General features: G+C 71.7%; 114 protein-coding genes and 2 pseudogenes (1 of these 116 cut by a window edge). 34 read left to right on the top strand and 82 right to left on the bottom strand.

Features of this window, described 5'->3' with window-relative positions; translation table 11 throughout:
• Together CLV30_RS14775 and CLV30_RS14770 are read left to right on the top strand one after the other, a co-directional pair.
• A protein-coding gene (locus CLV30_RS14775; protein ID WP_106537982.1) for an ABC transporter ATP-binding protein crosses the window boundary here: on the top strand, positions 1-2,052 show its 3' portion. Its footprint begins 1,686 nt before the window's first position; only the last 2,052 of its 3,738 coding nucleotides appear in the window; its start codon lies beyond the left edge, outside the window; its stop codon occupies positions 2,050-2,052.
• Positions 2,053-2,112: 60 nt separating this feature from the next.
• Positions 2,113-2,517, top strand: coding sequence for a hypothetical protein (locus tag CLV30_RS14770; protein WP_106537981.1), 405 nt, complete (start codon positions 2,113-2,115; stop codon positions 2,515-2,517).
• On the opposite strand, the gene CLV30_RS14765 is transcribed toward CLV30_RS14770, so the two are convergent.
• Entirely contained in the window at positions 2,471-3,160 is a 690-nt protein-coding gene (locus CLV30_RS14765; RefSeq protein WP_106537980.1) for a FadR/GntR family transcriptional regulator, read from the bottom strand. The two genes, CLV30_RS14770 and CLV30_RS14765, sit on opposite strands and share 47 nt — an antisense overlap.
• A 91-nt stretch (positions 3,161-3,251) precedes the next feature.
• Here CLV30_RS14765 and CLV30_RS14760 point away from each other — a divergent pair, with 91 nt between their 5' ends.
• Positions 3,252-4,463, top strand: coding sequence for an alpha-hydroxy acid oxidase (locus CLV30_RS14760; protein ID WP_106537979.1), 1,212 nt, complete (start codon positions 3,252-3,254; stop codon positions 4,461-4,463).
• Between the two features lie 132 nt (positions 4,464-4,595).
• Here CLV30_RS14760 and CLV30_RS14755 read toward each other — a convergent pair whose 3' ends face one another.
• From CLV30_RS14755 to lysS, 3 genes are all read right to left on the bottom strand, one after another.
• Positions 4,596-4,940, bottom strand: coding sequence for a histone-like nucleoid-structuring protein Lsr2 (locus CLV30_RS14755; protein ID WP_106538059.1), 345 nt, complete (start codon positions 4,938-4,940; stop codon positions 4,596-4,598).
• A gap of 96 nt (positions 4,941-5,036) precedes the next feature.
• Positions 5,037-5,615, bottom strand: a complete 579-nt coding sequence (locus CLV30_RS14750; RefSeq protein ID WP_106537978.1) for an amino-acid N-acetyltransferase — start codon at positions 5,613-5,615, stop codon at positions 5,037-5,039.
• Positions 5,612-7,108 carry a lysine--tRNA ligase gene (gene lysS, locus CLV30_RS14745; RefSeq protein ID WP_106537977.1) on the bottom strand — a complete coding sequence of 499 codons (1,497 nt, stop codon included), beginning with the start codon at positions 7,106-7,108 and terminating at the stop codon, positions 5,612-5,614. Before lysS ends, CLV30_RS14750 begins: the two co-directional genes overlap by 4 nt.
• Positions 7,109-7,220: 112 nt before the next feature.
• Here lysS and CLV30_RS14740 point away from each other — a divergent pair, with 112 nt between their 5' ends.
• Positions 7,221-7,568, top strand: coding sequence for an STAS domain-containing protein (locus CLV30_RS14740; protein WP_106537976.1), 348 nt, complete (start codon positions 7,221-7,223; stop codon positions 7,566-7,568).
• 19 nt (positions 7,569-7,587) lie between these two features.
• Here CLV30_RS14740 and CLV30_RS14735 read toward each other — a convergent pair whose 3' ends face one another.
• Positions 7,588-8,580, bottom strand: coding sequence for an acetylxylan esterase (locus CLV30_RS14735; RefSeq protein WP_106537975.1), 993 nt, complete (start codon positions 8,578-8,580; stop codon positions 7,588-7,590).
• Positions 8,581-8,661: 81 nt separating this feature from the next.
• Entirely contained in the window at positions 8,662-9,600 is a 939-nt protein-coding gene (locus tag CLV30_RS14730) for an NAD-dependent epimerase/dehydratase family protein (RefSeq protein ID WP_106537974.1), read from the bottom strand.
• Positions 9,601-9,689: 89 nt separating this feature from the next.
• Between CLV30_RS14730 and CLV30_RS14725 the strand changes: the two genes are divergently transcribed.
• On the top strand, positions 9,690-10,607 hold the full coding sequence (locus tag CLV30_RS14725; protein WP_106537973.1) for an RNA polymerase sigma-70 factor: 918 nt from the start codon (positions 9,690-9,692) through the stop codon (positions 10,605-10,607).
• Positions 10,608-10,641: 34 nt separating this feature from the next.
• Here CLV30_RS14725 and CLV30_RS14720 read toward each other — a convergent pair whose 3' ends face one another.
• The 4 genes from CLV30_RS14720 to panC form a co-directional block, all read right to left on the bottom strand.
• A complete protein-coding gene (locus tag CLV30_RS14720; RefSeq protein ID WP_106538058.1) occupies positions 10,642-11,430 on the bottom strand; it encodes a type III pantothenate kinase in 789 nt (262 codons plus the stop codon).
• Between the two features lie 5 nt (positions 11,431-11,435).
• Entirely contained in the window at positions 11,436-12,338 is a 903-nt protein-coding gene (gene nadC / locus CLV30_RS14715; RefSeq protein WP_106537972.1) for a carboxylating nicotinate-nucleotide diphosphorylase, read from the bottom strand.
• The gene (locus CLV30_RS14710; RefSeq protein WP_205740921.1) at positions 12,335-13,996 is read right to left on the bottom strand and encodes an L-aspartate oxidase; all 1,662 of its coding nucleotides are present in this window, start codon (positions 13,994-13,996) and stop codon (positions 12,335-12,337) included. The genes nadC and CLV30_RS14710 overlap by 4 nt, the downstream gene beginning before the upstream one ends.
• 121 nt (positions 13,997-14,117) lie before the next feature.
• Positions 14,118-14,963 carry a pantoate--beta-alanine ligase gene (gene panC, locus CLV30_RS14705; RefSeq protein ID WP_211300062.1) on the bottom strand — a complete coding sequence of 282 codons (846 nt, stop codon included), beginning with the start codon at positions 14,961-14,963 and terminating at the stop codon, positions 14,118-14,120.
• Positions 14,964-15,066: 103 nt separating this feature from the next.
• On the opposite strand from panC, the gene CLV30_RS14700 reads away from it, so the two are divergent.
• The 4 genes from CLV30_RS14700 to CLV30_RS14685 are packed head-to-tail and all read left to right on the top strand — an operon-like array spanning position 15,067 to position 18,202.
• Positions 15,067-15,861 (top strand): ABC transporter permease, encoded by a 795-nt coding sequence (locus CLV30_RS14700; RefSeq protein WP_205740922.1) that lies wholly within the window; start codon positions 15,067-15,069, stop codon positions 15,859-15,861.
• Positions 15,854-16,657 (top strand): ABC transporter permease, encoded by an 804-nt coding sequence (locus tag CLV30_RS14695; RefSeq protein ID WP_205740923.1) that lies wholly within the window; start codon positions 15,854-15,856, stop codon positions 16,655-16,657. Before CLV30_RS14700 ends, CLV30_RS14695 begins: the two co-directional genes overlap by 8 nt.
• The gene (locus CLV30_RS14690; protein WP_106537969.1) at positions 16,654-17,658 is read left to right on the top strand and encodes an ABC transporter ATP-binding protein; all 1,005 of its coding nucleotides are present in this window, start codon (positions 16,654-16,656) and stop codon (positions 17,656-17,658) included. Before CLV30_RS14695 ends, CLV30_RS14690 begins: the two co-directional genes overlap by 4 nt.
• A 19-nt stretch (positions 17,659-17,677) precedes the next feature.
• Positions 17,678-18,202 carry a 2'-5' RNA ligase family protein gene (locus tag CLV30_RS14685; RefSeq protein WP_106537968.1) on the top strand — a complete coding sequence of 175 codons (525 nt, stop codon included), beginning with the start codon at positions 17,678-17,680 and terminating at the stop codon, positions 18,200-18,202.
• 22 nt (positions 18,203-18,224) lie between these two features.
• Here CLV30_RS14685 and CLV30_RS14680 read toward each other — a convergent pair whose 3' ends face one another.
• From CLV30_RS14680 to CLV30_RS14665, 4 genes are all read right to left on the bottom strand, one after another.
• Positions 18,225-19,124: a Rossmann-like and DUF2520 domain-containing protein gene (locus CLV30_RS14680; RefSeq protein ID WP_240723322.1), complete on the bottom strand. Its 900-nt coding sequence runs from the start codon at positions 19,122-19,124 to the stop codon at positions 18,225-18,227.
• Between the two features lie 141 nt (positions 19,125-19,265).
• A complete protein-coding gene (locus CLV30_RS14675; protein ID WP_106537966.1) occupies positions 19,266-21,767 on the bottom strand; it encodes an ABC transporter permease in 2,502 nt (833 codons plus the stop codon).
• A gap of 3 nt (positions 21,768-21,770) precedes the next feature.
• Positions 21,771-22,544: an ABC transporter ATP-binding protein gene (locus CLV30_RS14670; RefSeq protein WP_106538055.1), complete on the bottom strand. Its 774-nt coding sequence runs from the start codon at positions 22,542-22,544 to the stop codon at positions 21,771-21,773.
• Between the two features lie 101 nt (positions 22,545-22,645).
• Positions 22,646-23,713 carry a LacI family DNA-binding transcriptional regulator gene (locus CLV30_RS14665; protein ID WP_106538054.1) on the bottom strand — a complete coding sequence of 356 codons (1,068 nt, stop codon included), beginning with the start codon at positions 23,711-23,713 and terminating at the stop codon, positions 22,646-22,648.
• 177 nt (positions 23,714-23,890) lie between these two features.
• On the opposite strand from CLV30_RS14665, the gene CLV30_RS14660 reads away from it, so the two are divergent.
• Positions 23,891-25,117 (top strand): MFS transporter, encoded by a 1,227-nt coding sequence (locus CLV30_RS14660; protein WP_106537965.1) that lies wholly within the window; start codon positions 23,891-23,893, stop codon positions 25,115-25,117.
• A gap of 108 nt (positions 25,118-25,225) precedes the next feature.
• On the opposite strand, the gene CLV30_RS14655 is transcribed toward CLV30_RS14660, so the two are convergent.
• The 5 genes from CLV30_RS14655 to CLV30_RS14635 are packed head-to-tail and all read right to left on the bottom strand — an operon-like array spanning position 25,226 to position 29,602.
• Positions 25,226-25,960 (bottom strand): response regulator transcription factor, encoded by a 735-nt coding sequence (locus CLV30_RS14655; protein ID WP_106537964.1) that lies wholly within the window; start codon positions 25,958-25,960, stop codon positions 25,226-25,228.
• Positions 25,918-27,090 (bottom strand): sensor histidine kinase, encoded by a 1,173-nt coding sequence (locus CLV30_RS14650; protein WP_129711048.1) that lies wholly within the window; start codon positions 27,088-27,090, stop codon positions 25,918-25,920. The genes CLV30_RS14655 and CLV30_RS14650 overlap by 43 nt, the downstream gene beginning before the upstream one ends.
• 10 nt (positions 27,091-27,100) lie before the next feature.
• Positions 27,101-27,532, bottom strand: a complete 432-nt coding sequence (locus CLV30_RS14645; RefSeq protein ID WP_106537962.1) for a hypothetical protein — start codon at positions 27,530-27,532, stop codon at positions 27,101-27,103.
• Positions 27,529-27,894, bottom strand: a complete 366-nt coding sequence (locus CLV30_RS14640) for a hypothetical protein (protein ID WP_106537961.1) — start codon at positions 27,892-27,894, stop codon at positions 27,529-27,531. The genes CLV30_RS14645 and CLV30_RS14640 overlap by 4 nt, the downstream gene beginning before the upstream one ends.
• Positions 27,895-27,907: 13 nt before the next feature.
• A complete protein-coding gene (locus CLV30_RS14635; protein ID WP_106537960.1) occupies positions 27,908-29,602 on the bottom strand; it encodes a DUF885 domain-containing protein in 1,695 nt (564 codons plus the stop codon).
• Positions 29,603-29,736: 134 nt separating this feature from the next.
• Between CLV30_RS14635 and CLV30_RS14630 the strand changes: the two genes are divergently transcribed.
• Positions 29,737-32,460 (top strand): NPCBM/NEW2 domain-containing protein, encoded by a 2,724-nt coding sequence (locus tag CLV30_RS14630; protein WP_205740926.1) that lies wholly within the window; start codon positions 29,737-29,739, stop codon positions 32,458-32,460.
• 51 nt (positions 32,461-32,511) lie between these two features.
• Here the strand turns inward: CLV30_RS14630 and panD are convergent, their stop codons facing one another.
• The 7 genes from panD to CLV30_RS14595 form a co-directional block, all read right to left on the bottom strand.
• Positions 32,512-32,931, bottom strand: a complete 420-nt coding sequence (gene panD / locus CLV30_RS14625) for an aspartate 1-decarboxylase (protein WP_106537959.1) — start codon at positions 32,929-32,931, stop codon at positions 32,512-32,514.
• A gap of 2 nt (positions 32,932-32,933) precedes the next feature.
• A complete protein-coding gene (locus CLV30_RS14620) occupies positions 32,934-34,433 on the bottom strand; it encodes a PH domain-containing protein (RefSeq protein ID WP_106537958.1) in 1,500 nt (499 codons plus the stop codon).
• A gap of 6 nt (positions 34,434-34,439) precedes the next feature.
• Complete coding sequence (locus CLV30_RS14615) at positions 34,440-34,934, bottom strand: PH domain-containing protein (protein ID WP_165358666.1); 495 nt, start codon at positions 34,932-34,934, stop codon at positions 34,440-34,442.
• Positions 34,935-35,217: 283 nt separating this feature from the next.
• Positions 35,218-35,871 (bottom strand): DUF1684 domain-containing protein, encoded by a 654-nt coding sequence (locus CLV30_RS14610; RefSeq protein WP_106537957.1) that lies wholly within the window; start codon positions 35,869-35,871, stop codon positions 35,218-35,220.
• Positions 35,872-35,917: 46 nt separating this feature from the next.
• The gene (locus CLV30_RS14605) at positions 35,918-36,889 is read right to left on the bottom strand and encodes an ABC transporter substrate-binding protein (protein WP_106537956.1); all 972 of its coding nucleotides are present in this window, start codon (positions 36,887-36,889) and stop codon (positions 35,918-35,920) included.
• A 154-nt stretch (positions 36,890-37,043) separates the two neighbouring features.
• Entirely contained in the window at positions 37,044-37,790 is a 747-nt protein-coding gene (locus CLV30_RS14600; protein WP_106537955.1) for an ABC transporter permease, read from the bottom strand.
• Between the two features lies 1 nt (position 37,791).
• Positions 37,792-38,493 carry an ABC transporter permease gene (locus CLV30_RS14595; RefSeq protein ID WP_106537954.1) on the bottom strand — a complete coding sequence of 234 codons (702 nt, stop codon included), beginning with the start codon at positions 38,491-38,493 and terminating at the stop codon, positions 37,792-37,794.
• A 24-nt stretch (positions 38,494-38,517) separates the two neighbouring features.
• Between CLV30_RS14595 and CLV30_RS14590 the strand changes: the two genes are divergently transcribed.
• Positions 38,518-39,675, top strand: coding sequence for an ABC transporter ATP-binding protein (locus tag CLV30_RS14590; protein WP_106537953.1), 1,158 nt, complete (start codon positions 38,518-38,520; stop codon positions 39,673-39,675).
• A gap of 7 nt (positions 39,676-39,682) precedes the next feature.
• Here the strand turns inward: CLV30_RS14590 and CLV30_RS14585 are convergent, their stop codons facing one another.
• The 6 genes from CLV30_RS14585 to purD all read right to left on the bottom strand — a co-directional run bounded on the left by CLV30_RS14585 (position 39,683) and on the right by purD (position 44,161).
• Complete coding sequence (locus CLV30_RS14585; protein WP_106537952.1) at positions 39,683-40,270, bottom strand: hypothetical protein; 588 nt, start codon at positions 40,268-40,270, stop codon at positions 39,683-39,685.
• A gap of 224 nt (positions 40,271-40,494) precedes the next feature.
• Entirely contained in the window at positions 40,495-40,965 is a 471-nt protein-coding gene (locus CLV30_RS14580; protein ID WP_165358667.1) for a DUF3180 domain-containing protein, read from the bottom strand.
• Positions 40,966-40,986: 21 nt separating this feature from the next.
• The gene (gene folK / locus CLV30_RS14575) at positions 40,987-41,553 is read right to left on the bottom strand and encodes a 2-amino-4-hydroxy-6-hydroxymethyldihydropteridine diphosphokinase (protein ID WP_106537950.1); all 567 of its coding nucleotides are present in this window, start codon (positions 41,551-41,553) and stop codon (positions 40,987-40,989) included.
• Positions 41,550-41,912, bottom strand: a complete 363-nt coding sequence (folB, locus tag CLV30_RS14570; protein ID WP_106537949.1) for a dihydroneopterin aldolase — start codon at positions 41,910-41,912, stop codon at positions 41,550-41,552. Before folB ends, folK begins: the two co-directional genes overlap by 4 nt.
• 96 nt (positions 41,913-42,008) lie before the next feature.
• Positions 42,009-42,824: a dihydropteroate synthase gene (gene folP, locus CLV30_RS14565; protein WP_106538051.1), complete on the bottom strand. Its 816-nt coding sequence runs from the start codon at positions 42,822-42,824 to the stop codon at positions 42,009-42,011.
• Between the two features lie 95 nt (positions 42,825-42,919).
• A complete protein-coding gene (gene purD, locus CLV30_RS14560) occupies positions 42,920-44,161 on the bottom strand; it encodes a phosphoribosylamine--glycine ligase (RefSeq protein ID WP_106537948.1) in 1,242 nt (413 codons plus the stop codon).
• 46 nt (positions 44,162-44,207) lie between these two features.
• Between purD and CLV30_RS14555 the strand changes: the two genes are divergently transcribed.
• Together CLV30_RS14555 and CLV30_RS14550 are read left to right on the top strand one after the other, a co-directional pair.
• Positions 44,208-44,987, top strand: a complete 780-nt coding sequence (locus CLV30_RS14555; RefSeq protein ID WP_106538050.1) for a tyrosine-protein phosphatase — start codon at positions 44,208-44,210, stop codon at positions 44,985-44,987.
• Positions 44,984-45,589, top strand: a complete 606-nt coding sequence (locus CLV30_RS14550) for a GNAT family N-acetyltransferase (RefSeq protein ID WP_106537947.1) — start codon at positions 44,984-44,986, stop codon at positions 45,587-45,589. Before CLV30_RS14555 ends, CLV30_RS14550 begins: the two co-directional genes overlap by 4 nt.
• On the opposite strand, the gene CLV30_RS14545 is transcribed toward CLV30_RS14550, so the two are convergent.
• The 6 genes from CLV30_RS14545 to yczE all read right to left on the bottom strand — a co-directional run bounded on the left by CLV30_RS14545 (position 45,590) and on the right by yczE (position 52,423).
• Positions 45,590-46,876, bottom strand: coding sequence for an adenylosuccinate synthase (locus CLV30_RS14545; RefSeq protein WP_106537946.1), 1,287 nt, complete (start codon positions 46,874-46,876; stop codon positions 45,590-45,592).
• A 141-nt stretch (positions 46,877-47,017) separates the two neighbouring features.
• Positions 47,018-48,937 (bottom strand): sialidase family protein, encoded by a 1,920-nt coding sequence (locus CLV30_RS14540; RefSeq protein ID WP_106537945.1) that lies wholly within the window; start codon positions 48,935-48,937, stop codon positions 47,018-47,020.
• Positions 48,938-49,325: 388 nt separating this feature from the next.
• Positions 49,326-49,739, bottom strand: coding sequence for a DUF3151 domain-containing protein (locus CLV30_RS14535; RefSeq protein ID WP_205740928.1), 414 nt, complete (start codon positions 49,737-49,739; stop codon positions 49,326-49,328).
• On the bottom strand, positions 49,739-50,761 hold the full coding sequence (fbaA, locus tag CLV30_RS14530) for a class II fructose-bisphosphate aldolase (RefSeq protein WP_106537944.1): 1,023 nt from the start codon (positions 50,759-50,761) through the stop codon (positions 49,739-49,741). The genes CLV30_RS14535 and fbaA overlap by 1 nt, the downstream gene beginning before the upstream one ends.
• A gap of 120 nt (positions 50,762-50,881) precedes the next feature.
• Positions 50,882-51,787 (bottom strand): LLM class flavin-dependent oxidoreductase, encoded by a 906-nt coding sequence (locus tag CLV30_RS14525; protein ID WP_106537943.1) that lies wholly within the window; start codon positions 51,785-51,787, stop codon positions 50,882-50,884.
• 36 nt (positions 51,788-51,823) lie between these two features.
• Positions 51,824-52,423, bottom strand: coding sequence for a membrane protein YczE (gene yczE / locus CLV30_RS14520; RefSeq protein WP_106537942.1), 600 nt, complete (start codon positions 52,421-52,423; stop codon positions 51,824-51,826).
• 81 nt (positions 52,424-52,504) lie between these two features.
• Between yczE and CLV30_RS14515 the strand changes: the two genes are divergently transcribed.
• The 4 genes from CLV30_RS14515 to CLV30_RS14500 all read left to right on the top strand — a co-directional run bounded on the left by CLV30_RS14515 (position 52,505) and on the right by CLV30_RS14500 (position 55,168).
• Positions 52,505-52,984, top strand: coding sequence for a MarR family winged helix-turn-helix transcriptional regulator (locus CLV30_RS14515; RefSeq protein ID WP_106537941.1), 480 nt, complete (start codon positions 52,505-52,507; stop codon positions 52,982-52,984).
• Between the two features lie 113 nt (positions 52,985-53,097).
• Complete coding sequence (locus CLV30_RS14510; protein WP_106537940.1) at positions 53,098-53,364, top strand: HPr family phosphocarrier protein; 267 nt, start codon at positions 53,098-53,100, stop codon at positions 53,362-53,364.
• Between the two features lie 136 nt (positions 53,365-53,500).
• Positions 53,501-54,226 (top strand): FadR/GntR family transcriptional regulator, encoded by a 726-nt coding sequence (locus CLV30_RS14505; RefSeq protein WP_165358668.1) that lies wholly within the window; start codon positions 53,501-53,503, stop codon positions 54,224-54,226.
• A gap of 18 nt (positions 54,227-54,244) precedes the next feature.
• Positions 54,245-55,168, top strand: coding sequence for a dihydrodipicolinate synthase family protein (locus CLV30_RS14500; RefSeq protein ID WP_106537938.1), 924 nt, complete (start codon positions 54,245-54,247; stop codon positions 55,166-55,168).
• 264 nt (positions 55,169-55,432) lie between these two features.
• Here CLV30_RS14500 and CLV30_RS14495 read toward each other — a convergent pair whose 3' ends face one another.
• The gene (locus CLV30_RS14495; protein ID WP_106538048.1) at positions 55,433-57,715 is read right to left on the bottom strand and encodes an ATP-binding cassette domain-containing protein; all 2,283 of its coding nucleotides are present in this window, start codon (positions 57,713-57,715) and stop codon (positions 55,433-55,435) included.
• Positions 57,716-57,927: 212 nt separating this feature from the next.
• Between CLV30_RS14495 and CLV30_RS26490 the strand changes: the two genes are divergently transcribed.
• Positions 57,928-58,092, top strand: a complete 165-nt coding sequence (locus CLV30_RS26490; protein WP_165358669.1) for a hypothetical protein — start codon at positions 57,928-57,930, stop codon at positions 58,090-58,092.
• Between the two features lie 46 nt (positions 58,093-58,138).
• On the opposite strand, the gene CLV30_RS14490 is transcribed toward CLV30_RS26490, so the two are convergent.
• The 7 genes from CLV30_RS14490 to CLV30_RS14460 form a co-directional block, all read right to left on the bottom strand.
• Positions 58,139-59,050 (bottom strand): dihydrodipicolinate synthase family protein, encoded by a 912-nt coding sequence (locus CLV30_RS14490; protein ID WP_106537937.1) that lies wholly within the window; start codon positions 59,048-59,050, stop codon positions 58,139-58,141.
• A 25-nt stretch (positions 59,051-59,075) separates the two neighbouring features.
• Positions 59,076-59,906 carry a carbohydrate ABC transporter permease gene (locus CLV30_RS14485; RefSeq protein ID WP_106537936.1) on the bottom strand — a complete coding sequence of 277 codons (831 nt, stop codon included), beginning with the start codon at positions 59,904-59,906 and terminating at the stop codon, positions 59,076-59,078.
• On the bottom strand, positions 59,903-60,901 hold the full coding sequence (locus tag CLV30_RS14480) for a carbohydrate ABC transporter permease (protein ID WP_106537935.1): 999 nt from the start codon (positions 60,899-60,901) through the stop codon (positions 59,903-59,905). Before CLV30_RS14480 ends, CLV30_RS14485 begins: the two co-directional genes overlap by 4 nt.
• A 42-nt stretch (positions 60,902-60,943) precedes the next feature.
• Positions 60,944-62,221, bottom strand: coding sequence for an ABC transporter substrate-binding protein (locus tag CLV30_RS14475; RefSeq protein WP_106537934.1), 1,278 nt, complete (start codon positions 62,219-62,221; stop codon positions 60,944-60,946).
• A gap of 388 nt (positions 62,222-62,609) precedes the next feature.
• Positions 62,610-64,280, bottom strand: a complete 1,671-nt coding sequence (ptsP, locus tag CLV30_RS14470; RefSeq protein ID WP_205740929.1) for a phosphoenolpyruvate--protein phosphotransferase — start codon at positions 64,278-64,280, stop codon at positions 62,610-62,612.
• A 113-nt stretch (positions 64,281-64,393) separates the two neighbouring features.
• Positions 64,394-65,794 (bottom strand): PTS transporter subunit EIIC, encoded by a 1,401-nt coding sequence (locus tag CLV30_RS14465; RefSeq protein ID WP_106537933.1) that lies wholly within the window; start codon positions 65,792-65,794, stop codon positions 64,394-64,396.
• A gap of 52 nt (positions 65,795-65,846) precedes the next feature.
• Positions 65,847-66,602, bottom strand: coding sequence for a GntR family transcriptional regulator (locus tag CLV30_RS14460; RefSeq protein WP_240723324.1), 756 nt, complete (start codon positions 66,600-66,602; stop codon positions 65,847-65,849).
• A 162-nt stretch (positions 66,603-66,764) separates the two neighbouring features.
• Here CLV30_RS14460 and CLV30_RS14455 point away from each other — a divergent pair, with 162 nt between their 5' ends.
• The 6 genes from CLV30_RS14455 to CLV30_RS27570 all read left to right on the top strand — a co-directional run bounded on the left by CLV30_RS14455 (position 66,765) and on the right by CLV30_RS27570 (position 70,157).
• Positions 66,765-67,508, top strand: coding sequence for a GntR family transcriptional regulator (locus CLV30_RS14455; protein ID WP_106538045.1), 744 nt, complete (start codon positions 66,765-66,767; stop codon positions 67,506-67,508).
• Between the two features lie 62 nt (positions 67,509-67,570).
• Positions 67,571-68,611: an SIS domain-containing protein gene (locus CLV30_RS14450; protein WP_106538044.1), complete on the top strand. Its 1,041-nt coding sequence runs from the start codon at positions 67,571-67,573 to the stop codon at positions 68,609-68,611.
• Positions 68,612-68,667: 56 nt separating this feature from the next.
• Positions 68,668-68,898, top strand: a complete 231-nt coding sequence (locus CLV30_RS14445; protein ID WP_106537932.1) for a PTS sugar transporter subunit IIB — start codon at positions 68,668-68,670, stop codon at positions 68,896-68,898.
• On the top strand, positions 68,895-69,365 hold the full coding sequence (locus CLV30_RS14440) for a PTS sugar transporter subunit IIA (protein ID WP_106537931.1): 471 nt from the start codon (positions 68,895-68,897) through the stop codon (positions 69,363-69,365). The genes CLV30_RS14445 and CLV30_RS14440 overlap by 4 nt, the downstream gene beginning before the upstream one ends.
• Complete coding sequence (locus CLV30_RS14435) at positions 69,362-70,009, top strand: HAD family hydrolase (RefSeq protein ID WP_129711049.1); 648 nt, start codon at positions 69,362-69,364, stop codon at positions 70,007-70,009. Before CLV30_RS14440 ends, CLV30_RS14435 begins: the two co-directional genes overlap by 4 nt.
• A gap of 22 nt (positions 70,010-70,031) precedes the next feature.
• Positions 70,032-70,157 carry a hypothetical protein gene (locus CLV30_RS27570; protein ID WP_276320012.1) on the top strand — a complete coding sequence of 42 codons (126 nt, stop codon included), beginning with the start codon at positions 70,032-70,034 and terminating at the stop codon, positions 70,155-70,157.
• 206 nt (positions 70,158-70,363) lie between these two features.
• On the opposite strand, the gene CLV30_RS14430 is transcribed toward CLV30_RS27570, so the two are convergent.
• The 6 genes from CLV30_RS14430 to CLV30_RS14405 form a co-directional block, all read right to left on the bottom strand.
• Complete coding sequence (locus CLV30_RS14430; RefSeq protein ID WP_106537929.1) at positions 70,364-71,080, bottom strand: ABC transporter permease; 717 nt, start codon at positions 71,078-71,080, stop codon at positions 70,364-70,366.
• Positions 71,081-71,090: 10 nt separating this feature from the next.
• Positions 71,091-72,044 (bottom strand): ABC transporter ATP-binding protein, encoded by a 954-nt coding sequence (locus CLV30_RS14425; protein WP_106537928.1) that lies wholly within the window; start codon positions 72,042-72,044, stop codon positions 71,091-71,093.
• On the bottom strand, positions 72,041-72,946 hold the full coding sequence (locus CLV30_RS14420) for an ABC transporter permease (protein WP_106537927.1): 906 nt from the start codon (positions 72,944-72,946) through the stop codon (positions 72,041-72,043). The genes CLV30_RS14425 and CLV30_RS14420 overlap by 4 nt, the downstream gene beginning before the upstream one ends.
• Entirely contained in the window at positions 72,930-73,847 is a 918-nt protein-coding gene (locus CLV30_RS14415; protein WP_205740932.1) for an ABC transporter ATP-binding protein, read from the bottom strand. The genes CLV30_RS14420 and CLV30_RS14415 overlap by 17 nt, the downstream gene beginning before the upstream one ends.
• Positions 73,848-73,931: 84 nt before the next feature.
• A complete protein-coding gene (locus CLV30_RS14410; protein ID WP_106538042.1) occupies positions 73,932-75,296 on the bottom strand; it encodes an FAD-dependent oxidoreductase in 1,365 nt (454 codons plus the stop codon).
• A gap of 30 nt (positions 75,297-75,326) precedes the next feature.
• Positions 75,327-75,968, bottom strand: a complete 642-nt coding sequence (locus CLV30_RS14405; protein WP_106538041.1) for a TrmH family RNA methyltransferase — start codon at positions 75,966-75,968, stop codon at positions 75,327-75,329.
• 539 nt (positions 75,969-76,507) lie between these two features.
• Between CLV30_RS14405 and CLV30_RS14400 the strand changes: the two genes are divergently transcribed.
• Positions 76,508-76,882, top strand: a complete 375-nt coding sequence (locus CLV30_RS14400; RefSeq protein WP_106538040.1) for a nuclear transport factor 2 family protein — start codon at positions 76,508-76,510, stop codon at positions 76,880-76,882.
• 7 nt (positions 76,883-76,889) lie between these two features.
• Here CLV30_RS14400 and pyrE read toward each other — a convergent pair whose 3' ends face one another.
• A complete protein-coding gene (pyrE, locus tag CLV30_RS14395; RefSeq protein ID WP_106537926.1) occupies positions 76,890-77,429 on the bottom strand; it encodes an orotate phosphoribosyltransferase in 540 nt (179 codons plus the stop codon).
• A 30-nt stretch (positions 77,430-77,459) separates the two neighbouring features.
• Between pyrE and CLV30_RS14390 the strand changes: the two genes are divergently transcribed.
• Positions 77,460-78,092, top strand: coding sequence for a hypothetical protein (locus CLV30_RS14390; protein WP_106537925.1), 633 nt, complete (start codon positions 77,460-77,462; stop codon positions 78,090-78,092).
• A 10-nt stretch (positions 78,093-78,102) separates the two neighbouring features.
• On the opposite strand, the gene CLV30_RS14385 is transcribed toward CLV30_RS14390, so the two are convergent.
• Positions 78,103-78,882 carry an SDR family NAD(P)-dependent oxidoreductase gene (locus CLV30_RS14385; RefSeq protein ID WP_106537924.1) on the bottom strand — a complete coding sequence of 260 codons (780 nt, stop codon included), beginning with the start codon at positions 78,880-78,882 and terminating at the stop codon, positions 78,103-78,105.
• Positions 78,883-78,892: 10 nt separating this feature from the next.
• Positions 78,893-79,207, bottom strand: coding sequence for a DUF3817 domain-containing protein (locus tag CLV30_RS14380; protein WP_240723326.1), 315 nt, complete (start codon positions 79,205-79,207; stop codon positions 78,893-78,895).
• A 123-nt stretch (positions 79,208-79,330) separates the two neighbouring features.
• Between CLV30_RS14380 and CLV30_RS14375 the strand changes: the two genes are divergently transcribed.
• Positions 79,331-80,068, top strand: a complete 738-nt coding sequence (locus tag CLV30_RS14375; RefSeq protein WP_106537922.1) for a siderophore-interacting protein — start codon at positions 79,331-79,333, stop codon at positions 80,066-80,068.
• 269 nt (positions 80,069-80,337) lie between these two features.
• Here CLV30_RS14375 and clpB read toward each other — a convergent pair whose 3' ends face one another.
• Positions 80,338-82,944, bottom strand: coding sequence for an ATP-dependent chaperone ClpB (clpB, locus tag CLV30_RS14370; RefSeq protein WP_106537921.1), 2,607 nt, complete (start codon positions 82,942-82,944; stop codon positions 80,338-80,340).
• A 171-nt stretch (positions 82,945-83,115) separates the two neighbouring features.
• On the opposite strand from clpB, the gene CLV30_RS14365 reads away from it, so the two are divergent.
• Positions 83,116-83,505 carry a DUF4333 domain-containing protein gene (locus CLV30_RS14365; protein ID WP_106537920.1) on the top strand — a complete coding sequence of 130 codons (390 nt, stop codon included), beginning with the start codon at positions 83,116-83,118 and terminating at the stop codon, positions 83,503-83,505.
• Between the two features lie 37 nt (positions 83,506-83,542).
• On the opposite strand, the gene CLV30_RS14360 is transcribed toward CLV30_RS14365, so the two are convergent.
• On the bottom strand, positions 83,543-84,184 hold the full coding sequence (locus tag CLV30_RS14360) for a TetR/AcrR family transcriptional regulator (protein WP_106537919.1): 642 nt from the start codon (positions 84,182-84,184) through the stop codon (positions 83,543-83,545).
• Positions 84,185-84,264: 80 nt separating this feature from the next.
• Here CLV30_RS14360 and CLV30_RS14355 point away from each other — a divergent pair, with 80 nt between their 5' ends.
• Entirely contained in the window at positions 84,265-85,755 is a 1,491-nt protein-coding gene (locus CLV30_RS14355) for a serine hydrolase domain-containing protein (RefSeq protein ID WP_165358670.1), read from the top strand.
• Positions 85,756-86,058: 303 nt separating this feature from the next.
• Here the strand turns inward: CLV30_RS14355 and CLV30_RS14350 are convergent, their stop codons facing one another.
• On the bottom strand, positions 86,059-86,673 hold the full coding sequence (locus CLV30_RS14350) for a TetR/AcrR family transcriptional regulator (protein ID WP_106537917.1): 615 nt from the start codon (positions 86,671-86,673) through the stop codon (positions 86,059-86,061).
• Between the two features lie 63 nt (positions 86,674-86,736).
• Here CLV30_RS14350 and CLV30_RS14345 point away from each other — a divergent pair, with 63 nt between their 5' ends.
• Positions 86,737-87,147 carry a hypothetical protein gene (locus CLV30_RS14345; RefSeq protein ID WP_106537916.1) on the top strand — a complete coding sequence of 137 codons (411 nt, stop codon included), beginning with the start codon at positions 86,737-86,739 and terminating at the stop codon, positions 87,145-87,147.
• Positions 87,148-87,175: 28 nt separating this feature from the next.
• Here CLV30_RS14345 and CLV30_RS14340 read toward each other — a convergent pair whose 3' ends face one another.
• The 18 genes from CLV30_RS14340 to CLV30_RS14255 form a co-directional block, all read right to left on the bottom strand.
• Complete coding sequence (locus tag CLV30_RS14340) at positions 87,176-88,678, bottom strand: alpha/beta hydrolase family protein (RefSeq protein WP_106537915.1); 1,503 nt, start codon at positions 88,676-88,678, stop codon at positions 87,176-87,178.
• Positions 88,675-88,935, bottom strand: coding sequence for a hypothetical protein (locus tag CLV30_RS14335; RefSeq protein WP_129711050.1), 261 nt, complete (start codon positions 88,933-88,935; stop codon positions 88,675-88,677). Before CLV30_RS14335 ends, CLV30_RS14340 begins: the two co-directional genes overlap by 4 nt.
• Positions 88,936-89,042: 107 nt before the next feature.
• On the bottom strand, positions 89,043-89,693 hold the full coding sequence (locus tag CLV30_RS14330) for a TetR/AcrR family transcriptional regulator (protein WP_106537913.1): 651 nt from the start codon (positions 89,691-89,693) through the stop codon (positions 89,043-89,045).
• Positions 89,694-89,714: 21 nt separating this feature from the next.
• The gene (locus CLV30_RS14325; RefSeq protein ID WP_106537912.1) at positions 89,715-91,154 is read right to left on the bottom strand and encodes a DHA2 family efflux MFS transporter permease subunit; all 1,440 of its coding nucleotides are present in this window, start codon (positions 91,152-91,154) and stop codon (positions 89,715-89,717) included.
• Positions 91,151-92,110, bottom strand: a complete 960-nt coding sequence (gene fabD, locus CLV30_RS14320; RefSeq protein WP_106537911.1) for an ACP S-malonyltransferase — start codon at positions 92,108-92,110, stop codon at positions 91,151-91,153. Before fabD ends, CLV30_RS14325 begins: the two co-directional genes overlap by 4 nt.
• Complete coding sequence (gene accC, locus CLV30_RS14315) at positions 92,107-93,465, bottom strand: acetyl-CoA carboxylase biotin carboxylase subunit (RefSeq protein ID WP_106537910.1); 1,359 nt, start codon at positions 93,463-93,465, stop codon at positions 92,107-92,109. The genes fabD and accC overlap by 4 nt, the downstream gene beginning before the upstream one ends.
• 28 nt (positions 93,466-93,493) lie before the next feature.
• On the bottom strand, positions 93,494-94,036 hold the full coding sequence (locus CLV30_RS14310; protein ID WP_205740933.1) for an acetyl-CoA carboxylase biotin carboxyl carrier protein: 543 nt from the start codon (positions 94,034-94,036) through the stop codon (positions 93,494-93,496).
• Positions 94,037-94,056: 20 nt separating this feature from the next.
• Positions 94,057-95,760: an acetyl-CoA carboxylase carboxyltransferase subunit alpha gene (locus CLV30_RS14305; protein ID WP_106537908.1), complete on the bottom strand. Its 1,704-nt coding sequence runs from the start codon at positions 95,758-95,760 to the stop codon at positions 94,057-94,059.
• Positions 95,757-97,334: a phytoene desaturase family protein gene (locus tag CLV30_RS14300; protein WP_165358671.1), complete on the bottom strand. Its 1,578-nt coding sequence runs from the start codon at positions 97,332-97,334 to the stop codon at positions 95,757-95,759. Before CLV30_RS14300 ends, CLV30_RS14305 begins: the two co-directional genes overlap by 4 nt.
• Positions 97,331-98,449 carry a 3-oxoacyl-ACP synthase III family protein gene (locus CLV30_RS14295; RefSeq protein WP_106537906.1) on the bottom strand — a complete coding sequence of 373 codons (1,119 nt, stop codon included), beginning with the start codon at positions 98,447-98,449 and terminating at the stop codon, positions 97,331-97,333. Before CLV30_RS14295 ends, CLV30_RS14300 begins: the two co-directional genes overlap by 4 nt.
• Entirely contained in the window at positions 98,443-99,216 is a 774-nt protein-coding gene (locus CLV30_RS14290; protein WP_106537905.1) for an SDR family NAD(P)-dependent oxidoreductase, read from the bottom strand. The genes CLV30_RS14295 and CLV30_RS14290 overlap by 7 nt, the downstream gene beginning before the upstream one ends.
• Before the next feature lie 10 nt (positions 99,217-99,226).
• Entirely contained in the window at positions 99,227-101,560 is a 2,334-nt protein-coding gene (locus CLV30_RS14285; protein WP_165358672.1) for a beta-ketoacyl-[acyl-carrier-protein] synthase family protein, read from the bottom strand.
• 35 nt (positions 101,561-101,595) lie between these two features.
• Entirely contained in the window at positions 101,596-102,879 is a 1,284-nt protein-coding gene (locus tag CLV30_RS14280; protein ID WP_106537903.1) for a beta-ketoacyl-[acyl-carrier-protein] synthase family protein, read from the bottom strand.
• Positions 102,876-103,268: a 3-hydroxyacyl-ACP dehydratase FabZ family protein gene (locus CLV30_RS14275; protein ID WP_106537902.1), complete on the bottom strand. Its 393-nt coding sequence runs from the start codon at positions 103,266-103,268 to the stop codon at positions 102,876-102,878. The genes CLV30_RS14280 and CLV30_RS14275 overlap by 4 nt, the downstream gene beginning before the upstream one ends.
• On the bottom strand, positions 103,265-104,557 hold the full coding sequence (locus CLV30_RS14270; RefSeq protein ID WP_106537901.1) for a beta-ketoacyl-[acyl-carrier-protein] synthase family protein: 1,293 nt from the start codon (positions 104,555-104,557) through the stop codon (positions 103,265-103,267). Before CLV30_RS14270 ends, CLV30_RS14275 begins: the two co-directional genes overlap by 4 nt.
• Positions 104,554-105,003: a hotdog family protein gene (locus tag CLV30_RS14265; RefSeq protein WP_106537900.1), complete on the bottom strand. Its 450-nt coding sequence runs from the start codon at positions 105,001-105,003 to the stop codon at positions 104,554-104,556. The genes CLV30_RS14270 and CLV30_RS14265 overlap by 4 nt, the downstream gene beginning before the upstream one ends.
• Positions 104,988-105,410, bottom strand: coding sequence for a holo-ACP synthase (locus tag CLV30_RS14260; RefSeq protein WP_106537899.1), 423 nt, complete (start codon positions 105,408-105,410; stop codon positions 104,988-104,990). The genes CLV30_RS14265 and CLV30_RS14260 overlap by 16 nt, the downstream gene beginning before the upstream one ends.
• A gap of 1 nt (position 105,411) precedes the next feature.
• Positions 105,412-105,822: an acyl carrier protein gene (locus CLV30_RS14255; protein ID WP_106537898.1), complete on the bottom strand. Its 411-nt coding sequence runs from the start codon at positions 105,820-105,822 to the stop codon at positions 105,412-105,414.
• A gap of 276 nt (positions 105,823-106,098) precedes the next feature.
• On the opposite strand from CLV30_RS14255, the gene CLV30_RS27565 reads away from it, so the two are divergent.
• Entirely contained in the window at positions 106,099-106,233 is a 135-nt protein-coding gene (locus CLV30_RS27565) for a hypothetical protein (protein WP_276320013.1), read from the top strand.
• Positions 106,234-106,345: 112 nt separating this feature from the next.
• On the opposite strand, the gene CLV30_RS14250 is transcribed toward CLV30_RS27565, so the two are convergent.
• The 6 genes and pseudogenes from CLV30_RS14250 to CLV30_RS26980 form a co-directional block, all read right to left on the bottom strand.
• Positions 106,346-106,981: an RNA polymerase sigma factor gene (locus CLV30_RS14250; protein ID WP_106537897.1), complete on the bottom strand. Its 636-nt coding sequence runs from the start codon at positions 106,979-106,981 to the stop codon at positions 106,346-106,348.
• A 565-nt stretch (positions 106,982-107,546) separates the two neighbouring features.
• Positions 107,547-107,921: a heat shock protein transcriptional repressor HspR gene (locus CLV30_RS14245; RefSeq protein ID WP_205740937.1), complete on the bottom strand. Its 375-nt coding sequence runs from the start codon at positions 107,919-107,921 to the stop codon at positions 107,547-107,549.
• A gap of 32 nt (positions 107,922-107,953) precedes the next feature.
• On the bottom strand, positions 107,954-109,108 hold the full coding sequence (gene dnaJ / locus CLV30_RS14240; protein WP_106537895.1) for a molecular chaperone DnaJ: 1,155 nt from the start codon (positions 109,106-109,108) through the stop codon (positions 107,954-107,956).
• Between the two features lie 21 nt (positions 109,109-109,129).
• Complete coding sequence (gene grpE, locus CLV30_RS14235; RefSeq protein WP_211300061.1) at positions 109,130-109,843, bottom strand: nucleotide exchange factor GrpE; 714 nt, start codon at positions 109,841-109,843, stop codon at positions 109,130-109,132.
• A complete protein-coding gene (gene dnaK, locus CLV30_RS14230; RefSeq protein ID WP_106537894.1) occupies positions 109,840-111,723 on the bottom strand; it encodes a molecular chaperone DnaK in 1,884 nt (627 codons plus the stop codon). The genes grpE and dnaK overlap by 4 nt, the downstream gene beginning before the upstream one ends.
• 235 nt (positions 111,724-111,958) lie before the next feature.
• Positions 111,959-112,147, bottom strand: a pseudogene (locus CLV30_RS26980) (mycothiol transferase); the annotation flags it as partial.
• On the opposite strand from CLV30_RS26980, the pseudogene CLV30_RS27335 reads away from it, so the two are divergent.
• Positions 112,070-112,444, top strand: a pseudogene (locus CLV30_RS27335) (cupin domain-containing protein); the annotation flags it as partial. The pseudogenes CLV30_RS26980 and CLV30_RS27335 sit on opposite strands and share 78 nt — an antisense overlap.
• A 140-nt stretch (positions 112,445-112,584) precedes the next feature.
• Positions 112,585-113,766, top strand: coding sequence for a heparan-alpha-glucosaminide N-acetyltransferase domain-containing protein (locus CLV30_RS14215; RefSeq protein ID WP_106537893.1), 1,182 nt, complete (start codon positions 112,585-112,587; stop codon positions 113,764-113,766).
• Positions 113,767-113,923: the final 157 nt, after the last annotated feature.

Genomic DNA, 113,923 nt, shown 5'->3' with positions numbered 1-113,923 from the left:
CTGCTGGTGGCCTACCGCGAGTCCACGCTGAAGCTCGCCGACCGGGTGGTGCTGGTGGACGACGGCGCCGTGGCCGACCAGGGCTCGCACGACGAGCTGATGGCCCGCTCCGAGCTCTACCGTGACCTGTTCGGCGACGGCCGCGGCCCCGACGAGCGCCCGAGCGACCTGATGGAGCAGGCACGCACCGGGCACTTCGAGGCCACCGCGTCGGCGTGGGAGTCGCGCCAGGACGCCACCGGGTCGCTTCCCGGTGCGCAGACGAGCGTCCCGCCGTCGGTGGCGGCACAGATCGAGGCGCTGCCGCCGCCGCAGGACCCGTCCGGCGTGGACCTGGGGCGCGAAGGCGGCGCGCAGGGCCGGCTGCGCCTGCCGGAGTTCCTGCGTCCCTACGCAGGCGGCCTCGTCGTCGGCATGGCGCTGGTGGTGCTGGAGGCCGTCATCGTGCTCGCCAACCCGATGCTGGTGCGGCACGCCGTCGACGAGGGGATGGCAGCGGAGTCGGTCCCCACGTTGCTGACCATGTGCGCCGTGGCGGCGGCTCTGGTGGTCGCGCTCTGGTGGGACCAGCGCACCGGCTTCCTGTGGACGGCGCGCAGTACCGAACGGCTGCTGCTCGCGCTGCGCGTGCGCATCTTCGGCCAGCTACAGCGGCTCGGCATCGACTACTACGACCGCACCCAGGCCGGCCGGGTCATGACCCGGATGACCTCCGACGTCGACGCCATCGCCCAGCTGTTCCAGGTCGGGCTGATCAACGCCGTCGTGAGTCTCGCGACGTTCGCCGGCATGTCCGTCGTCGTGGTGGCCCTGGACCCGATGCTCGCGCTGGTGATCCTGGGGGTCGTCCCGTTCGCCGCCGGCATCACCTGGTGGTACCGCCGCCGCGCCGCCGTCGCCTACGACGAGGCGCGCGAGCTCGTCTCGACGCTGAACGCGGACATCCAAGAGAGCATGTCCGGCATCCGCGTCACGCACGCCTACCGCCGCGAGGCCGTCAACCTGAGCCGGTTCGCCGCTCTGGGCCGCGAGTACGTCGCCGCGAGCCTGCGCGGCCTGTTCGCCACCTCGGTGTACGTGGCGACCATCGAGCTGCTGTCGGTGCTGGCGATCGCCGCGGTCCTCGGCGTGGGCGCGCAGCGGGTCGACGCCGGCACGCTCCAGCTCGGCACGCTGATCGCGTTCCTGCTGTACCTGGCGCAGGTGTTCGCGCCGATCCAACAGCTGTCCCAGGTGTTCGACGTGTACCAGCGCGCCCGCACCGGCCTGGTCCGGGTGCGCCGGCTGCTCGCTCTGGAGACGTCGACGCCGGTCCGCGCGGACGCCACGAAAATCGGCCGGCTCCACGGTGATGTTGAATTCAGCGACGTCCGGTTGCGCTACGCCAGCGCGTCGACGGACGCGATCCGCGACGTCGACCTGCACGTCCCGGCCGGGCAGCGGGTGGCCTTCGTCGGCCGGACCGGCGCCGGCAAGTCGACGCTGTCCAAGCTGGTGGCACGGTTCTACGATCCGTCCGACGGCACGGTGCTGATCGACGGGCACGCGCTGCACGACCTCGACGTCACCAGCTACCGGGAGCACCTCGGCTACGTCCCGCAGGAGCCGTTCCTGTTCTCCAGGACCGTCCGCGACAACATCGCCTACGCTCGGCCGGAGGCGAGCGACGCCGAGGTGGAGGCAGCGGCGCGGGCCGTCGGCGCGCACGAGTTCGTCACCCGGCTGCCCGGCGGTTACCACCACGTCGTCGCCGAACGGGGCCGGTCGCTGTCGGCGGGGCAGCGCCAGCTCGTCTGCCTGGCCCGGGCGCTGCTGGGCGACCCGTCCATCCTGATCCTCGACGAGGCCACGTCGAACCTCGACCTGGCCAGCGAGCGCAAGGTCAACCAGGCGATGCGGGTGGCTTCGGCCGGGCGCACGACCATCGTCGTCACGCACCGGCCGCAGTCGCTGCACTGGGTGGATCGCGTGGTCGTCGTCTCGGGCGGCCGGGTCACCGGGGACGAGCCCGCTCCGGACTACGTGGCCCGGGTGCTCGAACCGGCCGGCTGACGCACGTCACGCTCCGATGATCATCAACGATCCTCCTGGTCATGGTGTGGAGGATCGTTGATGATCATGGGAACATGCTCGGGGGAGGTGCCGACGATGCCGGTGGCCGAGCACGTACGACGAAGGTGCCAGTCGCTGCTGCGCCCTGGTGAGCGGATCGGCTACCTGATCCCCACCACCGCGGCCGGCATCGGCATGTCGACCTCGACGGTCGACTGCTACGTCGTCGTCACCGACCGGCGCATCGCCGTCCTCGTCGGCGGCATCCTGCGCCGCGGCTTTCCCCGCGAGGTCAACATCGAGTACCCGCGCGTGACCCGGCTCGGTCCGGTCGAGTACACACCGGCGCCGACGTTCCAGCTCGGCAGCCGCACCTGCAGGTCGACTCGGTCTGCCGGTTCGACCGGTCCCGATGAGGTCAGCCGACCCGCGCGGTCCGGTAGAAACCCTCGATGTGGGCGGTGACCAGTTCGGCGGCGCGATCCTCCTCGCCCGCTGCCACCGCGGCCAGCACGGCGCGGTGCTCGCGGCGCAGCCCGTCGGCCACCCGGTCCCAGCCCGGCAGCTGCGCGGCCGCCTCGAGCACGTAGCCGTGGATGGCCTCGCGCAACGAGCCCATGATCGTCGAGACGAGCGCGTTGCCCGCGAGCGCGGCCAGCGCCACGTGGAACTCGGCATCCAGCCGGTGGAACCGCTCGGGAGCCAGGTCGGTGTCGTCCATCGCGTCCAGCAGCGCCGTCGCCGGACCCAGGTCGAGGGACTCGGCGGCGCCCGCGGCCTCGCGGACCGCCCATGATTCCAGCAGCACCCGGGTCCGGACGATGTCGCCCATGGGCAGGTGCCGGGTCGCCAGATGGAGCCGGAGGATCGCCGTCAGCGGCGCGGACGGCTCGGTCACGATGACCGCGCCGGCGTCGGGTCCGGAGCCGACCGCGGTGCGCACGATGCCCATCGCCTCGAGAACCCGGATCGCCTCCCGCACGGAGGGACGGCTGACCTCGAACTCGGCCGCCAGCGCCCGCTCCCCGGGCAGCCGGTCGCCGGGCCGCAGCCGGCCGGCGGCCAGGTCCGCCTCGACCCGGCGCAGCACGAGCTCGTACGTCTTCACGCGTCGACCCTACTGGTGTGGTCCGACCACAGTGCATTAGGGTGTGGTCCGACCACACCGTCCCCGCCCGCCGATCGACGGAGTCAGCCTCATGTCCGACCGCCAACTGCCTCGCTGGTCCGAGCTCAAGCCGCTACTGCGGCCCAAGCCGGTCACCGTGAACCCGACCGACCGTCGGCTGAGCAAGGCGCTGACCATCGCGGACCTGCGTGCCGTCGCGCGCCGTCGTACACCGCGGTCGGTGTTCGACTACACCGACGGCGCGGCGGAGGCCGAGATCAGCCTGCGTCGGGCGCGCTCGCTGTTCGCCCAGCTCGAGCTGCGCCCGTCGATCCTGCGCAACGTCGCCGACGTCGACACCACCACGACGATGCTCGGCTCGCCGTCGGCGCTGCCGTTCGCGTTCGCCCCCACCGGCTTCACTCGGATGATGAACCACGAGGGCGAGCGCGCCGTCGCCCGGGTCGCCGAGCGCACCGGCATCCCGTACGCGCTGTCGACCATGGGCACGACGTCCATCGAGGACGTCACCGACGCCGCCCCGGACGCGCGCAAGTGGTTCCAGCTCTACGTCTGGAAGGACCGCTCGGCCGGCGAGGAGCTCGTCCGGCGTGCCGCCGACGCGGGCTACGAGGCTCTCATGCTCACCGTCGACGTCCCCGTCGCGGGCGCCAGGCTGCGCGACGTGCGCAACGGGTTCACCATCCCGCCCGCGCTGACGGTGAAGACCGTCCTCGACGCCGCCGCGCATCCGGCCTGGTGGGGCAACCTGCTGACGACGAAACCGCTGACGTTCGCATCGTTGTCGTCCTGGAGCGGGACGGTGGCGGATCTGCTCAACACCCTGTTCGACCCCACGATGACCGTCGACGACCTGGCCTGGCTGCGCTCGATCTGGTCCGGCCCGCTGATCGTCAAGGGCATCCAGACGGTCGACGACGCCCGCCGCGTCGTCGACGCCGGCGCGGACGCGATCGTGCTGTCCAACCACGGCGGCCGCCAGCTCGACCGTGCGCCCGTCCCGCTGCGGATCCTCCCGGACGTGGCCGCCGCCGTGGGCCAGGACGCCGAGATCTACCTCGACACCGGCATCACCGGTGGCGCCGACGTCGTCGCCGCCCTCGCGCTGGGTGCGGACGCGTGCCTGGTCGGCCGTGCCTACCTGTACGGGCTGATGGCCGGCGGCGAACGTGGCGTCGCGCGCGCCGTCGAGATCCTGTCCAGCGAGATCCGGCGCACCATGCAGCTACTGGGCACCAACACCGTCGATCAGTTGACGCCCGACCACGTCCGGTTGCCCTGACCGCGACCCGCCCGAACGGGGTCCGTCATCCCTCCGGACGCGCGTCGGCCCTGGAGTTCCTCGCCTGTTCATCGGACATCTCGGCGCCTCGCCGGGAAGAACTCCAAGACCAACGCGGGAGGGACCGGCCCCTCAACTGTTCGCGGCTTCGTACTTCGCCAGGATGTCCGACGGGATCCGTCCCCGGTCGCTGACCTTGAGCCCCTGCTCGCGTGCCCACTCCCGGATCGCCGTCGTGTCACTGCGCGAACTGCGCGAACTGGACGAGCTCGACGTGGAACGACCGCGCGTCCGCTTCGCCGCGGCCGACTTCCGCGCCGACGCGATATACGGCGCCAAGGCCTCGCGGAGCTGAGCGGCGTTGGCCGACGACAAGTCGATCTCGTACGAGGAACCGTCCAGGGCGAAGCTCACGGTCTCGTCGGCGTCGCCGCCTTCGAGATCGTCGAGCAGAATCACCTGAACCTTTTGTGCCATCATTGGTCCTTCCTAGCCGGAGGGCGCGGGTTGTCGGATAACGCGTGACCTTACTATTGTTACGCTCCAGAACGGAGAATTTCAATTCTGCACCGGTCAAACCGGCAGCGGATTCGGCCCGGCAGAACCCAAACGCCTGAGCATACGGACGTTGCCCAGAGTATTGGGTTTCACCCGGTCGAGGTCGAGGAACTCGGCCACGCCTTCGTCAGCGGAGCGCAACAACTGAGTGTAGACCTCTTCACCGACCGGTGATCCGGTGGCCCGCTCGAATCCGTGCCGAGCGAAGAAGTCGACCTCGAACGTGAGGCAGAACACTCGGCTCACACCCAGTTCGGTGGCGACTTCGAGCAATCGAGTCAGCAGTGCGTGCCCCACGCCTTGACCGTGCCATTCCGGAGCGGTGGCGAGGGTACGCACCTCGGCAAGATCTTCCCACATGACATGCAGCGCACCGCAGCCGATGACAGTGGACTCGTCAACGGCTTCGGCCACCCAGAACTCCTGGACGTCCTCGTACAGCGTGACGGTCTCCTTCGACAGAAGGATCCGCTTTGCGGCATAACCGTCCAGAAGGCGACGGATCGCGCGTACATCTGAGGTACGTGCGGGCCGGACGCGAAACCGGCGATCGACCGAGGGAGCATCCTGTCCGTTCCCGGTCCCGTCGGTCATTCCGGCTTCACCAGAGGGAACAAGATCGTCTCGCGAATTCCGGCGCCCGACAGCAACATCACGAGCCGGTCGACACCCAGGCCGAGTCCGCCCATCGGCGGCGCTCCGTACTCGAGGGCCCGCAGGAAGTCCTCGTCCATCTGCATCGCGTCCGGGTCGCCGGCCGCGGCGAGCAGCGACTGCTCGGTCAGCCGCTCGCGCTGGACCACCGGGTCGACGAGCTCGCTGTACGCGACGCCGAGCTCGACCCCGGCGACGACGAGATCCCACGCCTCCACCAGCCGCGGCTCGTCCCGGTGCGGACGGGCGAGCGGCCGCACCGACGCCGGGTAGTCACGCACGAACGTCGGCGTGATCAGCGTGTGTTCGACCAGCTTCTCGAAGAGCTCGAGCACGACCTCACCGGGTCCCCAGTCCGGCTGCACGGCCACCTCGTACTTGTCGGCCAGCGCACGCAGCCGCTCGACCGGCGTGTCGACGGTGACCTCCTCGCCGACCGCCTCGGCGACCGCGCCGTGGATCGTCACCGTCCGCCACGGCGCCTCCAGGTCGATCTCGCCGCCGCGGCCGTCCGGCACGGTGCTCCGCTGCACCGCACGTGCGGCATCACGCACGAGCGCGCACATGAGATCGGCCATCGCGTCGTAGTCCGCGTAGGCCTCGTAGGCCTCGAGCATGGTGAACTCGGCGTTGTGGGACGAGTCGATCCCCTCGTTGCGGAAGATGCGCCCGATCTCGTACGCGCGCTCGACGCCGCCGACGACCGCGCGCTTCAGGTACAGCTCCAAAGCGATCCGCAACGTCACCGGCAAATCGAACGCATTCACGTGTGTTTCGAAAGGCCGTGCGGCCGCGCCGCCGTGGACCAACTGCAGCACCGGGGTCTCGACTTCGACATAGCTGTGCCGGTGCAGGGTTTCACGCAGCGACCGGGTGATCGCCGCGCGGCTGCGGACCATGTCGCGCGCGTCCGGATTCACGATGAGATCGACGTAACGCTGCCGGACCCGGGTTTCCTCGTTGAGCTCCTTGTGTGCGACCGGCAGCGGGCGCAACGCCTTCGAAACCATCGTCCACCGGTCACTCATGACCGAGAGTTCACCGCGTTTGCTGACGATGACCTCGCCCTCTACGCCGACGTGATCACCAATGTCGACCAGGTGCTTCCACTCGCTCAGACTGTCCGTGCCGACGCGGGCCTCCGAAAGCATGACCTGAAGTTCGGTGCCGTCACCCTCACGGATCCGGGCAAAGCACAGTTTTCCCGTGTTCCGGAGGAAGATCACCCGCCCGGCGACCGAAACATGATCACCCGTCTCGGTGCCGGCTTCCAGCCCGGGATACTGCTCTCGCAACGCCGCGAGTGTGTGCGAGCGCTCGAACCCGAGACGGTACGGAGCCTTTCCTTTGTCGAGCAGCTCAGCACGCTTTTCCCGACGAACCCGCAGCTGCTCGGGAAGGTCGTCGGGCGTTGTGCTGTGCTGATCGCTCATGACGTCCAAGCCTAAAGGTGAACGCCGGCGAACTTCGGCCCGGGGCGGGGCCCACGTCGGTGTTGCCGAGGTGATCCGCCGGTGCCACTGTGGCAGCAGGAGGTGACACACGATGAGCGGTGTCGAGGTTGTGGATCGAGGCGCACGCGAGATCGTCGTTTTCCTGTCCGGTGATCTGAATGACGAAGCGACCGACCGGTTGCACGCCGCCGTGGACGAGGTGGCGAAACTCGAGCAGCTCAACGCGCTCGACCACGTCGTCGTCAACATGCAGCACGTCACGCAGCTCGGCGAGGCCGGCGTCGGGTTCCTGCGCGAACTGTCCATGCGGGGCCGCCGGGCCGGTTTCGAGGTGTCGTTCGCCGCGGTGAGCGCCGCCGCTCACCGGGCGGTCGAAGAGGCCGGCTGGTCGTTCGTCGAGCACAGCCCGACGCTCCACGAACGGGAAACCGGCCGCTAGGAGGCGACCCTGGGCGCGGTCAGGCCTTCAGCAGCGGTGCCGTGCGTCGCTGCAGGAACTCTCGCGCGGCCGCGGCCATCCGCTCGTACTCGGCGTCGGCGCCCGGAAAATCCACGTGCGCGGCGCTGACGGTCACCAGTTCCGCCGGCCCGGCCATCGCGTTGCGCACGGCGAACTGGCCCGGAGGCGGCACTGCGGGGTCCCAGAGCGCCGGGACGGTCAGCATCGGGATGCGCAGCCGCGCCGCGGCGGTGGCGGCATCGAAGTAGCGCAGCACGTCCAGTGCTTCCGGGTGCTCGGCCACGTGGCGGCGCACGGCCTCGCCGCTGCCCGTGCACGGCATCGTCAGCCGCAGGTCGTGATTGCCGAAGCTGGGAACGTACAGCACGCCGGCGTCGAAACGCGCGTCCCACGGCAGTGCCAGCGCCCCGATGCCCCCGCCGAAGCTCCCGCCGACGTAGCCCAGCCACGGCGGCGGCGCGGGCAGCACCGCGGACAACACCGACGCCGCGCACCACACGTCCGCGACGCACCCGCCGTGGATGTAGGTCTCGACCGCATCGATGCCGTGCAGCACGTGCTCGACTCCGACGGACGGGACACCGTCCAGCAGACTGCGCGTGGGCAGCCCGCGAGCCACCGGGAACACCGCCGCCGCACCGTCGGGCACCAGGCCGAGGTCGGGCGCGTCCCGGCCACCGTAGCCGTGCCCGACCACGACGGCGCCGTTCACCCGCCCGTCCGACGGCGACGCGAACCACCCGCCGAGCCGGACACCGTCGAGCGACGTGAACTCCAGCTCGAACAGGTCGACACCCGGCGGACCGTCCACCCGTCGCAGCGACGGCTCCGGATCCACCCGCAACGCCCGTGCGTACAGTCCGGTCCAGAAGTCGACGAAGCCGTTCGGTTCCGCGGGGAACCCGGCCAGCCGCAGCTGCTCCTCGTCGTACCCGTAGGTCGCGTCGAACGCGTCCGGGCCGAACCATTCGTCGTACGGTGCTGGCGGCATCCCCACTCCGTTACTGCCCTTGACCTCGCCACACGGGCCGTCCGCCGTGCCTCGCGCAGCATAGCCACCGCCGCGGCGAGGTCAGGACAGCACCGTGTGGAACCCGTCGCGCCAGCTGCGGTGCTCCGGCTCCCACCCGAACTCGCGCTTCGCCTTCGCGTTCGACGAACCACGCAGCTCGACCATCGCCGCCTCACCGAACCGGCCGATCATCGAGCGGGCGAGCCATCTCGGGACCCGCATCGGCCGTTTGGCGCCGGCGGCGTCGGCGAGCACCGTCAGCACGTCACGCACCGGAGCGGGGTCGTCGTCGACGATGTTGTACACACCAGGACGGCCGTTCTCGATCGCCTGGAGCGTCGCCCGCGCCGCGTCGTCGATGTGGATCATGGACCAGATCGCCGTACCACCACCGACGATCGGCAGCCGGCGTTTCCGGATCATGCCGGTCAGCTCGCCGTCTCGATCGATGCTGGTGCCGGGACCGTAGAAGAACCCGTACCGCAGCGCGAGCCCGTCGACCCCGGGCGTGCTCGTGGTCGTATGGTCGACGTACTTGATCGCACGAAGCGTCTCCGCCGACTCGCCGGCGGGGTCGGTGCTCAACGGATCGTCCTCCGTCTTGACCGGGCCGCCACTGCGCTCGTTCGGCCAGCCGACGAAGCTCTGTGCGACGAACCTGCTCGCACCGGCCGCCCGGGCAGCCGCGAGCAGGTGATCCAGGCCCTGTGTGCGCAGCCGGTTCGTGCCGGCGAATGCGGTGTCGAGGTGCTTGAAGTCCGTCGCGCCGATCGCGGTGAGCTGATGCACGACGACGTCGGGCTGCGCGGCGTCCACCGCTGTGCCTACGGCGTCGCCGTCCAGTGCGTCCAGCACGACCGGCTCCGCGCCGGCCTCGCGCAACCTCGTGGTGTTGCGTTCGGTTCGGGTCGTGCCGACCACCTCGTGTCCCGCCTCGATCAGCATCGGGACCAGGCGCGTCCCGATCGCGCCGGTGGCTCCGGCCAGGAATATTCGCATGGTGGTGCTCCCTTCGTCCGGCCCGTTCGACGAGACGGAGTCGCGTCGTGTGACACCTTCGGCCGAACTGCACGTGGTTGGATCGGAGCATGGCGGAGCTCGCGGCGGTCCACGACGAACTGCGGCCCCTGATGTTCTCCATCGCCTACCGGATGCTCGGCAGCGTGACCGAGGCGGAGGACGTCGTCCAGGAAGCGTTCCTGCGGATGCACCGCGCCGCCGCCGACGGCACCGACCCCGACAACGCCGAGGCATACGCGACGACCGTCACGACGCGACTGGCCATCGACGCGCTGCGCTCTGCCCGGCGCCGGCGTGAGGCCTACATCGGCTCATGGCTGCCAGAACCCTGGCTGACCAGCGGCGACGAGCCGGCCGAACGCGCCGAGAGGACCGACACGCTGTCGACGGCGCTGCTCGTGGTGCTCGAGACGCTCTCGCCGGTCGAACGCGCCGTCTTTCTGCTCCGCGAGGTCTTCGAGTACGGATACGCCGAGATCGCAGCGATCGTGGACCGCACCGAGCCGATGTGCCGGCAGTCGATGGCGCGCGCACAGCAGCACCTGGACCGGCGCCGCCCGCGTTTCGACCCGTCCCGCGAACAGCGCGACCGGTTGGCCGGCGAATTCGTCGCCGCCTGCGGCTCCGGCGACGTCGAGGCGTTGAAAGCGCTGCTGGCCGAGGACGTCGTGTTCCACGGCGACGGCGGCGGCCGGGCTCCGGCCGTGCGACACCCGGTCAGCGGTGCGCTTCAGGTGGCCAGGTTCGTGGCCGGCCTCGCGCGGCAGGCGGCACGGGCGAACCTCGAGCTGTCGACGGCGCACGTCAACGGGCAGCCGGGACTGATCACGTCGGCCGGAGACGGCGTTCTGGGCGTCATGTCCATGGTGATCGTCGACGGCCGGATCCGTTCCCTGCACAACGTCATCAACCCCGACAAACTCCAACACCTCGGACCAGTGGGCGACATCAACACCCACCTTTCCGGCCCGGCCGCGGGTAAATGATCACGTTCCGCATGGAATTCCATGCCGGACGTGATCATTCCCCCGAACGGGGGTGGTTGCGGTCGAACACGAGCCGCAGGCCCGTCAGTGTCAGCCAGGGCTCGTGCCGGTCGATGGTCCGCGACTCGTCCAGCACCAGCGGCGCAAGGCCTCCGGTCGCGATCACCGTCACGTCGTCCAGGCCGACGCCGAGCTCGTCGGCCATCCGGGTGACGATGCCGTCGACCTGGCTGCTGAAGCCGTACAGCGCCCCGGACTGCAGAGCCTCGACCGTGTTCTTCGCGATCACCGAGCGGGGCCGCACGAGCTCGACCCGTCGCAGCTGGGCACCGGCTTTGCCCAGCGCGTCCAGGGAGACCTCGATGCCCGGTGCGATGGCCCCGCCGATGTACTCGCCCCGCGCCGACACGACGTCGAAGGTCGTCGCCGTGCCGAAGTCCGCCACGATGCACGGCCCTCCGCCGTACAGGTGCGCCGCCGCGAGCGAGTTGGCGATGCGATCGCTGCCGACCTCGCGTGGGTTGTCCATGAGTACCGGCACGCCGGTCCGCACCCCGGGCTCGACCAGCAGCGACGGCACGTCCTCGTAGTAGCGCTGCACCAGCCGCCGCATCTCACGTTGCATGGCGGGCACCGTCGAGCAGACGGCGACGCCGCCGACCTCGTCGTCGTGCCCGCCGGAGAACAACCCGCGCAGCAGCACCATGATCTCGTCGGCCGTCTGCCGCGCGTCCGTGGCCACCCGCCAGTGCCGGACGACGTCCGTACCGTCGAGCAGCCCGATGACGGTCTCGGTGTTCCCGACGTCGATCGCCAGCAGCATGTCGGTCACGAGCCTGCGGCGCCCGCGTCCACACCCACGATCTCGAGACCGAGGTCGAGCGCCTGCACCGAGTGCGTCAGCGCGCCCGTCGACAGGTAGTCGACACCGGTCGCCGCGTAGGCGCCTGCCGCGTCCAGCGTCAGGCCGCCGCTGACCTCGAGGCGCGCCCGGCCGTCGACCGCCTGCACCGCGTCGGTCACCTCGTCCACCGTGAAGTTGTCGAGCAGGACGAGCTCGGCGCCCGCCTCGACGGCTTCGACGGCGCCGGCGACGTCGTCCACCTCGACTTCGACGTCGACGTCCGGGTACGCCTCGCGCACCGCGCGATACGCCGCGCCAACGCCGCCCGCCGCGACGACGTGGTTGTCCTTGATCAGCGCCGATTCGGACAGCGTCGAGCGGTGGTTGGCGGCCCCGCCGACCCGCACCGCGTACTTCTCCAGGGTCCGCATCAACGGTGTCGTCTTTCGGGTGTCGCGGACGACGGCGCCGTCGCCGGCCGCCTCGACCCACGCGCGGGTCGCCGTGGCGATCCCCGACAGCCGGCCGGCCAGGTTGAGCGCGGTGCGCTCGGCGAGCAGCACGTCCCGGCTCCGGGCACCGACCGTCAGGACCTTCGCCCCGGCGTCGACGGCGTCGCCATCGGCCACGTGCCTCTCGAGCTCGACATCGGCGCCACCGACGGCGGCGAACACCGCCTCGACCACCGGAACACCCGCGATCACGCCGGGCTGACGCGCCTCGAGGACGGCACTGGCCCACTGCTCCTCGGGCACGGTCGCCACCGTCGTCACGTCGGCTCCACCGCCGAGGTCTTCTTCCAGTGTCGCCCGGATCAGATCTTCGACGTACAGAGGATCGAGGCCCGCCTCGCGCAGCGCGAGTGCGACGGGCTCGGGCAAACTCATGATGGCTCCTTCATCGGCTCATATGTCGTCGTCAGGACGCCGTCGGTGTCGACGGCGCTGACGATGTGACCGCGCCAGCGATCGTCGTCGCGCTCCGGAAAGTCCTCACGCCAATGGCCGCCTCGCGTCTCCTCACGCATCGCGGCATGACGACTGAGCGTAACGGCCACGGCGTACAGGTTGCTCGTCTCCCACGAATCGGGTTCCGGCGTGCGGCCCGCCGTGCCACCGTCGGCCAGGGTGGCGAGTCGAGCCGCGAGAGTCACCAACGACGACTCCGACCGCAGTACGCCGGCACCTGCGGTCATCGCGGACTGTACGAACGGCCGGGTCTCGGCGTCCAGCAGCGCCTCACAGCCACGATCCACGGGGTCACCGGGCCTGGAGTCGACGAGCGTCTCGGTCAGGTGAGCGGCGATGCGGTGACCCCAGACCAGCCCTTCCAGCAACGAGTTCGACGCCAGCCGGTTCGCGCCGTGGACGCCCGTGCACGACGTTTCGCCGCACGCGTACAGGCCCGGGACCGAGGTGCGACCGTGCAGATCGGTGCGGACGCCGCCGCTGGCGTAGTGCTGCGCCGGCGCCACCGGGACGAGTTCCGTCGCCGGGTCGATGTCGAACGAGCGGCAGCGCCGCACGATGGTCGGGAACCGTTCCTCGAGGAACGACGCGCCGAGGTGACGGGCGTCCAGCCAGACGTGCTCGGCGGCGGTCTCGGCCATGGCGGTCACCACGCCGCGGGCGACGACGTCGCGCGGCGCGAGCTCGGCCAGCTCGTGCCGGCCGAGCATGAACCGCCGACCCTCGACGTCGCGCAACACCGCGCCCTCACCGCGGACGGCTTCGGAGATCAGCGGCTGCTGTCCCTTCGCCGAGCGGCCGAGCCACATCACCGTGGGGTGGAACTGCACGAACTCCAGGTCGGCGACCTCGGCGCCGGCACGCAGCGCGAGAGCGACACCGTCACCGGTCGAGACCGGCGGGTTCGTCGTGGAGGCGTACACCTGGCCGAGCCCGCCGGTCGCCAGCACAACCGCACGCCCGAGGGCGGCGCCCACACCGTCGCGGCGGCCCTGGCCGAGCACGTGCAGCCCGACGCCACACGCCCTCCCGGACGCATCGGTCAGCACGTCCGTGACCAGCGCATGCTCGTAGACCTCGATGTCGGGGTCCGCGCGAACCGCGTGCAGCGCCTCGAGCAGCGCCCGGGAGATCTCCTTGCCGGTGGCGTCACCGCCGGAGTGCGCGATGCGGTCACGGCCGTGCCCGCCCTCGCGGGTGAGCGCGATGGAGCCGTCGTCGGCCAGCTCGAACTCGGTGCCGAGTTCCGCCAGCTCGCGGACCCGGCGCGGCCCTTCGGTGACGAGCGTGCGCACCGACGTCTCGTCGCACAGCCCGACGCCGGCGACCAGCGTGTCGCGCAGGTGCTGCTCCGGACTGTCCTCCGGGTGGAGCGCCGCGGCGATGCCGCCCTGGGCCCAGGCGGTGGCGCTGTCGGCCAGCCGGGTCTTCGTGACCAGCAGGACGCGGCCGGCCTTGCGCGCCTCCAGTGCCGCGGTGAGGCCCGCGATGCCGCTGCCGACGACGACGACGTCAGCCGCCACCGTCCACCCAGGGGGCTCGGTCGGCAGCTGCCGCGGTACGCGTACTCCGGTCACGCCGGGATAGCCTACGACGTGAAGCGGCGACACCTCACCTCGTCCCGCGGAACGCGGCCCACTCCGTCCCGCGGAACGCCCCCGCTCCACCGGTGATGATCACCCGAGACGAGCCCGCGGTTCAGGGCAGGTCGACGGCGACGTTGTCGATCAGGCGGGTGGCGCCGACACGTCCGGCGACCAGCAGTCTGGCGGGTCCGTGCTCCGCATCGGGCTCCAGGTCGGTGCCGCGCAGCTCCAGGTACTCGACCTCGACGGCGGGTTCGGCGTCGAGCTCCGCACGCGCCGCCGCGAGCACGGCGGCGCGACCACCCGTCGCGGCCTCGGCGCCGGCGGCCAGTGCCCGGCCGAGCGCACCGGCCCGCTCCCGCTCGTCCGGCGAGAGATAGCCGTTCCGGCTGGACAGGGCGAGCCCGTCCGGTTCACGGACGGTCTCGACACCGACGATGTCGTACGGCAGCTCCAGGTCGGCCACCATCCGCCGGACCAGCACCAGCTGCTGATAGTCCTTCTCACCGAACACGGCGTACGTCGGAACGGTCAGGTTCAGCAGTTTGGCGACGACGGTCAGCACCCCGCCGAAGTGCGCCGGGCGGGCGGCGCCCTCCAGCTCGTCGGCCAGCGGTCCCGGCGCGACGGTGACCTGCGGCGCGCCGTCGGGATAGACGTCGTCGACCTCCGGCGTGAAGGCGACGTCCACGCCCTCGTCGGCACACATGGCCAGGTCCGCGTCCAGCGTGCGGGGGTAGGTGTCCAGGTCCTCGGCCGGGCCGAACTGCAGCGGGTTGACGAAGATCGTGACGATGACCGTGCCGTCGGCGCCGACGAGGCCCCTGGCCGCACGGATCAGCGCGCGGTGGCCCTCGTGCAACGCGCCCATCGTCGTGACCACGGCGGCTGCCGTCTCGCCCGCCGACAACGCCTCGACCAGCTCGTCGCGCGTCCGGACGACTTCGGGTGCTCCCACGCGCCACACCGTATCGTCCGGCCACGGCCGGACCGCCGCACGGTCGTGACGGCCGGAAAATCCGATGCCGACGCAGGCGCCGAACCGGTAACGTCTCGCGATCGTGCGTGTCTTCGCCGCTTTCACAGCCATGGGCTTCCGGCGGTGGTCCACCTACCGGCTCGCGGCAGCGGCCGGGGCGTTCACCAACACCGTCTTCGGTCTGATCAAGGCGAGCATCACGATGGCCGCCATCGGCGCCGCCGGCGGCACCCTCGCCGGATACCACGCCGCATCCGGAGCGACGTACGCATGGATGGTGCAGGCCCTGGTCGCGCCGTTGAACCTGTTCGGATGGGCGGACCTCGCCGAGCGCATCCGAACCGGCGACGTCGCCGTCGCCCTGGCCCGGCCCGTCGATCCGCAGTTCGCCTACCTCGCTGCCGACCTGGGGCGGGCGGCGTACTCGCTCATTCCTCGCGGCGCCCCGCCGTTGCTCGCGGGTGCCCTGGTCACCGGGCTGGCGTTGCCGCTGGAGCCGCTGCCCTACATGCTGGGCCTGCTGAGCGTCGTGGTCGGCGTGTGCGTGTCGTTCGCCGGCTGGTGGCTGGTGAACCTGGCCGCCTTCTGGCTACTCGACCTGCGTGGGCCGCGGACGCTGTACATGGTGGCGTGCCAGGTGCTGTCCGGGCTGATCATCCCGGTGCACTGGTTCCCCGACTGGCTGGGCGTGCTGGCGGCGTGGTCGCCGTTCCCGTCGATGCTGCAGGCTCCGGTGGACGTCATCACCGCCCGGGTCGAGGGCCTCGCGGCGCTGCAGACCGTGGGCGTCCAGCTGGCGTGGCTGTTCGGACTGCTGCTGTCCGGGCGGCTGCTGTTCAGGTTGGGCGCCCGGAGGCTGGTGGTCCAGGGTGGGTGAGCGTACTCGCGCCTATCGTGTGCTCGTCGGTTCTCGGCTGCGCTCGCAGCTCGCGTACCGGCGCTCGTTCGCGATGGATCTGCTCGGCAGCGGGGCGATCGGACTGCTCGAGTTCGCCGAGGTCTACGTGATCTTCGCGAACATCGACGTGCTCGGCGAGCTGGACTTCGCCGCCGCCGCGTTGCTGTTCGCGCTGGCGAACATCGGATTCAGCCTCGCCGACACCGTCATCGGGCACGTGGACCAGCTGCCGACGTACCTGCGCCAGGGCACGCTCGACGCGTTCCTGCTCCGTCCGCTGCCGGTGCTCGCCCAGCTCGTCACCAGCGACGTGTCGCTGCGGCGACTCGGACGGACGGCGCTGGCGGGCGCGATCCTGGTGGTCTCGCTGCTGATGAACGACATCGACTGGACGGCCGCGCACGTCGCGCTGCTGGTGATCGCCGTGCTCAGCGGGACCGCCATCTTCGCGGCGCTGTTCGTGTGCGCGGCCGCCGTGCAGTTCTGGCTGGTGGAGGGTGCGGAGTTCGCGAACGCGTTCACGTACGGAGGCGCGTACGCGGCGCAGTACCCCGCGAGCATCTTCAGCGTGCCGATGCGGGTGCTGTTCACGTTCGTCGTCCCGTCGGCGTTCACCGCGTACCTGCCGGTGCTGGTGCTGCTCGACCTGGAAGGCCCGGCCGGGCTGCCGCAGTGGCTCGGCTGGTGCACGCCGCTGGCGGCCGTCGGAATCTGGGCCGTCGCCCTCGGCGGGTGGCGAGCCGGTCTGCGTCACTACACGGGAGCAGGATCATGACCGAACCGATCATCGACGTACACGACCTGCGTCGCGAGTTCACCGTCCGCTCGCCTGCCGGGCGGCTACGGCGCACGCGCACGGTCGTCCCCGCCGTCGACGGGCTGACGTTCGCGCTGGAGACGGGCTCAGCCACCGGATACATCGGCGCCAACGGTGCAGGCAAGTCCACCACCATCAAGATGCTGACCGGAATCCTCGTCCCCACGTCCGGCACCGTGCGGACGTGCGAGCTCGATCCGGTCCGGCGGCGCAAGGTTCTCGCGCGCCGGATCGGCGTCGTGTTCGGCCAGCGCACCCAGTTGTGGTGGGACCTGCCGTTGCGCGAGTCGTTCCGGACGCTCGCCGCGATCCACCGGCTCGAGGACCGGGCCTGGCAGGCGCGTCGCGACGAGCTGGTCGACCGCCTCGACCTGGGCACGTTCCTCGACACGCCCGTGCGGCAGCTGTCGCTGGGCCAGCGGATCCGCGGTGAGATCGCGGCCGCCCTCCTGCACTCGCCGCGGCTGCTGATCCTGGACGAGCCGACCATCGGGCTGGACGTGCTCAGCAAGGAACGGCTGCGGGTGTTCCTGTCCGAGCAGCGCGACCTGCACGGCACGACACTGCTGCTGACCACGCACGACATGGACGACGTGCAGCGGCTGACCGAGCGGATCATCGTCGTCGACCACGGGCGGATGGCCTACGACGGCACGCTCCCCGGCCTGGCCGCGCGGGTCGGCGCAGAACGTGTCATGGTGCTCGACCTGGTGGATCCGGTCGCGTCTCTCGAGGGCGTCCCGGGGACGAGGGTCGTCGCGGTCGAGTCCGACGGCCTGCGGCACCGGCTGGCGTTCGGCCCCGAGCAGACCACCGCGGGCGCGATCCTCGAGGCCGTCGGCACGCGGGGTCAGGTACGTGACCTCACCATCGAGGAGCCCGACATCGAGGACGTCGTCCGCCGACTGTACCGCGCGCACTCGTACCATGATCATCAACAGCAAGCGCGGCGCTCGTGACGCTAATACCGTGTGACGCGTGGCACTCGCGGTCTGCCTCACGTTCGACGCCCGCACCGAGCACGCTCTGCGACGGCTCTGGGACCGGCTCGAGGACCTCGACGTCCCCACCCTGCGGTCACACACCCACGGGCGCCACGTCCCGCATCTGTCCTACGCGGTCCTGCGGAGCTGGCGATGGGACGACGTCCGTGCCGCCGTCGCCGCGCTCCCGGACGGCGGACCCGTCGACGTCTCGTTCGACGGGCTCGGGACGTTCCGGCGCGGGCGCGTGTGGCTCGCGCCGGCGCTGCCCGGCGACCTGGGCCGGCGACAGGAACGCACGGTCGACGCAGTGGTGAGCGCCGGCGCGGAACTCCACCGTCACTACCTTCCCGGCCGGTGGCTGCCCCACTGCACCATCGCGCCGCGCGTCCCGCTGACGGCCCTGCCGATGGTCGCGGCGGCCGTGTACGACGTCCTCCCGCTGATGGCTCGCGCCGACCGGGCGGAGCTGATCGACAGCAGCACCGGCGAACGCCTGCAACTTCCGCACGTGCCGTGACGTCAACCGCGCGGGCCGCCGGTCAGCCGTCGGTTTCGCCCGGGGCGTCGGCGAGCACGTCCAACAGCGCTTCCGCGTCACTCGCCTCCAGCCGTCCGGCCGCGAGCGCACGCGTCGCCGTGCGGCGCGCCAGCGCGACGTAACTGCCGGCGGCTTCGGGGACGGCTCCGGCGATGCGGCCGACGTGACTGGCCACCGTGCCCGCGTCCCCGCGGGCGACCGGCCCGGTCAGCGCGTCGTCGCCCTGCCGCATCCCGTTGTCCAGCGCCGCCGACATCAACGGCGCCAACATCCGGTCCGGCTGCTCGACGCCCGCGGCCCGCAGCAGATCCATCGCGTCGTTGACCAGTGTGATCAGGTGGTTCGCACCGTGGGCGAGGGCGGCGTGGTAGAGCGGACGGTGCTGTTCGGCGATCCGAATCGGTTCGGACCCCATCTCGACCACGAGTGCCTCCGCGACCGGCCACAGCGGCTCGGGCGCCGTGATCCCGAACGTGGCACCGCTGAGTCGCTGCAGGTCGACGGACGTGCCGGTGAACGTCATCGCCGGGTGCAGGGCGAGCGGCAGCCCGCCCGCCCGCGTCGCCTCGTCCAGGACACCGATGCCGTACCGGCCGCTGGTGTGTGCGACCAACTGACCGGCGTGGACGGCCCCGGCACCGGCCAGACCGTCGACGAGGCCGGGGAGCGCGTCGTCGGGGACCGTCAGCAGAACGAGGCCGGAGCGGCGCATCACCTCTTCGACCTCGACCAGCGGCATGTCGGGCAGCAGCGTGCCGGCGCGGCTCCGGCTGGTCACGGACACGCCGTAGCCGGCGACCACGTGGTGCCCGGCGCGGGCGAGCGCGGCGCCGAGCACGGCACCGACCCGCCCGGTGCCGACGATGCCGACGTCGAGACGGGCCGGTCGTTCGTCATTCACGAGAGCCAGCGTAGGTGGTGACGGGTCCGCAGCGGACGCACCGGGTGGCGGACCCGTCACGAGGATTTCCTCCGCATCACCAGGCTTGTAGGGGTGGTGACGCATGGAATTCCATGGTGAACGTGATCATTTCTCGTCGGGTCATTCGGTGGCGAGGGCGACGACGGGGGCGGTACGGGCAGCACGGCGGCCCGGGACGACGGACGCCAGGAGGCCGAGGGCCCCGGCGACGACACCGCACCCGGCGACCTGGGCCCACGGCACGACGAACACGAGGTCCTCCACGCTCAGCACGGCCGCCCAGGCGAACGACACGCCGATCACCGCTCCCAGCAGTGCCGCGACGCCGCTGAGCAGCAGCGCCTCGATCGACAGCATCGCCCGCGTCTGCCGCTGAGTCTGTCCGAGTGCACGCAGCAGCCCGATCTCGCGTGCCCGCTCGTGCACCGACAGCGACATCGTGTTCGCGATCCCGATGACCGCGATCACCACCGCCAGGCCCAGAATGGACAGCACCACCAGCAGGGTCTGGTCCAGCTGCTCGCTCAGCTGCTCGCGCGTGTCGGTGTACGTCGTCACCGAGACGCCTGGCAGGCCGTTCACGGCCTCGACCACGGCGGCGCGCGCCCGCTCGGTGTCGACGTCGGACGCGGTGTCGAACCCCACCCGGGCGGGGCGGTCCACGGACGGCAACAGCTCCTGGAACACGTCCGGCGTGACGGCCAGGCCCTCGAACGGCACGCTGCCCTCGTCCACCACGTAACCGACGTCGAACGTTCGCGTGCCGCTGTCCGCCTCGACCGTCACGTCGTCACCGACCCCGAGTCCACTGCGCTCCGCGGTGACACGGTCGATCGCCACCGCGCCCGCGGCGACGTCGTCCACCGAGCCCTCGCCGTTCACGCGCGCGATCGCCTCGAACCGGTCGAGGTCGATCCCGAGCAGGTCGACGGTCCCGACGCCGCCGGCGGTGACGGTCCCGTCGTACAACCGCACGGAGGGACCGGTCTCCGGCAGCGCGTCGACGGCACGCACCGCCGACGCCGGCACACCGGTCTCGGCATCCGACCGCACCAGGAAGTCCGCCGGAACCTGCTGGTCGAGGACCATGCCGGCGCTCGCCCGCGTCGACTCGGCCACGGTGACGAAGCCGGCCACCATGGTCACGCCGATGAGCAACGCCGCGGAGGTCGCGGCCGCGCGCCGCGGGTTGCGCACCGCATTGGCCGTGGCCAGCCGTGTCGTCGCACGCCGCGACCCGCTCCTGCCGGCCAGCAGCCGCCCGAGGGACCGCACCATCGGCGGCACCACCCGCGGGCCGAGGACGAGCACGCCCAGGAAACACACCGCCGCGCCGAGAACGACGACGCCCAACCCGTACATGCCGGCGGTGAGGGCGCCGGCCGCCATCACCGCGCTGCCGGCCGCGATCGCGACCAGCCCGGCGGCGATCCGCACCCGCCCGGCCCGCTGCCCATCAGCACCGTCGGGCACGGAGCGCACCGCAGCCAGCGGCGCGACCCGGGTCGCCGCGCGCGCCGGGAGCAGGGCCGAGCCCACCGTGACGGCGACGCCCACGGCGACCGACCAGAGCACGGTCGCCGTCGACACGATCGTCGGGACGTCCCGAGCGTCGTCGCTGACCACCGCGCCGACCGGTATCGCGGCCAGCACCCCCACAGCCACCCCGACCAGGCTTGCCACCGCACCGACGGCAGTCGACTCCACCAGCACGCCCGAGAGCACCTGCCGCCGGGTGGCTCCGACCGTGCGCAGCAGCGCCAGCTCCCGGGTCCGCTGCGCGACCAGGATGCGGAACGTGTTCGCCACCACGAACGCGGCGACGATCAGCGCCACGGCACCCAGCATCAGCAGCGGGATGCGCAGCTCCTTGGCCACCGACGTCGAGCTCTCCACCAGACGTTCGCGTAGCTCGGCTCCGGTGAGCACGACGTGTCCCGGGTCCCCGCCGAGCTCTCGCACCGCCGCCGTCACGTCGGCCGGGGCGGCGCCGGCTTCGAGGCGCAGGTCGACCCGCTCGATCCCTGGCCGCGCGGCCAGGCGCTGCACGTCACCGCCGGTCGCGCGGACCTCGGGGTGGTCGCGCGCGTTGACCGACGGCTCGGCCAGCCCGACGACGCTGAACTCCATCTGCCGGCCGTCGGCCCCGGTGACCGTGTACGCGTCTCCGACGCCGACGCGCTGACGCTCGGCGGTCCTGGTGTCGAGGACGATCTCGCCGGCGGCGGCCGGCGCGCGTCCGTCCGTCAGCGGTAACGCCGCCAGCTCCGCATCCCGCGGCGTCGCGAGCACCCGGACCGGCGATCGGTCGGGCACACGCCCCTGGCCGCCGACGAGCCGCGCGTGCACGACCCGGTGCCCGGCCGCCGCCTCGACGCCGTCGAGCGCACTGATCCGGTCCAGCAGGGACACCGGAAGGTAGTCGGCACCGTCGTCGGGCGGGACCGCCGCCAGATCCGTCCCTGCCGCCGAGGCGGTGATCTCGGCTCTGCCGGCCCGGTCCAGCGAGTCGGTGAGCACCAGCGTCCCTGCGGTGAACCCGATCGACAGCACGATGACCGTGCCGGTCAGCAGGAACCGCACGACGTACGCCCGCAGGCCGGCGAGTGTCACGCTCAGCACGGCTCACGCCCCCAGCTGCCGCAGGCCGTCGATGACGGTGTCGGCGGTGGGCTCGGTGATCTCGCCCGCGAGCCGGCCGTCGGCCAGCAACACCACCCGGTCCGCGTACGCCGCGGCCGACGGATCGTGAGTCACCATCACGACCGTGCGCCCGAGTTCACGCACGCTCATGCGCAGGAACGACAGCACCTCGCTCCCGACGCGGGTGTCGAGGTTGCCGGTGGGCTCGTCGGCGAACACCACGTCGGGCCGGTTCAGCAGAGCTCGCCCCACCGCGACCCGCTGCTGCTGGCCGCCGGAGAGCTCGGCCGGCCGGTGCGAAAGCCGCGCCCGCAGATCCAGGACGTCGACGACCTCGTCGAACCACTCCTGGTCGGCCTGCCGGCCGGCGAGCTTCAACGGCAGCAGCATGTTCGCCTCGGCGTCCAGCGTCGGCAGCAGGTTGAAGGACTGGAAGACGAAACCGAGACGGTCGCGCCGTGTCCGGGTGAGCGCCGTGTCACCGAGCCCGGTCAGGTCGGTGTCGCCCAGCAGCACCTGGCCGTCCGTCACGGCGTCGAGCCCGGCGAGACAGTGCATGAGCGTGGACTTCCCGGAGCCGGACGGGCCCATGATCGCGGTGAACCGTTCCGCCTCGAAGGCGATGTCGACGGTGTCCAGGGCATGCACCGCGGTGTCACCGCTGCCGTACACCTTGCTCAGTCCGACAGCGCGTACCGCGGTCCGGGGCGCGTCCCACCGCGGGGACGCGGCGTCGGTCGATGTCTGTGTGGTCATGCCGACGAGCATCGTCGACCCGGCGCCGCGCGCGCGTCGCCCGCAGGTCCGCCGTCACGTCCGACGCCGGTGGCACGGGCGACACCCGCGCACGCGGCCGGCTACGACCTCGGTCGTACGGGAGGCCCGGTCGTCCTCCCGGCCCGCACCCGTACGGGCAACCGGACGTCGCCGGGCCGGCCGCCGTCGAGGAAGTCCGTGACGATCCGGCCGGCCACTCGCCCCTTCTCGACCGTGGGCTGCACGACCGTCGTCAGCTCCCGGCCCTCCAGCCACGGGGTGTCGATACCGTCGAACCCGGTGACGGACAGGTCCTCCGGGACGCGGATCCCCATCGACTCCGCGGCGCGGATCACCCCGCACGCCAGCAGGTCGCTCTGCGCGATGACGGCGCTCGGGCGGTTCGCGGGATCGGCCAGCAGGGTGCGCCCGGCGAGTTCGCCCTCCTCGATCAGGTTGGCCGACGCCTCGACCGCGACCATCGGGCCGAAGACGTCCTCGGCGGCGCTGAGGCGGCGACGGCAGTCCGAGTACGCCGTCACCGCCCGGCGCTGCGCGTCGGCCACACCCCGGCGGCCGTCCAGCCGCAGTGGCAGCGTCACCGTCGCCACGTCCCGGTGCCCGGCGTCGCGCAACAGCCGCGCAAGCTCGACCGTGCCGCCGTAGTCGTCGACGTCGAGCAGCGCGACCTCGGGGCGGTCCGGCCCGTCGACGGCCACCACCGGGACCTCACGGCTGAGGAAATGGTCCAGGAGCGGATCGTCGTCACCGCCGCAGGTGGCGAAGACGACGGTGTCGACGGGCATCCGCGCCACCTGCTCGGGCGTCGGGCCGCTGCGGGCCGCGTCGCCGGAGAGCAGCAGCAGTCCGGTGCCCGCGGGCGTCAGCTCCTCGGCCAGCCCGTCCAGCAGCGCGACCGCGACCGGGTCGCGGAAGGCGTAGAGCAGCCGTTCGCCGATCAGCGCGCCGACGATGCCCGAGCGTCCCCGTCGCAACGACCGTGCCATCGGGTCCGGTCCGGTGTAGCCGAGCTGCCGCGCCGCGTCGAGCACCCGTTCCCGGGTCGCCTGCGCCACCGGACCCGCGCCGCTGAACGCCAGCGACGCCGTCGACGGCGACACGCCGGCGCGTGCAGCGACTCCGGCCAGGGTCGGGCGGCCTTCGCTCACCGGTGACACCTCCTTCGACGTGACTCGTGCCGTTGCGTCCCGGTCGACGTGCCGGCGCGTCGCGAACGGCACCGCCCAGATTTGGACTTGCGTCGAGCCAGCGACACCACGGAGAATATCGAATCGATTTGACTCGAATCGATTCGAGCCTGGTTTCGGCTAGCTGAGGACGCCTTCGTGACGCACACCGACTCGACACCATCCGCCCGACCACCCGCCCGCCTGCTGCGCGCGCGCAACGCCGTCGCGGCCGTGTTCGCGGTCAACGGACTGGCCATCGCCAGCTGGATGGCACGCATCCCGCAGGTCCGCGACCTGCTCGACGTCACACCGAGCGAACTGGGACGGATCCTGCTGGCGCTCGCCGTCGGCTCCATCGTGGCGTTGCCGACGGCGGGCATGGTCATCGGGCGCATCGGGGCCGCCCGCACGGTCGCCATCGGCTCCGTCATCGTCGGCGCCGGGCTGGTGATCTGCGGGATCGGCAGCGGCTCGTTCGGCAGCGCCGTCGCCACCGCCGTCGGGCTCGCCGCGGTGGGGTACGGCTCCGGCTCCTGGGACGTCGCCATGAACGTCGAGGGCGCGGCGGTGGAACGGACGATCGGCCGCACGATCATGCCGCGCTTCCACGCGGCCTTCAGCCTCGGCACCGTCGGCGGAGCAGGACTCGGCGCCGCGGCCACGGCACTCGACGTTCCAGTCGACGCGCACCTCGTCGTCACCGGCGCGGTGGTGGCTGTTGCCACCACCATCGCCACCCGGCAGTTCCTCCCGCGCACGGTCGAGGCCGACGAGGACGGCGCGCCGTCGCCGTCCGCGTCGGTGTGGACCGCCTGGCGCGAGCCGCGCACGATCGTCATCGGCGTGATGGTGATGTGCTTCGCGCTGATCGAAGGCATCGCGAACGACTGGCTCGCACTGGGCATCGTGGACGGCTACGACGTCGACAACGCCGTCGGGGCCGCCACGTTCGCGCTGTTCGTCACCGCGATGACCATCGGGCGCACGGTCGGGGGCCAGCTCATCGACCGTTTCGGCCGGCTGTTCGTGCTGCGGCTCACCGGGACGATGGCCGCCGCCGGAACGTTGCTGGTCGTCTTCGGCGGCTCGCTGCCGGTCGCCGCCGTCGGCGTGCTCATCTGGGGCCTCGGCGCCTCCCTGGGCTTCCCGCTGGGCATGAGCGCGGCCTCGGACGACCCCGCGAGGTCCGCGGCACGGGTCAGCGTCGTCGCGTCGATCGGCTACACGGCCTTCCTCGCCGGACCGCCGATCCTCGGCTGGCTGGGCGACCACGAAGGTGTGCTGCGTGCTCTGCTGGTCGTCGCCGTCGCCGCGGTGGTGGGCGTGCTGGCCTCGCCGTCGGCGCGCAAGCAACCCGAGGCCGCCTCCACCGACTCCCGGTGACCGCCGCCCCGGAGGTGACCGGACACGGCGCCGGCCCATCACGAGGCTTCTGCACGCATCACGAGGCATGCAGGGGTGGTGACGCAGGGAAATCCATGGTGAACGTGGTCATTCTCGGCCGGACTGGCCGTTTGGGCCGGGGCGGACGAGGCCGGTCTCGTAGGCGCGGACGACGAGCTGCACCCGGTCGCGCAGGCCGGTCTTCGCCAGGATCCGGCCGATGTGCGTCTTCACCGTCGCCTCGGTGACGTGCAGGGACTCCGCGATCTCGACGTTGGAGTGCCCGCGCGCCACCTCGAGCATGATCTCGCGCTCGCGCTCGGTGAGCCCGTCCCATCCGGCCGGTGCCGACGCGGCCCGGTCCGGCAGCTGGGTGGCGAACCGCTCGAGCAGCCGCTTGGTGGTGCTCGGTGCCATAACGGCGTCGCCGGAGTGCACCGACCGGATCGCGTCGAGCAGCGTCGGCGGCTGCGCGTCCTTGAGCAGGAAACCGCTCGCACCCGCCTTGATCGCGGTGTAGACGTACTCGTCGAGATCGAACGTGGTCAGCACGACGACCTTCGGCGGATCGGCACGGGAGCGCAGTCGCCGGGTGGCCTCGACCCCGTCCAGGACCGGCATCCGCACGTCCATCAGCACCACGTCCGCGGCGGTGACCGACAACGCGTGCAACGCCTCGTCGCCGTTGTCCGCCTCGCCGACGACGTCCATGTCCGGTTGCGAGTCCACCACCATGCGGAACCCGGCACGGACGAGCTGCTGGTCGTCCACCAGGAACACTCTGACCGCCACCGGCTCTGTCACTCCCCTTCGCCGTAGGGCATCCGGACCAGGACCCGCCATCCGCCACCGGACGCGGGGCCGGCGTCGACCGAGCCGCCGAACGCCCCGAGCCGTTCGGCCATGCCCCGAAGGCCGTACCCGTTGCCGTCAGACGTCGCCGCCGAGCCGCGGCCGTCGTCGGTGACCTCGACCGACACCTGATCGGCATCGTAGGCGAGCCGCACCCGCGCCCGCGCACCCGGGCCGGCGTGCTTGAGGGTGTTCGTCAGCGCCTCCTGGACGCTGCGATAGACCACGAGCCCGCGCCCGGCGTCCAGCTCCCGCGGAGTACCGGACCGCTCGTGCTCCACGGACAGGCCCGCCTGCCGCACCGACTCGAGCAGCTCGGGCAGTTGCGCGATCCCGGGCTGGGGGCCGCGGTCCTCGGACGGCTCGCCGGTGCGCAGGACGCCGAGCAGGCGGCGCATGTCCGCCAGCGCGGTGCGCCCGGTCTCGCCGATGGTCCCCAGCGTTTTCACCGCGGTCGCGGGGTCGTGCTCGGCCACGTACCGGCCGCCGTCCGCCTGCACCACGATGACCGACAGGTTGTGCGCCACCACGTCGTGCATGTCCCGGGCGATCCGCGCGCGCTCCTCCACCGCGGCGATGCGCGCCTGCTGGTCACGCTCGCGCTCGGCCATCTCGGCGCGGGCGACCAGCTCGGCGACGTGGGCCTGCCGTACCCGCCGGACGTCGCCCAGCGCCCAGGCGCCGACGACCATCGCGGCGAAGAACGTGACGCTGATGGCCAGCGTGTCCTGATCGCCGTACGGCGCCACGTAGCGTGCGGTGGCCAGCACCGCGCCCAGCAGCCCGACACCCAGCCCCGCCCGGCTGGCCCAGCGTGGACCGTACCCGCTGATCGAGTAGAACGACGGCAGCAGCATCGCGTCCATCGGAGACAACTGGACGTCGCCCGCCCATTGGACGAACGCGGCCGCGGCGACCACCATGAACGAAGGGACCGGCGCCACCCGCCGGAAGACCAGCCCGGCGGCGAACACACCGCCGATCGCGGCCTGTGCCCAGCCCGGGTTGTAGGTCTGGGCCGAGGAGACGCCGAACATCAGGTACATCGCCAGGGCGAGCGCGGCGTCCGGCAGCAACGGGTGCCGGCGTACCCACGCGTACACCAGGTCCCGACGTCTCACCCCATGCAGGCTAGCCCGGAACCCGGCGACCGCCGTACCGAAGCCACAGCAGCCCGAGCACCGGAAGCACCAGCGGCACGAACCCGTACCCGCGCCCGAACAGCGACCACACGGTGTCGTCGGGGAAGTCGCCGGGGTCCACCGCGGTGACGGTGCCCACGGCGAGCACTCCGGCCAGCTCGACCGTGCAGGCGGCCAGCGCGATCCGGCGTGCCGTCGTTCCGGCGCGGGCCAGCGAGACGGTGGCGACGATGTACACGACCGCGGCGAACGCCGACAGCAGGTACGCCAGCGGCGCCTGGTCGAACGACGTCGCGATCTGCACGCCGGCCCGCGCGCTCGCCGACAGCGCGAACACGCCGTACACCGCGACCAGTAGCCGGCCCGGGCCGCTGGTCCGCGCGGGGGCGCTCCCGCCCGCGTCCGCCGACGGCCCGGTCACGACGGCGTCGCCACCCAGATCTGCTGGAGCCGGACCACCAGCACCGGGATCACGAGCGCGGCCACCATCAGGACCGCCGTTCCCCACCGGGACTTCTCCGCCAGCGCCCAGAACAGCCCCAGCGGTAAGATGATCACGGTCATCAGCAGGTAGCCGACGAACGTCGCGGTGCTCTCGGGCGTCCCCTCGACGGCCATCATGACGATCGCGACGACGACCTGCAGCAGGATCAGCGCTTCGACGACGCCCGCGCCGATGACGAACGGCTCCCGCGGTGGCCGGTTCAGCAGCGCCGCTACGGCGGCCCACCCGGCGTAGGCCAGGGAGGCCACGATCACGGCGTAGTCGATGGCGGCGATCATCGTTCGTGCGGGGTCACGGCAGCCGGGCCAGTTCGTCGGTGAGGTCGTCGAGGCCCAGCGATCCCAACGACAGGGCGGCCATGTGCCACGCCTTGAGATCGAAGCCGGCGCCGCCGGCAGCACGGGCGGCGTCCCGGCCGGCCAGCCAGGCCCGCTCGCCGAGCTTGTAGCTGATGGCCTGGCCGGGCACGCCGAGGTACCGGACGATCTCGGAGTCGAGGAACGTGGGCTCCCGGCCGCTGTGTGCGCCGAAGAACTCCCGCGCCAGTTCGGGGGTCCACGTCTCGCCGGGGTGGAAGTGCTCGGTGTGCGGGATCCGCAGCCCCAGGTGCATGCCGATGTCGATGATGACGCGGATGGCGCGCATCATCTGCGCGTCGAGGTAGCCGAGCCGCCGCGCCGGGTCGGAGAGGTATCCGAGCTCGTCCATGAGCCGTTCGGCGTACAGCGCCCAGCCCTCGGTCGTCGCGCTCACCGAGCCGACGCTGACCTGGTAACGCGACAGCTGGTCGGCGACGTGCACCCACTGGGCCAGCTGCAGATGGTGGCCGGGCACGCCCTCGTGGTACCAGGTGCTGACCAGGTTCCAGACCGGGAACCGGGTGGCGTCGAGCGTGGGCAGCCAGGTGCGCCCGGGTCGGGAGAAGTCCAGCGACGGCCGGGTGTAGTACGGGGCGGCCGCGCTGCCGGGCGGCGCGATCATCGCCTCGACGGTCTTCACCGGTTCGGCCAGGTCGACGTGGGTGCCGTCCAGCTCACGCATCGCCTCGTCCATGAGGCTCTGCAGCCAGGCCCGGACCTCGTCGACGCCTTCGACGGCAGCGCCGTGCTCGTCGAGGTGGCGCATGACGGCGAGCGGCGTGTGCCCCGGCCTGACCGCGTCGGCGGCGGCGCGCATCTCTTCCGCGAGCCGGCGGTACTCGGCCCACCCGTAGGCGTAGGCGTCCTCGAGGTCGAGATCGGATCCGGTCCAGCGGCGCGCGTTCAACGTGTAGCGCTCGCGGCCGACGGCGTCCGGCGTCCCCGCGACCGCGGGCAGGTACGTCCCGGCGAGATACTCGCGCAGCTCGGCCAGAGCGCCGGTCGACACGGCAGCCGCGGCCTGCAGCTCGTCGTGCTGCCCGTCCGGGCCGCCGGCGGCGAACGTGGCGTACCAGTCCGACGCCAGCCAGGTGTCGATCTGTTCGACCACCGTCTCGACCTGCCGCGGCGCCGCACACAGCACGCGGGCCACACCTTCGTCGAGCGTCGCCCGGTAGCCGCGGATCGCGTCCGGGACGTTGCGCATCCGCCTGCCGATGACCGCCCAGTCGTCCGGCGTCGACGCCGGCATCAGCAGGAACACCGACCGCAGCGACTGCACCGGCGAGAACAGGTTGTTGACCTGGCGGAAGTTCTCGCCGGCGTCGTGCAGGGCGAGGGTGGCGCTCAGCCGTTCGCGCAACAGGCGCGCCGCGCGCCGCTCGGCCTCCGGGAGGTCGGCGCCCGGGGTGTCCACGGCGTCGAGCCTCGCCAGCGTCGCACGTTCGGCCTGCGCCTGGGCTTCGATGCCGTCCGGCGAGAGATCGGGCAACGCGTCCGCCCCGGGGCGGATGCCGAGTGCCGTTCCGAGGATCGGGTTCAGGTCCGCCAGCGTCTCGACGTGGTCGTCGGCGATGGAGCGGGGCGTCGGAGGGTGGTCGTGGGGCACCGGCCCATCGTGCCGCATGCCGGCGAGGACCGGGTACGGGGCTCCGGCCGGATCGTGGATAGCGCTTGCCGTGCGTTCATTCTGGGCGATAGTGTGCGAATTCGCTCGTTTCTGTGAAACATGCGCACACTATCGATCGGAGGTCGTGTGACGTGAACAGACCATCGAGTTCCCGAGCCGGCGCCGTCCTGGCCGGCACCGCCCTCACCGCAAGCCTGCTGAGCATCCCCGCGGCGGCGAGCGGCACCGAGCCCGCACCCACGGCCACCACGAACGGCACGTGGACCGTCAGCGCGCCGCCGGCGGCCGGAACCACACCGCCGACCGCACACGTCGGCCTTGACGATGCCGGCACCCCGACCCTCGCCGTCAGCGCCGGCGGCGAGAACGTCCTCGCACCCGCGCCGATCGGCATCGTCACCGACGGCGCCGACCTGTCCACCGGCCTGCGCCTGGTCGAGCACAGCGAGCGCATCGTCACCGAGAACTACACGACCACGACCGGTAAGGAGACGACGCGGCACCGCGTGATGCGCGCGGCCACCTTCTCGTTCGCCGGCGACGGCGGCACCGAACTCGACGTGGAGGTACGGGTGGCCACCGACGGCGTCGCCTACCGCTACCGGCTACCCGACCGCGACGGCACCACGGTGGTCAGCGGCGAGGCCTCGAGCTGGCGCCTGCCCACCGACGCACCGGCCTGGCTGCTGCCGCACACCGCCTGGTACGAGGAGCCGCGCACCGAGACGACCGTCGGAACCGCCGCGACCGACGACTACGGTCACCCGGCGCTGTTCGACGTCGACGGGACCTACGTCCTGCTCGCCGAGTCCGGGCTGAAGTCGTCCTACCCCGGCGCCTTCCTGACCCACGAGCAGGGGACCGGGCGGTTCGGCGTCGGCCTCGTCCAGTCGAAGGTCACCGCCGAGGATGAGCTGGTGACCCCCTGGCGCACCGCGATCGTCGGCGACCTCGGCACCGTCACCGAGTCGACGCTGGTGGACGATCTCGCCCCGGACTCGCGCGTCGACGACACGTCGTGGATCGAGCCGGGCACCGTCGCCTGGTCGTGGCTGCCCGAGCACTCGAGCCCCACGGACTTCGAGCGGCAGAAGGACTACGTCGACTACGCCGCCGAGCACGGATACGAGTACACCCTGGTCGACGAGGGGTGGAACGCCGCCTGGGTGCCGGACCTGGTCCGGTACGCCCGCGCCCGCGGCGTCGACATCCTGCTGTGGTTCCGCTGGTGGGAGGTGCAGACGCCGGAGGAGATGGCCGAGCAGTTCTCCCGCATCACGTCGTGGGGCGTCAAGGGCGTGAAGATCGACTTCATGAACACCGGCGCGCCGACGCACGGCGAGAGCACCGACCGGCACCGCTGGTACGAGCAGGTCCTCGCCGCGACCGCTGAGCACGAGCTCCTGGTCAACTTCCACGGTTCCACGCTCCCGAAGGGGCTGCAGCGGACCTGGCCGCACCTGATGACCTACGAGGCGGTGCGCGGCGCGGAATACTACTCGTTCGGCGGGGACCCGCAGGTCACGCCTTCGTACAACACGATGCTGCCGTTCAGCCGCAACGTCGTGGGGTCGATGGACTACACGCCGCTGACGTTCGGCCAGCAGTCACGCTCGACCACCGACGGGCACGAGCTCGCGTTGCCGGTGGTCTTCGAGTCCGGGCTGCTGCACGTGGCCGAGACCCCGGAGGTCTTGGCGCAGCGCCCGGAAGCCGAACGCGTCATCGACCAGCTGCCCACCGTCTGGGACGAGACGTCGCTGGTCGCCGGCGATCCCGGCTCGCACGCCGTGCTCGCCCGCCGGTCCGGCGACCGCTGGTTCGTCGGCGGCATCGTCGGCGGCGCCGGGCGTGAGCTGGACGTCCCCGTCGACTTCGTGCGCGGCGGGCGGTGGCTGGTCGAGATCGTCACCGACGACGGGTCCGGCGGGCTGGTCCGCACGTCCGAACGGGTGGTCCGCGGCGACACCATCACGGTCCCCGTCCAGGCCGACGGCGGCTTCGTGGCGATCATGTGCCGTGCCACCGACCGCCGCCAGAGCTGTGACGAGCCGGTCCACACCGCTCCGGACAGCACCCTGCGGGTCGAACCAGCCGAAGCCGTCGTCGAGCCGGGAACCTCCGTCACCGTCGACGCCGCCTTCACGCTCGACGAAGGGGACCCCGTGCACGACGTCACCATGCGCGCCACCGCGCCCGACGGCTGGCGGGTCGACGGTCCGCAGGTGCGCCGTGCCCGGTTGGCCGCCGGTGTCGAACTGACCGGTCAGTGGACGCTCACCGCGACCGACACGGCGGCCACGGGGTTCGTGGACCTGCCGGTGGCCGTCGAGTTCGACCACGTGCGCGGCTCCGAGCGGGAGCGCATCCACGTGGCACGGGCCGTCCGGGCGCTGGTTCCGCCGCCCGCGCCGGACAGCGACGCCTACGTCAGCGACATGGAGTTCCTCACCTCGTCCAACTCGTGGGGACCGGTCGAACGGGACGGCTCCAACGGCGAGACCGCGACCGGGGACGGCACCACCATCACCATCGGCGGCACCGAGTACGCCAAGGGCCTGGGGGTGCACGCCACCTCGAGCGTCACCGTCTACCTCGGCGGTGCGTGCGAGCGCTTCACCGCCGACGTCGGGGTCGACGACGAGGTGGGCGATCAGGGCTCGGTGGCGTTCCGGGTCGCCGGTGACGACGCCACACTCGCCGAGACCGGCGTGCTGACCGGCGCCGACGGTCCCAGAGCGCTCGACGTGGACGTCAGCGGCGTTCAGCTGCTGACACTCGAGGTGACCGACGGCGGCGACGGCATCAACTCCGACCACGCGGACTGGGCCGGCGCCATGCTGCACTGCGGCTGACCCGGCACGCATCGAGCGCCGTGCCGCCTGCGTGACCAGGCGTCGCCGGCCTCAGGCGGCGGGCACGTCCCCGCGCTGCTGCGTGACCGCGCCGGGCACCGGCTCGGCGCGGTCACGGCCGACCGCCACCATCCGGTTGTCCGCGTCGACGTGCACCACCCGCGGTTCGAGCCGGCGTGCCTCGGCGTCGTCGAACACCCCGTAGCTGATCAGGATCACCAGGTCGCCGGGCTGGACGAGGCGCGCCGCCGCGCCGTTGACGCCGATGGCGCCCGACCCGCGCTCGCCGGAGATGGCATAGGTGGTCAGCCGCGCGCCGTTGGTGATGTCGACGATGTCGACCTGCTCGCCGGGCAGCAGGTCCGCCGCCTCCAGGAGATCGTCGTCGACCGTGACCGATCCCACGTAGTGCAGGTCGGCCTGGGTGACGGTGGCCCGGTGGATCTTGCTCTTCATCATGGTGCGGAACACAGCTACTCCTGGTCTCGCTCGATCGATGCGGTCTGCTGACCGTCACCGTCGGCGTCGCCGTCGGGATCGCCGCCGCCGGCCGGAGCCTGGCGGCGCGACATCCATTGTTCTGGAACATCGGCCTTGCGCGCCAATCGTGCCCGCTCAGCCTGGGTGCGGACGATGACGCGCGCCTCGTGCGCGTACCGGTGCCGGATCACCGCGTCCACCGGGCCCGGTGTCGTGTCGACACGGACGGTGGCCAGGCCGAGCCGGCGCTGCAGCGGCCCTTCGACCACCCGGACGCTCTGCGTCTTCGCGTGCGGGACCGCGGTGAAGTTGCGGTACAGCACACCCTCGCGGACGACGACCACGTGGTCGTCGGCGCCGTAGGCCAGCCGTCGCCAGCCGATCGGGCGCAGCCATCGCGCCGGCCGCGGAGCCGGATGCAACGGCACCGCCAACGGGTCGGACCCCGCCAGCACGTACCGCAACACCGTCGTCGCCTCCTCCACCGTCGCCACCGGCAGCAACGTCGACGTTCGCTGGCTGTCGTCGGTCGACTCGCCCGCGTAGCCGGCGACGTCCACGTCGAGTCGGACCCAGCCCTTCCATCTCCACAACAACGGCTGCCGCATCGCTACTCCCTGGACCCGGCCCGGAGGCACCGTCTGGTGCTGGGTGTCCAGCAGGCCCTTGCGGATGCGGTAGCCGTCCGGCGACTCGGAGAGCACGAAGCCGAAGTTGCGCCCCAGCTGGTTCCACAGCGCCGCGCCGATGGCGATGACGGCCGGCAGGATGGACCAGCCGACGCCGAGGATCGCGCGCCGGTCCGGGACGACGGCGAAGGCCACCGCGATGCCGACCAGGATCACCAGGCCGAACACGAAGACCCCGGACAGTAGCGTCGACCACACCAGCCGCTCCAGCGGCACCTCGTGCACCGAGCGCTCCGGCGCCTCCGGGGTGTCCGCGTCGATGCCGGCGGCGCGTGCCAGCAGCTCGGCGCGCAGCCGGATCGCGTCCTCCACGCCGAGGTACTGCAGCGGCGCCTCCGACTTGCCGCCGCCGGCCACCTCCATCCGCAGCTCGGACACGCCGAGCAGCCGTCCCGCCAGCGGGCGGTTGATGTCGACGGCCTGCAGCCGGTCGAGGCGCACCCGCCGGGAGCGGCGGTTCAGCACGCCGGAGTCGATGCGCAGCGCGTCACCGTCGAATCCGTAGCGGGTGAACCACCAGGACACCAGCCCGGTGATCATACCCAACACGGCGATGGCCACCACGGTGAGCCCGAACCGGCCCATCTCGCCGGAGCGCAGCGCGTCCTGGCCGCCGAACGCGATCGCCGCGGCAAGGAACGCCCACCCGCGCAGCAGCGGTGTCAGCGGGTGCAGGCGGCGGAAGTGCTCGGGTGTACCGGAGGCAGGCGCAGGCCGCTCAGCGGCCGTGCCCGAGACCGTGTCGGAGGCCGTGTCCGGGGTCGTGTCCGGGGTCTCGCCGTCGCCCGTCGGCTCAGTGCTCACGGTCGCTCACAGCCCGGCCGCCTGCGCCTCGCCCAGCGCCGACAGCCGGTCACGTAGCCGGGCGGCCTCGGCGGCGGGAAGGCCCGGGATCTTGGCGTCGGTCGCCGGGGACGCGGTGTGCAGCTGGACGGTCGCGAGCCCGTAGCGGCGCTCCAGCGGCCCGGACGCGACGTCGACGAACTGCATCCGCCCGTACGGGACGACGGTCAGCTTGCGGTACATCACGCCGTGCGTGACCAGCAGGTCGTCGACGCGCTCCGCATAGCCCCACGCACGCCAGTTCCGCGGGATGAGCCACAACCCCCAGATCAACCCGACCACGCAGGCGCCGAGCGCGACGACGACGCCCGGCGTGCCCCACAGCAGGCCGAGGCCCACCGCCACCACGGCGGTACCGAGCGCGAGGGAGACGAGCAGAACGAGTCGTCGCAGGTGGACGAGTTTCCGAGACACCTGCTGCCAGTCCTCGTCCGGTGGCGCGAACAGCGCATCCTGGTCCACGGCACCCGAGGCTACCCCGTAGGCCCAGCCCGCGCCGCACCTCGGTGACGCAGCCACGTGCGATCAGCCTGAGCACCCGTTGTGCACGTCGTCAGGCTCGGGCGCCAACCCGTCATGATGGTGGAACTGAGGCAGCGTCGGCCAGGGTTTCGAGGCGCTGGAGAGTTGACAGCATCTACGCTGTCAACTCTCCAGTCGCACGACAGACCGCCTCGCAGCGCTGAATTCCCACGCGATCGTCAATTGCCGACGGCCCCGTCAGCATCAGCCGGCAAGGGACGGGTCAGGGAGTGAGTTCGCCGACCGGCAGCGTCACACGCAGCGTGTTGCCCGGCGGTGCGAGCGGGCACGCCCACGCAGGGTCGTAGGCGCACGACGGGTTGTAGGCGAAGTTCAGATCGACCACCAGCCCGTCGGACGGCGAGCCGCCGAGGTCCGCGCCCTTGACGGTGTCGATCAGGTACCGCCCGGCGCCGTACGTCGCCGAGCCCGCCGAGGCGTCCTTGACCGGGACGAAGACGCCACCTCCGTAGGAGTCGAGCCACCACACGTCGAGGTCGCCGACCGGCAGGTGCAGCCGGCCGACCCGCTCGAACGGCACCACGCCGTCGGTGCCGGTGGGCACCTCCATGCGGTACGGCTCGACGTCGGTGTCCACGGCAGCGGTGAACCGCATCGCCGGATCGTAGGGGCCGTACTTCAGGAGAGAGCGGTCAGCGGAGCCCTCACCGTCCGGTCGCCGCTCGTCCACGGACGGCTCGTCGGTGTGGTCACCGCGCTGCTCGGCCGGGACGGGAGACGCGGGGTGGGTGCGGAACAGGCGCTCGCGCGCCGCGACCCACTCCGCGTGTGCCCGCGCCGGGTCCGGCTCGGCTCGGACCCGGGCATAGAGCGCATGGACCCGGCGCCGCCAGTCGAGGACGTCGAGCGCCGTCACGACGCGGCCCCGAACCCCCGCGGCGGTCGGCGACCCGGCGCCGCCCTCAGAGCAACCCCTGCTCTTCCAGGTAGGCCGCCGCGACGTCCTCGGCCTGCTGACGCTCCGCGTCGACCTGCGCGTTCAGTTCGGTGAGGTGCTCGGTCGTCAGCGTCTCGCTCAGCGGCTGCAACGCCTCGGCCACCGCGTCGTCGCCGGCGCTCTCGGTGTTGACGACCGGCACGATGTTGTCCGCGAGCTGCAGGTTCTTGTCGTCCTCGAGCAGCACCAGATCGAACTGGCCGAGCGTTCCGTCGGTGGTGGCCACCAGGCCGAGGTCGGCGTCGCCGCGCTGCACCGCCTGCTTGGTGCGCGTGCTGCTGAACCCGAGCGCCAGCGGCGGATCGACGATCTCGAGGCCGTAGACGTTTTCCAGCCCCGGCTCGCAGAACGGCCGGTCGGGGCACTCCTCGACCGCCGCGAGAGTGAGCGGGCGGCCGATCTCGGCGAGGTCGGAGATCGTCGTCAGCCCGTGCTGGTCGGCGAACTCCTGCGTGACGGCGAAGCCGTTCTGGTCCGCGGCCTGGGCGGGCTCGAGGATCGTCAGCCCGTACTGCTCGGCCAGCGGCCGAGCCGCCTCGACGGTCTCTTGGGCGTCGTTGGTGGCGATCGGCGCGTCGGTCGGCGCGTCCGGGCCGTTGGCCCTGGTGTTCAGGTACTGCGCGAACGTCGCCGCGTACTCGGGCACGACGTCGATCTCGCCACTCTCGAGCGCCGGACCGTAGATCTCGCGGTTGCCGACGGACTGGATGTCCACCGTGTAGCCGGCGTCCTCGAGCAGCGCCGCGTACATCTCCTGCATGATGACCATCTCGGTGAAGTCGGCACCGCCGACGGTCAGCTCGCCGGAGCCACCGGCCGCGGTCTCGTCTCCACCGCCGTCGCCCTGGAACACTTCCTCGTCGTCACCGCAGGCCGCCAGGGTGAGTATCAGGCCCACACCGGCCGTGGTGGCCGCGAGCCTCCGCCGCTTCGTCATTTCTCGGCACCGCCTTCCGGGCGTTCACCTTCTGTGTCCCGTGACGGCGTCGGTGCCGTCACGCGTGTCCGGCGAGCACCAGCAGCGCCCGCATGTTCCTCGTAGTCAACTACGAGGCACCGACAACCTCATCCCGTCCGTTCCGCGAATCGGGTCACGATCCCGTCTCGATGGCCCGGTCGACCTCGATCGCCGCGGAACCGCGCGCCCGGCGGCTCGCCGCGGACGAGGAGCGCTGTCGCGCACGACGGACCGGGTCGGCAGCCCGCTGCAGCCATTCCATCAAAGCCTCCACCACCAGCGCGAGCGCGGCGACCAGGATCGCGCCGGCCACGATCTGGGCCACGTCCTGGCGGCCGAAGCCGCTGGTGATGATGCGGCCCAGCCCCGGGCCCGAGACGAACGCCGCCAGCGTCGCCGTCGCCACGACCTGCACCGCCGCGAGCCGGACGCCGGTCATGATCAGCGGGACCGCCAGCGGCAGTTCGACCTTGCGCACCACCTGCAGCCCGTTCATGCCCATGCCCAGCGCCGCGCTACGTGCGTCCGGGTCGACCTCGCGCATGCCGACGTAGGTGTTCGTGAGGATCGGCGGCAGCGCGAACGCCACCAGGGCGAGGATCGTCGTCCACACGGACAGCCCCAGCGGGGTCAGGAACAGCAGCACCAGCACCGCGAACGTCGGCACCGCGCGGCCGACGTTGCTGATGTTGATGGCCAGTGTGCCCCCGCGCCCCACGTGCCCCAGCCACAGCCCGATGGGCAGGGCCACCGCGCACGCCAGTCCCAGCGACACCGCCACGACCCAGACGTGCTCCCAGAGCCGGGTGGGGACGCCGTCACGGCCCTGCCAGTTGGCGCCGTCGCCGAACCACCCGAACGCCTCGATCAGCGCGTCCACGTCAGCTCACCCCCCGCCGCCACGGTGTTCGCCACCGTTGCAGGCCGACCAGCAGCAGGTCGGCCACCAGCGCCAGCACCACGCACAGGACCGAGGCGGTGAGCACCTCGGCCCGGAAGTTGCTGTCCAGCCCACGGTCGATCAGGTTGCCCAGGCCGCCGTGGCCGACGATCATCCCGATGGTGGTCATGGCGACCGTGGAGACCGTCGCCACCCGCAGTGCCGCGTACACGGCGGGCATCGCCAGCGGCAGCTCGACCTTGCGCAGCAACCGCAGCCCGTCGTAGCCCATGCCCACCGCGGCCTCCCGGACGTCCGGGGGCACGCCCTCGAGCCCGGTCAGGATGCCCCGCACCAGGATGGTCAGCGTGTACAGGATCAGCCCCACGATCACGGTGGTCGCGGTCAGCCCGGTCACCGACAGCAGCAGGCTGAACATCACCAGGGACGGCACCGTGTACAGCACCGTCGACGTGCCGAGAATCAACGCGCGCAACCGCGGCCAGCTCCGGGCGAGCACCGCCAGGACCAGCGCGAGCACGAACCCGCCTGCCACCGACGTCACCGTGATGCCGACGTGTTCGACCAGTGCGTCGACGATGTCGTCGGAGCGGGTGCGGACGTACTCGGCGCACACCCAGTCGTTGCGCACGAGACAATCGTCGGTCAGGGTTGCGGTATGAACGGGCCCGTGGAGCGCCATTCGGACGACAGTACCGAACAGCGGATGATTCGTCTCGATGGCGTTTCCAAGACGTACGCCGACGGCACCGTCGCGGTGCACGAGCTCACCCTCGATGTCCGACGCGGCGAGCTGGTCGTGCTGGTCGGCCCGTCCGGCTGCGGCAAGACCACGACCATGAAGATGGTCAACCGCCTGGTCGAGCCGACCGGAGGGCGGATCTTCGTCGACGGGCGCGACGTCACCCACGTCGATCCGGTGGGGCTGCGCCGCGGCATCGGCTACGTGATCCAGAACGTCGGGCTGTTCCCGCACCGCAGCATCGAGGACAACGTGGCGGTCGTGCCCGAACTGGTCGGCTGGCCCGCCAAACGCCGCCGCGAGCGCGCCCGCGAGTTGCTCGAGCTGGTCGGGCTCGACCCCACCACCCACGGCACGCGGTACCCGCACGAACTGTCCGGAGGCCAGCGCCAGCGCGTCGGCGTGGCGCGCGCGCTGGCGGCCGACCCGCCGGTGCTGCTCATGGACGAGCCGTTCAGTGCGGTCGACCCGGTGGTGCGCTCACAGCTGCAGGACGAGTTCCTCCGGCTGCAGGACGACGTGCGCAAGACGATCCTGTTCGTCACGCACGACATCGAGGAGGCGGTCCGGCTGGGCGACCGCATCGCGGTGTTCAAGCAGGGCGGCGTGCTCGAGCAGTTCGACAATCCCGCCGCCATCCTCGGGGCGCCGGCCACCGACTTCGTGGCCGACTTCGTCGGCGCCGACCGAGGGCTGAAGCGACTGTCGGTGACCCCGGTCACCGAGGCCGACCTCGAGCATCCGCCGGTGGTGAACCTCGAGGACGAGCTGGCCACGGCCGGGTTCGCCATGGGCGAGTCGAACTGGGCGGTCGTGCTCGACGCCGAGGGACGGCTGGCCGGCTGGGTCTCGCAGGAGATGACCACGACCGGCACCGGCCGGGTGCACGACCACGCACGACGCATGGAGGCATGGGTCGAGCTGGACGACAGCCTCAAGGTGGCGTTCTCGGAGATGCTGCAGTGGAACGCCGGCTGGATCGCCGTCCTCGGCGACGGCGACCGCTACCTCGGCGTGCTGACACCGTCGACGCTGCACACCGCGTTGCGCCGGTCGGTGGAGGCCGACCTGCTCGACGTCGCGCCGGACGAGGTCGTCCTCGAGACCGTGCAGGACGCCTGAGCGAAACTCAGGCCGAGCGTTCCTCGGGCGGCTCGACGGGCTCGCTGTGCGGCTGCTGCTGCGCCTCCGGCAGCAGGTCGGTGTTCTTGTCCTCCCACTTGATCAGGTCGACGACTGTCGGCGCCTCGCTGAGATCCGGCCAGAGGTCGTTCCATTCCGCGCCCTCGGCGAGCTTGGCCAGCTCGACACTCGGCGTGGAGGCATCGGGCCGCGCGCTGCGCGCCGACGCGATCTCGGCCTCGAGCGCGTCGAGCCGCCCGCGCATGACGTCGATGCGCTCGGACGCGACATCGAGCAGACCCATCATGTGGTCGGTGAACTCGCGGTGCTCCTCCGAGTAGCGCGCGTGCGCCTCGGAGTACTCGGCGGCCTGCTCCGCACGGACCGTGGCGACCTCGACCCGCAGCCGTCTCTCCAGTCGGAGGATGAACGCGCCCAGCACGGCGGACACGGCGGCACCCACGGCCGCCGCGAGCCGCGGCCACGGACCGTCCGAGACGAACGCGACGGCGACGAGTGCGGCAGCGAGGGCAGGGGCGAAGACGGCCAGAACGCGAACGGTGTTCAGGCGTCGGCGGTGACGGACGGAGGCCATGGGCGTCACGGTACCTGCTTGTACGGCGCGAAACGGACGTCACACGCCGCGGCACACCGGGAGGTTGAAGAAAGTACGTCGGAATGGCCGTTGCCGGCGTCGCCGCCCCGAGTCGCGGACGGCGAACGCGTCGGCAACGGCGTTCAGCTCGTGTCGACTACTCTGCCGTGAAACCGGGGCAAGATCAACTCGGTCGGCGGCGTGTCGTGGTCCGCGTAGGCGGCTCAGTCCTGGTTCGAGTTCTCGTCCGAGTCGGACGGCGGGACGAGGCACGCCCGCTCGAGCCGTATCGCCGCGACCGTGAGGACAACCGCGCAGCCCACCACGATCGCCGACAGGACCGAGCGATCGCGTCCCTGCGGAGAGTGCAGCATCGTCAACGCCAGCGCGCCGATGCCCGCGTAGGCGCCCACGACGACGGCGCCGAAGTACCCGGTGGCCTTGGCCAGCGCCGCCGCACGGGCGACGCGCAACGCGTCGATGGACCGGTCGTAGCGGCGTTCACCGACCCACTGCCGTACCGCCCGTGCGCCCGCGAACATACCGGCGCCCAGGAACAGCAGCAGGAACGGCAGCACCCACGGAACCGGCGGAAGCGCACCCGACCACGCGTCGATCACGCGGGCGATCGACCACCCGATCGGGACCGCGACCAGCGCGGCCCACACCAGGGAGGCGATCGTGGTCTTGTGCACAGTGATGACGGAACCCCGGCGTCAGCTCGGGAACTCCAGCTGCTCTTCCAGCCGCCGCATCCCGGAGGCGTCCACGGCGGAGCTGAGCTCGACCACGCGGCCCAGGCCCGGCACCCTGAAGTCCGGGTCGACGTCGGCCCACGGCACCAGCACGAACGCCCGCTCGGCCAGGCGCGGGTGCGGGACACGCAGGTCGTCGTCGTCCGCGGTGACGTCGCCGACCGCCAGGACGTCGATGTCGAGTGTCCGCGGACCGTTGCGCACCTCGCGGGTGCGCCCGTACGCGCTCTCGGTGGACTGTGCGCGTTCCATCAGCGAACGCGGCGACAGCGTGGTGTCGACGACGAGGACGGCGTTGAGATACTTGGGTTGGTCGGCTGGTCCACCCGCCGGCTCGGACTCGTACACCGGTGAGACGGCCACCGGCACGATCTCCGAGGAGTCGCTCAGGGTGTCGACCGCGGCCTGAAGGTAGTCGAGCCGGTCGCCCAGGTTGCTGCCGAGCGCGAACGCCGTTCGGCGCAGTGGGCGCAGGTCCCCAGTCAGCGTGTCGGCATCGACGACGTTGGGGTTTGGCACATTGGTCACGTTCGGGCCCTTCGAATCGTCACTGTCACATCGCCGAACGGCACCGGCACCGGCGCCTCCGGCTTGTGCACGGTCACTTCGGCGTCCTCGACTCTGGGGTCCTCCAGGCAGAGATCAGCGATCCGCTGGGCGAGCGTCTCGACCAGTCGGACCGGCTGCCCCGAGACGAGACCGACCACGCGTTCAGCAAGACTGCCATAGTCGACAGTGTCGGTCAGGTCGTCGCTCTCGGCCGCCGCACGAGTATCGACGCCGAGGACGACATCGACTCCGAACAACTGGCCGTTCTCCCGCTCGTGCGGGAACCAGCCATGATGTCCGCGCGCGGTCAGGCCGCGCAGCTCGATACGGTCGGGCACGCCACGACACTAGTCGCAGCCGCGCCGCCTCCGCTCCCCCCGGGGCGGTGGTCTTCGCCACGAGCGCGGGGCCTTCCGTCGCGGGGGTGCGGTACGTCATCGGAGCGGCCCGACCGGTTCCGCACCCAGGCGCGCGGCGACCCGCACGGCGTCCAGCGTGGCCGGAACCGTGTGCACGCGCACGCACCACGACCGGCGCATCGCGGCGGTCGTCGACAGCGCGTCGGTGGCGGCGTCGCGTCCGGTGGGCGCCCGTCGCTCCCCGGTGTCCGGGTCGGCCAGCAGCACCCCCAGGAACGTCTTCCGCGACGCGGCCACGAGGACCGGGTAGTCCAGCGCGACGATCTCGTCCAACCGGCGCAGCAGCGTCCAGTTGTGGTCCCAGGTCTTGGCGAAGCCGAGCCCGGGGTCGACGGCGATCCGGTCCGGCTGGATGCCGGCGTCGAGGGCGGCATCCACACGCGGGCGCAGTTCCGCGACGACGTCCGCCACCACGTCGTCGTACGTGGTGCGCTTCTGCATGTCCGCCGAGTGACCGCGCCAGTGCATCAGGACCACGGGCGCCTGGCCCGCCGCGACCACCCGCAGCATGTCCGGGTCGGCCTGGCCACCGGACACGTCGTTGACCAGCGCCGCGCCCGCGTCCAGCGCCTGCCCGGCCACGGCGGCGCGCATCGTGTCGACGGAGACGACGGCGCCTGCTGCGGCGAGCTCGCGCACGACCGGCACCACCCTGCGCAGCTCCTCGTCCAGGGACGGTCGCTGTGCTCCCGGCCGCGTCGACTCGCCGCCGACGTCGACCAGATCGGCGCCCTCGGCCACCAGCTGCAGCCCGTGGTCGACCGCATCGCGCGGCTCGTACCAGGCGCCGCCGTCGGAGAACGAGTCCGGCGTGACGTTCACGACGCCCATCACCAGCGTCCGCTCCGGCTGCGGCAGACCGGCGACGTAGCGCGCGGGCACCCCCTCCGGCGGCCCCGCGGTGCCGGTCCCGGGAACGGCGCCGCTCACGACAGCGCCGCCGCGATGTCGCCGCGGTGCTGCCCGCCGTCCAACTGGATCAGCCCCACCGCCTCGTACGCGCGTGCACGTGCGTCCTCGAGGTCGGCGCCGACGCCGGTCACCGACAGCACCCGCCCCCCACTGGACACCAGCTCCCCGTCGGCGTCGAGGCGCGTCCCCGCGTGCAGCACCTCGACCCCGGGAACGGCCGCGGCCTTGTCCAGGCCCAGTACGCGGTCGCCCTTGCGCGCCGCCTCCGGGTAGCCGTGGGCCGCCACGACGACGGTCACGGCCGCACCGTCCTGCCAGATCGGCTGCGGATGCTGCGCCAGCGTGCCCGTCGCCGCGGCCCACAACAGGCCGCCGAGCCCAGAGCGCAGCCGGGCCAGCACGGCCTGGGTTTCCGGGTCGCCGAACCTGGCGTTGAACTCCACGACCCGTACGCCGCGGGGCGTCAGCGCCAGCCCCACGTACAGCAGCCCGGTGAACGGCGTGCCGCGCCGGTGCATCTCCGCCACCGTCGGCCGCACCACCCGCTCGAGGACGTCGTCGACGAACCCGTCCGGCGCCCACGGCAACGGGGTGTAGGCGCCCATGCCCCCGGTGTTCGGACCGGCGTCGCCGTCGTAGGCACGCTTGTAGTCCTGCGCGGGCGTCAGCGGCACGACGGACATGCCGTCGGTCACGCAGAACAGCGACACCTCCGGCCCGTCCAGGAACTCCTCGACCACCACCCGGTCACAGGCCTGGGCGTGCGTGAGCGCCGCCGCCCGGTCGTGGGTGACGACGACGCCCTTTCCGCCGGCCAGCCCGTCGTCCTTGACCACGAACGGCGCGCCGAACCGGTCGAGCGCGTCCTCGACCTCGGCACGCGTGTCGCACACCACGGCCATCGCGGTCGGCACGCCGGCGGCGGCCATGACGTCCTTGGCGTACGCCTTCGACCCCTCGAGCCGTGCGGCGCGCGAAGCCGGGCCGAAACAGGCGATCCCCCGTGCCCGGACCGCGTCGGCCGCACCGGCCACCAGCGGCGCCTCGGGGCCGACGACCACGAGGTCGGCGTCGAGCCGGGCGGCCAGGTCGGCCACCGCCTCGTCGCGTTCGGCGTTGACGGGATGGACCGGGACCTCGGCGGCGATGCCCGCGTTGCCGGGCGCGGCCTGGACTTCGGCGACCTCGGGGTCACGCAGCAGACAGCGCACGATCGCGTGCTCGCGCGCCCCGGAACCGATGACGAGTACCTTCACGCCCGCCGAGCCTATCGGTCGCGCCGGCCCGCTACGGTGAGCGGTGATGAGCGAGCGATGGATCGACCTCACGGGTGCCGTCAACGTCCGCGACCTCGGCGGGCTGCCGGCCACCGGCGGCGCCACCACCCGCTTCGGCCAGATGCTGCGTTCGGACAACCTGCAAGGGCTGACCGACGACGACGTCTCGCAGCTCACCACCGCCCTGAACGTCCGCGACGTCGTCGACCTGCGCACCACCACCGAGGTCGTCGCCGAGGGCCCGGGTCCGCTGCTCGGCCACCCCGCCGTCACGGTGCACCATCTGTCGCTGTACCCCGAGATCGGCAGCAACACCGACGTCGAGGCCGAGTCCGTGCTGCCGTGGAACCAGGAGTCCGACGAGGTCACGATCTGGGAGTCGGCCGGCCTCTACTACACGAACTACCTGCGGCATCGGCCGGCCAACGTCGTCGCGGCGCTGCGGATCATGGCCAACGCGGCGGGCGCCACCGTGACCCACTGCGCCGCCGGCAAGGACCGCACCGGCGTCGTCTGCGCGCTCGCCCTGTCCGTCGCCGGGGTCGAGCGCGACGCCATCGTCGACGACTACGTCCAGTCCGGCGAGCGTATCGAGCAGGTCGTCGCCCGGCTGAAGACGACGCCCACCTACGCCGCCGACCTGGACAGCCGGCCGGTCGACTCGAACCGTCCGCACGCCGAGTCGATGCGCACGTTCCTCGACCGCGTCGACCACGAGTTCGGCGGCCCGTTGCGCTGGCTCGGCGTGCACGGCTGGACCGAGTCCGACACCGAGGCGCTGCGCGCTCGTCTGCTCGACCGATGACCGGTCCGACGGTCGTGCGCGCGTACCGCGACGGTGACGACGACGCGCTCTACGACATCTGCCTGCGCACCGGCGACAGCGGCGGCGACGCCTCCGGTCAGTTCGCCGACCCGCGGCTGCTGGGCGAGATCTACGTCGGTCCCTACCTGCGGTTCGAGCCGGAACTGGCGTTCGTGGCCGACGACGGTGACGTCGCCGGCTACGTCCTGGGCGCCCGCGACACCCGGCAGTTCGAGGCGACCTGCGAGCAGCTGTGGTGGCCGCAGCTGCGCCGTCGCTACCCGGAGGGGACGTATCCCGAGGGCAGCCGGGACGCGCGGCTGCTCGGGCTCGTCCATCGGCCGCCTGTGGCCGATGCCGACGTCGTCGCCACGTACCCGTCGCACCTGCACATCGACCTGCTGCCGCGCACCCAGGGACGCGGCATGGGACGCGCGCTGATGGAACGGCTGCTGGAGGCCCTGGCGGCCACCGGCTCGCCGGGCGTGCACCTCGGTGTCGGCATCGGCAACGAGCGCGCCGTCGGGTTCTACCGGCGGCTCGGCTTCACCGTGGAGCGCGAACTGCCGTCCGCGTTGATCATGGCCCGCACCGTTCCGTGATCAGCGGATGAGGTCGCGCACCGCCACGATCTGGTCGCGCCCCGGGCCGACGCCGACGGCCGAGACCGGCGCGCCGCACATCTGCTCGATCGTCTCGACGTAGCGGCGCGCCGCCGGTGGCAGGTCGTCCAGCGACCGCGCGCCGGAGATGTCCTCGTCCCAGCCCTCGAGGTACTCGAAGATCGGCACCGCGTGGTGGAACTCCGTCTGCGTCTGCGGCATCTCGTCGTGCCGCACGCCGTCGACGTCGTAGGCGACGCAGACCGGCACCCGGTCGTACCCGGTCAGCACGTCCAGCTTGGTGAGCACGAAATCGGTGACGCCGTTGACCCGGGTCGCGAACCGGCCGATGACGGTGTCCAGCCAGCCGCACCGGCGCGGGCGGCCGGTCGTGGTGCCGAACTCGCCGCCCGAACCGCGCAGCAGCTCGCCCTCGTCGCCGTGCAGCTCGGTGGGGAACGGCCCCTCGCCGACGCGCGTGGTGTAGGCCTTCAGCACCGCGATGACGCTGTCGATGCGGGTGGGCGGGATGCCCGACCCGGTGCAGGCGCCGCCGGACGTCGCGTTCGACGACGTCACGAACGGGTAGGTGCCGTGGTCGACGTCGAGCAGCGTCGCCTGGCCGGCCTCGAGCAGTACTGTCTCGCCGGCGTCGAGAGCGTCGCTCAGCAGCAGCGCGGTGTCCGTGACGTGCGGTCGCAGCCGCTCGGCGTAGCTCATCAGCTCGTCGACCACCTCGTCGACGGTCACCGCGCGCCGGTTGTACACCTTGACCAGCAGCTGGTTCTTCAGGTCGAGGGCGCCCTCGACCTTCTGCCGGAGGATCTTCTCGTCGAACAGGTCCTGGATCCGCAGGCCGACGCGGGACATCTTGTCCGCGTACGTCGGGCCGATCCCGCGTCCGGTGGTGCCGATCTTGCGGTTGCCGAGGAAGCGCTCGGTGACCTTGTCGAGGACGCGGTTGTACGACGGTATGACGTGCGCGTTCGTGCTGACGGCGAGCGTGCTCGTGTCGACGCCACGCGCCTGCAGCGCGTCGATCTCCTCGAACAGCACCGAGAGGTCGACGACGACGCCGTTGCCGATGACCGGGGTGACGCCGGGCGTCAGGATCCCCGACGGCAGCAGGTGCAACGCGTACGTCTCGTCGCCGATGACGACGGTGTGCCCGGCGTTGTTACCACCGTTGAACTTCACGACGTGGTCCAGGTGGCCACCGATCAGGTCGGTCGCCTTCCCCTTGCCCTCGTCCCCCCATTGCGCTCCGACCAACACGATCGCGGGCATCGCGGGCCTTCCCCTCTGCACCAGACTGCGGCCGCACAGAGGCTACCCGAGACGCCGCTGACCCCGCAGACGCGAGGTGACCGACAGGGATTCCCCATCGCTACAGCGTGGGTGGATCCCTGTCGGTCACCCGGACGCGCGTCAGTCGATCCGCTCGAACGGCAGGTGCAGCCGCAGGTCGTCGCCCGGAGCCGGCAGCCGCGGGTACCGGCCCATGGCGGTGATCTCGCCGCGGTTCAGCGCCCGGTCGTAGATGCGCACGTCGTCGATCGAACCGTCGAAGCGGTTGACGCCGTCGAGCCGCTGGCCGACGTGGATGCCGTTGATCCGGAACTCCTTGCCCTCGGTCACCGAGCCCGTCGGGCCCTCGTCGGTGCCGGCGACCCGGACGCCGTCCACCCACAGCGTGATGGTGCGCCCGTCGCGGCGCAGCACGACGTGGTGCCACGCGCCGTCGTCGTAGGCCCGCTCCGACGTGATGGCTGCCGTGCCGTCGTACGCACCGACCAGGGCACGGATCCGGTCCCGCCCAGGCTCCGCGCGCAGCCAGATCTGCGGCGTGTTGCCGGAGCCGACCCGGTAGGCCCACAGGATGGACTGCGCGGAGTCCTTGTCGCCGTAGCGGATCCACGACGACAGAGTGAAGTCACCGTCGGCCAGGTCGACGGCGTCGCCGAACGGGATCTCGACCCGGTCGTCGGCGCCGTCCAGGGCCAGTGCGCTGCCGTCACGGCCGTCGCCGAGCTGCGCACCGCCGCGGACGTAGGCGTCGTTGTCGTAGCTGGACACGTCCGGCGTCGTCGGCCCGGGCTCCGGGTCGTCCGGCAACCCCGGCGGCTCGCCGTTCGGCTCGGCGAGGAAGGCCTCGTCGAACGTCGCGAACCGGATCTGCTCGTACGGCGAGTCGGTGCCGCCTTCGTACATCAACGCTGCTCGGCCGTCACCCAGCGCGACCATGTCCGAATAGGCCGACGGTCCCCAGTGCACGACCTTGCCCTCGTCCCAGGTGTCCCAGGTCCGCGCCTCGTCGTAGGACGAGCGGATGGTCATCACCTCACGGGCCGCCGGATGTGCCGGCGCTGAGAACAGGATGCGGTTGTGCTCGTCGCCTCGGTCGGTGGCACGCAGTCGCAGCGTCGCGCCCTGCACCACCGGCGTGACCAGCTCGGGGATCGTCGCGAACGGCTCGTCGAAGGTCTCGCCGCCGTCGGTGCTGACGGCGAAGGCGCGGTTGCCCTCGTCGGTGCCGTTCTGGTCGCGAGCGGCCGCGTAGACCGAGCCGTCGACCAGCTCGACCGGGCTGATCTCCTGCGGGACGACGCCCGGGTCGCGGTTCTGGTCCAGTGCGCCGACCTGCCACGTCGCGCCGCCGTCGTCGCTGTACGCGAGCATCCCGGCGTCGATCTCGCCGCCGTCGCCTCCGGCGTTGACGCCGATGACGAGACGTCCCGCGTGCGGGCCGCGCTCGAGCTGGATGCCGTGCACCGGCCCGGTGGCCAGCCAGCGGTCCCACGCGGGGTCCTTGATCTGGTCCGCGATGTTCCGCGGCTGCGTCCACGTCGCGCCGTTGTCGTCGCTGAACTGCACGTACGGGGTGCGGACGTGGTCGTGGTCGCCGGGGTTGTGGGTGGAGACGAGAACGATGCGCCCGGTCTCGCGGTCCACGACCGGCGCCGGGTTGCCCTTCGTGTCGCCGGCGCCGTCCTGGACGATCTGTATCGGGCCCCACGTCCGCCCGCCATCGGTGGAGCGGCGCAGCACGGTGTCGATGTCACCGTCGTCGCCGCAGTCGTTCTGCCTGCCCTCGGCGAAAGCCAGCAGCGTTCCGTCGTTGGCCCGCACCACCGCGGGGATGCGGAAGCAAGAGTAACCAGCTTGGCCTCGCTCGTAGAGGACCTGCTGGTGGAACTCCGGCGCGGCGCCGGCGGCGGAACCGTCGGCATCGGGCGCCGTCGGCGTCCCGGTGGCCGAGGCGACGCCGGCGGCCATCAGAGCCGTCGCGGCGATCAGCGGGACGAGCGCCGGGCCGCGGCGCGGACGGAGTCGGATCGAACGGGGCATGGCGGCACCTCCGGGGGTCAGGTGGCGGGGCGGTCCTCGTTCCGTCTGTGGCTGCCTGGGGTCGGGGGGTGTCCTTCCGGCCGGCGCGGCAGCTCGTCGATCTGCGAACCGGACGGACAAGTAGGTTATGGGATAAGTAACATCCCATATCTCTGTGCCACTGTCGAGACTCTGTCCACGACCGATTCCGGCGCCGCCGGGTGGCTGAACGGTCGCGGCGCCCGCACGACGTCAGCCCCGGTTCGACACGACGTCGTCGCGCCGGACCGGGGCTGCTCGAAGCGTGAACCCGGGGCGGGCCATCACCAGGATCGTGCCCGCGTCACCAGGCCTGCAGGGGTGGTGACGCAGGGTATTCCATGGTGAACGTGATCATTCTCGGGCGAGCTCAGGTGAGCTCGGATGCGGCCGTGGGGCTGGAGTCGCGGAGGAACTCCGCGCAGCGCGTCGCCTCGTCGGTCTCGCCGATCGACTCCGCGGCCCGGCCGAGCGCGTACAGCGCCCGCAGGAACCCGCGGTTCGGGACGTGCTCCCACGGGACCGGTCCGTGCCCCTTCCAACCGGCACGACGCAGCTTGTCGAGCCCTCGGTGGTAACCGGTGCGGGCGAACGCGTAGGACGTCACCGCGTCGCCGTTGACGAACGCGCGATCAGCGAGCTCGGCCCACGCCAGCGTCGCGGACGGATGTGATGCCGCCACCGTCGCCGGGTCGATGCCGGACTCCAGCGCCTCTCGCGCCGTGGCCTCGTCGTCGGGCAGATGCGTCTCGGGCGGGCCGCCGAGCAGGTCCTCGCCGGGCATCAGGACATCTTCTGACCGGTCGAGCGCAGCCACTGGGTCGCCTCGACGACACGCTGCGACAGGCCCGCCTCGGCCAGCTTGCCCCAGGCCCGCGGGTCGTAGGCCTTCTTGTTGCCGACCTCACCGTCGACCTTGAGCACGCCGTCGTAGTTCTTCAGCATGTGGTCGGCCACCGGACGGGTGAACGCGTACTGCGTGTCGGTGTCGATGTTCATCTTGATGACGCCGTAGTCGACCGCGTCCGCGATCTCCTGCTCGGTCGAGCCGCTGCCGCCGTGGAAGACCAGGTTGAACGGCTTGTCCTTGCCGACCTGCTGACCGACGGCCTGCTGGATGTCGCGCAGGATCTCGGGACGCAGCTTGACGTTGCCGGGCTTGTACACGCCGTGCACGTTGCCGAACGTCAACGCGGTCAGGTACGTGCCGTTCTCACCGGTACCCAGGGCCTCTGCGGTCGCCAGGCCGTCCTCGACGGTGGTGTACAGCTTCTCGTTGATCTCGTGCGCGACGCCGTCCTCTTCACCGCCGACGACACCGACCTCGATCTCGAGGATCGTCTTGGCGTCCGCGGACAGCGCGAGCAGCTCACGAGCCAGCTTGAGGTTCTCGTCCAGCGGCACCGCGGAGCCGTCCCACATGTGCGAACCGAACAGCGGGTTCTCGCCGGCCTTGACGCGTTCCGCGGACGCGGCCAGCAGCGGCTTGACCCACTGCTCGACCGCATCGACCGGTGCATGGTCGGTGTGCAGCGCGATCTGCACGTCGTAGCTCTTGGCGGCCTCGTGCGCGAACGCAGCGAAAGCGATGGCACCGCGGACACGGTCCTTGATGGTGGGACCGGAGAGGTACTCAGCGCCGCCGGTGGAGATCTGGATGATGCCGTCGCTCTCCGCCTCGGCGAATCCGCGCAGCGCCGCGTTCAGCGTCTGCGACGACGTGACGTTGATGGCGGGGTACGCGAACGAGCCGGACTTGGCTCGCGCGATCATCTCGGCGTAGACCTCAGGGTTGGCGATGGGCATAGAGGCTCCGTTTCCGTCGGACGGCAGCTTGCCGGCTGTCCGGTTTCATGACCCACGTCGACGGGGGGCATGTATGTCAGCCCCAGTATTCACCGTGCCGGTGGTGTGATGCGAAGCCGCTCACCTGACAGCGGCGGCACGCACCGCCGGCAAGACCTCACGGCCGAGCCGTTCGACCTGCCCGCGGCGGTCCGGTCCGACCGGCTTGACGTTGAGGACGGTGAAGCCGAGAGCGACGAACTCGAGCAACCGCTCGGCCACGGCCTGCGACGTACCGGACACGACCGTGGGTGACGTGTCCGGCCGGGGCTCCGGCCCGTCCAGCAGGCGCACCTCGACGTTGTAGGCGCAGGTGATCTCGTGCGGCCGACGCCCCGCCTCCGCCGCGGCGGCCAGGACGCGCTCGCGCAACGCTCCCACGCGGTCGGGCGGCGCGTGCGACAGCGAGGGCATCCACCCGTCGGCCAGCCGGCCGGTGACAGCGAGAGCGCGCGGGCCGAACGTGCCCAGCCAGATCGGGATGTCCCGGACGGGCTTCGGCTCGAGTTCGGCGCGGTCGGTGATGTGGTGAGTCCCGTCGAACGTGATACTCGACCGCGACCACAGGCCGCGGATGAGCTGGACCGCCTCGGCCAGGCCGTCGACCTTGCCGCGAGCGGTCGGGACGCGCAGGCCGAAGCCCCGGATCTCGTCATCCGCCGAGCCCCCGCCGAGGCCGAGGATCAGCCGGCCGTCGGCGAGATCGTCCAGGGTGGCGGCCATCTTGGCGACCATGGCCGGCGCTCGCAACGGGACGCTGAGCACCCTGGTCGCGATGCCGATCCGGGAAGTTCCCGCGGCGATCCACGTGAGCATCGTCCAGGTCTCGTACGTCGGGTCCGTACCGCACGGATGATCCGACGCCGAGACGAAGTCGAAGCCGAGCCGCTCCGCCTGCCTGGCGTCGCCGACCGGGTCCGCGCCCGGACCGGCGAAGGTGGGCACATCGAGCCCGAACCGGATCGGGCCGGCATTGTCAGACGTCATCGCTGTCCTCTCGTCCTGAGTCGGGTCGTGTCCTGTTCACGTTGCGCCCGGTACCTCGGTGCGCACCGTGAGCAGTGGGATGAAGACATGTGCCAGCGGGCCGATACTGACGGCAAAGGCGACCGTGCCGATCCCCACGGTCCCGCCGAGCGCCACACCGACGCCGAGCATCGCGACCTCGACGACCGTCCGGGCGCGGCGGATCGACCACCCCCGCTCGGCCAGCCCCGTCATCAGCCCGTCCCTGGGACCCGGCCCCAGGCCGGCGCCGATGTAGAGACCCGTCGCGAACGCAACGAGGACGATGCCCAGGGCCAGGAACGACACCCGGGCGGGCAGGGCGTCGGGGGCTGGCAGTACAGCGAGTGACAGGTCGACCGCCACCCCGACGAGCACGGCGTTGGCCACCGTCCCGACGCCCGGACGTTGCCGTAACGGGATCCAGGCGACGAGGACGAGCACGCTGACGATCACGACGACCGCACCGATGGTCAGCCCGGTCCGCTCGGCCAGACCTTCGTGCAGGACGTCCCACGGGCCAAGGCCGAGGCGGGCACGCAGCATGAAGGCCAGTCCGACCCCGAACAGCAGGAGACCACCCAGCAGCCGGAGCACCCGGCCCGTGATTCCGCGCATCGCCCCGTTCCTTTACCTGACGTGTCAGGAAACTCTAGAATCACCTTCCTGTCATGTCAACAACTGCGATAGCATGAAGCCGTGAGCGACAGTGGCGACCCCGGCGTCCGGTGGCTCAGCCCGGACGAACAGCGCGCCTGGCAGGACTACCGGCAGCTGAAGCGGCTGCTCGACGCACAGCTCGCTCGCGACCTGGTCCGCGACACCGGCCTGTCCGAAGCCGACTACGACGCACTCTCCACCCTCACCGAGGTGGACGGGCAACGATGGCGCGCCAGCGAACTCGCCGCCCGCCTGGAGTGGTCCACCAGCCGCCTGGCTCACCACATCGGCCGCATGGAGCGTCGTGGCCTGGTCGCGCGAGAGAACTGCGACACCGACGGGCGCGGCGCGATGATCACCCTCACCGAGGAGGGGCTCCAGACCATCCGGCGAGCTGCTCCCGCACACGTCGCGTCGGTACGCCACCATTTCGTCGACCGGCTCACGCCCGAGCAACTCGAACAGCTCAGCGACATCGCCCGGTCGGTCGTCGACCACCTGCCCACGCCGCGGACATGACCGGCCCGGACCGGCCGGCCGACAGCCCGGCGGCGCCGACCTCAGCGCGAACCGTCACGCTCGGCGGATAGGCTTTGAACGGAGATTCGCCGACCTCACCCCAGGGGGATGCCGTGCCAGAGCGCACTACTGTCGTCGCGAGCAAGGCCGGGCTGCACGCCCGTCCGGCCGCGGTGTTCGTCAAGGCTGCCGGTGAGCAGCCCACCGCAGTGAGCATCCGTAAGCCGGACGGCGACCCGGTGGACGCCTCCAGCATTCTGTCGATCATGACGCTCGGCGTGGAACAAGGGGACGAGGTCGTCCTGTCCGCAGAGGGCGAGCGTGCGGACGAGGCACTGGACGCCCTGGTGTCGCTGTTGGAACGCGACATGGACGAGTGACGGCTGCCGGCGACGACGCCGTGGGTGAGCGCCACCTGCGGCGTCGTCGCCGTTCCGGCCGCACCGCGACGTGTCGGTTGTGCCCACGGATTTTGCTCGGTTATCCTACAACTCACACTCGCTGGGAGGAGCACACGTGGTTCAGGGGGACGAAGCCAACCGTCTGACGGCGCTGCCACGACCACCCAGCTTGCACGAGTCCGTGCAGACGGCGCTGCGCGACTACATCCTCCTCAACGGCCTGCGCGCCGGCGACGGCCTCCCCGCCGAGGGCGCGCTGGCGCAGCAGCTCGGGGTGAGCCGCAACTCGGTGCGCGAGGCGGTCAAGGGGCTCGTCTCGCTGGGCATCCTGGAGACTCGCCGCGGCAGCGGCGTGTTCGTCAAGGACTTCTCGCTCTCCCTGCTCATCGACAACCTCCCGTTCAATCTGCTGTTCGACTTCAGCGAGCTGGCCGACCTGCTCGAGGTCCGCCGGGCCGTCGAGAACGACCTGCTCGAGCGCGCGGTCGGCGACATGACCGAGCAGACCCGCGCCGAGCTGCAGCAGATTCTCGTGGAGATGAAGGCCAAGGCCGAGCACGGCGAGGACGTCCTCGAGGAGGACCGCCGTTTCCACCGCACGATGTTCGCCGACGCCGGCAACGCGGTGGCGCTGAAGCTGCTCGACGCGTTCTGGCTGACCATGAGCCACGCGGTGGCGCAGCGCGCCGAGATCGCCGACCCGCGTCCGGCCGACACCTACCGCCAGCACGACGCCGTCTACCAGGCGGTGCTGGCCGGCGACGTCGACGCCGTCCGCGACGCGCTGTCGGAGCACTATGCGCCCGTGCTCGACCGGCTGCGGCGCACCGGCGAGCTCTGAGCCGCGGAGGGCGCGGACGTGGCCCTGGACGCGAGCACCCTGGGCGGGACCTGGGCGACGGTGCTGCTCCCGGTCCGCGAGGACGACTCGATCGACGACGCACGCCTGCGTGACTCGCTGGACGTGCTGATCGCCTCCGGCGTCGACGGCGTCTACACCAACGGCACCGCGGGCGAGTTCCACACCCTCGACGAGGACGAGTGCGCGCACGTGCAGCGGGTGGTGGCCGCGCGCTGTCGCGCCGCCGGCATGCCGTTCCAGCTCGGCGCGTGTCATCCATGCGCCGGGACGCAGCTGAGCCGGCTGCGCGACGCGGTGTCGCTGGCGCCGGACGCGGTCCAGGTGATCCTGCCGGACTGGTTGCCGCTGGCCGACGACGAGGTCGAACGGTCGATGGCCGCCATGGCCGAGGCCGCCGGGGACGTGCCGCTGGTGCTCTACGCGCCGCCGCACGCGAAGACACCCGTGCGACCGGAGCTGCTGGGCCTGCTCTCCCGACGGTTCCCCGGTCTGATCGGCGCCAAGACGGCCGGCGGTGACGACGAGTGGTATCGGCGCATCGCGGAGCACCCGCCGGACGTCGCCGTGTTCGTCCCGGGGCACGACCTCGCGTCCGGGCGGATCCGCGGCGCCGCCGGCTCGTTCTCCAACATCGCCTGTCTCAGCCCGCGCGGCGCGGTGCGGTGGTGGCAACAGATGCACGACGACCCGCCCGCCGCCCTGGACGTCGAACGCCGGATCCACGCGCTGCAGGCCGAGCGCGTCGCGCCGCTGCAGGCCGCCGGGTTCAGCAACCCGGCTCTGGACAAGGCACTGGCCGCCGCCGGAGGGTGGGCCGACATCGGCGCCCGGACCCGGTGGCCGCACTCCTGGGTCGACGACGCCACCGTGACCCGGATCGGCGCTGCCGCCCGGGACCGCGTTCCCGAACTGTTCCGCTGACCGTTGCGCCGTGACGTGACCGCCGCGCCGGGCAGCCCCGGATGATCAGGTGACACTTCGACAAGGTGCGGGCGCCGTTCGTCACCTGATCGTTTTCGGTCCGGGAGCTGGACATGATCAGGTGACGTCGGCATCCGCCCCGCAGCACGATCAGTCACCTGATCGCGGATCGGGCGACGATCAGGTGACCACCGGGCGATCAGGTGACCACGTGGCGATCAGGTGACGCAGGCGCAGCCCGTGAGCCTCGCCGGGGACGCCGGGCTAGGCCATCGACACCGATCGGTCGAGGTGCCGGCGCAGGTGTTCCGCGGTGTGGGTGTCGCCGTGCGCGCTCAGTTCGTCCACCGTCCCCTCGAACACGACCTGGCCGCCGTCGTGCCCGGCCTCGGGCCCGAGGTCGACGACCCAGTCCGCGGCCGTGACGACGTCGAGGTTGTGCTCGATGACGATGACGGTGTTGCCGTCGTCGACCAGCCGGTTCAACAGCGCGACGAGCCGCTCGATGTCGGCGAGATGCAGGCCGGTGGTGGGCTCGTCGAGCACGTAGAGCTTGCCGTCGTCGGCGAGCTCGTTCGCCAGTTTCAGGCGCTGCCGCTCCCCGCCCGACAACGTGGTCAGGGTCTGCCCGAGCGCCAGGTACTCCAGCCCGACGTCGGCCATCCGCCGCAGCGTCGGCAGCACCGAGCGCTCGTCGAAGAACTCCACCGCCTCGGCGACGCTCATCTCGAACACGTCGGCGATGGACCGTCCACGCACCAGGTACTGCTGCGCCTCGGCGGTGAACCGCCGCCCGCGGCAGACCTCGCACACCGTCGTCACCCCGTCCATGAACGCGAGGTCGGTGAAGATCACCCCGGCGCCGTGGCACTCGTCGCAGGCGCCGGCCGAGTTGGGGCTGAACATGGACGCCGGCACACCGGTGGCGCGGGCGAAGAGCTTGCGGATGGGGTCCAGCAGGCCGGTGAACGTCGCCGGGCTGGACCGGCGTGACCCCCGGATGGGCCGCTGGTCCAGCAGCACCGTGTCCGGGCGCACCGCCGGCAGGTGGCCGTGGACGAGGCTGCTCTTGCCCGACCCGGCCACGCCGGTGACGACCGTGAGCACGCCCAGCGGCAGATCGACGGTGACGTCGCGGAGGTTGTGCGTCGAAGCGTGCTCGATGCGCACCGCGCCGGCAGGGGTGCGCGGCTCGGTCGTGACCGGCCGGCGTGTCCGCAGGCCGGCTCCGGTGCGCGTGTCCGACCGGACCAGCTCGTCGAACGGGCCCGCGAACGTCACCAGGCCGCCGGCCCGACCCGCTCCGGGGCCCATGTCGATGCAGTGGTCGGCGATGGCCATGATCTCGGGATCGTGCTCGACCACGACCACCGTGTTGCCCTTGTCGCGCAGGTCCTGGAGCATCTCGCCGAGGCGATGGACGTCGCGGGGGTGCAGACCGACCGTCGGCTCGTCGAACACGTAGAGCATGTCGGTGAGGCTGCTGCCGAGGTGGCGGACCATCTTGACGCGCTGGGACTCGCCGCCGGAGAGGGTGGACGTCGAGCGGTCGAGGCTGACGTAGCCCAGCCCCAGCGTGCCGAGCCGGCTCAACTGGGTGACCACGTCGTCGACCAGCGGCGCCACCGCCGGATCGTCGACCGCCCGCACCACGCCGACGAGGTCGTCGACCTGCATCGCGTACATGTCGGCGATGGACCGGCCGCCGATCAGGCTGGAGCGCACCAGCTCGTTCAGCCGCGTCCCGCCACAGGCCGGGCAGGTGCCGCGGGCCACGATGCGCTCGAACGCCTCGCGGTGTTTGCCCTTGAAGGCATCGGCGTCCTTGGCCAGGTAGATGCGGCTGAACCGGGAGACGACGCCCTCGTAGGTGGTACCGACGGCGTCGGCGTTGGGCGCGGTGACCTCGCCCGGCTTGGCGTGCATCAGGATGTGCCACTCGTCGGCGGTGTAGTCACGCAGCGGCTTCGTGGTGTCGAACAGTCCGGTCAGGGCGTAGGCCTTCCAGAACCACTGCCCCACCGCGAACGCCGGGATCGTGATGGCGCCCTCGTCCAGCGACCTGTCCAGGTCGACGAGCTCGTCCTCGTCGACCACGCTGACGACGCCGAGCCCCTGGCAGGACGGGCACATGCCCTGGGGGTCGTTGAACGAGTAGGCGTTGGAGTACCCGGCCGACGGAGACCCGGCGCGGGAGAACAGCAGCCGCAGCCGGGCGCCGATGTCGGTGGCGGTGCCGACCGTGGACCGCGCGCCACCACCGAGGCGTTTCTGGTCGACGACCGTGACGGCGCACAGGTTGGCCAGCGAGTCGACGTCCGGCTCGCCGTAGCTGGGCAGCCGGTTCTGCGCGAACGCGCTGTACGTGGAATTGAGCTGCCGCTGGGACTCCGCCGCGAGCGTGTCGAACACCAGCGACGACTTGCCGGACCCGGAGACGCCGGTGACCACGGTGAGCTGCCGCTTGGGTATGTCGACGTCGATGTTCGCGAGCGTGTGCTCACGTGCGCCGCGGATCTGGATACAGCCGTGGTGGGCGACGGTCATCGGTCGGGGCCTCCGGTAGGTGCGGGCGAACGACGGCGCGAACGCCGGCACCCTCAGGATCGGGCCATGCCACTGACAACGTCATGGCATGATCTCCGGCCCGATTCCGCGCACCGGGCATCGGCTACCCCGAATCACCGGCCGGTCTCGAGCCGCAGATCGGCCTCGACCGGGTCCGCTCGGACTCCGGCGACCAGGACTGGTGGGAGTCCGTGGGACCCGCGCTGGTCCAGGCGATGAACGGTCGCCGGTTCCCGCTGGCCGAGCGCGTGGGCGTCGCCGCCGGCCAGGAACACGCCGCCGGTGACCCCCGCGCCGGGCTGGACCTCGGCCTGGAGCTCGTCATCGACGGCCTCGAGCGGCGCCCTTCCGCATGATCGTCAGGGATCCACCATCGCCCTGGCGGTAGTGGATCCCGGACTCTCACGGGACGGCGGGCGCGATTTCGGCGACCAGCCCGTCCACGGCGGCGACCGCTTCGGCGTCGAGCCCGCCCCACGGTGATCGCGCCGGACCGGCGTCCGGCCCGAACCGGTTGATCAGCTCCTTGACGACGGCGATCGACCCGTGCCGGTCGGCCACCGCGGCGATGTCGCGGAACGGCCGGTGCAGCGCGAGCGCCCGGTCGACGTCACCGGAGAGCACGGCGGCGCGCACCTGACGTGCCACCGGTGCCAGCACGTTGTACAGGCTGCCGATGACGCCCGTGGCGCCACAGGCCACGCCGGCCGGCAACAGCTCGTCACGGCCGAAGTAGACCCGCACGCCGGCGGAGACCTCGCGTGTCCGGACGAACTCCAGCAGGTCGCCGTCGGTGAACTTCACCGCACGCAGCGTCGGCACACGCGCCACCGCTGCGGCCACGATCTCCGACGGCGCCGCACGCACCCCGGTCATCGACGGGATGTGGTAGTAGCACAGCGGGGTCTCCGGAGCCGCGTCCGCGATCTCGGCGAGGTAGCCGACGATGGCCGCGACCGAGGACGGCGGTTCGCCGTAGAACGGGGCCACCGCCGCGATCAGGTCGACGCCCGCGGAGGCGGCGTGGTCCGCCAGCCGCCGCGCGTCGGCCACGCTGAGGTCGCCGACGTGCGCGCCGAGCAACAGGCCCTCGCCACGCTGCTTGGCCCAGGCGCTGATCAGATCGGCGCGTTCGTCGGCCGTCATCGCCATCGTCTCGCCGGTGGTCCCCCCGACGAACGCGCCGTCGACACCCAGGGCGCCCAGCCGTCGCGCCTGCGCCGCCACGACGTCGGTCGCGAGGCTCCCGTCGGCACCGAACGGCGTCGGCGTCGCCGCCCAGAGCTCGAACTCGCCGGTGGATTCTGCGGTCATCCTCGCCTCGCCCTCTTCGACACGGTCAACTCTTGCTCGCGCCGGCGGTCAGCCCGCCGACGATGTAGCGCTGCAGGAACACGAAGATGACGATGATCGGCAGCGCGACGACCGCCGAGACGGCCATCAGGTCGTTCCAGCGGGTGCCGAAGGAGTTCACCAGCCCGGCCAGGACCACCGTGATCGGCTGCATCGACTCCTCCGAGGCCAGCGCCAGACCGAACACGAACTCGCCCCACGCACCCAGGAAGCTGATCACCGCGACCGTGATCAGCCCCGGCACCGACACCGGGACGGCCACCCGCAGGAACGCCGACCACGTCGTGCAGCCGTCGACCCGCGCGGCATCGAGCACCTCACCCGGAACGGACAGGAAGTACGGCCGCAGCACCGTGATGGCCAGCGGGATCGCCAGCGAGCAGTTCGCCAGGACCAGGCCGGTGTAGGAGTTGACGAGGTCGAGGCGGCTGAAGATCACGAACATCGGCAGCGCCAGGTTCACCGCCGGGACCATCTGCACCACCAGGAACAGCAGCATGAGCAGCGGCACGAACCGCAACCGCAGGCGGGCGAGCCCGTACGCGGCGGGCACCGCGATCGCCAGCGTCACCAGCGTGGTCGCGACGGCGATGATCGCGCTGTTCAACAGCCCTCTGCCGATGCCGGCGTGGTTCATCACCGTCTCGGTGTACGACGTGAACGTCACCGGAGACGGCACCAGGTCGGGCGGCGTGGCGAAGATGTCCGACGACGTCTTCAGCGACGTCGCGAGCATCCAGTACACCGGCAGCAGGTAGACCGCCGTGATGAGCACGCCGCCACCGGTCAGCCACCAGCGACGCCGGGTGCCGGTCATGCGGTCTCCTCCCGTCGCAGGAAGCGGAAGTAGAAGAACGACAGCCCCAGCGGAATGACGAGCATCAGCGTCGTCGCCACCGCCCCGGTGTCGAACCGGAAGAACTCGAACGCCTCGTTGTAGGCGTAGATCGGCATGATCATCGTGGCGTCGCCGGGCCCGCCCCGCGTCATCAGGAAGACGGTGTCGAAGGTCTTGAAGGTGTAGATGAACACCAGCAGCAACGCCGTCACGCTCACCGGCCGCAGCATCGGCATGGTCACGCTGGTGAACCGGCGCCACCCGCCCGCACCGTCGATCTTCGCGGCCTCGTAGAGCGTGTCCGGGATGCCCTGCAGCCCGGCGAGCAGCAGGATCATCACCAGCGGTGTGAACGACCACGCCGTCGCGATGATGACCGCGAACAACGCCGGGACCGGCCGGGCCAGCCAGAACAGGTCTCCCTCGATCAGGCCGACCGCCTCCAGGAGGGTGTTCAGCAGCCCGTAGCTGCCGTCCAGCATCCAGCGCCACACGTTGGCGCTGACCACGGTCGGCAGCACCCAGGCCAGCAACAGCAGCGAGCGCATCACGTTGCGGCCGGGGAAGCGCTGGTTGAAGTACACGGCCAGCGCGAGCCCCGCCGCGAACGCGAACGCCACCGCGAGCCCGGTGTAGAGCAACGAGATGATCAGCGCGTGCCAGAAGTCGCCGCGTCCCAGCTGGTCGACGTAGTTCTCGGTGCCGACCCACTCGGCGCCACCCTCGACGATCTGCGCGACACCGACGTCGCGGAAGCTCAGATCGATGTTGAAGATCAGCGGGTAGAGGACGGTGGCGGCGACGAACAGGACCGCCGGCACCACGAACAGGTATCCGCCGAGTCTGCGGCGACGTGGCGGGCCGCCACCCGCGCGGGTGCCGTTCCCGCGCGCCGTGGCGCCGCGCGCTCCCGCGCCGTGCGAGCCGGTCTCCGGCTCGTCGGCGCGGGTCGCGGTTCCCCCGGTTGCGCTCATCCGCTCCTCACCCGTGTCGTAGTGGTCCGCGATCGTGGCGGGTCACTCGGCCTGAGACATCGACTCGTCGATGCTCGACTGTGCCTCGGCGAGGGCGTCCTCGACGCTCGTGCCGCCGCCGAGCGAGGCCTGCAGCGCGCCCTGGATGTGCGTGAAGACCTCCGACGACACCGCGGCGAGGTCCCCTTCCGGAGCCCATGCCTCCTGTAGCTGCTCGGCGAAGACCGCCCGTACCGGGTCGTCACCGGTGTCGACGTCGTTCCGGGCGGGCAGTTTGTTCCGCTCCGGCAGGTACTCGGCCAGAACGTCGGGCCGCTGCATCCACGTGATGACGTCCCACGCCGCGTCGGGCTGGTCGGTCGAGGCCCCGATGGCGAGGTTCTCGGCACTGAGGAACGTGGCCGCCTGCTCGTCCTTCGGCAGTAGCGCGACGTTCCACTTCAGGTCCGGGTGCTCGTTCTTCAGGATGCTGACGTACGTCGCCGAGTTGATCATCATGGCGGCCTGGCCGTTCGCGAACTGGTTCTTCACGTCCTCTTCGTTCCAGGTCAGCACGCCGTTGGACACGGCGCCGGAGTCGACGAGGTCGGCGAAGTCCGACAGCGCGGCGCGCCCGGCGGCGGAGTCGACGTCGGCGGGGTCGCCACCGGCCGCGAGCATCCGGATGATCAGCGCGGTCGCGCCCTCGTCACCCTCGATGCCGCTGAAGGCGAGCCCGTAGCGATCACCCTTGGCCAGGGTGGCGGCGGCGTCCTTCATCTGCGCCCAGGTGGTGGGCGGTTCGATACCGGCCTCGGCCAGCATCGTCTCGTTGTAGTAGACGGCGTACGCGTCGGCCAGGTGCGGCACACCGTAGGTGGCACCGTCGACCTGGGTGGTCTGCCAGCTCGTGGAGAAGTACGCGTCCTGCTCGCCCCACTGTTCGACCCGGTCGGAGATGTCCTGGATGACACCCGCCTCGGCCATGGACCGCGTGTGGAACGCGTTGATCAGCGCGATGTCCGGCAGGTCACCGCCCGCGGCGGATTGCAGCAGGGTGCGGGTGAAGTCGCCGAACGGGATGTAGCGGGTGTCGATGGTGACGTCCGGGTTCTGTTGCTCGTATCTGTCGATCAGGTCGTACAGCGGCTTCCCGGTCGGCATGTCCGGCGATCCGTAGTACTGCCACAGCGACAGCGTCGTCTCGCCCGAGCCACCGTCACCGCCGGAACTGTCGTCGGAGCCTCCGCTGCCGCAAGCGGCCAGCATCGCCGCGGCGATCAGGACCCCTGTCGCGCGGACCGCCCGCGGCGTTCCCGCCAGCCCCACTGTCGTGCGCATGACACCTCCTGCGTGTCGCTGCCGTCCTTCTACGTCGCTGATGCAGTGACGTTAGTCAGATATCCCATATCCGTCAACAGAACGGGTCACCGCGGTTCGATGATCTCGGCACTTTCGGTACGCGCCGCCGGTAGCACCGAGAACCGGAGGACACACTGACGATCTCGCCGGGCGCTCGGACCCCAAGCGCACCGACGCCTCATGGTCTGTCGTAAAGTCCCGGTCCGCCGTAACGCACAAGCAGCGAAGCGGGCCACATCACGAGGCGTCTGCGTGCATCACCAGGCCTGCAAGGGTGGTGACGCAGGGAATTCCATGGTGAACGTGGTCATTTCCGGGTGAGCGGGGGCGCCGGTCCGGCGCCATCCGAACAGCGCAGGGGCGAACGCTACAGCCCCAGGTCGTCCAGCACCGGCAGCTCGGCCCGCACGGCGGCACGAGCTGATCGCGCGTCCGGCGCCGCCAGCGCCAGCCCGGCAAGCCGCACGCACTCGTCCCTGCTCACCGAGAGCAGCACTTCGGCGACGTCGGCGATCGCCCGCGGCGTCATGGACAGGCTGGTGACCCCGAGGCCCACCAGGACGACGGACAGCGCCGGGTCGGCGGCAGCCTCACCGCACACACCCACCGGGCGATCGAGCCGCGCGCCCGCCTCGGCGGTGAACCGCACCAGCTGCAACGCGGCCGGCTGCCAGGGGTCGTTCAGCCCTGCCAGATCGCCCAGCAACCGGTCCGCTGCCATCGCGTACTGGGTCAGATCGTTCGTTCCGATGCTGGCGAACGCGACCCGCTGCATGACGGCGTCGGCGGCCAGAGCCGCGGCGGGCACCTCCACCATGACGCCGGCGGTGCGCACACCGTGCCGGTGCGCCGTGGCGACGAACTGCTCGGTCTCGCCCGCCGTGGAGACCATCGGGGCCATCACCCACACGTCCGCGCCGGAACGCTCGCCCGCCCGCGCGATCGCTTCGAGTTGGTGTTCCAGGACCTCCGGGTGCCGGACGGTGGTGCGGTAGCCGCGCACCCCCAGGGCGGGGTTCTCCTCGGACGCGTCGGTCAGGAACGGCAGCGGCTTGTCGGCGCCGGCGTCGAGCGTGCGCACGACCACTTTCCGGCCGCTGAACGGGCTGAGCACCGCTTCGTAGGCGGCGGCCTGATCGTCGACCGTCGGCTCGTCGGCACGGTCGAGGAAGCAGAACTCGGTCCGGAACAGCCCGACACCCTCCGCGCCCATCTCGGCCGCAGCGACGGCGCTCGCGCCGTCGCCGACGTTGGCCAGCAGCTGGACGCGGTGCCCGTCGGCGGTGCGACCGGTGCCGTCGAAGTGCCGCTCGCGCCCCCGGGCCGCCTCGACCTTGCGCACCTGCTCCGGCGAGGGGTCCGTCTCGATGCTGCCGGCGGCGCCGTCGACCAGGACCAGCGCGGCCTCGGCGATGTCGAGTACCCCGGACGCGGCGACCACGGCCGGCAGCCCCAGCGACCGGGCCAGGATCGCCGTGTGCGACGTCGGCCCGCCCTCGGCGGTCACCAGCGCGACACACGTCGCCGGATCGAGGGTCGCGGTGTCGGCCGGCGCGAGGTCGCGCGCGGCGAGGACGAAGGGCTCGTCCCGTTGCGGCACGCCCGGCGCCGGGCGCCCGTTCAGCACGGCGACCACCCGGTCGCGCACGTCGGCGACGTCACGGGCGCGTTCGGCCATGTACCCGCCCAGCGACTCGAGCATCGTCGTGACCTCCGCGGCCGCGTCCCACACGGCGCGGGAGGTGTCGGTGCCGTCGGCGACCCGTTTCTGCGCCGCGGACACCAGTGTCGGGTCGGCGGCCATCAGCGCCGTCGCCTCCAGCACGGCCTGCCCGTCGCCGTGCGCACGCGCGGCGCGCCGTTCCAGGTCCTGGCGGACCTCCTCGGCCGCGGCGGCGACCCGCTCGGACTCGCCGGCGACGTCCGCACCGGCAGGCAGCACCGCGTCGCTCGGCGGTTCGGCCACCGGCTCCGGCATCCGGACCAGGGGCGCGACCGCCCGTCCGGGACTCACTCCTACACCGGTGATCTCTGGCACCGTCTCTCCTCCGCCGTGCGTGTGTTCATGTCCATCGTGCGCCCACCGCTCATGATCATCGGCACTTTCCGGCCACATGGCCGGGAAAGTGCCGATGATCATGGGAGACGTGGCTAGCGTTCTCGTTCACCCGAGCCGGGTGACTCGGACTGTCCCGATCCGGACGCCCCGCTGGCGGACGCGGCGCGCTGCTCCTGCTCGACGATCTCCGCGGCCTCCTCGCCGAGGGAGGCCCGCACCTCGTCGACGTCCTCCTCGCGTCCCGGAGTGCGCAGGTTCCACTTGGTGATGATCCAGCGGAACAGGAAGTAGTAGATCACCGCATAGCCGAGACCGATGAGGACCAGCCACAACGGGCCCTCCGCGATCCGGTAGTTCAGTGCCCAGTCGATGAAACCGGCCGAGAACCCGAACCCGTCGCGCAGCCCCAGCGCGTTGGTCAGCGCCAGCGACGTCCCCGTGAGGACGGCATGCACGAAGTACAGCGGGTACGCCACGAACAGGAACGAGAACTCCAGCGGCTCGGTCACGCCGGTGACGAACGACGTCACCGCGGCCGACAGCATGATGCCACCGACGATCTTCTTCTGGGCCGGGCGCGCGGTGTGCCAGATGGCCAGGGCAGCCGCGGGCAGCGCGAACATCATGATCGGGAAGAATCCGGTCATGAACGTCCCGGCCGTGGGGTCGCCGTACAGGAAACGCTGGATGTCACCCTGGACGATCTCGCCCCCTGCGGTCTGGAACTCACCGAGCTGGAACCACGGGAACGAGTTCAGGATGTGGTGCAGGCCGAGCGGGATGAGCAGGCGGTTGACGAAACCGTAGAGGCCGCCGCCGATGACGTCGTTCTCGGTGACCCACTCGCCGAAGTTCGACAGCGCCCAGTCGAAGGGCTTGTAGACGAAGCTCATCGCGACCGCGATGATGATCGCGGCCACCGCCGTGATGATCGGCACGAACCGCCGCCCGCCGAAGAACGCCAGGTACGCCGGGAGCTTGATCCGGTAGTAGCGCTGCCACAGCAGGGCCGCGGTGAGCCCCATGATGATGCCACCGAGCACGCCGAAGTTGATCAGCTCCTGCTCGGCTCCCTCGGCCGGCTCGCCCAGGATGTACGGCGACATCGCCTCGGTGACGCCGTTGAACACCAGATAGCCGACGACACCGGCCAGCGCGGTCGACCCGTCGGCCTTGCGAGCGAAGCCGATCGCGACACCGAGCGCGAACAGCAGCGGCAGGTTGTCGAACAGCGCACCTCCGGCCGCGCCGACGACCTCGGACACCGGCTGCAGCCAGCGCAGCGCCTCGTACTGCGCCAACCCGGCCGGCCGGCCCTCACCGACGGTGCCCGGCTCGCCGCCGAGCATGTCGTTGGCGCCCAGCCGCAGCAGCAGCGCCGCCGCCGGCAGCACCGCGATCGGAAGCATCAGGCTGCGCCCGATCCGCTGGGCGACCGCCATCCCGGGGATGCCCCGTTTGCCGGTCGTTTCCGGTGTGCTCGCTGCGCTCATCGGTTCCCCTCACTCCTGCGCTCGACGACGACACCAGTCACTGGTTCTCTCCTCACATCCGGGCCGGGCCGGTCGCTGCGGTCCCGGCGTGCTGTGTGCGTTCCAACGTCATGTGCACCTGATAGCGGTCGGCCCGGTACCACGACGTGACGTGCTCCATCGGCCGTCCCGCGGCGTACGAGGTCTTGCGGAAGACCAGCAGGGGCGCTGCGGGCGGGACGCGCAGCAGGCGCGCCCGCAGCGGGTCGGCACCCTCGGCCCAGACCGTCTGGGCCGCCGAGTCGAGAACCCGGCCGTAGTCATGGGCGAGGATCGAGTAGACCGAACTGGTGAGGTCGCGCTCCAGCAGGCCCGGCAGCGGGGCCGCCGGAAGCCACGAGACCTCGTGCGCCATCGGCGCGCCGTCGGCCGAGCGCAGCCGCTCGACCCGGTACGCCCGGTCGGTCACGTCGAGACCCAGCGCGGCGCGCGCGGGCGGTGGCGCGGCGGTCTCGTCGGCTCCCAGGACGACGGTCGACGGCTTGTGTCCACGCCGGCGCATGTCCTCGGTGAACGACGACAGGTGCATCTGCGACTCGATACTCGCCGCGGCGACGAACGTGCCCTTCCCGCGGACGCGGTAGAGCCGGCCCTCCGACACCAGCCGCCCGATGGTCTCGCGGACCGTGGCGCGGCTGACGTCGAACCGATCGACGAGCTCGCGCTCCGACGGCACCGGCGCATCCGGGACCAGCTCACTGTCGATCATCGCGAGCAGGATGTCGCGCAGCTGCCGGTGCTTGGGCACGGGTCCGTCGACCACGCTCACGGAGGCCTCTTTCAACTGATGACAGATACTGGTCTAGATGTCTCGACCAGTCGGCTATACACTGTTGCCGCACACCGAACGTTGTCAAGGGGCAACGCCACCGCAGCGGCGACCGTTGCCGACCCGATACGAGAGCACGTGCTGTCCTTGCGCCGAACGACGCTGAAGTACCTCCAGGTCCGCGACTACCTGCGTGCGCTCGCGGGCAGCGAGCTGACCGCGGGCGACCCGGTGCCCTCGGAGCGCGCGTTGTGCGAGCGCTTCGGCGTGTCCCGCATGACGGTGCGGCAGGCGGTCGACGCGCTCGTGGTCGACGGCATCCTCGAACGGGTGCAGGGCCGCGGGACGTTCGTCGCCCCGCCGAAGGTGGACCTGCAGGTCCGGCTGGCCTCGTTCACCGAGGAGATGACCCGCCGCGGCATGACGGCCTCGGTGAAGGTGCTCGGCGCCGGCATCGTCGAGGCGGAGCCGGACATCGCCGAGGCCCTGCAGGTCGCGGTGGGCGACGACGTCATCCACCTGCACCGGCTGCGCTTCGCCGACGACGAGCCGATGGCCGTCGAGCACAGCTGGCTGCCCGCGCTGCGGCTGCCGGGCTTCCTCGACGGCGGCGTCCCGTCCAGCGTGTACGTCGACCTCGGCACCCGCGGACTGGTCCCGGACTGGGGCGAGGACACCATCGACGCGGGTGAGGCCGATCACGACGAGGCGGAGCTGCTGACCATCGGACCGGGCAAGCCCGTCCTGCGCATCACCCGGCGCGCTTTCACCGGCGACCAGGCCATCGAGTACGCGAGTGCGGCGTACCGGTCGGACCGGTACACACTGTGGGTACCGGTCTCCAGGCCCAACCCGCCTGTGGTACCCCGGAACCAGCACCCACCCGACCCGCAGGGCACGGCATGACGGCACGCGCCGTCGCGCGCGTACCCGCCCGAACCGACAGGAGCCCCGTGACCGAGACGACGATGGCCCGCGAGATCGCCGAACAACCGGAGGCGCTCGCCCGGACGATCGACTCCCTGCGCCCGCTACGCCCGGAGCTGCACGCGCTCGCGCAGGGCCGGCGCGTCGTCCTGTTCGTGGCCCGCGGGTCCTCGGACAACGCCGCGACCTACGGCCGCTACCTGCTCGAGGTCCACTCCGGCGTACCGGGCGGGCTGGCCGCACCGAGTGTCGCCACGCACTACAACGCCGACCTCGACCTTTCCGAAGCCGTGGTCGTGTCCGTGTCCCAGTCCGGCGAGACCGGCGAGATCATCGAGACGCAGGAGTGGGCGGCCGCTCGCGGCGCCCGCACCGTCGCCGTGACCAACGACGGCGACAGCGCGCTGGCGGGCGCGGCCGACCTGGCGCTGGTCACCCGCGCCGGTCGTGAGCTGGCCGTGCCGGCGACCAAGTCGTACACGACCCAGCTGGCCGCGATGGCCGTCCTCGCCGACGCGCTGTCGTCGAAACCCGGTGGCCTCGACACGGACCTCGACCGGGTTCCGGACGAGGTCCGCCGCCTCGTCGAGCGCCGCGACGGTGTCGACGAGGCCGCGACGCGGCTCGCGTCGACGCCCGAAGCCCTGGTCAGCGGCCGTGGCATCAGCTTCGGCACCGCGCTGGAGGCGGCGCTGAAACTGGAGGAGACGTGCCTGCGGCCGGTCCGCGGGCTGTCCTACGCCGACCTGCGGCACGGGCCGATCGCCGTGGTGGACGCCGAGCACGTGGCGCTGCTCGTGTCGGCCGGTGACGGGCCGATGGTGTCCGGCATGACCGACCTCGCCCACGACCTGCGCCGCCGGGGCGCCGCCGCGACCGTGGGCATCGGCGGCGACACCGACTTCGCCGCGGCGGTCGACGTCGCCGTGGCCGGGCCCGCCCTGCCCGAGCTGGTCGCGCCGCTGGCCCTCGTGGTCCCCGCCCAGCTGATCGTGGAGTCCCTGGCGCACCGCCTCGGCCTCGACCCCGACGCTCCGCGCGGGCTGTCCAAGGTGACCCAGACCGACCCCGAGAACACGTGACGCGCCGGCCGGCCGTACGGCACCGACCCAGCACACGCTGAGCACAGGAGGACGACATGGACAAGGCCGAGCAGATACTCGCCGCTCTCGGCGGGACCGACAACATCGTCGAGATCGAGCCGTGCGCCACCCGGTTGCGGACCGAGGTGCACGACTCGTCCCTGGTCGACGAGAAGGCGCTGAAGGCCGCGGGCGCGTTCGGCGTCATCGCCTCCGGGGTGACCTACCAGGTCGTCGTCGGGCCGGAGGCGGACACCATCGCCACCGACATCGAGGACCTGATGTGACTGACGCTTCCCCCGTCGACGTACTCGCCCCGGTCTCCGGACAGGTGATCGACCTCGCCGACGTCCCCGACCCGGTCTTCGCGGGCGCGTTCGTCGGGCCGGGCCTGGCGGTCGACCCACGGCGCGACGGACGGACGGTCGCGCTGGCCCCGGCCGCGGGCCGGCTCGTCAAGCTGCACCCGCACGCGTTCGTCGTCCAGACCGCCGGGGGCGCCGGCGTCCTGACCCATCTGGGCATCGACACCGTGCAGCTCGACGGCGCCGGGTTCGAGCTGCACGTCGCCGAAGGTGACGAGGTCGCCGCCGGCGCGCCGGTGGTGACGTGGGACCCCGCGGCGGTCGAGCGCGACGGCCGGTCGCCGACCGTGCCGGTGGTCGCCCTGGACGCCGCCGCCGAGGCGCTGGTCGACCGGCACGAGCCCGGCCCGATCGAGGCCGCCGGCCTGTTGTTCACGTGGACCCGATGACCGGCACCCCCTGGAGCGCGGCGCTGTTCGACCTGGACGGCACGCTGGTGGACAGCGAGCAGGCCAGCCAGGCCGCCTACGGGGCCTACTTCGCGAGCCGTGGCTGGGACGTCGCACCGGAGGTCCGCCGACAGTTCTCCGGTCGCCGCGGCAGCGACGTCTTCGCCACCCTGCCGGGGCCGTGGAGCGGCGAGGACCCGGCGATGCTCGCGGCGTCGGTGGTCATGCACCTCGACCACGACACGCACCCGCCGCGTCCGATACCCGGCGCCGCCGAATGGGTCCGGCTGCTGCACGGCATCGGCGTCCCGATCGCGCTCGTGACGTCGGCGGACCGCGCCTGGGCGGAGTACGCCCTGGGCGACCTGCTCGGAGTGCGTGACTGCTTCACCGCACTCGTCACCTCCGACGACACCGCCGTGGGCAAGCCGGACCCGGCGCCGTACGAGGCCGGCGCCGCGGCGCTGGGCACCGACCCCGGTACCGCGGTGGCCGTCGAGGACACGGTCGCCGGCATCCGCTCGGCGCTGGCGGCCGGGGTGGGTCACGTCATCGGTGTCACCTCCGGTTCCGACCGGCCGACCCTGCTGGACGGCGGCGCCCACCGCGTCGTCGCCACCCTCGCCGAACTGGGCGACGGCTAGGACTGCCGACATCCCGGGCACAGTGGACGCCACCCGGTCGGTCGCCCGGCGTCGCATGGACATGCTGCGCGCCGACGTGGCCACGGCGCTCGGCCGCTGGCTCAGGGAGCTCGAGGCGCGCCTCGCCGTCGGCGACCGCTGTCCCTGAGCGCTGCACATACGAGCACCGCGAGGGGTAACTGTACGGCCGCTGGAGCGGTGACAGCGCCCTCGCCGTCACCGCTCCAGCGAGCTGACAGCAAGAGGCCGTGCGAACAGGTATGGCTCACGGTCGTCGTGTGGGCGGGCGCCACATCGGTGGGTGGTCCAGGCCTGACGGGTGAGGCACCGGTACCAGGATGATCGTGGGACGTGCTAGTCCTCCGTGGCGAGCGTGAGCACCCGCAGCCGCCGGCCCGCGTACCAGGTGGCGGCGACGGTGGCGACGACCAGCAGCACCAGCGCCGTGCCCAGGGCGACGTCGGAGGACACCGTGCCCGGCCGGGCCACCGACTCGGTGACCGACAGCGCCCACTGCTGCACGCTCAGCGTCCGTGCCCCCGGCACGTAACCACCGATCAGGCCCTCCCAGATCAGCGCGTACGCCAGGCCGTACACGACGGCGTGCTTCGTCACCACCGCCAGCAGCAGGAAGATCGCGCTGTAGGCGACCGAGGCGACGAGCGCCGCGGCCGCGTAGCCCAGCGCGATCTGACCGGTGCCGCCGGACATGACGACCCCGGCGACGAACGTCGGCACGGTCGCGAACACCACGGTCGCGCTGACGGCGACCACCAGCTTGCTCAGCACGATCGTGGGCCGTGGCAGCGGCTTGGACAGCAGGTACACGATCGAGCCGTCGTCGATCTCCGGGCTGATCACGCCGGTCCCGACGATCAGCCCGAACAGCGGCACCAGCGCGCCGATGGCCACGGAGCCGAGGAAGTCGGCGGTGACTTCGTGGTCGACCCCGACAGTCAGACGCAGCACCGACGCCAGCGCCACCAGCACGAGCGACATCGTCAGCAGGAGCAGCACCCGACGGCCGCCGAACAGCGCGCGGCCGGTGAGCCCGACAACCGTTGCGTTCATCGTGGGTTCCTCAGCTCGTGACCAGGTAGGAGAAGACACTCTCGAGGGACTCGTCCGACGGCGACACCTCGTAGAGCCGGATGCCGGCCTCGTTGGCCACCCGCGGCAGCAGTTCGGTGAAACGCCGGAACTCCACCGCCTGCACCCGCAGCGCCTCGGCGTCGCCGTCCATCTGCACGCCGGCCGTCGAGCCGTCCGCGATCAGCGCGGACGCGAGGGCACGGTTGTCGGCCGAGCGGATGAGGTACTGGTGCGGGCGGTCGGTCATGAGCCGCCGGATCTCGCGGAAGTCGCCCGAGGCGGCGTGCCGTCCGGCGACCATGACCTCGATCTGCTGTGCCAGCTGCTCGACCTCTTCGAGGATGTGCGAGCTGAACAGCACCGTTCGCCCGGCAGCGCCCATCCGGCGCAGCAGGTCCATCAGGTGCAGCCGCTGCCGCGGGTCCATGCCGTTGAACGGCTCGTCCAGCAGCAGCACGGCCGGCTCGTGCACCAGGGCGGAGGCCATCTTGACGCGCTGGCGCATGCCCTTGGAGTACTCGCCGATCTTGCGTTCCTCGGCGTACTCCATCTCGACCGTGGCCAGCGCCCGCCGTGCCGCCGCGCCCGCGTCCCCCAGGCCGTGCAGCTCGGCGTTGGCCAGCACGAACTGCCATCCGGTCAGGAAGTCGTAGGCGGCCTCCCGCTCGGGCACGAGGCCGATGGTGCGGTAGACGTCCGGGTTCTTCCAGATGGCGGCGCCGTCCAGCGTGACGGTGCCGGTCGACGGTGGCAGGAACCCGGCGAGCATGTTGATGACGGTGGATTTGCCCGCGCCGTTCGGGCCCAGCAGGCCGGTGATGCCCGGCCCGATGGACATGGACACGTCGTTGACGGCGACGACGTTGGCGAACCAGCGCGACACGCCGTCGACCGAGAGAACCGACCCGGCGGACACGGCCGACCCGTGCGACGAGGAGCTCATGAGGCGAAGACCTTCCGGTAGCGCAGCATCAGCAGTGCCCAGCAGCCGGCGATCACACCGAACGTGGCCAGGACGAACGCCACTCCGCCGGCGGCGCCCGGTGGCCCGGCGACGGCCGACGACGACGCGCCGAGCACCCACACCTGGAACCCGTCGACCAGGGTGACCGGTGAGAACAGCCCGATCCACCCGGCGGCGGTCATGTCCCCCTCGATCTCGCCGACGATGCCCTGCAGCGAACTGACGGCGGCGAAGCTCAGCGCGAACACCGTGATGATGCCGGCCACGCCGAACCCGCGCCGCGCCGTCATGGAGGCGATGACCAGCCCGATCCCGGCGAACACCGCCGCGAAGACCAACGCCCCGACCAGCGCGAGCGCCACGTCGGCGGTGTGCTCGCCGACCGGGAACTCCGCGAGCAGCGCGCCGATGTACATGATCAGCAGCGGAATGGCGAGCAACGCGAACAGCGCGACCGTCAGCGCCGCGAACTTCGCCCCGACGTAGTCGACCCGTTCGAGCGGGCGGGAGAAGTACAGCGGGATCGTCTTGAACCGCAGGTCGCGGGAGACGCTCTGCGGCGCCTGGGCGGCCAGGAAGATCGTCAGCACACCCTGGGTCATGACCGCGTAGCGGGTGTACGGCGCCGGCAGGTCGTCGAGGCCGATGGCACCGACGTTGGCGATGACCGCGATGATGAACGCCGGCACGCACATGACGCCCAGCAGCAGCATCGGCAGCACCTTCGACCGCCCCGACCGGCCGAGACCGTACACGCCGCGCAGGCTGTGCCAGAACAGTGCCCGCGCGATCTGCTGGCGGCCGTACCGCGGGCCGTCGTAGTTGCGGTACCCGATGTCGTGGATGACGCCCGTCGGTCCGGGTTCAGGCTGCGCCGACATCGGTCCGCTCCTCTCCGAAAACCTCGACGATGTGGTGCCGACGCTGCTCCAGCCTGATCAACCCGACCCCGAGCCGCGCGACGGCGCTGCGGATGACGTCGTAGTCGGCGTCGCCGGTCAGGGTGACGAGGATGTGGCGGCCGTCCCGGTCGGCGGTGAGCCCGGCCTCGGCCAGCGCCGCGACGACGTCGTCGGAACGGTCGGTGACCTCGACGACGAGCGCCTGGCTGTTCCGGGTGAAGTCGGTCGTCGACGACGAGCGCAGCAGCTGGCCGCCGTCGATGACGACGACGTGGTCGCTGATCCGCTCGAGCTCGCCGAGCAGGTGTGACGTCACCAGCACGGAGATGCCGAAGTCGGTGTGCACCCGCCGGATCAGCGCCAGCATCTCGTCCCGGCCGACCGGGTCGAGACCGTTGGTCGGTTCGTCGAGCATGACGATGGTCGGGTCGTGCACCAGCGCCTGGGCCAGTTTGACCCGCTGTTTCATGCCGGTCGAGTACCCCCCGATGGGCCGGTATCGCTCCTCGTAGAGCCCGACGTGCCGCAGCGTGTCGGCGGTGCGCTCACGCGCGGCGTCGGCGGGCAGTCCGGACATGCGCGCCATGTGCACGACGAACTCGGTGGCCGAGACGTCGCCGGGCAGGCAGTCGTGCTCGGGCATGTACCCCACCTGGGCCCGGATGTCCGGGCCGTTGGTGACGACGTCGGACCCGAGCACGCTCGCACGGCCGGACGTGGCCGGCGCGATGCCGAGCAGAATCTTGATCAGTGTCGACTTGCCCGCGCCGTTGGCGCCGACCAGGCCGACGACACCGGCGTCGATGTCGACCGTGAGCCGGTCCAGCGCCGTCACGCCGGGAAAGCGCTTGGTGAGCTCGTCGGTTCGGATGACAGGCACGGCGACGACGGTACCGCCGACACGTCGGCTCGAGCGTCGACCCGCCGGACGACATCTCCCGGATACTCAGGTCGGGGTTAACCCTCAGACCCGGTCGGCGACACGGCGGGCGGCGATCTGCACCGGGTCCCACACCGGCGAGAACGGCGGCGCGTAGGACAGGTCGGTCATCGCGAGATCGCCGACGGCCATCTCGTTCCACAGCGCCAGCGCGCACACGTCGATGCGTTTGGCCGAACCCGCGCGGCCGACGATCTGCGCGCCGAGCAGCCGTCCGGTGGACCGCTCGGCGAGCATCTTCACCGTCATCGGCGCCGCACCGGGGAAGTACCCGGCCGTGGTGGTCGACTCGGTGGTGACGGCGACGGCGTCGAAACCGGCGGCCGCCGCGTCCGCCTCGCCCAGACCGGTCCGGGCGATCTCGAGGTCGCACACCTTGCTGATGGCGGTGCGCACGACGCCGGGGAACCGGTCGTCGCCGCCGCCGAGGTTCGTCCCCAGCACACGCCCCTGCTTGTTGGCGTGCGTGCCCAGCGGCACGTGCACCCACGTCCCGGACACCCGGTCGTACGACTCGACGCAGTCTCCCGCCGACCAGACACCGTCGTGGCCGGGCACCCGCAGCCCGTCGTCCACCCGCACCCCGCCGGACTTGCCGAGCGGCAGCCCCGCCTCGCGGGCGAGTGAGGTGGCGGGACGGACCCCGGTTCCCAGCACGACGATGTCGGCGTCGAACGTCCCCGCGTCGGTCACGACGGCGCGGACGCCACCGTCGCCCCTGGTCTCGAACCGTTCGACGCGTGCCCCGGTGACCACGCCGATGCCCATGCCCTCCATCGCGTCGTGCACCAGCCGGCCGAGATCCGGGTCGAGCGTGGTCATCGGTTCCGGCGCTTGGTCCACGACGGTGACGGCGAGCCCGCGGCGGGTGAGCGCCTCGGCCATCTCGACGCCGATGTAGCCGGCTCCGACGACGACGGCCCGCCGCGGGCGCGTCCCCAGCCGGCGGATCACCGCATCGCCGTCGTCGAGCGTCTGCACACCGAACACGCCGGCCGCGTCGGCACCGGGGACGTCCGGAGCCACCGGGGCCGCGCCGGTCGCGAGCACCAGCTGATCGAACCCCAGCCGTTCGCGCCCGCCGCCGTCGTGGTCGACGACCTCGACCCACCGGCCGTCGAGGTCGACCGCGACCGCCTCGGTGAGCATCCGCACGTCGATACCGTTGCGGCGGTGCTCGTCGGGCGCGCGGGCGACCAGGCCCTCCGGTCCGTCGACGTCTCCGGCGACCCAGTACGGAATGCCGCACGCGGAGTACGACGTCCAGTGCCCCCGGTCGAGGGCGACGACCTCCAGCTCGCGTCCGGATGATCCCGCGACACGGATCGCCTGCGACGCCGCGCTCATCCCGGCGGCGTCGCCGCCCACCACCACGACACGCTCAGCCATGCCGGTCACCCTCGCACGTCCTTCCGACAGTCACCGCACCGACTGGCCGAACACGTGCCGCCGCACCCAGGCGTGCATGGCGATCGCCGCTGCCGCACCGGCGTTGATCGAACGGGTCGAGCCGAACTGCGCGATGGACAGCACGTCGTCGACATAGTCGCGGGCACCGTCGGACAACCCGGGGCCCTCCTGGCCGAACAGCAGGACGCACGCGCGCGGCAGGTCGAACGTCTCGAGCGGCACCGCGCCCGGCAGGTTGTCGATGCCCAGCACCCGGAGCCCGCTGCCGTGCGCCCACGCCGTCAGCGACGCCAGGTCCGGATGGTGGCGGATGTGCTGGTACCGGTCGGTGACCATGGCTCCGCGCCGGTTCCAGCGGCGGCGGCCCACGATGTGCACCTCGGCGGCCAGGAACGCGTTGGCCGTACGGACCACCGACCCGATGTTGAAGTCGTGCTGCCAGTTCTCGACCGCCACATGGAACGGGTACCGGCGAGCGTCCAGATCGGCGACGATCGCGTCGTTGGTCCAGTAGCGGTACCCGTCGGTGACGTTGCGGCGGTCACCGTGCTTCAGCAGCTCGGGGTCGTAGCGGTCGTCGTCCGGCCAGGGGCCCTCCCACGGGCCGACGCCCGGCGCCTGCGGCGTGGACGGCGAAGCCGCGCCGTTCACGTCGCTGTCGACGCCGGCGTCGCTGTCGTCGGGCTGGTCAGTGTCGGCGGTCACGGCCACCAACCTAGCGCCCGCCTCCGCCGGAGCGTGATCGTCCGGGGCAGGAGCTCGCGTCACCTGATCGCGATTTCGTCACCTGATCACCGCTGTGTGAACGAGCAGGTGACGCGAGCGCCGGGTACAGGGCACGGGGGTCACCTGATCGCGTCTCATCATGTGGATGCGGAACGATCAGGTGACAGTAGAGGCCGGATGCGGGCGACTTCGTCACCTGATCGTCGGCCGACCAGCCCCTGGTGACGGGTGACGGCGACGCCGACGGCGGTGCCGGCGCCCGCAGCAGAAGATGACACGCCCCGACGTGGGCCGCAGAAGACGTAAGGACTGACCGTGCGCTGGCCGCTGGCGCAGGAGTCGACGGATCGACAGCGCCGTGGCGACAGAAGACCGCTGCCGATCACGCGGGAAGGCTGTCCATCGATCACGCGGGGAAGCTGTCCGCACCGACCCTGTCGGAGGCGGCCTCTAGCGTGACCGGCATGTCCGAGACCGAAGATGTCATCACCAGGTTCTGGGCCACCGCGGAGGCGCGCGACTGGGCCGGTTTCGCCGCCACCCTGGCCGAGGACGTCGTCTACACCATGCCGCAGACCCGAGAACGAGTCCGGGGCCGGGACGCCTACGTGCGGTTCAACGCCGAGTACCCGGGCGACTGGCACCTCACCGTCCAGCGCCTCGTCGCCGCCGGCGACGAGGCCGCCACCTGGCTGGACTTCCGGGTCGGCAATGAGCGGATGGTCGGCATCACCTTCTTCCGCCTCGACGCCGACGGGCTGACCAGTGAGGTCACCGACGCCTGGCCGGAGCCGTACCAGCCGCCCGCCAACCGGGCGCACCTCGCCGAGAGGTACTGACCGGCGCTCACAGCCCCAGGTCGTCCTTGCCGAACGCGGCCCGGTACTGCAGCCCGGCGGTCTCGACCTGCTGCCGTGCGCCGGTGTCGCGGTCCACGATGACCGCCACCGCGACCACCTCCGCGCCGGCGTCGCGCAGCGCCTCGACGGCCGTCAGAACGCTGCCGCCGGTCGTCGAGGTGTCCTCGACCGCCAGCACCCGGCGTCCCGTCACGTCCGGTCCCTCGATCCGTCGGCGCAGGCCGTGCTGTTTCTCGTCCTTGCGGACGACGAACGCGTCCAGCTGCCGTCCGCGTGCGTGCGCGGCGTGCAGCATGGCGGTCGCCACCGGGTCGGCGCCGAGGGTCAGCCCGCCCACTGCGTCGACGTCGAGCTCGGCGGCCAGGTCGAGCATCACCGTGCCCACCAACGGCGCCGCGGCGGCGTCCAGTGTGATGCGGCGCATGTCGATGTAGTAGTCCGCCTCCCGTCCGGAGGACAGCACCACGCGCTCGCGCACGACGGCCTTGTCGATGATCTGGTGTCGGAGTTCGTCCCAGGCGTTCACGGCAGACGAGCGTACGGCAGGCTGAGAGCGATGAAACCCGGCGCTCTCGTTCTCGTGTCCGGCCCGCTGGACCGCGCCGATCACTGGCAGCAGGCCGGGGTCGAGCTCGGTGACCACGACGTGGTGACCCCACCGTCGACCGCCGACGGTCCGCCGTACGCGGTGGCCTGGATCGCCTCGCTCGCCCGGCCCCTGCACGCCCGGCGGATGCGAGACCCGCTGGTCCTGATCGGGCACGGCACGGCCGGGCCGCTGCTGCCGGCGCTGGCGCGCACCCAGCGTGCGGGCGGTCGCGGCGTCGGCGGGTACGTGTTCGTGGACGCTGCACTGCCGCGGCCGGGCGCGCCGTCGTTTCTGGACCTGCTGCGCGCCGCCGACGCCGATGTCGCCGAGAGCGCGCACGAGGCGCTGCACGCCCCGGGCGCCGGCTGGCCCCCGGACGCGCCGCGCCCACGCGGGCACGACTTCTGGACGGAGCCGTTGCCGGCGGCGCCGGACTGGCCGGACGCACCGTGCGCCTACGTCCGCACCGGCTCCGAGGTTCCCGGCACCGGGCCGACGTCGTTCTGGGCCCGCTCGGCGCACTCGCGCGGCTGGCGGGTACTGGAGGGAGCCGACCTCAGCACGCTCCTGGCCGACGCGGTCGACGCGCTCCCGGGTTGACGGACGAAGCTCAGCGGCGGCGCCGGTACCCCTGCCGGCCGGCAGGATGGCGCTGGCCGACCGACCGGACCAGGCGCCGCGGCAGCAGCGGCAGCGCGGCCGCGGCGACCTTGTACGCCGTGCCGGGAACCGAGACGTCCTTGCCTCGGTCGAGGTCCCGCAGCGCCGTCTTGACCAGCGCGTCGGCGTCGAGCCACAGCCACGACGGCAGGCTGGACATGTCCATCTCGGCGCGGTCGTGGAACTCGGTGCGGGTGTATCCGGGCGCCAGCGCCATCACGCGGACACCGGTGCCGGCCAGCTGCGGCGCCAGGCCCTCGGAGAACGACGTGGCCCACGCCTTGGCGGCGCTGTACGTGCCGCGCGGCACCCACCCCGCGACCGAGCTGACGTTGACCACCGCGCCGTGCCCGCGTTCGATCATGCCCGGCAGCGCGGCGTGCGTGAGCCGCAGGACCGCACGGACGAGCACGTCCAGCATCTGTTCCTCGTCCGCGACGTCGTTGACGAGGAACGGCTTGCGCAGCGCGAAGCCGGCATTGTTGACCAGCAGGTCGACGGGGGCGGACGTGTCGCGCAGCCGCTTCTCCACCGGTTCGGTCTCGCTGGAGAGGTCCGCCGGCACGACCTCGACGCCGACGCCGTACGCTCCGCGCAGCTCTGCCGCCACCGCGTCCAGCCGCGACGCGTCCCGCGCGACGAGCACGAGGTCGTGTCCCCGAGCCGCGAGCGCCCGGGCGAACGCCAGCCCGATCCCAGCAGTGGGACCAGTGATCAGTGCCGTACCCATGGTTCCGACTCTACGAGACCGGCACGGGGCCGGACCCGCGCTCCGCCGGCGTGACGCGCCGCTCGAACCACAGCGTCATGAGCGGCGGCACGGACGACACCAGCCCCAGGATCCAGGTCGACGGCCGCCACCGCTCCGCCCGGGCGGCGGCGAGAACCGTCAGCACGTACACGATGAAGACGCCTCCGTGGACGGGGCCGAAGATCTGCACCCCGATCTCGTTCTCGACCACCAGATACTTGAACACCATGCCGATCAGCAGGCCCACCCAGGACACGGCCTCTGCGACGGCGGCGATCCGGAACCAGCGAACGGCAGCGGACACGGACTCTCCCTCGACGGACGACGCCGACCAGAATACGTTCGCCGAGCCTGGCTCCGGTCGCCGGGGACGGCGCACAGTACCCTGGTCCGTCATGCTCGCCCATGACCACAGCGGGGCCGGACGGTGAACGAGCGCCCCCGTTTCGGCGGCCGGCTGCGCGTGCTCGGATCCGAGACGGTCACCCCGCGGATGCTGCGGCTCACGATGTCGGTCGTCGAGGCGCACCTGCCGGTCGACACCTCGTGCCCGAACCTGGTGGTACGGCTGGCGCTACCGGCCGATCGGTCGGTCACGCCGCTCGGCGCGCGCCCGCCGAGCCGCACGTACACCGTCCGCCACTACGTCCCCGCCTCCGCGACCCTGGACGTCGACGTGGTCCTGCACGGCGACGGTCCGTTCGTCCGCTGGGCACAAGGGGCCGCGCCCGGCGACACGATCGACTTCACCGGGCCCCGGCCGCACGCGGTGCCGTCGTTCGACGCCGACGCGCTGTTCATGGTCAGCGACCAGACCGGACTGCCGGCGCTGCAGGCGGTGCTGGAGGCCGCGCCGGCCGGCCTGCGGACCGTCGCGATCGTCGAGGTGGCCGACGCGGCCGAGGAGCAGCCGGTCCCGACCGCGGCCGAGCTAGATCTGCACTGGCTGCACCGGGCCGGCGCCCCGCCCGGGACCACCGGAGCACTGGAACGTGCGGTCCGCGACCTCGACTGGCCGGACGGGCACGTCGAGGTCTGGGCGGCCGGCGAGACCGGCGAGGTCCGCGCGATACGTCGTCTCGCTGTCGGCGAGCGCGGCGTGCCCCGGGAGGCGCTGCACGTCTTCGGTTACTGGCGCCGAGGCCACGCCGGATCACCGAGCTGACCGTCGCGTGGACGAGTGCGGAACGATGCGCGCGCGTACGGAACGATGCGGGCGGGTGCGGAACGATCAGGCTGGTGCGGAACGATCAGGTGACCGTTGAGGCCGTCCGGCCGACAGCTCGTCACCTGATCATCCGGCGTTCGTATCGTGGGCATGATCAGGTGCCACAATGCGCCCGAGGCCCGGCGTCCTCTGCACCTGATCGCCGCGCGTCGAGCGATCAGGTGCGTCATTGACGATCAGGTGACAGCCGGGCGATCAGGTGACGGTCAGGGGCGGTCAGGGGTGTGGACAGTGAGGCTGTCCGCGTCGTCGTCGAGCTCGACGACGACGGTGTCGCCGTCGCGGACCTCTCCGGAGATGATCGACTTCGCCAGCCGGTCGCCGATCGCCGTCTGCACCAGCCGCCGTAGCGGCCGCGCGCCGTAGACCGGGTCGTAGCCGGTCAGCGCCAGCCACTCCCGGGCGCTGTCGCTGACCTGCAGGTTCAGCCGCCGGTCGGCCAGGCGTTCGGCGAGCCGGTCGACCTGCAGGTCGACGATGCGCGCGAGCTCGTCGGTGCCCAGCGGCTCGAACATGACGATGTCGTCGAGCCGGTTGAGGAACTCCGGCTTGAACGACGAACGGACGACCTCCATGACGGCGTCGCGCTTGGCCTGCTCGTCCAGCGCCGGGTCGGCCAGGTACGTCGAGCCCAGGTTGGACGTGAGGATCAGGATGACGTTGCGGAAGTCGACCGTGCGGCCCTGGCCGTCGGTCATCCGGCCGTCGTCGAGCACCTGCAGCAGCACGTCGAAGACCTCGGGATGCGCCTTCTCGATCTCGTCGAGCAGCACGACCGAGTACGGACGGCGCCGCACCGTCTCGGTGAGCTGGCCGCCCTCCTCGTAGCCGACGTAGCCAGGCGGCGCCCCTACCAGGCGCGCGACGCTGTGCTTCTCGCCGTACTCGCTCATGTCGATGCGGACCATCGCCCGGTCGTCGTCGAACAGGTACCCGGCCAGCGCCTTGGCCAGCTCGGTCTTGCCGACGCCGGTGGGGCCGAGGAAGACGAACGAACCGGTGGGCCGGTCGGGGTCGGAGATGCCCGCCCGCGCGCGCCGCACCGCGTCCGAGACGGCGGCCACGGCGGTCTTCTGGCCGACCACACGCCGCCCCAGCTCGTCCTCCATGCGCAGCAGCTTGTCGGTCTCGCCCTCGAGCAGCCGGCCGGCCGGGATGCCGGTCCACGAGGCGACGACGTCGGCGACGTCGTCGGGACCGACCTCCTCCTTGACCATCGCTTCCGAGGCCGGGCTCTCGGCGGCCTGTTGCGCCATCGCCGTCGCGGCGTCGAGCTCCTTCTCGAGCTCGGGGATGCGCCCGTAGAGGATCTCGCTGGCGCCGGCGAGGTCGCCGGAGCGTTGCGACCGCTCGGCCTGCCCGCGCAGCTCGTCGATCTGCTCCTTGAGCGAGCCGACCCGGTTCAGCCCGGCCTTCTCCTGCTCCCAGCGGGCCTCCAGGCCGCGCAGCTCCTCCTCGCGGTCGGCCAGCTCGGCACGGATCGACGCCAGCCGCTCGCGGGACGGATCGTCCTGCTCCTTGTCCAGCGCGAGCTCCTCCATCTTGAGCCGGTCGACCTGGCGGCGCAGGGTGTCGATCTCGACCGGCGAGGAGTCGATCTCCATCCGCAGCCTCGACGCCGCCTCGTCGACCAGGTCGATGGCCTTGTCCGGGAGCTGGCGCCCGGTGATGTAGCGGTGCGACAGGGTGGACGCGGCGACCAGGGCGCTGTCGGCGATCTGCACCTTGTGGTGAGCCTCGTAGCGTTCCCGCAGCCCGCGCAGGATGGCGATGGTGTCCTCCACGCTGGGCTCGCCCACGAACACCTGCTGGAACCGGCGCTCCAGAGCGGGGTCCTTCTCGATCCGCTCGCGGTACTCGTCCAGGGTGGTGGCGCCGACCATCCGCAGCTCGCCGCGCGCCAGCATCGGCTTGAGCATGTTGCTGGCGTCCATCGAGGAGTCGCCGGACGCGCCCGCGCCGACGACCGTGTGCAGCTCGTCGATGAAGGTGACGATCTCGCCGTCGCTGGACTTGATCTCGTCCAGGACGGCCTTCAGCCGCTCCTCGAACTCGCCGCGGTACTTCGCCCCCGCGAGCATGGCGCCGATGTCCAGGGCGACCAGCCGCTTGCCGCGCAACGACTCCGGAACGTCGCCGGCGACGATGCGCTGGGCCAGACCCTCGACGACGGCGGTCTTGCCGACGCCGGGCTCGCCGATGAGCACCGGGTTGTTCTTGGTGCGCCGGGCGAGCACCTGCACCACCCGGCGGATCTCCGAGTCACGACCGACGACCGGGTCGACGCTTCCGTCGCTGGCGCGCTCGGTGAGGTCGATGCCGTACTTGTTCAGCGCGTCGTACGTGCCCTCGGGGTCCGGGCTCGTCACGCGCGCGGAGCCGCGGACGTCGGTGAACGCGGCGCGCAGCTTCTCGGCCGTGACGCCGTGCTTGCCGAGCAGCTCCTTGACCGGGGAGTCCACGTGCGCCAGCCCCACCACCAGGTGCTCGGTGGAGACGTACTGGTCGTCGAGGTCGCGGGCGACCTCACCGGCGTGCGACAGGACGGCGTACGTCGGCCGGGCGAGCGCCGGCGACGCGACGGTGGAGCCGCTGGCCTTGGGCAGCGCCTCGAACGCGGAGTCGACGTCGCGCCGGACGATGGCCAGGTCGGCTCCGGCGGCCTCGAGCAGCGGCCCGGTGAGGCCGCCGGGCTGGACGAGCAGGGCGCGGAACACGTGTACCGGCTCGACCGCGGGGTTGCCGGCGGTGGCGGCACTGCGCACGGCGACGGAGAGCGCCTCCTGCGCCTTGGTGGTGAGCTGGTCGTTCATCGGTCTCCTCAGGTCAGCCGTGGTCGTGTCTACCGTCCAGTAGAACCGTGGCCCAAGTTGAGTCTATTCCACTCAACTTAGGATTCGACAGTCGGTCGTGCGCGTGCCGGGTCGCGCACGCCGGGATCGGGTCTGAAACGATGAGCATGACCGATCGGAAGGTAGAACGTCATGCATCGCACCACCCGCCTGGTCGCCGCCACCGGCGCCACTGCTCTGGCCCTGGCCGGCTGCTCGCTGATGACCGACGAGAGCGTGCCGGCGGACGAGCTCGAACAGGGCGTCGCCGGCCTGCTCGAGGAACAGGTCGGCCAGCCCGTCGAGTCGGTGGACTGCGAGGACGACCTGGTCGCCGAGGTCGGCAGCGAGGTCCGGTGCACCCTCGAAGCCTCCGACGGCAGCACCATCGGCCTGACCGTCACCGCCGACTCGATCGACGGCGACCAGGTCAACTACCAGGTCCAGGTGGACGAGAAACCGATGGAGAACCAGCCGTCCGGCGTCCCCAGCGGCAACCCGACGGGCGAACCCTCCGCGCAGCCGTCTCCCGCGTCCACCTGAGCATCGGCTGCAGGCCGGTGCCCACGCCCGGCCCCGCTCACATGTAGTGACGGCACTCGCCGGCGAATACGTCGTCGAGGCAGTCGCGCAAGATCCGTTCCGCCGCCGCGGCCATCGTCCGCGCTCCGACCGGCCGGTCGGCGTCGCGGTACACCTGCTCCGCCAGTCCGCCGACCAGCGCGACCATCCGCACCGCCGCCAGTTCGGCGTCCGTCTCCGGGTCCACCTCGCCGCACTCCGTTCCGTTTTGGACGGCCACGGAAAGGCGTCGCCGGATATCCTCCGCCCAGCGTCGGGCCACCTCGGTGAGAGCCGCATTGTCCAGCGCCCGGCCGTGGAACGCTCGCGCGACGCGATACTCCGCCCGGCGCGCCTCGTCCACCGGCAGCAGCTCCATCAGGCTGTCCAGAACGACGCCGTTGATCGTGCCCTGTCGCGCCTCACCCTCCGCGATCCGCTGCGCAACCCGGCTGCCGGCATCCGTCATCACCCGCTCGTAGGCGAACAGCAGCATGTCGTCCTTGGCTGGGAAGTAGTGCTGAACCAGGCCGACGGAGACGCCGGCCTCGGCCGCCACGCGCGCAACGGTCGCGGCGTCGAGCCCGTCACCTGCGACGAGTCGCACCACAGCGGCGGCGATCTGGGCCCGGCGAGCATCGTGGTCGGCAGTACGTGGCATCCGACAACCGTATATGTGTATGGTTCCGCGAAAACCATATGTCCATACGGCTATCGTCTCGGTCCGATCCCGGAGTGCCCATGCCACTGCACGTCACCGCCTCCGCCGTTCTCGGCCTCAGCCTGACGGTCGGCGCGAGCGCGACGGTCGGCACGACCGCGTCGCCGCCGCAGACCCGCGAAACGACCACGGCCGACTTCTTGGCCCGCCGGATGGCCGAATCCGGGGTGCCGGGAATGGCCTACGCGATCGTCGGAGCCGACGGCATCCACGAGATGGGCGCCTGGGGTACGGACGGCGACGGCGACGACGTCACTACCGACACCCCGTTTCTCTGGGGGTCGGTCTCGAAGCCCGTCACCGCCACCGCGGTCATGACGCTGGTCGAGGACGGCACCGTCGACCTCGGCGAACCGGTCCGCACGTACCTTCCGGCGTTCCGCCTCGCCGATACCGACGCGGCCCGGCAGGTCACCGTCCGGCACCTGCTCACACAGACCAGCGGCATCCCGGAGGGCACCGGAGTGACCGACCGGTTCGGCCAGGACGGCGACCCCTACCGCAGTGCCGTCGCCGGCCTCGCCGACGTCGAGCCGAAGTTCGCGCCAGGCACACGGCACGAGTACGCCAGTGAGAACTACCTCGTCCTCGGCGCACTCGTCGAAGCCGTCAGCGGCATGAGCTACACGCGCTACCTGCGCGAGAACGTCCTGGGGCCGCTCGACATGGACGGCGCGGTCACCTCCCCCGAGGGCGCGGACCAGCGCCTGCCCGCGGGCCATCGCTACGTCGCCGGCCAGGCGGTCGCGTTCGACGCGCCGTACGACCCGACCGGGCCGAGTTACGGCTATCTCGGCGGAACCATCACCGACCTGGCGCACTTCGCAGTCGCACAACTGGCCGAGGGCCGGTACGGCGACTCACGTGTCCTGGACGCCGGCACGGTCTCCCGCATGCAACAGGGCACGGCGCACATCTCGGACACGCACTGCTACGGCTTGGGCTGGCGCGACGACGACCGCAACACCGACCTCGGCACCAGCACCGTCTGGCACCTCGGCGCCGCACCCGGATACCAGGCCGGTGTCGTGCTGCTGCCCGAGAAGGAGCTCGGCATCGTCGTGCTGCAGAACGTCTACGGGTTCTTCCAGGACTCCGAACTCGCCGCCGCGCAACTCGGCGCGGCGCGCATCCTGGCCGGTGGCGATCCCGCCGAACGCTCCGGCGGCGCGGCCTACCCGGCGCTGCTGGCCGGGCTGACGGTGCTCGTGGCAGCGCTAGCCGCCCTCACCGGATGGTCGCTGTGGCGCCCGCGCCGCGACCGGCACGCCCGGTCACGGGCTCGATTGGCGATCACGACGGTGTCGTGGTGCGTGAGCTGCGCGGCGGTCGCGTTCGCCGCGGGCGTGTTGCTGCCGTGGTCGGTCGGCACCGATCTCGGTGTCATGCCGCTGTACGCGCCCGACGTGGCATGGCTGCTCGTCGCCGTCGTGATCACCGCGTCCGCGCTCGCGCTCACGCGGCTCGGCGTCGCCCTCGTGCGCTGGCGCCGCCCGCGCGTCGCCCGGTGATCGTCAGGACGATCACCCGAGTCGGGCATGGCCTTGTGTGTCCGGGTACAACTGAGCGTCGGATAGACAACTGAACGTCGAATAGGTGCCGGATCCGGCCCGATTGCGACGCTCAGTTGTCTATCCGACGCTGTGTTGTATGAGGACACGTCACCGACAGCGTCAGCGTGCCCACCTCGGCAGGGTGCCGCTCGGGACGGCTGAACGTGTCCGCCGCACCGCGGCCGCCGGCGTCACAAGGCGTTCACACGCATCACCAGGCCTGTACGGGTGGTGACGCATCGAATTCCATGGTGAACGTGGTCATTTCCGCGCGTCGGCCATCGCCGTCCAACCCGCGGTGTTCGCTCGCACCGCCGCCTCGAACACGTCGGCCGTATCGCCGGCCGACGGCGGCACGAACTCACCGAGCTCCAGCGAGACCAGCCCGTGCACGTTGGCCCACAGCGCTGTCGCGATGGCCTCGGGTGACGGCTCGGCCGGGAACCGGCCCATGTCGACAGCGCGACGGACCGCGTCCAGCAACGGATCGAACGTCTGTGCCCCGGCCCGGAAGGCGCGCCGTGGCACGTCCGACGGGCGCAGCTCGTCGCCGAACATGACCCGGTAGCCGTTCGGGTCGGCGACGGCGTGCCGCCGGTAGGCCAGCCCGAGCCGGACGATGTCGTCGACCGGGTCGGGCCCGCTGCTCACCTCGGCCAGCGACTGCGCGAAACGCTCGAACGCCTGCCGGTACAGCGCCGTCACCAGGCCCGACTTCCCGCCGAACAGCGTGTAGACAGCCGCGGTGGAGGTGCCGGCGTCGGAAGCGAGCGAGCGCACGCTCAGAGCGCGCACGCCGGAGGTCGTGATGATCTCCGCCGCGCGCTCCAGGAGCCGCTCGCGGGTGTGCTGGTCGTGAATCCGCGGTCTGCCCACTTGACGAGAATAACCCAACGCTGTTTCATAACAGTGTTAGTGAATTGACTCGGAGAGGTCGTCATGCTCGAACTCAGCACCGAAGCCACCCGGCTCGCCGGCGTCCTTCTGCTCGCCGCGATCACCATCGAGTCCGGCGGCTGGTACCTCACCCGCATCGTGCGTGGTTCGGTGCCCGCGACGGACTTCCAACGCTCGTTCGCCCGCGCCGGGCACGGCCACGCCGGCATGTTCGTCACGCTCGGGCTCCTGACGGCCGTGCTCACCGACGCCACCAGCCTCGACGGGGTCGCAGCATGGCTCGCGCGCACCGGGGTGCCGATCGCGGCGATCCTGATGCCCGCCGGGTTCTTCTTCTCGTCCATGGGCCGCGGCCGCACCTCGCCGAACCGGCTGATCTGGCTGGTGTGGATCGGCGCGCTGATGCTCGCCGCCGGCCTGGGGACCCTCGGCGTCGGCCTGCTGACGGCGTAGCTCGATGATCGTCGGTCGCGGCGGCGCTTCACCAGGTCGGCTCGAACACGCCCCAGTAGGCGACGTTGAGCAGCATCAGCACCGCCACCCCGGCGTAGGAGCACAACGTTCCCGCCTGCGCGGGCGTGGGTCGCCACCCGCGGCGGCGCGCGGTACCGACGCTCACCGCCGCCACCGCCGCCGCGACCACCGCGGCGACCGCCCCGATCCGCACGGCTCCCCAGCCCGCCTGGAACAGCCACCCGACACCGTTGCGGGTGTATCCGAGGCCGATCAGGAGCCCGACGAACGCCCACAGCGCCGCGAAGGCCAGCACGCTCGCACGCGCCGCCCGCCGGACGGGCCGCACGACCCCGTACCACCGGACCTCCGGCGTTCCGAGCCGCCGACGGAGCAGCCGCGGCACCACGGCGGTGCCGGCCAGCGCCGCGGCCACCGTGATCACCAGCGCCGCCGTGCCGCCGTACCAGGGCGTGCGCAGGATCGGCGTGGTCGCGAAGCGCTGCTCCGGCAGCGACCCCGCGACCCGCGGCCCGTCGGCCGCGCTGCCGGGCAGGCCGGTGATCCAGTCGGTGATGGTGCGCAGGTAGCCCGGCGCGTAGTCGCCGCCCAGGCGCAGCGCGTGCCCGGCACCGCCGAAGAACCGCACGGCGTAGGACGTGTTGCCGCCCCGCTCGAGATCGTCGACGATGCCGCGTGCGCTCTCGGCGGGCGGGACGAGGAAGTCCTCGGTTCCGTACACCACCAGAGCCGGCTGGCCGACGTCGGTCCACACGTTCTGCGGTGGGTCGAGGTGCAGGGTGAACATCGTCCCGCCGCCGAGCACACGTACCGCCAGCCGGGCCGCGCCACTCGGTGCGCCGGCCTCGGCCAGCCCTTCGGCGACCGACCATGCCGTGTTGCGCAGCGGACCACGGACGGCGCCGCCGACGGTGACGACGAAGCCGACCTCGGGGGCGCCGGCGGCCGCGAGCGGCACGACCCGGCCGCCCTCACTCAGCCCCCACAGGCCCGCGCGGTCGGCGTCCACGTCCGGACGTTCGCGCATCACCCGCACCACGGCGACCGCGTCCTCGGCGAGCTGTCCGAAATCGCGGTTGAACAGGTAGGAGTAGTCCGAGCGTTTGTCGTAGGCGACGGCGACGATGCCCGCCCGCGCGAACCGCTCCGCCAGCCCGAAGAACGACTCGCGCCCACCGCCGCCGGCGCCGTGCACGAACGCCACCGCGGGGAACTCGCCGGGAGCGTCCGGCGCGAACACGGTGGCGTCGAGATCGTCGCCGCGGACCGGCACCGACGTCTCCTCGCGGCGCACGTCGTACGGCCCGGCCTCGGGTCGGGACCCCGACGCCGCGGCGATCTCCGGCGGGTCGTCGGCCAGCGGGTCGGCGGTGTACGGCGCGGGCTCCCAGCCCGCACCCGAGCCGGCCAGCAGGCGCCCGGCGACCCCGAGCAGGATGATCCCGGCGATCGAGGCGCCGGCGACCGCGACCCGCCGCCGTGACCCGCGGCCCGGAATCGTCGCCTTCACGAGCCCGAGCGCATGCGGTCGCTCTCGCGAGGGCCGCCGCGCCCGGAACCGATACGGGCGAACCACGCCCGCACGGCCGCCTGCTTCCACATGAACAGGCCGGTCAGCGTCGCCGCCGGCACGACGAGGACCATCATCGGCATTCGCATCCCGTCGGTGACGTGATCGGGGGCGTACACGTACGTGCCCAGGAGCAACGCCGCCGTCAGGTGAATTCCGCGAGAAATCGTGCGTGTGCGTCGGGGGGACGGCGACATTCGATCTCCTGTTTCCGCGCAGGTAATGTAATGACCATTAACATAGGAATACGCAACACATGCCGTCAACCGGCCGGGACTCCCGGCGGACACCGCCGGACAGCGGGTCAGGACACGTGCGAGTGCGGCGCCGGCGAGCTGTCCAGGCCGCGCAGCAACGCTCGGAGCGTGGCCGACGCGTCGTCGCCGTCCGCGCCCCCGAACGTGCGCATGCCGTCGATGCGCAGCGTGGCCACGCCATGTGCCAGCGCCCACGCCGCTCGGGTCGCGGTGTCGACGTCGACGTTCAGCCGCCCGGCGCGATGGGCGGACTCGAGCGTCCGGGTGAGCATCTCCAGCGCCGCGAGCCCGGCTTCGGATGCCGGCAGCCGATCGTCGACCGAGAACATCAGCTTGAAGATCTGCGGCTCCGATTCCGCGAACTCCACGTAGCGCACACCGAGCGCGATCACCCCGTCCATCGGGTCGTCGAACGCCTCCGGCTCGACCGACCCCATGGCCGCGCGCAACTGCTCGAAGCCCCGCTCGGCGACCGTCGCCAGCAACGCCTCGCGGCTGTCGAAGTGCCGGTACGGCGCCGCACTGGTCACGCCGGCCACCCGGGCCGCCTCGGACAGCGTGAACCGCCGGGTGCCGCGCGTGCGGACGAGCGCCACGGCGCCCTCGATCAGCGCCGCTCGCAGGTTGCCGTGGTGGTAGCCGGCCTTGGTCAGCAACGACTGCTCGGCGCCGGGTCGCGACGTGCGGCTGGTCGTCATCGGAAACAATCCTATGACGTGTCATCGAGATCGCGCCCCGGCCGACGACACGTCGTCGACCTGCACCGTCGCACCGCCGGTCGCACCGGAACCACGAGGAATCAGCAGGGCCAGCACCGCGCCGACGGCGACCACCGGCACGGCGACCCACAGCGCGGCGGTGACGCCGTCGACGAACCGCTGCGGGTCTGCGTAGCCGCCCCGAGCCTGGAACACGGTGCCGAGGACGGCGATCCCGAGGGCGCCCCCGAGCTCGCGCACCGTGGTGTTGGCCCCCGAGGCGAGGCCGTGTTCCTCCGGCCGCACGGACGACAGCACCACCGCGGCCGTCGGGGCGAACACCAGCCCCATGCCGGTTCCGGCCACCACCATCGGCCCGACGATCTCGGTGAACGGCTGCCCGGGCGCCGCCGTCGACGCGATCCACGCCAGCCCGGCCGCCTGCAGCGCGAGGCCGCCCGCCATCAGCGGGCCGCCGCCGATGCGCTGCGTCAGCACTCCCGCGACCGGAGCCACCAGCATCGGCATGACCGTCCAGGCCATGGTGCGCAGCCCGGCGTCGAACGGCCCGTACCCGTGCGCCACCTGCAACAACTGAGCCAGCAGGAAGATCGAGCCGAACACGCCCACGTGCATGCACAGCGTCACCAGGTTGGTCAGCGTGAAGCTGCGGATCCGGTACAGCCGCGGCGGAAGCAACGGGGCCTCCGTCCGCCGCTCCCACCGGGTGAAGAACACGGCCGCCAGCAGCGCGACGACGGCGGCCACCAGTACCGGACCCGACGTCCAGCCCCGCTCCGGCGCGTTCACGACGGCCCAGATCGCCGCCACGATCGCCGCGCACGCCGCGGCCATGCCGACGGCGTCGATCCGGCTCGCCGCACCGCGGCTCTCGGGCAGCCGGCTTCGTGCCAGCACGACGGCCGCCACGCCGATGGGCACGTTGATCCAGAACACCCATCGCCAGTCCAGACCCTCCGCGATGGCGCCACCGGCGAGCGGGCCGAGCGAGATGGCCGCGCCGTTGGCGGCGCTCCACAGCCCGACGGCGAGTCCGCGCCGGCGTTCGGGGACGGCTCCGGCGAGGATGGTCAACGACAACGGCGTGAGCGTGGCCGCGCCCACGCCCTGCACGGCGCGGGCGGCGATGAGCTGGGTCGTCGTCTCGGCGAGCCCGCACGCCAGCGACGCGGCGGTGAACACCACGATGCCGGTGACGAACACCCGGCGCCGGCCCCACCGGTCGCCGAGGCCGGCCGCCACCAGCAACAGCCCGGCGAAGGCGACCATGTAGGCGGTGGAGATCCACTGCAGGTGAGCCGCGTCGGCACCGAGGTCGAGCCGGATCACGTTCAGCGACGTCACCGCCACCAGGTTGTCCAGGCCGGCCATGAACGTCGGCATCGAACAGGCCAGGAAGACGGTGGTGACGGGGCGGGCGCCCGACCGGTCGCCGGTCATGCCGGCTGGGCCACGGCGAGCTCGGCGACCAGCCTGTCGACGCGACGCGCGTCCGAGGCCGAGTGGCAGGTGATGTCCGGGCGGCTGCGCCGGCACAGCCCGGTGAGAACCCGCCCCGGACCGGCCTCCACGAACGCGTCCACGCCGTGCCCGGCGATCGTGTCCATGCTCTCGCGCCAGCGCACCGCACCGGCCAGCTGCGCCCGCAGCGCCGAACGCGCCTGCCGCCCGGTGGTGACGGTGCTCGCGTCGACGTTCGACACGACCGGGATGCGCGGCGTGGCGAACTCGACGGCGTCCAGCTCCCGCGCGAACTCCGCCTCTACGGGCCGCATCAGCGAGCAGTGGAACGGCGCGCCGACGCCGAGCTTCGTCACGCGGGTGTCGGCCGGGCCGTGCGTACGGGCGTGCTCGGTGAGCGCGGCGACGCCGGCGACCGTTCCGGAGACGACGGTCTGCGTGTCGTCGTTGTGGTTGGCGATCTCGACCAGGCGGTCGTGGCCGTCGCCGGCCGCGGCGCACCACCGTTCGACCTGAGCGGCCGCCGGCCCGATCACCGCGGCCATCGCGCCCGGGGTGCTCTCGTTGACCGCTGCCATGAGCTCGCCGCGCCGGCGCACCAGCCGCAGCGCGGACGTCCAGTCCAGCACGCCGGCGGCGACCAGGGCGGTGTACTCGCCCAGGCTGTGACCGGCAACGACGACCGGTGGCGGCAGGTACTCGTCGAGGACCCGGTGCATGGCCAGCGAGGCGACGAACAGGGCCGGCTGAGTGATCTCGGTCCGGCGCAGCTCCTCCTCCGGGCCCTCCCAGCACAGCCGGCTCAGCTCGAAGCCGAGTACCTCGTCGGCGGCGGCGAACAGCTCGGCCGCTCGCGGGTGTTGGTCGGCCAGGTCGCGGCCCATGCCGACGCGTTGCGACCCCTGTCCCGGGAAGATGTGGGCGGTCCGGGTCATGTCAGCTCCTCCGGTGGGTGGCGGGTCAGGAAGTCCGTGCGCACGTCGCCGGATCGGAACTCCGGGTGGTCGACGACGGCGCGGTGGAAGCCGGTGGTGGTGTGGACACCGCCGCCGGCGATCACGAACTCGTCCAGGGCGCGGCCGGCCCGGTCCAGTGCCGCCGCCCGGTCCGGCCCCCAGACCACGAGCTTCGCGATCATCGAGTCGTAGTGCGGCGGGATGCGGTCGCCCTGACGGCAGGCGGTGTCGACCCGGGTCCACGGGCCACCCGGCGGATGGAAGACGTCCAGCCGCCCGGGCGTGGGCGCGAAGTCACGGGCCGGGTCCTCGGCGTTGATCCGGAACTCGACGGCGTGCCCGTCCAGGGCGACGTCGTCCTGGGTGAACGACAGCGGCTGCCCGGCGGCGACCCGGATCTGCTCGGCGATGATGTCGACCCCGGTGACCATCTCGGTGACCGGGTGCTCGACCTGGACCCGGGCGTTCATCTCCATGAACCAGAAGTGGCCGTCGTCGTCGAGCAGGAACTCCATGGTGCCCGCGCCGCGGTAGCCGACACCGGTGGCGCCGGTCAGCGCGGCCTTGCCCAGCTCGTCGCGCAGCTGCGGCGAGACGCCCGGCGACGGCGCCTCCTCGACCAGCTTCTGGTGCCGCCGTTGCACCGAGCAGTCCCGCTCGCCCAGGTGCACGGCGTCGCCGTGTGCGTCGGCGAGCACCTGGACCTCGACGTGCCGGGCGCGGTCGAGGTAGCGCTCCAGGTAGACGTCACGGTTGCGGAAGACCGCCTGCGCCGTCGCCCGGGTCCGCCGGTACGCCTCGCGCAGATCGTCGGGCCGGCGCACCACGGTGATGCCGCGCCCGCCCCCGCCGGCCGAGGCCTTGATGACCACCGGGTAGCCGATCTCCTCGGCGACGTCGTTCGCCTCGTCGAAGGTGTGCACCGGGTCGACGGTCCCGGGCAGCAGCGACAGCCCCGCGGTGGTCATCGCCTGCCGGGCGACGGCCTTGTCGCCTACGGCCTCCATGACCGACGGCGACGGGCCGATGAAGGTGAGGTCGTGGTCGGCGCAGATCTCGGCGAAGTACGGGTCCTCGGACAGCAGGCCGTAGCCGGGGTGCACCGCGTCGGCGCCGGTCTTCAGCGCCGCGCCGATCACGTTGGGGATGTTCAGGTAGCTGGCCGTCGCCGGCGCGGGGCCGATGCGCACGGCCTCGTCCGCGAGCGAGACCGCCAGGCTGTCCTCGTCCGCGTCGGAGTAGACCGCCACCGTGGCGATGCCGAGCTCACGACAGGCCCGGACGATCCGGACGGCGATCTCGCCGCGGTTGGCGATGAGTACTTTGTCGAACACGCGAGTCTCCTCAGCGCGGCGGTCGAGGTCAGGCGTCCGCGACGGCCAGTTCGACGAGCACCTCGTCGAACTCGACCATCTGGCCGTCTGCGGGACGGACGGCCACGACGCGGCCGGCCCGGTCACTGCGGATCTCGTTCATCAGCTTCATCGCCTCGACGATCGCCAGCGTCTGGCCGGCCTCGACCTGGTCGTCGACCTCGACGAACGGTTTCGCGTCCGGCCCGGGACGCCGGTAGAAGGTGCCCACCAGCGGCGCGCGGACCGGGTGCACCGGTGTGCCGTCGTCCTCGCCGGCCGGTCCGCCGAGCCCGTCGGCGGATGCCCCGGGCACCTGCCCGTTCGCTTCAGGCGCCGCGACCGGCACGTTGCCCGGTGCGACGGGCGCGCTCACCGGCGCCGGGCGCTCCAGCCGCACCGAGCAGTCGCCGGCGGTCAGCTCGACCACCTGCACCGGCTCGCCGCTTTGGGTCAGCAGCGCCGACGCCTCCGACCGCAGGTGACTGATCAGCCGCTGCCGCTCCGGCCCGCTGACAGCCTCCGCGGCCGGCGCCTCGGCGGGCACGTCCACGGCCGTTTCCTCGCCGCCGCTCATGCCGCCCCCGCCCGGACCGTCTCAGCGTCCGCGCCGAGCCGGCCGAACGCGTCGAACCGCGCGTGCCGGTGCGCGACGAGCTCGTCGCCGGACATCGTGCCGAGCTCGGCGAGGACGGCGGCGACGGTCTCGCCGACCCGGTCGACGGTGCCGGCCGGGTCCTCGTGCGCACCGCCGTCCGGCTCGAGCACGACCTCGTCGACCACGCCGAACTCCTGCAGGTCCGCCGCGGTCAGCCGCAACTGCGCCGCGGCGTCCGGCGCCCGGGTGGCGCTGCCCCAGAGGATCGTCGAGCAGCCCTCCGGCGAGATCACCGAGTAGTAGCCGTTCTGCAGCATGACCACCCGGTTGGCGACCGCCAGCGCCAAAGCGCCGCCGCTGCCGCCCTCGCCGGTGATCACGCTCACCACGGGCACGCTCAGCCGCGCCATCGTGGCGATGCACTCGGCGATGACAGCGCCCTGTCCGCGTTCCTCCGCCTCGAGGCCCGGATAGGCACCGGCGGTGTCCACGAACGTCACCACCGGCAGCCCGAACCGTTCGGCGTGGTGCATCAGCCGCATCGCCTTGCGGTAGCCCTCGGGGTGCGGCATCCCGAAGTTCCGGTGCACCATCTCGGCGGTGTCGTGGCCCTTCTGGTGCCCGATGACGACGACGCTGCGCCCGGCCAGCCGGGCGATGCCGCCGACGACGGCGGGGTCGTCGCCGTGCACCCGGTCGCCGTGCAGCTCGACGAACTCGTCGGCGAGCTGGTGCAGATAGTCGAGCGTGGTGGGCCGGCCCACGTTCCGGGCGCGCGTCACCACGTCCCACGCCCGTGCCGGCGCGGGCGCCCGGGTCGACAGGCGGCGCGGCTCACCCCGGCCATGCCCGGCCGCACCGTCGGCCGTGTCGGCGCGGTGCAGCCGGAACAGCCCGGCCAGCGTCTCGTGCAGGCTCTCGCGCGGCACGACCAGGTCCGCCAGGCCGTGCTCGTGCAGGAACTCGGCGGTCTGGAACCCCGCCGGCAGCTCCTCACGGACGGTCTGCCGGATCACCTGCGGGCCGGCGAAGCCGATCAGACTGCCGGGTTCGGCGACGATCACGTCGCCCAGCGACGAGAACGACGCGGTGGCGCCGCCGAACGTCGGGTTCGTGTTCACGTTGACAACCAGCACCCCGGACTCGCGCAACCGCGCGATCTCCTGCGAGGTGCGGGCCAGCTGCATCAGCGACAGGCAGCCCTCCTGCATGCGGGCGCCGCCGGACGCGGAGACGAGCAGCAGCGGCGTCCGCGTCTCGCCGGCCAGCTGTGCCGCCCGGACCAGGATGTCGCCCACCACCGTGCCGACGCTGCCGCCCATGAAGGCGAAATCCAGCGCCGCCACGACCACCGGACTGCCGCCGACCGTGGCGGTTCCGGCGACGGCGGCGTCGGCACGGCCGGTGCGCTCCCGCGCCTCGGCCAGCCGTTGCCGGTACGGCTTCGAGTCGACGAACCCGAGCGGGTCGGCCGAGGCCGGCACCTCGTCCAGCATCCGCAGCGAACCACCGTCGAGCAGCAGCTCGAGGCGTTCGTCCAGCGGCATCCGCAGGTGGTGCCGGCAGTCCGGGCAGACCTTGTCGTTGCGGTTCAGCCGCTTCACGTAGAGGTACGACGAGCAGTGCGGACACCTGGTCCAGGCGGTGTCGCCCGCTCGAACGGTGTTCGTCCGGGTCACAGGGTCACTCCTTCGACGTCCGGCGCCGTGGCGGCGCGGGGGTAGGGCCGCACCCGTCCGGTGCGTTCGACGAACGAGCGCGGCAGGGTGGCCAGAACCTCGTTCCCGAGGTCCTCGAGGGCGAGCTTGGCGACGATCACACCGGACGACACCGCGCGGAACGACGAGCAGTTCGCCTCGGTCCAGTGCCCCGACAGGAGCAGGCCCTCGACCGGGCTGCGGTGGGCCAGCCGCTTGCTCGCCACCTGGTTGGGCGTGTTCTCCCAGCCGTACACCGCGCCCTGGTCGCTTCGGGTGAACCGGTGCAGGGTCTCGGGCGTGCCCACCTCGCGGTAGGTCAGCCGGCTGGAGAGTTCCGGCACGACCCGCTCGAAGAGCCGCACCAGGGCGTCGCCGGCCGTCTCCTTGAGCTCACGCCAGGGCCGGTCCAGCCGCCACGGCGCCATCACGTTGAGAATGGCCAGGTGCTCGCCCGCAGGAGCCAGGCTGGGGTCGATCATCGTGGTGTTCGACATCCAGGCCGACGCCGGACGCCCGGCCAGCACCTCACGCCAGTTGTCCTCGTGATCGAGATGCGGATGGACGAACGTCTCGTGGGCGATGTCCAGCTCGTTCAGGTCGATGTCGGTCGCGGCGAACACGCTGACCGCCGACAGGGTGGGCGTCATCCGGTTCAGCCGCTTGACGAAGGCGGCCGGCAGCTGGTCGTCGCCGACCAGATCGTGCATCGTGTGCCGGGCGTCCGCGTTCGAGATCACCACACGTGCGCTGAACTGGGTGCCGTCCTCGGTGCGCACGCCCGTCGCGCGGCCGTCCTGCACGACGATCCGCGCCACCGGGGTCTCGGCCAGCACGGCGCCGCCGCACGAGCGCACCACGTTCGCGAACGCGTCGGCCATGCGCTGGTAGGAGCCAAGCGGGTACCGCGGTCCCTCCAGGTGGGAGTCGAGTGCCTTGACGTACGTCGAGAACGCCAGCCGCGACGGCGGGGAACCGATGAAGGGCCAGACCGCTCCGGCGAGCGCACGCGCACGCTGCCCGGAGACGTAGTCGTCGAGGACGTCCTTCACCGTCGCCATCCGGTAGCGGGAGAAGTACGGCCGCGCCGCCATGACCTCGTCCAGTTCGCGCGGGTCGATCCGGTTGGGCAGCCAGGACATCTCGTCGACGACGGCGCGGCACACCCGCACGAACTCGCGGAACTCGGCGGCCTCGGCGTCGTCGAGGGCGGCGGCGTTGGCCTCGGTGAACTGGTCCCAGCCGTTCGGCACGACGACGTCGAGACCGTCCGGGAACGCCGCGCCGTACACGTGCGGCGCCACCACCAGCCGGCACTCGTCCTCCACACCCAGGTACTCGAGGAAGTTGCCCACGATGGGGCCGCCGCCGGTGCCGTGGATCGCCGGATCGAACGTGTAGTCGCCGCGGACGAACGCGTGCGCGACGCCGCCGATACCCGCGCCCTGCTCGCACACCAGGACGCGCTCGCCGCTGTGCGCCAGCAGCGCCGCCGCCGACAGTCCGCCCAGGCCGCTGCCGACCACGATGACGTCGTAGTCATCTCGCTCGCTCATCCGGGTTCCTCCGTGCTCGTGTCGTCGGATGTGCCGGACGTCGCGCCCCAGTCGGCGAGGACCCCGGCGTGTACCCATTTGCTGCTCTCGATGCCGACGATCAGCACGCGCGCGCCGGCCGGGATCCGCCCCGCGCGGGCGGCGTCGTCGAGACAGACCAGCGGTCCGGCGCAGCCCAGCGCGCCGCGGCGGGACAGGCTGTCCGCGAACTCGCCGGTGATCTTGCTCCACTCGTCGCGTTCGACCGCGCCCTCGCCCATGGCCTCGCGCATCCAGCCGGAGTTGCCTTCGGGGACGACGCAGACGTCGACCTGCTCGGGTCCGGCGTCGCACGCGGTGAGCGTGTCGCCGATGGCGTCGGCGACCAGCGCCGGCGCCAGGTGTCCGGCGGCGACCACGTCGACAGAGATCTTGACCAGTCGCTTGGCGGCCTTCTGCTCGTGCACCGGTGCATGCGTGCCGCCTCCGGTCACCTGGATCCCCGGCGGCCGGCCGCTGCCGATCGCGCCGGTCGCGCCGCCCACGAGCCCGCCGTCGGTTCCGGCACGCAGAACCACCGCGCCGGCGCCGTCGCCGAACATGTACATCGGGATCCGGTCCCGGATGCGCACCTTGCCCGCCGGGACGTCCAGGAAGATCGGCGCGAGCACCGGTGAGGTCGCCTCGCTGCCGATGACCAGCGCCGTGCGGTAGGTCCCGGACTCGATCTGGTGCCGGACGAGTTCCAGCGCCTGCACCGTGCCGGCGCCGCCGGAACGCAGCTCGTACGTCGCGCACGCGCCGACGCCCAGCTCGTCCTGGACGAGGTTCACCATCGGCGGCAGCGGGTACTCCGGCGTCGCCGTCGCCACCACCAGCAGGTCGACGTCGCCGGGCTCGACGCCCGCGTCGGCGAGGGCCGCCCGCCCGGCGCCGACCGCCAGGTCGGTGTTGCGGTGGTGGTGCGCACCGGTCTCGGGGTCGATGATCCAGTGCCGGGAGTCGATCGAGATGTCACCCGCCACCTCGTCCGGCAGCGCTCCGGCCAGCGCCTCGATGACGTCGTTGCCGATGGGCTCACCGGGCAGGTAGCTGCCGGTGCCCGCGATAGTCGCCCGCCGGCCCGCGCTCACCATTTCAGCCGTCCCAGCCCGAGCCCGGCCATGCCGCCGCCGTCGACGTTCAGCAGCACACCGGTCATGTATTCGGACTCCGGCCCGGCCAGGAACCGGATCCCGGAGGCGACCTGCTCGACGGTGGCGAAGTCACGCATCGGGATCTGCCGCTTGAGATGCTTGGCCACGTCCCCTTCGGAGAGGTCGGCGACCAGGTCGGTGGGGGCGAATCCTGGCAGCACCGCGTTGACGCGCACGCGGAAACGGGCCAGCTCGACGGCGGCGCTGCGGGTGAAGGCGTCGACGGCGCCCTTGGACGCGGCGTAGTTCGACTCGCCGGTCCAGCCGCGCTCGCCCATGACCGACGACACGTTCACGATGGCCGCGTCGCGGGTGACCATGAAGTGGTCGAGGGCGGCTTTGGTGCAGTTGAACACGCCGCCGAAGTTGACCCGCATGACGTCCATCCAGTCCTGCGGATCCATGTGATAGATCAGGTTGTCCTTCGACACCCCGGCGTTGTTGACCAGGATGTGCAGGTCACCGAAGGTGTCCAGCACCTCGGCCATCAGCGCCCGTGCCTGCTCGTAGTCGGAGACGTCCGCGGCGAAGGCCGCCGCGCGCCCGCCGGCGGCCTCGATCTCGGCCACGACGTCGTGCGCCTCGTCCTTGCCGGATCGGTAGTTGACGGCGACCCGTGCGCCGTCGGCGGCGAGGGCCAGCGCCGTCGCACGGCCGATGCCGCGCGAGCCGCCGGTGACCACCGCCACCCTGTCGTCCAGATTCATCGTGCTGACCTCACTTGTCGTCGGCTGCGGGACTCACGACGAGCGAGACGGCCGTCCCGCCCAGCGACGTCGCGTTGACCAGTGCGGGGCCCGCGTGGCCCCCGCCGTCCAGGGCATCCACCGCGAGCGCGGTCGTCAGGGCGCCGCCCGGCCCCACCGGCTCGCCCAGTGCCTTCTTGGGTTCGTGCAACGGCGGCAGCCGGTCACCGAAGATCCGGCGCAGCCCGGCGCGCTCGCCTCGGTCGGCCGGCGCCAGGCCGGCGGCCGCCGTCCACACGCCCGCGACCTCACCCGCGGCGATGCCGGCGTCGTGCAGCGCGTGCGCGCCGGCGCGTGCCGTCGCGTCTCCGCCGAGGTCCCACGAGACGCCGCCGGGACGGACGTGACTGGCACTGCCGTACCCGGCGAGCAGGGCGCGGGACCGAGCGCCGCGCCGCTCGGCGCCCCCGCGCCGCTCCAGAACCACGGCGACGGCGGCGTCGGTGACGGCGAACCGGCGGTCACCCGGCGTGGTCGACAGCACGCCCAGGTCGCGGTACGCCCGGACGACCAGCTCGTCGACCAGGTCGACGGCCAGGCACACCACGGCGTCGGCATGCCCGGTGCGCAGTAGCTGGCACGCGTACGCCAGCGCCGTCGCACCCGAGGCGTGCCCGGCCGACACCGTCGACGTCGGTCCGTGCAGGCCCAGATGCTGCGCCACCTGCCCGGCGGGCTGGTTGTAGACCGTGTTCGGGAACAGCGCGGGGTCGGCGCCGGACGGGCCGTCGGCGAGCACGCCGCGGGTGAACGCGGCCATCGACTCCACCGGGCCCGCGGACGTGCCGACCAGCACGCCGGTACCGGCGCGGTCGCCGTCGGCCAGTTCCGCGTCGGCGAGCGCCTTGTCCGCGGCGACCACGGCGGCCACGGTCATCCGGTCCATCCGGCGGCGCTGCTTGCGGCTGAGATGCGGCTCCGGGTCCACCGTCATGGTGCCCACGCGACCCCGGGGATCGGCCGGGACCCCCGCGCTGTGCGCCGCTTCCCGGGCCGCGGCGACGCCGTCGCCGAACGGTCCCAGCGCCGCGAGCCCGGTGACGACGACGTCGTCCAGGTCCGCGGCGGGTGGCCGGCGGCGGTCGTCGGCCCGCAGCAGCGCGAGGCTCGCGTTCGAGCCGCCGAAGGCGAAGTTGTTCGACACCGCGACCGTGCTGTCGAGCGCACGCGCGTCCAGCGGCACGTAGTCCAGGTCGCAGGCCGGGTCCGGGCCCGCGTACGACGCGGTGGGCGGCGCGGTGCGCTGCTCGAGCGCGTGCACGGTGACGACCGCCTCGGCCGCGCCGGCCGCGCCCAGCAGGTGGCCGATGACCGACTTGGTGCTGCTGACCGGCACCGTGTCGGCCGCGTCCCCGAGAGCGGTACGGATGGCCTGCGTCTCCGCCGGATCGTTCTTGTCCGTCCCGGTGCCGTGACCGTTGACGTAGCCGACCTCGTCCGGCCGGGCGCCCGCGGAGCGCAGCGCCTGCGTGATCGCCCGGGACGCTCCGGAGCCGTCGGGTCGCGGCGCCGTCGGGTGGTATCCGTCCGCGGACAGCCCGTACCCGCCGACCCAGCCCAGCACGTCGTCCGCGGCGATCAGGTCTTCACGCGCCAGGACCAGGAACGCGGCACCCTCACCCAGCGAGAGGCCCTGCCGCTCGCGCGAGTACGGCCGGGCCGGCTCGGGCGACAGCGCCTCCAGGGCGTGGAACCCGCCGAACAGCACGTCGGAGAAGGCGTCCGAGCCGCCGGTCAGCACCACGTCGGCCTGCCCGGACCTGATCAGGTCCGCCGCCCACCCCACGGCGTTGGCGCCGGACGCGCAGGCGGTGTTCACCGCGAACACCGGACCGCGGAAGTCGTACGCGCCGGCCAGCGCCTCGCCGGTGGCCTGAGGTGTCGACATCGGCGCCAGTCCCGCGGGCGGATGCTCGCCGCGGTCGACGGCGGCCAGCCACTCCCGGCCGGACAGCAGGCCGGCGTTGCAGGTGCCGAACACGACACCGCACCGCTCGGCACCGGCCCGGCCGGGCAGGTCCCCGGCGCCGGCCATCGCCTCGTCCGTCGCCCGCAACGCGAGCTCGACCATCCGGTCGCGGAAGCCGCCCGGCCGCGGATACGGGTGCGCGCTCTCCGGTGACATGTCGACCTCGCCGCCGACCTTGGTCCGCACCCCGGTCAGGTCGAGTCGCTGCACCGGCCGGATACCCACCCGGCCGTCCCGGGCACCGGCCCACAACGCCGCGGCGTCCCCGCCGAGCGCGGTCACCGCGCCGACGCTGCGCACGGCGACGCGTGGCACTTCGCTGGTCTCGATTGGCATGGTCGGCTCCTGTTCCTCGCGACGCGCTCGGGCGGTCATGCCGCGCCGAGCGCGACAGCGACGTTCTGTCCTTCCAGGCCGCGGGCGAGCGCCACGGCGGAGCGCGCCGGCAGGGCGCGCGACTCGTTCGGCACCCAGTCCATGGCGCAGTCCGGGTCCGGATCGTCGAGGTTGAGCGTTGGCGGCACGCTGCCGTGGTGCAGCGCCAGCGCGGCGGTCGCCACGTTCATGGCGCCGGCGGCGGCGACCAGGTGCCCTACCGCCGGCTTGACGCTGCTGGCCACCACCCGGTCGGCCGCCGCGCCGAACGCCGCCCGCAGCCCGGCGGCCTCGCTGGCGTCACCGAGCGGCGTGGCGCACCCGTGCGTGGCCACGTAGTCGGGCCCGTCGGCCGTCCAGCCGGCCTCGCGCCCGGCGCCCAGCACCGCGCCGGTGAGTGCCGCGCCGTCACGTTCCGGCGTGACCAGCCCGCCCGCGTCGAACGCCGACCCGAACCCGTCGATCTCGGCGTAGATCACCGCGCCGCGGGCCGCTGCCGCCGCGCGTTCCTCGAGCACCAGCACGACGGCGCCCTCACCCAGGACCGAGCCGCTGCGCTCGCGGTCGTACGGGCGGAACGCCCCGGTACCGAGCTCGTTGCGGTCGGTCAGCACGCCGAGCCCGTCCATCTTCGACATCGCCCAGAACGACACGCCGGTGTCGAACCCGCCTGCCAGCGCGAGGTCCGCCTCGCCGCGCCGCACCGACCGGTACGCCCGGCCGATCGCGGTCGCGCCGGCGTCGGCGGTGCCGTGGAAGTAGGCGTTGGCGCCCTTGGCCTGGTACCGCTGCGACGCGTAGAACAACGCCGCCGCCTGCAGCCCCTCGACGTAGAACAGCGGGTAGAAGCTCGAGCCCATCCGCTCGCCGAGCACGCGTTCGTGCGCCGACCCGTCCTCGTCCCGCACCGACATCGCCCCGTCGATCAGATGCTGTGGCCGCGAGATCTCCTTGTTGCCGCCGAGGAAGACCGCCAGCCGCTCCGGGTCGAGCCGGTCGAGCTCGGCGCCGCTGTCGTCGACCGCCAGCTTGAGGCCCGCCAGCGCCAGCTCGTCCTCACGCGTGGCGCTGCGCAGCATGCGCCGGGTCGCGAACGCCGACGCGTCGAACTCGGTCAGCTCGGCGCCGATCCTGGTCCGCAACGAGCCGGCGTCGAAGTTGCGCAGCCCGCCGACCGCGGTGCGACCGGCGACCAGCCCGTTCCATGTCGCCTCGTGGCCGGTGCCCAGCGCGGTGAGCAGGCCGATGCCGGTCACCGCCACACGCCGCTCGTCGCTCATCCCTGTCCTCCCGGTGGCGCCGTCGTTCGGGTCATGGTCAGGTCACCGACCGTGGTGACGGTGGTGCCGTCGACGACGGCCGAGCCCTGGAACCGGGACGGGTCGTCGTTCCGTGCCTGCACCGTCAGTTCGACGACGTCGCCGGGTCGCACGTAGTGGCGGAAACGGACCCGGGCGACCGCCGCCGGGACCCACCGCTCGGCAGGCCCGTCGCCGGCGAGCACCAGTGCGGCCAGCCGGGTCAGGTCGTCGATGACGAGCACGCCCGGCAGCACCGGGAACCGCGGGAAGTGGGTGGCGAAGATCGCCGCCGTCGAGGTGACGTTGCGTACCGCCGTTCCGCCGACGCCCGGGGTCAGCGACCGCACCGCGTCCAGCTGTCCGATCATCGCGGCACCTCCGCCGACGGTCGGTCCCCGGGTCCGGTGACGACGAAGCTCGCGTTCGTGCCGCCGAACGCGAACGCGTTGACGAGCGCCGCGCGGACCGGCCGGCTGCGTGCCTCGCCCGGCACGTAGTCCAGCCGCAACGCAGGGTCGGGATGGTCGAGGTTGACGGTCGGCGGGACGAGCTGCTCGTCGAGCGCCCCCAGCGCCGCCACCAGGTTGAGCCCGGCCGCCGCCGACGTGAGGTGCCCGGCCATCGACTTGGGCGAGCTGACCGACAGCCGCTCGGCCCAGGGGCCGAAGACGCTCTCGATGGCGACCGTCTCGCTGGCGTCGTTGCCAGGGGTTCCGGTGCCGTGCGCGGCGACGTAGTCGATCTGCTCCGGTGCCATCGCGGCGTCGCCGAGCGCGTCGCGCATCGCGTTGATCGCCCCGCCACCGTCCGGCGGCGAGTCGGTGATCCGGTAGGCGTTCATGCTGGACGCGTATCCCGCGATCTCGCCGAGCACGGTCGCGCCGCGGGCCAGCGCGTGCTCACGCTCCTCCAGCACGGCCATCACCGCGCCCTCGCCGAGCACGAAACCGTCGCGACGCGCGTCGAACGGCTTGCAGGCGCGTTCCGGCTGGTCGGGTGCGTCCTCGGTGAGCGCGCCGAGCAGCGCGAATCCCAACACGTCCATCCAGGTCGTCAACGCGTCATAGCCGCCGGCGAGCATGACGTCGGCGTCGCCGTCCTGGATCCGCAGGTACGCCTCGCCCAGCGCGTGCGCCGCGCCGGCGCAGGCCGTGCTCACCGACACGAACGGGCCGCGGCACTCGCCGATCTCGGCCATCACCGCGGGGGCGACGTTCTGGTCACGCTCCAGCACCTCCGCCGGCGACTGGCGGTAGATCCGGCTGTGGTTCGTCGACTCGAGCAGCCAGGACATGTCGGCGAGCTGCTGGAGGCCCACCCGGCCGACCGTGCCGCCGACCGACACACCCCGCCGGTACGGGTCGGTGCCGTCCATCGGACCGGCCTGCGCGAGCGCCTCCACCGCCGCACCGACGCCGTACCCGGCGCCACGGGACAGGTACCGGCGGTGCCGGCGGTCCGGCACCGCGGCGGTCACGTCGAAGTCGGTGACCTGCCCGGCGATCCGGACCGGGAACGTCGACGCGTCGAACGTGGTGATCGCGCGCACGCCGCTGCGCCCGGCCGCGAGCGACTTCCACGTGGCGGCGGCGTCGTTGCCGAGCGGTGTCACGGCCCCGATGCCGGTGACGACGACGCGCCTGCGGTCGCCGCTCATGGCAGGTCTCCCGACAGCGCCTCGAGCTGGCGCCGGGTGACGGCCGGATCGTCCAGGTCGGCGGTGTCCACCAGGGCGCACATCACGTCGCTGGCCTCGAGCACCGTCCGCTCGTCCACCCGGACCACGCCGGACATCACGGCTCGCTCCGCGGAGCTGGACTCGACGGTGGCGTCCACGGTGAGCACGTCCCCGGGGCGCACCGGCCCACTGAACCGCGTGTCCGACACCGACAACAGTGCCGCCCGGCGGGCGACGTCGGTGTCGAGCATCACCAGCCAGGCGCCGGCCTGGCACAGCGTCTCCAGGACCAGCGGCGGCGGCATCACGGGCCCGTCGTCCGCGCTCTCGCGCCAGTACGGCTCCGCCCGGGACGTGAGCTTGCGCGCGCGGATCGACCGCCCCGGCTGATAGTCGACGATCCGGTCGGTCAGCTGGAACAACACGACGGTTCCTCCTCTCCAGGTCGGTCCGGGGGCGAGGTGACGACGACGGCGTTGGCCACGGCGACGTCGCCGGTGTGCGACAGCGACACGTCGATCTCCTGCGTGCCGCGCCGGGCGCTCACCGCGGCCACCTCGCCGTACAGCTGCACGGAGGGACGCCCCAGCGCCCCGGTCACGATCTCGACGTCGATCCACCGCATCCGCGGGCCGATACCGGTGCCGAAGGCCTTCAGCACCGCCTCCTTGGCCGCGAACCGGGCGGCGAGACGTCCGACGCCGTTCCGGCGCTCGCCGCAGGTTCGCCGCTCGCCGGAGGTGAACAGCTCGGTCCGCAGCCCCGGTTGCTGGTCGAGCAGCCGGCGCATCCGCGAGATGTGCACCACGTCGACGCCGACGCGGATCGCCACGTCAGGCCGCGGCCGCGGCGCCGACCCGCGCCTCGACGAGGCTCACCAGGTTGTCGACGGTGAACAGGCCCATGACGTCCTCGGCGGGCAGCGACCCGCGCAGCTTCTCGACGTCGATCTGCGGCATCACCCGGGCCAGCTGGGCGAGGCCCACGTCGGAGACGACGCCCTCCGGTGTACCGAATTCCTCTTCGGAGATACCGCCCTGCACGTGCTCCGCGAGGTCGGACGCCGCGATCTTGACACCCAGCGACCGCTCGAGGCGGAAGAGGATGTCGAGCAGGTCGATCGACTCGGCTTCGAGGTCACCGAGCAGGGTTGCCGAACCCACGACCTCGTCCTCGTCCACACCCAGCGCGTCGACGAGCGCGGAGCTGACGGCGTCGAACACCTGGTCCTTGGCCACAGTCATGAATGATCCTTCCGACTTGTGACACATCAACCTTTGATGTGCTTAGTCACCTGATTCAGGCGATTTACACCGTTAAGACCCGGGTCGCCGTCGCTGTCGTACAGAAAACCGGCAATGAATCTCTGTGGCGTGGGTCACATCTACCTTCTGCTCATTCACCACGAATTCGGCATGAATTCCACCTGAACGGGACCCCTACCGTTCACAGCGCATTCACAGGTGCGGGCAGGTAACGTGGTCGCCATTCCACACGGGCACTCCAGCAGGGAGGTGGACATGTCGGGCGACACCATCGATGACGACGACCCGACCGACGACGAGCTACTGGCACAGCTGCGCGGCCTGATCGGCCAGGTCCCACCGGACGTTCTCGAGCGGGCGGCCGACGTCCGCGACCGGCCGCCGGCCTGAGCGACCGGCCGCCTGCCCAGCCAGTGGGATAGGCGGACCCGGTCGCGAGCCAGGGCCGGTGCGCGAGCCAGGGCCGGTGCGCGAACCGGTGCCGGTGCGCGAACCGGGCCGGTCAGTCCGCCCGGTCGCGCTCCGCCGAACGTGCGCGGTCGCGGCCCGCCGCGCGGGCGCTCCCGCAGCACCCCGGGCCCGCCGCCGCCCCGTCGTCCTCGTTCAGCAACGCACGCAGCCGCGCCAGGCACCGGTTCCGGATCGGGCCCACCGAGTCCGACGAGATGTCGAGCGCCGCGGCGATCTCGGCGTAGTTGCGGTTCTCGATCAGCAGCGCGACCATCTGCTGACAACGCGGCGGGAGCTCGCGGACGGCACGCGAAAGCTGCTGGGCACGGTCCTCCGACAGCACATACCCCTCGACGCTCTCGGTGTCGTCGGCCACCCGCGCCAGTTCCTCGGACGGGCGCGCCTCGGTGCGCCGGTGCGGGGCCTGCAACAGCCGCAGCGACTCGCGCCGGGCGATCATCGACAGCCACTCGGCCAGCCGGGCCGGCTCACGCAGCCCGCCCAGGTTGCGCCACAGCCGTACCCACGTGGCCTGGCTGACCTCGTCGCTGTCCGCGGCGTTCAAGCGGTGCGCCCGAGCGATCGACCAGACCATCGGCCCGAATCTGCCGACCAGTGCGCGCCATGCGTGTTCGTCGTCGTTCAGACAGGCCTTGACGAGATCATCCGTCGTCGTGAAGGTCTCCACCCAGTCCGCCCCCCGGATCGTATGAACGTGCCGACCACACGACGGACCGGGCTCGACCCCGTGATCGGGGCGGCCATCGGCGGCCTCTGTTGCACGTCGTGGTCTGAGCCGCGAGCAGCGCCGGCCGCGGCTGTGCGTGGATTCGGGTGCCGTGGCACGGACCGCATCTCTCGTGCCGCCACCCCCGCGACCTCGGCCCGTCGCTCCGCGTCACAACTGCGCGAGGTGAGCATGTGCGACCTTTCCGCACGTCCCGACGCCGCGGGCGCGGGGCCCGGCATGGTCGGTTCGCGTTCGTCACCGGATTTCAACGGGCTGAGAAATCTATCCACAACGACTGCACAAAACGCTCAAGTCGTCGCGACTAAGTCAAACAACGCACCAGACGACATGTCAATGTGAGAAACAGTTACATCGCCGTATCGCCCGGTGAACCCCAGATGATCGTCAGGGTCGACGGGACACGCGACGGCCGGACACACACAGCGGCGACGGCCCCGGGAACGACGACGCCGCCGGCCCGGCGAACCGGACCGGCGGCGTCGTGCGCACGATACGGGCGGCGTCAGGGCCGCGAGCGGTAGACCGCGAGCGCCGACGCGAACGCCGGCACCGGCAGGTAACTGTCGCGGCCCTGCGCGACCTCCTCCATCGACGCCAGCCGGGTGCGCAACTCGTGCACCTCGGCTTCGAGCTCCATGATCCGTTTGATGCCGACGAGGTTCACGCCGTCCTCCTGGGACAGCCGCTGCACCTCGCGCAGCATCTCGACCTCACGCAGCGAGTAACGGCGGCCGCCGCCGCCCGTCCGCCGCGGCGAGACGAGCCCGAGCCGGTCGTACTGACGCAGTGTCTGCGGGTGCATGCCGGCCATCTCGGCGGCCACCGAGATGACGTACAACGGCTCGTCGTCGCTGACCAGGCGCGCGGCGCCGGACATCGCGACGATGAATCTGCCTCCCGCGTCCATGGTCATCTCTCCTTTGCCGCGGTGTTCATCAGCGCCGCCCGCACGTCGTCACCGGACGCCGCGTCCCGGTACTGCTCGAGGGCCTGACGGGCATCCGGCGGCACCGACTCGGGGACGGCGACCTCGACGGTCACCAGCAGGTCGCCGCGCGAGCCGTCCTTGCGAGTGGCACCCCTGCCGCGGACGCGGAAGGTGCGCCCGGTGGGTGTCCCCTGCGGGATCCGCAGCGTCACCGGGCCGCTGCCCAGCGTCGGGACCTTGATCTCGGCGCCGAGGGCGACCTCGGGGAAGGTGACCGGTACGGTCACCGTCAGGTGCTCGCCGCGCCGGCCGAAGACCGGATGCGACCCGACGTGGATGACGACGTACAGATCGCCCGCCGGACCGCCGTGCTCGCCCGGAACGCCTTTGCCGCGCAACCGGATGCGCTGGCCGTCGACCACGCCGGCCGGGATGCGCACGTGCATGACCCGGCTGGTGGTGCCGCGGCCGGAACCCGCGCAGACCGGGCAGGGGTCGTCCACGACCATGCCGCGGCCCTTGCAGTCCTGGCACGGCTCGGCCATGCCGAACCCGCCGGAGTCGGTGCTGGTGAATCCGGTCCCGACGCACGTCGGGCAGACCCGCGGCACCGTCCCCGCACGCGCACCCGTTCCGGCGCACGACGCGCACGCCGACGAGCTGGTCAGCTTCAACGGGATGGTCTTGCCCTCGACGGCTTCGGTGAAGCTGACCGAGACCTCACGCTCGACGTCGGCGCCGCGGCGGGCGGAACCGGTCCGGGTGCGGGCCCGCTGGTTGAACAGGCCACCGAACACGTCACCCAGACCGCCCGTCCCGCCGCTGCTGCCGAACAGGTCGCCGAGGTCGAACGAGAACGAACCGCCGGCCCCGTCACCGCCCGGCGAGCGCATGCCGCCGCCGAACATGGTGCGGGCCTCGTCGTACTCCTTGCGCTTCTGCGGGTCGGACAGGACCGAGTAGGCCTCCGAGACGTCCTTGAACCGGGCCTCGGCCTCCTGGTCGTCCTTGTTGTGGTCAGGGTGGAGCTCGCGAGCCAGGGTGCGGTAGGCCTTCTTGACCGTGGCCGCATCAGCGTCCTCGGGGACGCCGAGGATCTTGTAGTAGTCCTTCTCGATCCAGTCCTTGGTACTCACGCGCCCCTCCCTTCTGCTGCGTCAGCTCTCCTGCTGGCGGGTGTCCGTATCGGCCGCGGTGTCCTGCTCGCCCTGTGCTTCGGGCGCCGGCTCCGGCAGCGGGTCCGCGGATTCCGCGCCGCCCTCCGGCAGCGCCTCGGTCGGCTCGGACACCGCGACCCGTGCCGGGCGGATGACCCGTTCGCCGACCCGGTAGCCCGGCTGCAGGATCTGCGTGCACGTGGGCACGTCCACATCGTCGGCGTACCCGTGCATGAGCGCCTCGTGCACGGTCGGGTCGAACTCGTCGCCCGGCTCACCGAACCGCTCCAGCCCGGCCTTGCCGGTCACGGACTCGACCGCCTCGCCCACGGACCGGAACGCCCCGGTGAGGTCGCCGTGGTCGCGGGCCCGGCCGATGTCGTCGAGCACCGGCAGAAGCTCGGCCAGCACCTCCGCCTTGGCGTTCTCGCGGACCAACTCGCGGTCGCGCTCGACACGCCGGCGGTAGTTGACGTACTCGGCCTGCAGCCGCCGCAGGTCCTCGAGCCGCTCCGCGGCTTCCGCCCGCGCACGGGCGACCTCGTCGTCACCGGCTGCCGCACCGTCGGCTTCGGCGCTGGCGTCGGCCAGGTCGTCGGCGTGCTCGGGTTCACGCAACTCGCCCGTCTCCGGATCGACCCGCCGCCGGTCACGCACGACCGGCGGCTCCTCCACGGTCTCCTCGGAGCCGGCAGCCCGCTCCGCGTCGGTCACTTGTTGTCGTCCTTCTCCTCGTCGACGATCTCGGCCTCGACGACGTCCTCCTCGGCGTCGCCCTGCGCGGCGCCGGCCGACGCCGAACCGTCCTCGCCGGTCGCACCCGCGTCGGCGGTGCCGGTCGGCTGCTCGGCGGTCGCGTAGATCGCGGCCCCCAGCGCCTGGAACGCCGTCTGCAGCCGCTCCGAGCTGGACTTGATGGCGGCGTCGTCGGTGCCCTCGAGCGCCTTCTTCGCCTCCGCCAGCGCGGAGTCGACGTCGTCGCGCACCTCCTGCGACAGCGTCCCGACCTTCTCGTCGTTGTCGGCCAGGAACTTCTCGGTCTGGTACACCAGCGACTCCGCCTGGTTGCGGGTCTCGGCGGACTCGCGCCTCTTGCGGTCCTCCTCGGCGTACTCCTCGGCCTCCTTGACCATCCGGTCGATGTCCTCCTTCGGCAGCGACGAGCCGCCGGTGATGGTCATCGACTGTTCGCGGCCGGTGCCGAGGTCCTTCGCGGACACGTGGACGATGCCGTTCGCGTCGATGTCGAAGGTGACCTCGATCTGCGGGACACCGCGCGGCGCCGGCGGAAGACCGGTCAGGTCGAACGTGCCGAGCTTCTTGTTGTACGCGGCGATCTCGCGCTCGCCCTGGAAGACCTGGATGCCCACCGTGGGCTGGTTGTCGTCGGCGGTGGTGAAGATCTCCGAGCGCTTGGTCGGGATGGTCGTGTTCCGCTCGATGAGCTTGGTCATGACCCCGCCCTTGGTCTCGATACCCAGGGACAGCGGCGTCACGTCCAGCAGCAGCACGTCCTTGACGTCACCGCGCAGCACACCGGCCTGCAGGCTGGCGCCGACCGCGACGACCTCGTCCGGGTTCACGCCCTTGTTCGGCTCCTTGCCGCCGGTCAGCTCCTTGACCAGGTCGACGACGGCGGGCATGCGGGTGGAGCCACCGACCAGCACCACGTGGTTGATCTGGTCGACCGAGATGCCGGCGTCGCGCACGACGTTCTCGAACGGCTTGCGCGTACGCTCCAGCAGGTCCGAGGTCATCTGCTCGAACTGGGCACGGGAGATGCTCTCGTCCACGTGCACCGGGTTCTTGTCCTCGTCCTGCGCGATGTACGGCAGCGAGATGGACGTCTGCGTGCTGGACGACAGCTCGATCTTCGCGCGCTCGGCGGCCTCACGGACACGCTGCATCGCGATCTTGTCCTTGGAGAGGTCGAGGCCGTTGGCGCTCTTGACCCGCTCGACCATCCAGTCGACGATCTTCTGGTCCCAGTCGTCACCACCGAGGTGGTTGTCACCGCTGGTCGCCTTGACCTCGACGACGCCCTCACCGATCTCGAGCAGGGACACGTCGAACGTGCCGCCACCGAGGTCGAACACCAGGATGGTCTGGTCGGACTCCTTGTCGAGGCCGTAGGCCAGCGCAGCCGCCGTCGGCTCGTTGACGATGCGCAGCACGTTCAGGCCGGCGATCTCACCGGCCTCCTTGGTGGCCTGGCGCTGGGCGTCGTTGAAGTACGCGGGAACCGTGACGACGGCGTCGGTGACGTCCTCGCCGAGGTAGGACTCGGCGTCACGCTTCAGCTTCTGCAGCACGAAGGCCGAGATCTGCTGCGGGGTGAACGTCTTGTCGTCCACCTCCTGCTTCCAGTCCGAGCCCATGTGCCGCTTGACGGAGCGGATGGTGCGCTCGACGTTGGTCACGGCCTGCCGCTTGGCGACTTCACCGACCAGGACCTCACCGTTCTTGGCGAACGCGACCACCGACGGAGTGGTGCGGGATCCCTCGGCGTTGGCGATGACGGCAGGCTCGCCACCTTCGAGGACGGAGACGACGGAGTTCGTCGTTCCCAGGTCGATGCCGACGGCTTGTGCCATGGCGATACCTCCGAGTGTGTATTCGTTGAGTCATTCGCGCTCAAGTATGACGGCCGGGGGCTCGAAGCGCCAAATCGCCTTGAGCCAGGGCCACTCAAGTCTCACTGGGCCCAACGTGCGGCCCGTCGCGATGATTCCCGGCGACCTGTCGACCGCCCACGACAGCGACCGCGGGCATGCCGTCATGTGTCGTCGTTGCCGGACAACAGCTGTCGCCGCGCTGGACGACGCGTAATCAGCGCCCGGTCGTGCCGTCGATCAGTTCGCGGAGAATGTCCGCATGGCCGGCGTGCCGGCCGGTCTCTTCGATCATGTGGGTGAGCGCCCAGCGCACACTGGGAGCACGGCGCCGACGCGGGGGCCGCGGGACCGGCGCACCGAGGTCCGCGCACCCGTCGAGGACGTCGTTCGCCCGCGCGACCGTCGGCCAGGCGGTACGCAGGCGTTCAAGATGATCATCCCGGCTCGGCCGGACCCACTCGAGCCGACTCCGCAGACTTACGAGGGCCAAGAATGGCTGTACGTGCTCAACGGCCGCCTGCGGCTGGTTCTGGGCGAGCGCGACCTGACGTTGTCGGCCGGCGAGGTCGCGGAGTTCGACACGTCCGCGCCGCATTGGCTGGGCAGCGCTGACGGCGGCGCGGTCGAGCTTCTCGTCCTGTACGGCCAGCAAGGGATACGCGCACACGTGCGCGCCGACCCCCGTCGACCGTGGACGTAGGCTGGTCGCCATGTATTCTGACGACGACGGTCCGCGGCGGACCGATCTGCGCACCAGAGTGGTCGCTGTCGTGCTGGTCCTGTGTCTCGTCGCCGGGTTCGCACCCTTCCTGCTGAACCTCGTGTTCTGACCCGCGACACATGCGCGACGACACCCCGGCCACGACGTCCTCGGCCCGGCTTCTCGGTATCGACGCGGCACGGGGTGTCGCCCTGCTCGGCATGATGTCGGTGCACATCGTCCCGGCCATGACCGACGGCGGCGAGTTCTCCGTCTCCCGCCTGATCGCCGGCGGGCGTTCCTCTGCGCTGTTCGCGGTGCTCGCGGGCGTGAGCCTGGCGCTCGCGTGCGGGGGCCGGACCGTGCCGCGCAGGCGGCGGCTGACGTCGATGCGCCTCGGCGTCGGCATGCGCGCCCTGGTGATCTTCCTGGTGGGGCTCGTCCTGGGGTCGTTCGACTCCGGGGTGGCCGTGATCCTGGCGTACTACGGCCTGCTGTTCCTGGTGGCGCTGCCGTTCCTCGGGCTGTCCGCGCGCGTGCTGCTTCCGCTGGCAGCGTTGTGGGCCGTCGCCGCACCGCTGATCAGCTACGCCTGGCGGCTCGAGCTGCCGCCGTCGAGCTACGACAACCCGAACCTCGACTCGCTCGCCGCGCCGAATCAGCTGGTGCGCGAGCTCCTGCTCACCGGCTACTACCCGGTGTTCCCGTGGATGGCGTACCTGCTGGCCGGGCTCGGCATCGGCCGGCTGGCACTGCGCTCGACGCGAGTGGCCGGGGGCCTGCTCGCGGGCGGCGCGGTCCTCGCGGTCGCCGCCTGGCTGACCTCCTGGGTGGTGCTGCGCCAGGGCGGCGCGGAGCACCTGGCCACGGCCGGGCTCGGCGGTCACCCGGCCAGCCCGTTCGACTTCGCCGGCCAGGTGCTGACGACATCGTTCTACGGCACGACCCCCACTACGAGCTGGTGGTGGATGACCGTCGCCTCACCGCACACGGCGACGCCGTTCGACCTGCTGCACACCACCGGCGCGGCGCTGGCGGTGCTCGGGCTGATGCTGCTGCTCGCCCCGAAGGCGCGAGCGCTGCTGCGCCCGCTCGGCGCTGTGGGCAGCATGACGTTCACGCTCTACAGCCTGCACGTGGTGCTGCTCGCGGGCATCCTTCCGGCGGACACCCCGAACGCCTACCTCTGGCACATCGTGGTGGCCTTCGCGATCGCGATGCCGTGGCGCAGGTTCATCGGCCGCGGCCCTCTCGAGGCGCTCGCGGCCGCGATGTCCCGCTCCGCCCGCGACCTCGTCCCCACCCGCACCACCAAGGAATGACCCCGCCCCGAGAATGACCACGTTCACCATGGAATTCCATGCGTCACCACCCGTACAGGCCTGGCGGTGTCCATCGGTGTAAGCAACGGTCATGCTGCTGCCGGGTTGGCGAGCAGTTCGTCCAGCGCTTGGGCTGGGGTTTTCAGGTCGAGTGTAG

This window comes from Haloactinopolyspora alba (assembly GCF_003014555.1).
In the GTDB taxonomy this organism is placed as follows: Bacteria; Actinomycetota; Actinomycetes; order Jiangellales; family Jiangellaceae; genus Haloactinopolyspora; species Haloactinopolyspora alba.
This window is presented reverse-complemented; position numbering and strand designations above follow the sequence as displayed.

Coding starts and splice junctions, on each gene's coding strand:
- CLV30_RS14770 (WP_106537981.1), top strand. CDS start 2,113: ATGATCATGGGAACATGCTCGGGGGAGGTGCCGACGATGCCGGTGGCC.
- CLV30_RS14760 (WP_106537979.1), top strand. CDS start 3,252: ATGTCCGACCGCCAACTGCCTCGCTGGTCCGAGCTCAAGCCGCTACTG.
- CLV30_RS14755 (WP_106538059.1), bottom strand. CDS start 4,940: ATGGCACAAAAGGTTCAGGTGATTCTGCTCGACGATCTCGAAGGCGGC.
- CLV30_RS14750 (WP_106537978.1), bottom strand. CDS start 5,615: ATGACCGACGGGACCGGGAACGGACAGGATGCTCCCTCGGTCGATCGC.
- lysS (WP_106537977.1), bottom strand. CDS start 7,108: ATGAGCGATCAGCACAGCACAACGCCCGACGACCTTCCCGAGCAGCTG.
- CLV30_RS14740 (WP_106537976.1), top strand. CDS start 7,221: ATGAGCGGTGTCGAGGTTGTGGATCGAGGCGCACGCGAGATCGTCGTT.
- CLV30_RS14735 (WP_106537975.1), bottom strand. CDS start 8,580: ATGCCGCCAGCACCGTACGACGAATGGTTCGGCCCGGACGCGTTCGAC.
- CLV30_RS14730 (WP_106537974.1), bottom strand. CDS start 9,600: ATGCGAATATTCCTGGCCGGAGCCACCGGCGCGATCGGGACGCGCCTG.
- CLV30_RS14725 (WP_106537973.1), top strand. CDS start 9,690: ATGGCGGAGCTCGCGGCGGTCCACGACGAACTGCGGCCCCTGATGTTC.
- CLV30_RS14720 (WP_106538058.1), bottom strand. CDS start 11,430: ATGCTGCTGGCGATCGACGTCGGGAACACCGAGACCGTCATCGGGCTG.
- nadC (WP_106537972.1), bottom strand. CDS start 12,338: ATGAGTTTGCCCGAGCCCGTCGCACTCGCGCTGCGCGAGGCGGGCCTC.
- CLV30_RS14690 (WP_106537969.1), top strand. CDS start 16,654: ATGACCGAACCGATCATCGACGTACACGACCTGCGTCGCGAGTTCACC.
- CLV30_RS14670 (WP_106538055.1), bottom strand. CDS start 22,544: ATGACCACACAGACATCGACCGACGCCGCGTCCCCGCGGTGGGACGCG.
- CLV30_RS14655 (WP_106537964.1), bottom strand. CDS start 25,960: ATGGCGGGTCCTGGTCCGGATGCCCTACGGCGAAGGGGAGTGACAGAG.
- CLV30_RS14640 (WP_106537961.1), bottom strand. CDS start 27,894: ATGATCGCCGCCATCGACTACGCCGTGATCGTGGCCTCCCTGGCCTAC.
- CLV30_RS14635 (WP_106537960.1), bottom strand. CDS start 29,602: ATGCGGCACGATGGGCCGGTGCCCCACGACCACCCTCCGACGCCCCGC.
- CLV30_RS14605 (WP_106537956.1), bottom strand. CDS start 36,889: ATGACGAAGCGGCGGAGGCTCGCGGCCACCACGGCCGGTGTGGGCCTG.
- CLV30_RS14595 (WP_106537954.1), bottom strand. CDS start 38,493: ATGGCGCTCCACGGGCCCGTTCATACCGCAACCCTGACCGACGATTGT.
- CLV30_RS14590 (WP_106537953.1), top strand. CDS start 38,518: ATGATTCGTCTCGATGGCGTTTCCAAGACGTACGCCGACGGCACCGTC.
- CLV30_RS14585 (WP_106537952.1), bottom strand. CDS start 40,270: ATGGCCTCCGTCCGTCACCGCCGACGCCTGAACACCGTTCGCGTTCTG.
- folP (WP_106538051.1), bottom strand. CDS start 42,824: ATGGGCGTCGTGAACGTCACGCCGGACTCGTTCTCCGACGGCGGCGCC.
- CLV30_RS14555 (WP_106538050.1), top strand. CDS start 44,208: ATGAGCGAGCGATGGATCGACCTCACGGGTGCCGTCAACGTCCGCGAC.
- CLV30_RS14550 (WP_106537947.1), top strand. CDS start 44,984: ATGACCGGTCCGACGGTCGTGCGCGCGTACCGCGACGGTGACGACGAC.
- CLV30_RS14545 (WP_106537946.1), bottom strand. CDS start 46,876: ATGCCCGCGATCGTGTTGGTCGGAGCGCAATGGGGGGACGAGGGCAAG.
- CLV30_RS14540 (WP_106537945.1), bottom strand. CDS start 48,937: ATGCCCCGTTCGATCCGACTCCGTCCGCGCCGCGGCCCGGCGCTCGTC.
- CLV30_RS14535 (WP_205740928.1), bottom strand. CDS start 49,739: ATGCCCGGCGAGGACCTGCTCGGCGGCCCGCCCGAGACGCATCTGCCC.
- fbaA (WP_106537944.1), bottom strand. CDS start 50,761: ATGCCCATCGCCAACCCTGAGGTCTACGCCGAGATGATCGCGCGAGCC.
- CLV30_RS14525 (WP_106537943.1), bottom strand. CDS start 51,787: ATGACGTCTGACAATGCCGGCCCGATCCGGTTCGGGCTCGATGTGCCC.
- yczE (WP_106537942.1), bottom strand. CDS start 52,423: ATGCGCGGAATCACGGGCCGGGTGCTCCGGCTGCTGGGTGGTCTCCTG.
- CLV30_RS14495 (WP_106538048.1), bottom strand. CDS start 57,715: ATGACCGTCGCCCACCACGGCTGTATCCAGATCCGCGGCGCACGTGAG.
- CLV30_RS14490 (WP_106537937.1), bottom strand. CDS start 59,050: ATGACCGCAGAATCCACCGGCGAGTTCGAGCTCTGGGCGGCGACGCCG.
- CLV30_RS14485 (WP_106537936.1), bottom strand. CDS start 59,906: ATGACCGGCACCCGGCGTCGCTGGTGGCTGACCGGTGGCGGCGTGCTC.
- CLV30_RS14480 (WP_106537935.1), bottom strand. CDS start 60,901: ATGAGCGCAACCGGGGGAACCGCGACCCGCGCCGACGAGCCGGAGACC.
- CLV30_RS14475 (WP_106537934.1), bottom strand. CDS start 62,221: ATGCGCACGACAGTGGGGCTGGCGGGAACGCCGCGGGCGGTCCGCGCG.
- CLV30_RS14465 (WP_106537933.1), bottom strand. CDS start 65,794: ATGAGCGCAGCGAGCACACCGGAAACGACCGGCAAACGGGGCATCCCC.
- CLV30_RS14450 (WP_106538044.1), top strand. CDS start 67,571: ATGGCCCGCGAGATCGCCGAACAACCGGAGGCGCTCGCCCGGACGATC.
- CLV30_RS14445 (WP_106537932.1), top strand. CDS start 68,668: ATGGACAAGGCCGAGCAGATACTCGCCGCTCTCGGCGGGACCGACAAC.
- CLV30_RS14435 (WP_129711049.1), top strand. CDS start 69,362: ATGACCGGCACCCCCTGGAGCGCGGCGCTGTTCGACCTGGACGGCACG.
- CLV30_RS14430 (WP_106537929.1), bottom strand. CDS start 71,080: ATGAACGCAACGGTTGTCGGGCTCACCGGCCGCGCGCTGTTCGGCGGC.
- CLV30_RS14425 (WP_106537928.1), bottom strand. CDS start 72,044: ATGAGCTCCTCGTCGCACGGGTCGGCCGTGTCCGCCGGGTCGGTTCTC.
- CLV30_RS14420 (WP_106537927.1), bottom strand. CDS start 72,946: ATGTCGGCGCAGCCTGAACCCGGACCGACGGGCGTCATCCACGACATC.
- CLV30_RS14410 (WP_106538042.1), bottom strand. CDS start 75,296: ATGGCTGAGCGTGTCGTGGTGGTGGGCGGCGACGCCGCCGGGATGAGC.
- CLV30_RS14400 (WP_106538040.1), top strand. CDS start 76,508: ATGTCCGAGACCGAAGATGTCATCACCAGGTTCTGGGCCACCGCGGAG.
- CLV30_RS14390 (WP_106537925.1), top strand. CDS start 77,460: ATGAAACCCGGCGCTCTCGTTCTCGTGTCCGGCCCGCTGGACCGCGCC.
- CLV30_RS14385 (WP_106537924.1), bottom strand. CDS start 78,882: ATGGGTACGGCACTGATCACTGGTCCCACTGCTGGGATCGGGCTGGCG.
- clpB (WP_106537921.1), bottom strand. CDS start 82,944: ATGAACGACCAGCTCACCACCAAGGCGCAGGAGGCGCTCTCCGTCGCC.
- CLV30_RS14365 (WP_106537920.1), top strand. CDS start 83,116: ATGCATCGCACCACCCGCCTGGTCGCCGCCACCGGCGCCACTGCTCTG.
- CLV30_RS14360 (WP_106537919.1), bottom strand. CDS start 84,184: ATGCCACGTACTGCCGACCACGATGCTCGCCGGGCCCAGATCGCCGCC.
- CLV30_RS14355 (WP_165358670.1), top strand. CDS start 84,265: ATGCCACTGCACGTCACCGCCTCCGCCGTTCTCGGCCTCAGCCTGACG.
- CLV30_RS14345 (WP_106537916.1), top strand. CDS start 86,737: ATGCTCGAACTCAGCACCGAAGCCACCCGGCTCGCCGGCGTCCTTCTG.
- CLV30_RS14335 (WP_129711050.1), bottom strand. CDS start 88,935: ATGTCGCCGTCCCCCCGACGCACACGCACGATTTCTCGCGGAATTCAC.
- CLV30_RS14330 (WP_106537913.1), bottom strand. CDS start 89,693: ATGACGACCAGCCGCACGTCGCGACCCGGCGCCGAGCAGTCGTTGCTG.
- CLV30_RS14325 (WP_106537912.1), bottom strand. CDS start 91,154: ATGACCGGCGACCGGTCGGGCGCCCGCCCCGTCACCACCGTCTTCCTG.
- fabD (WP_106537911.1), bottom strand. CDS start 92,110: ATGACCCGGACCGCCCACATCTTCCCGGGACAGGGGTCGCAACGCGTC.
- CLV30_RS14300 (WP_165358671.1), bottom strand. CDS start 97,334: ATGAGCGAGCGAGATGACTACGACGTCATCGTGGTCGGCAGCGGCCTG.
- CLV30_RS14295 (WP_106537906.1), bottom strand. CDS start 98,449: ATGGTGAGCGCGGGCCGGCGGGCGACTATCGCGGGCACCGGCAGCTAC.
- CLV30_RS14290 (WP_106537905.1), bottom strand. CDS start 99,216: ATGAATCTGGACGACAGGGTGGCGGTGGTCACCGGCGGCTCGCGCGGC.
- CLV30_RS14285 (WP_165358672.1), bottom strand. CDS start 101,560: ATGCCAATCGAGACCAGCGAAGTGCCACGCGTCGCCGTGCGCAGCGTC.
- CLV30_RS14280 (WP_106537903.1), bottom strand. CDS start 102,879: ATGAGCGACGAGCGGCGTGTGGCGGTGACCGGCATCGGCCTGCTCACC.
- CLV30_RS14275 (WP_106537902.1), bottom strand. CDS start 103,268: ATGATCGGACAGCTGGACGCGGTGCGGTCGCTGACCCCGGGCGTCGGC.
- CLV30_RS14270 (WP_106537901.1), bottom strand. CDS start 104,557: ATGAGCGGCGACCGCAGGCGCGTCGTCGTCACCGGCATCGGGGCCGTG.
- CLV30_RS14255 (WP_106537898.1), bottom strand. CDS start 105,822: ATGACTGTGGCCAAGGACCAGGTGTTCGACGCCGTCAGCTCCGCGCTC.
- CLV30_RS27565 (WP_276320013.1), top strand. CDS start 106,099: ATGTCGGGCGACACCATCGATGACGACGACCCGACCGACGACGAGCTA.
- CLV30_RS14245 (WP_205740937.1), bottom strand. CDS start 107,921: ATGTCCGGCGCCGCGCGCCTGGTCAGCGACGACGAGCCGTTGTACGTC.
- dnaK (WP_106537894.1), bottom strand. CDS start 111,723: ATGGCACAAGCCGTCGGCATCGACCTGGGAACGACGAACTCCGTCGTC.
- CLV30_RS14215 (WP_106537893.1), top strand. CDS start 112,585: ATGCGCGACGACACCCCGGCCACGACGTCCTCGGCCCGGCTTCTCGGT.